A 115343-nucleotide genomic window follows, 5' to 3' on the forward strand; every position below is an offset into this window, starting at 1 on the left:
CGCGAGACCACCGTGACCGACGGGCGGCTGACCGTCGACGTCTCCGGGCTCGCCGGGGTCGCCGAAGTGGCCTGGCCCGACAACTGCGCACCCGACGACACCGGCACCGTCGCCGTGTGCGACACCGGAGACGTGCCGAACCGCTACAGCCCGCAGGTGCGGCTCAAGGTACGGGCCACCGCCGAAGCCGGCGTGGGGGCGCAGGGCGCGATCGAATACTCCGCCGAGGCCACCGGCGGCCCCGACGGGGCGCTCGTCGCCCCGGGCGGCTCCACGAGGACCTTCGTCACCGTCGCTTCCGGCGCCGACCTCGGCGTCAGCGCCCCTCAGGACGTCACCGGGGTCGCGCCCGGCAGCAGCCTGACCGTGCCGTCCTCGGTCACCAACACCGGCAACGAGACCGCTCACGGCTTCAAGGTGTCGATGTGGGCGACGTACGGCCTGGACCTCGCCACCCGCTATCCGCAGTGCACCTCCACCGGACCGGGCAGCGGCGGATTCACGCACGTGACCTGCTCCTTCGACACGGACGTCCCGCCCGGCGCCACCGTGGAGCTGCCGGAGCCGTTGCGGCTCACCGTCACCGGCCACGCGCTGTACGAGCGGTTCGAATACGGCGTCCAGCCTGCCGACGACTCCGTCGTCGACCTCGACAGCTCGGACAACAACCGCACCTGGCACATCAACGCCGACAACACGGCCGACTTCAGCGTGAAGGGCGCCAAGGCGAGCGGCGCGGCCGGTGACACCGTCACCACCGCCTTCCGCTTCGTCAACAACGGCCCGGCCTGGGCCGGCGACGTCACCTCCGGCGACCCGCTCGTCGCGATCGACTTCTACCTTCCGGAAGGCACCACCGCCACGTCCGTGCCCCGCACCTGCCGAACCACCTCGGCACCGGGTGACGCCCCGAACACCGTCCACTACGTCTGCACCCTGCCGACCTGGACCACGCCCGACCTGGACGTCGGCTTCCCGTTCCAGCTGCGCGTCGACCGGGTCGTCCCCGACGCGACGGGACGCGTCGTCGCACGGTCGTACTCCGGCGGCAAGCCCCTGGCCTTCGACCCGGACACCACGAACAACTCGGCCGAGGTGGTGGTCAACCCGTCCGCCTGACGGCCGTGAGGGGGCGGGCGGCGGCCCGCCCCCTCAAGTCATCTCGCGTGGAACCTCTCGGGCGCCTTCGTCGGGTTGCCGCCCGAGGGGAGTTTCTGGCCGGGACAGCCGCCCAGCACCTTCTTCATGGCCGCCTTCTCGGCGCCGGTGACCCACAGTCCGTACTTCTTCTTCACCGCCACCTGCGCGGCGACATAGGTGCAGCGGTACGCCTTGTTGGGCGGGAGCCAGGTCGCGGTGTCGCCGTCGCCCTTGCTGCGGTTGGCGCTCGCGCCGACCGCGCGGAGGTTGAGCGGGTCGTTGGCCAGGGCTATGCGCTTGCTCGCGTCCCAGTACTTGGCGCCCGTCTGCCAGGCGTCCGAGAGCGCGACGAGGTGGTCGATGTCGACCAGGCTGCGCCCACGGACGAAGGTGACGTCCTTGCCGCCGTACGGATCGGGTTCGAGGACCCCGCGGGACACCCTGCACTTGCCGTCGCTGAACTTCACGTCCTCCAGGTCCCGCTTGAGGATGTCGTCACGGGTGTCGCACTGGTTCGCGTCGGTGTCGGCCCAGGCCGTACCGAACCGCTCCCTGCTGTAACCGGTCTTGGGAGCACGCCCCTTGACGGCCAGTGAGTCCACGGCGGCGAGGGCGGCACCGCCGGTCGTCGTCTCCCGCGGCTCCGCCGAACCCAGGGCGTCCTTCTTGCAGCCGACGGCGCCGGCACCGACGAGCACCACCAGCGCGGCAGCCGCCGCCCCATCTCTCAGACGCAGCACGACGCCCCTCCTCACCTGCCCGGCCCGCCCCGATCGGACGTGATTCCCGTCTGCCCAAGGTAGCGGCCGCCATTCCATGGCCATACCAGTCATCAATGGGCAATAGGCGCACGCCGGGCGTATCGTCGGTCGTGAGTCACCTGCGGAAGGAGCTCTGGATGGGCATCTTCGACAAGTTCAAGAGCAACCGGGCCGCGCAGGACAAAGCGGCCGCCATGTCCGATGCCGCCGAGAAAAAGGTCAACGAGAAGACCGGCGACAAGTACGCGGACAAGGTCGATGACGCACAGCGGAAGGCCGAAGGCGCGATGGGCATGGACCGTGACCGCGACCGGCCCCCACAGTCATAGCCGGACACAGCCGGAACGATTCGAGAACCATCCCCTCCAGCCCCACCGCGGCGCACCCGCCGGGTGGGGCCGGTGCGATCGGGGCGAGGCCGTCCGGGCGCGGTCCCGGCGCGAGCCGCGGTGCTCCCCGGGCACCCTCCCTCACGGGCTTCCTTACGAGCCTCAGACCTTCCCGATCCCCAGCGTCGTCTCCGACGGCAGCAGTCCCGATCCCAGCACCGCGACCCAGAACTCGCCGAGCAGATCGGCGAGGCGGGTGACGGCCTCCGGGCCGAGCGAGAGCCAGGGAGCCGCAGCGAGACGGTCGGTGTGCTCCTCCACCCGGCGACGCAGCTCACGTCCGGCCTCCGTGGCGATGCCGTCCTCGTCGACCAGGCCTCGGGCGGCCAGTCGGCCCCTGGCCGCGACCCACTCCCCGGGGCTCCAGCCGCGGCTCTCGAAGCGCTCCACGGAGGCCGCGCCTATCGCCGCGAAGGAGACCAGCGACTCGGCCGGGTCCAGCCCCTCGACCAGCAGGGCCGCGAGGTGGCCGTCGCCGCGGTGCTCGCGCAGGATCGTCGCCGCGTGCCACAGCTGGAGATGCGGGGCGTCCGGCCAGGGCAACTCGGCGTTGGCGGCGGCGAGCTGACGGCCGGAGGTGTCCGCGGCCTCGGCGGCGCGGCGGGCCAGCGCCGCGGCCTCGGCCAGCTCGGGAGCGTCGACACGATCGCCGAGGATCGCGCGGTAGGCCCGGTCCACGGCCCGCTCCCGCGCGGCGAGCACCCGCTCCGGACTCGCCGTCCGCCAGGCGGAGGCGATGTGTTCGTCCACCATGCGCGGGCTGAAGCTGTAGAAGGCGGAGGCCACCCGCCGGCCGCCGACGGCCCCCAGCGGCGCCACGCGGTAGGGGAAGTAGCTGGGCCAGCGCTCCTCGGTCGCGTACCCGAGCGCCGCCGCCTCCTCGAAGGCCTCCGGCGCGTAGTACAGCACGGCGTGCAGGGGCTCCAGCAGATGCCAGAGCTGACGCACCCGGCCGAGACCGATGCCCGCGTCCTCCGGCGCCACTCCTTCCCGCGCGCCTTCCCGCGCGCCTTCGCCCTTCACCGCCGCCTCGACGGCCCCGCTCGTCCCGCTCACGTTCCCGGACATGACTCCCCCCTCGTCACGTATCGACACGCTCCACAACTTGACACTGACAAGATTGCACCGGCCGCCCGAACTTGTCAACGACTAGATTCGGCGTACGCTGCTGTCATGAATCCCGCGAAGGCCGACCCGGCTCCCGAGAAGACCGGCGGCCCGGCGCGCCCGTACCACCACGGGGACCTGCGCCGCGCCATCCTCGGCGCCGCTCTCGACGTCATCGCCGCCGAAGGGCCCTCAGCGGTGAGCCTGCGCGACCTGGCCCGCCGCGCGGGTGTCTCGCACGCCGCCCCGGCACACCACTTCAAGGACCGCGTCGGCCTGCTCACGGCCATCGCGGCCGAGGGCTTCGGGCTCCTGGCGACCGCGCTCGACGACGCCGGGGACCTGCGCGACGCGGGCGTCCGCTACGTACGCTTCGCGCGGGAGCACCCCGCCCACTTCCAGGTCATGTTCGCCCCGGAACTGCTCCGCGCGAACGACCTGGAGCTCGCGACGGCCCGGACGCTCGCCGGAGGGCGGCTGCGGGCCGCCGTGTCGGCGGTCCCCGCGGAGGGCCGCGGCCCCGACGCCCGCCTCGCCGGCATCGCCGCCTGGTCCCTCGCCCACGGCTTCGCCACGCTCCTGATCAGCCACAACCTGGACGGCCAGGTGGGCGGACAGGACCCCGAAGAGGTCTTCCACGCCCTGACGGGCATGCTGTTCCGCCCCGAGCAGCCCTGACCCGCCCCCAGCAGCCCCGCTCCGCTCCGCTCCCGAACCGCGCGGGGGAGCCGGGCCGCCGGAACGTCCGGCGGCCCGGCTCCCCTTCTCACCGCGCCCGGCGCTAGGACCCCAGGACCGAAGCCAGGAACTCCCCGGTCCAGCCGAGCAGTTCACGGCCCACCAGCGGCCTTCCGCCGACCTTCGCGGTCTTCGGGCGCGGGACGAGGATCTGGTGGGACGTCGGCTTGATGACGGTCCCCGGGTACAGGCGCTTCAGGCGCAGCTCCTGCGACTCCCTCAACTCCACCGGCGCGAAGCGGACGTTGTTGCCCTGGAGGACGATCTCGCCCACCCCGCAGGCGCGCGCGAGCATCCGCAGACCCGCCACCAGGAGCAGGTTCTCGACCGGCTCCGGGAGCTTGCCGTAGCGGTCGACGAGCTCCTCCCGCACGACCTTGACGTCCTCCTCCGTGTTCGCGGAGGCGATGGACCGGTAGGCCTGCAGGCGCAGCCGCTCGCCCGGCGCGTACTCGTGCGGGACGTGCGCGTCGACCGGCAGCTCGATCTTGACCTCCAGCGGCGGCTCCTCCTCCACGCCGCCCTCCAGGGAGGCGCGGTAGTCCGCGACCGCCTCGCCCACCATGCGCACGTACAGGTCGAAGCCGACGCCCGCGATGTGGCCCGACTGCTCGCCGCCGAGCAGGTTGCCCGCACCCCGGATCTCCAGGTCCTTCATCGCCACGTACATGCCCGCGCCCATCTCGGTGTGCTGGGCGATCGTCGCGAGCCGCTCGTGGGCCGTCTCCGTGAGCGGCTTCTCCGGCGGGTACAGGAAGTAGGCGTAGCCGCGTTCCCGGCCACGGCCGACCCGGCCGCGGAGCTGGTGGAGCTGCGAGAGGCCGAAGTTGTCGCCGCGCTCCACGATCAGCGTGTTCGCGTTCGAGATGTCGATGCCCGACTCGACGATCGTGGTGGAGACCAGCACGTCGAACTTCTTCTCCCAGAAGTCGACGACCACCTGCTCCAGCGCCTGCTCCGACATCTGGCCGTGGGCCGTGGCGATCCGCGCCTCCGGGACGATCTCGCGGAGGCGGGCGGCCGCCCGGTCGATGGACTCGACCCGGTTGTGGATGTAGAAGACCTGGCCCTCGCGCAGCAGTTCGCGGCGGATGGCCGCGCCGATCTGCTTCTCCTCGTACGGGCCGACGAAGGTCAGCACCGGGTGCCGCTCCTCCGGCGGGGTGGTGATCGTGGACATCTCCCGGATGCCCGTCACCGCCATTTCGAGCGTACGGGGGATGGGGGTGGCGGACATCGTCAGGACGTCGACGTTGGCACGGAGCTTCTTCAGCTGTTCCTTGTGCTCGACGCCGAAGCGCTGCTCCTCGTCGACGATGACCAGGCCGAGGTCCTTGAACTTCGTCTCCGAGGAGAACAGGCGGTGGGTGCCGATGACGAGGTCCACCGCACCGTCGCGCAGCCCTTCAAGGACCGCCTTGGCCTCGGTCTCCGTCTGGAACCGGGACAGGGCGCGGACGTTCACCGGGAACTGCGAGTAGCGCTCGGAGAACGTGCCGAAGTGCTGCTGCACGAGCAGGGTCGTGGGGACCAGGACCGCGACCTGCTTGCCGTCCTGCACCGCCTTGAACGCGGCCCGCACCGCGATCTCCGTCTTGCCGTAGCCGACGTCGCCGCAGATCAGGCGGTCCATCGGGACCGTCTTCTCCATGTCCTCCTTGACCTCGGCGATCGTCGTGAGCTGGTCGGGGGTCTCCGCGTAGGGGAAGGCGTCCTCCAGCTCGCGCTGCCAGGGGGTGTCGGCGCCGAAGGCGTGGCCGGGGGCCGCCATGCGCGCCGAGTACAGCTTGATGAGGTCCGCGGCGATCTCCTTGACCGCCTTCTTGGCGCGCGCCTTGGTCTTGGTCCAGTCGGCGCCGCCGAGGCGGTGCAGGGTGGGGGCCTCGCCGCCGACGTACTTGGTGATCTGCTCCAGCTGGTCGGTGGGGATGTAGAGGCGGTCGCCGGGCTGGCCGCGCTTGGCGGGGGCGTACTCGACGACCAGGTACTCGCGGGTCGCGGACTGGACCGTGCGCTGCACCATCTCGATGTAACGGCCGACCCCGTGCTGTTCGTGCACGATGTAGTCGCCGGTCTCCAGGGTCAGCGGGTCGATCGTCTTGCGGCGGCGGGCCGGCATCCGGGCGCCGTCCTTGCCGGCCGCCTTCTGGCCGGAGAGGTCGGTCTCGGTCAGGACGGCCAGGCGCAGCGCCGGGTCGACGAAGCCGTAGTCGATGGAGCCGCACGCCACGTGGACGACGGAGGGGCCGATCTCGGTGAGGTCGGTGTCCAGGCGGGCGGCGATGCCCTCGCCGCCCAGCACCTCGACGGTGCGGGCGGCCGGGCCGTGCGCCTCGGTGACGTAGACGGTGTGCCAGCCGTCGGCCAGCCAGCCCTTGGTGTCGGCGAGCGCGCGGGCGGTGTCGCCGCGGTAGGTCTCGGGGGCGTGCATGCCCAGCTTGAGGGTGTCCCCCACCCCGCCGGCGAAGGCGTCCGCGAGTTCCCCGTCGGCGGCGAACGGCGACACCGACCACCACATCATGCCCAGCTCGCGCGCCCGGTCCCGGACGTCCGCGATGGACCACAGGGAGGCCGCGCCGACGTCGATGGGGGCCTCGCCGCCGCCGGCCGTCGCCGCCCAGGACGCCTGGAGGAACTCCTGCGAGGTCGCGACGAGGTCCGCGGCCCGGGTCCGTACCCGCTCGGGGTCGCACACGATGGTCATCGCGCCCTGGGGCAGGACGTCGAGGAGCAGTTCCATGTCGTCGACGAGGACCGGGGCGAGCGATTCCATGCCCTCCACGGCGATGCCCTCGGCGATCTTGCCGAGGAGTTCGCCCAGCTCCGGGTGGGCCTCGGCGAGGGCCTCGGCCCGCGCCCGCACGTCCTCGGTGAGCAGCAGTTCGCGGCAGGGCGGGGCCCACAGGCCGTGTTCGGCGACCTCCAGCGAGCGCTGGTCGGCGATCTTGAAGTAGCGGATCTCCTCGACGTCGTCGCCCCAGAACTCCACGCGCAGCGGGTGCTCCTCGGTGGGCGGGAAGACGTCCAGGATGCCGCCGCGGACGGCGAACTCGCCGCGCTTCTCGACGAGTTCGACGCGGGAGTACGCGGCTGCCGCGAGCGCCTCGACGGTCTCGCCGAGGTCGGCGCTCATGCCGGTGCGCAGGACGACGGGCTCCAGGTCGCCGAGGCCCTTGACCTGCGGCTGGAGGACCGAGCGGATGGGGGCGACGACCACGGAGACCGGGCCGGTCTCGGGGTCGTCGGGGCGCGGGTGGGCGAGGCGCCGCAGGACGGCGAGGCGCCGGCCGACGGTGTCGGAGCGGGGCGAGAGCCGCTCGTGCGGCAGCGTCTCCCACGACGGGTACTCCGCGACGCCGTCCGGCGGGAGCAGGGAGCGCAGGGCCGCGGCCAGGTCCTCGGCCTCGCGGCCGGTGGCCGTGACGGCGAGGACCGTACGGCCGGTCTCGCGGGCGAGCGCGGCGACGGCGAAGGGGCGCGCCGCCGGTGGGCCGACCAGGTCGACGTGCATCCGGTTGCCGTCGGCGGCGGCCTTCACCGCCTCCGTGAGGGCGGCGTCCTTGACGACGGCGTCGAGCAGACCGTGCAGGCTCATGAAGGGCTTCCATCCCGGGGAGTGGGCAACGCGAGACGCCCGACACGTGGGACGGGCCGGGGGCATCCAGCCTACGACTCCGCGCCCGCCCGCGCGTGACCCTCCGCCGAGGCCCCGGCCCGGCCCTGGGCGACCGGCCGCGCACCGGCCGCCTCGGACACACCGGATCTCCGGACCCGACCGGGACACGAGACGTCCCGCAGTCGGCACACCGCGCCGTCGGCCGGAACCGGGGCGCATGACGGACGGCCTCGACCGGCTTCCGGCTCACCGCGCCCCGGAGCGGCCCCGAAACCACGGCATTGCAGGCCCGGCACGGCATTCCAGGCCCGGCCCCGAAACCACGGCATCCCCGGACCGGCCCCGAACGCGCCGCGGGCCCGGTCCGAGGAGAGTGCGTCTCCTCGGACCGGGCCCGCGGGGCCACCGCGACCCCCGTGCGCGGTGGCCCGACGACCGTCCGACGGCTAGTCGGTGGCGATCGCGTTCAGTACGTTCATCCGGCCCGCCCGGAACGCCGGGATCAGGGCGGCGAACAGGCCCACGAAGGCCGAGCCGACGAAGACCGCGATGATGGTCGGCCAGGGGATCTCCAGGACGTTCAGTCCCTCCAGGGCGAGGAGCTGCTGGGCGGTCGCGCCCCAGCCCATGCCCAGGCCGAGGCCGAGCAGCGCGCCGAAGAGGGCGATGACCACCGACTCCATCCGGATCATGCGGCGCAGCTGGCGGCGCGAGAGGCCGATGGCCCGCATCAGACCGATCTCCCGGGTGCGCTCGACCACAGACAGGGCCAGGGTGTTCACCACGCCGAGCACCGCGACGATGATCGCGAGGGCCAGCAGGCCGTAGATCAGGTTCAGCAGCTGCCCGATCTGGTCCTTCATGGCCTGCTTGTAGTCGGTCTGGTCCCGGACCTTGTACTGCGGGTAGTCGTGCAGGGAGGACTTCAGGGCCTTGTACGCGCTGTCCTGCTGTCCGTCCTTCGCCGAGGCGAAGACCAGCTCGTCCAGGGGCATCTTGTCGGCCGGCACGTACTTGGCGAGCGTGGCGATGGAGATGTACTTCGAACCCTTGTCGATGACGGCGTCGCTGCTGGTGATGGCGCGGACCGTCAGGTTCGCGGTGGCGCCGTCCTTGAAGGCGATCTTGATCTTCGACCCGAGGTGGATGCCGTGGTCCTTGGCGAACTTGTCGTGCACGGACATCGAGTCGGGCAGGTAGGCGTCCTTCAGGTCGCCGGCGACCGTCTTGGTCCGCAGGTCGGTGGCGTACGTCGGGTCGGCCGCGGTGATGTCCGTGTCCTTGAGCGTCTTGCCGTCGGGGGTGGTGTAGTCGCCCTCGGTGACCTTGTACTCGGTGACCCGGGCCAGTCCCGGGGTCTTCTTCACGGCCTGCGCGGCCTGCGGGGTGATGGGCTGACCGCCGTCGTTCTGGATGATGAAGTCCGTGCCGACGGTCTTGTCGAGCTCGTCGGTCGCGGAGGCGACCATGGAGGAGCCGACGACCGACAGGCAGGCGACCAGCGCGAGGCCGATCATGAGGGCGGCGCCCGTGGCACCGGTGCGGCGCGGGTTGCGCAGGGCGTTGCGCTCGGCCATGCGTCCCACCGGGCCGAACGCCCGCAGCAGGACCGCGCCGAGGACGCGCACCACGCCGCTCGCGAGCAGCGGGCCGATCACCACGAACCCGAGCAGGCTGAGCACCACGCCGAGCCCGAGCCACATCGAGCCCTCGCTCGCCTTGCTCGCCTCGGCGGCGAGGTAGAGGCCGAGGCCTCCGGCGCCGGTGAGGACCAGGCCGAGCACGGCCCGTACGACTCCGGCCTTCGCGTCGGCGGGAGCGCCGGCGTCGCGCAGGGCGGCCATCGGGGAGACCTTGCCGGCGCGGCGGGCGGGCAGGTAGGCCGCCAGGACCGTGACGACGATGCCCAGCACCATGCCGACCACCGGGGTCGTCCAGGCCACCGTCAGATCGTCGGTGGACAGGTTCATGCCGGTCATGCTCATGAGCTTCATCAGGCCGACGGCGATGCCGATGCCCGCGCCGACGCCGAGGACGGAGCCGAACGTGCCGAGGAGCAGTGCCTCGACCAGGACCGAGCGGTTGACCTGCTTGCGGCTGGAGCCGATGGCCCGCATCAGACCGATCTCGCGGGTGCGCTGGGCGACCAGCATCGAGAAGGTGTTGATGATGAGGAAGATGCCGACCAGGAAGGCGATCCCGGCGAAGCCGAGCATCGCGTACTTCATGACGTCCAGGAAGCTGCCCACGTCCTTGCGGTTGGCGTCGGCGGTCTCCTTGGCGGTCTGCACCTTGTAGTGGCCGGCGGTCGCCGCCGTCACGTCCTGCTTCAGCCGGGCGTCACTGACTCCGGCGCTGGCGGTGACGTTGACGTTGGTGTAGACGCCGGTCCGCCCGACGAGCGCCTTCTGGGCGGTCGGCGTGTCCAGGTAGAAGATGGCCGCGCCGGGGTTGGTGACGGTGAAGGTGGCGATGCCGGAGATCTTCGCGGTGTGGGTGCCGACCGCGCTGATCACACCGATCTCGTCGCCGAGCTTGAGGTGGTGCTTGTCGGCGGTGTCCTTGTCGACCATCACCTGGCCGGAGCCCTTGGGCGCCGCACCGGAGGTGACCTTCATCGTGCGGGCCTCGTTGGCGTTCCAGCTGCCGACGATGGTGGGCGCGCCGCTGGAGGGCGACAGGTTGTCCTTGTCGGCGTCGACGACGGTCACGGCGCTGGAGAAGACGGCGCCCTCGGCCGACTTCACGCCCGGCGCCGAACGCACCTGGGTGAGCACCGAGGCGGGCATGACCGGGGGCTTGCCGTTGCCGGACGTCGTCTCGCCGGTGTCCGAGGCGCCCTTCGCGCTCACGGTCACGTCGGAGGAGGTGGCCGCGAACAGCTTGTCGAACGTCGTGTTCATCGTGTCGCTGAACACGAGCGTCCCGCAGACGAAGGCCACCGACAGCAGGACGGCGACGGCCGACAGGGCCATGCGTCCCTTGTGCGCGAAGAAGTTGCGCATCGAGGTCTTGAGGACGGTCATGACGTCCGCCCGCGGGAGTCGAAGTCCTTCATGCGGTCCAGGACCTGATCGGCCGTCGGCTGGTGCATCTCGTCGACGATCCTGCCGTCCGCGAGGTACAGCACGCGGTCCGCGTACGAGGCCGCGACCGGGTCGTGGGTGACCATGACGATGGTCTGGCCGAGGTCGTCCACCGAGCGGCGCAGGAAGCCGAGCACCTCGGCGCCGGCCCGGGAGTCGAGGTTTCCGGTCGGCTCGTCACCGAAGATGATCTCGGGGCGGGCCGCCAGCGCCCGCGCCACCGCGACGCGCTGCTGCTGGCCGCCGGAGAGCTGGGTCGGACGGTGCTTGAGCCGGTCCTTGAGCCCGACGGTCTCCACGACCTGGTTCAGCCAGGCCCGGTCGGGCTTGCGGCCCGCGATGTCCATCGGGAGCGTGATGTTCTCCAGGGCGTTCAGCGTCGGCAGCAGGTTGAAGGCCTGGAAGATGAAGCCGATCCGGTCCCGGCGCAGCTGCGTCAGCTTCTTGTCCTTGAGACCGGTGATCTCGGTCTCGTCGAGGAAGATCTGGCCGGAGGTGACGGTGTCGAGCCCGGCGAGGCAGTGCATCAGGGTGGACTTGCCGGACCCCGAGGGGCCCATGATCGCGGTGAACTGCCCCCGCGCGATGTCCACGTCGACTTTGTCGAGGGCGACGACACGGGTCTCCCCGGACCCGTACGCCTTGACGACCTGTCGCGCCCGCGCGGCGACGGCCGTACGCCCTCCAGTGCCCTCGTGCCTGGGAATGCTTACAGCCGATGTCACGGTATGTCTCCTCAGTCGGCCGGCAGGGGGACCTGCCGGGCTTCGAAAGTCTGCGAGCGGGTGCGACGGGCCGCGAAGGTCCACGCTGTTCGGACGCGGTGCGTCGGCCACGTCGTCAAGTCTGCTGTCGGCGGGGGGTCGTACGCGCTGGTGCACGGCCCCGTCTTCTGCTGGGGAAAACCCCACCCCCGAAGGTGCGGTCCGTACGACCGGAGCGCGCCCCCGACGACGTAAGACCAGGTTAAGAACGGCTCCGGCCCGTCTCGTCCTCCGACGGGACGAACCCTCCCCGACCCCTGATGCGGAGATCCCCCTAGGGGTTGTCCACCCTCCGGTGGAGAACCCCTCAGGGTCCGGTCCACCCCCGGGCCCACTCAGCCTCCACCCTCCCCCGGCGTGAGGCTCAAGTGGGAAGCTGGCCCCGGCGGATAGGTGCAGGGGGAAGGAATCCCGTGGGCGAGGGGAACACCGGGGCACCGGTCGCACAGGAGCACGTCACCGCGACGGACCGGGCCGAGACCCGGCGGCGGCGCGCCGTCGTCGCCGCGCTCATGCTCGCGATGGGACTCGCGGCGCTCGACGCCACGATCGTGTCCACCGCCGTTCCGCAGATCGTCGGCGACCTCGGCGGGTTCTCGGTCTTCTCCTGGCTGTTCTCGGGCTATCTGCTGGCCGTCACGGTCACGCTCCCCGTCTACGGCAAGCTCTCCGACACCTTCGGCCGCAAACCGGTCCTCGTGGCGGGCGCCTCGCTCTTCCTCCTCGGCTCGCTGCTCTGCGCCACCGCCTGGAACATGGCCGCGCTCATCGCCTTCCGCATCGTGCAGGGCCTGGGCGGCGGCGCCCTCCAGGGCACCGTCCAGACGCTCGCCGCCGATCTGTACCCGCTCGGGGAACGCCCGAAGATCCAGGCCAGGCTGTCCACCGTGTGGGCGACCTCGGCCGTCGCGGGTCCCGCGCTGGGCGGAGTCCTCGCGGCGTACGCGAACTGGCGGTGGATCTTCCTCGTCAACCTGCCGGTCGGCGCCCTCGCCCTGTGGCTGATCGCCCGTCATCTGCGCGAGCCCGAGCGGGCCGTCCCGGACCGGCGGCCCCGGATCGACTGGGCGGGAGCCCTCGCGGTGTTCGCCTGCGGCGGTGTCCTGCTGACCGCGCTGGTGCAGGGAGGCGTCGCCTGGGACTGGCTCTCCGCCCCGTCGATCGCCCTGTTCACCGCGGGAGCGTGCCTGATCGCGGTCGTCGTGGCCGTGGAGCGGCGGGCCGCCGAACCGATCATCCCGGGCTGGGTGTGGCGCCGCCGGACGATCGCCGCGGTCAACCTTGCGCTCGGGGCCCTGGGACTCCTCATGGTCGCGCCGACCGTCTTCCTGCCCACCTACGCGCAGGCGGTCCTCGGCCTCGCCCCGGTCGCCGCCGGATTCGTGCTCTCCGTATGGACGTTGAGCTGGCCGGTGTCCGCGGCGCTCAGCCAGCACGTCTACCGCCGCGTCGGCTTCCGGAACACCGCCGCGCTCGGCATCGCCGCGGCGGGCCTGCTCCTGCTCGCCTTCCCCCTCCTGCCCGTCCCGGGCCGGGCGTGGCAGCCCGCCCTGCTGATGCTGCTGCTGGGCGGCGCGCTCGGGCTCTTCCAGCTCCCCCTGATCGTCGGCGTCCAGTCCACCGTCGGCTGGGCCGAGCGCGGCACGACCACCGCCTCCGTCCTGTTCTGCCGGCAGACCGGACAGACCCTCGGGGCCGCCCTGTTCGGCGCCGTCGCCAACGGGGTGCTGGCCGCGCGGCTCGGCGGCGCCGGGGACCTCGACGCGGTGACCCGCGCGCTGAACTCGGGCGTGCCGGACGGGAGGCTGCGGAGCGCGGTCGCCGACGCGGTCCACGCCGTCTATCTGGGCGCCGCCGGCGCGGCCGCCCTCGCCCTCCTGGTCCTGCTGTTCGTCGCGCCGCGCCGCTTCCCGGTCCTCGACGACCCCACGGACTGACCCCGCGGACCGGCCCCGGGGCGCCCGCTCCCCACGGGAGGACCGGAGAACCTCCATGGCGGCTCCAGGGGAACTCCACAGGTAAACGCGGGTAACACCCCAGGTCACCGAAGTAAGCGCGTACCGACCGCCCAGTTCGGCGAAACGGTCGCGCGGCCCCGCTACCTACGAGTAGCGTGCGCGCTGCTCACCCCCCGCTCCCTGCGGTCCCGCCCCGGACCCGAGCCACGCAAGGAGAACCGGGATGCCCGACCCGTTCTCGTCCCCCGAGCCCCAAGGACCGCGCCGGCAGCAGTCGCACCGACGCCCGTACCCGTCGCCCCCGTCCCCCCGAGCCCCCCTGTACCAGCCGTACCCGGCCCACCCGGAGGATCCCCGGCACCCCGCGTACCCGCCGCCCGACCCGGCGGCCCCCGCCCCCGGCGGGCTGACCTACCCCTGGCGGCCCAGGCCCCGGCCGGCCGAGCCCCCGCCCCGGCGGACGCCCCGCCACCGGCCCCTCGGACAGCACAGCGACATCAGGGTCCTGCGCGGCGCCTACCGCCGCCAGCGCCGCGTCGCCACCCTGACCGCCCTCGGCTACTTCACCCTCTTCCTCCTCCTGTCGGCCTTCGCGCCCTCGCTGATGACGGGCACGGTGTCCGGCGGACTGTCGACCGGTCTACTGCTCGGCCTGCTCCAGGTCCCCGTCACCTGCCTCGCCATCGCCGTGTACGAGTACTCCGCGCGCCGGCGCCTGGACCCGGTCGCGGACCGCATCCGCAGACAGAGCGAACTCGACGCGAGACGGCAGGCGGCACGATGACGGGATCCACCACGTCCGCGCAGACCATGTCCCTCGTGGCGTTCACGGCCGTCGCCACGACCACCCTGCTGCTGTGCGTGATGACCGGCCCGGACCGCGACGACCTGGACGAGTTCTACACCGGCTACGGATCGCTCTCGCCGATGCGCAACGGCCTCGCCATCGCCGGGGACTACATCTCCGCCGCGAGCGTGCTCGGCACCGGCGGCGTCATCGCGCTGGCCGGCTACGACGGCGTGGTCCTCGCCCTGAGCACGGCCCTGTCCCTGATGCTGCTGATGTTCCTGCTGGCCGAACCGCTGCGCAACGCGGGCCGGTTCACCATGGGCGACGCGCTCGCGCGCCGCACGCCGGGCCGCGCCGTCCGCAACACGGCCTGCGCGGTGACCCTCGTGGCGCTGCTGCCGCTGATGCTGGTCCAGCTCGCGGGCGCGGGCGACCTGCTGGCGTTCATCCTCGGCTTCTCCAACGACTCCATCAAGACCGGCTGCGTCATCGGCCTCGGCGCGCTGATGATCAGCTACGCGGCGATCGGCGGCATGAAGGGCACCGCCCTCATCCAGATCCTGAAGATCGTGATGCTGCTCGGCTCGGGCCTGGTGGTCGCCGTCCTCGTCCTCCACCGCTTCGACTGGAACCCCGGCACCCTGCTGGCCGCCGCGGCCGGCAACAGCGGTGTGGGCGACGCGTTCCTCCGCTCCGGCCTCCAGTTCGCGGGCGGTGCCAGCCCCCGCCTGGACATGATCACCTCGGAGCTCACGGTCGTCCTCGGCGGCGCCTGCCTCCCCCACATCACCATGCGCATGTACACGGCCGACAGCGCCCGCCAGGTGCGCCGGTCACTGTCCTGGGCGGTGCCGAGCGTGGCCCTGTTCGTCCTGATCGTCAGCGTCATCGGCTTCGGCGCCACGGCCCTGATCGGCCGCGAGGCGATCGCGGCGGCCGACCCCCAGGGCAACACGGCCTATCTGCTGGGCTCCCGGGCGGCCTTCGGCACCTCCGTCTCCACGGCCGAGACCCTCCTGTTCACCACCGTCACGACAGCGATCTTCCTGACCCTGCTCGCGTCCGTCGCCGGGATGATCCTGGCCTGCGCCAACTCCCTCGCCCACGACGTGTTCGCCCACAGCAGGCTCTTCCGCGGCCGGCGCCGGGGCGACGAGCTCTCCCCGCGCCGCGAGATGCTCCTCGCCCGCGTCTCCGCGCTGGCGGTGGGGGTCCCCGCCATCCTGCTCTCCACCCTGGCCCAGCACCACAGCCTGCAGCCCCTGGTCACCCTGTCCTTCTGCATCGGCGCCTCCGCGATCGCACCCGCGCTCGTCTACAGCCTCTTCTGGCGCCGCTACACCCGTGCCGGCCTGCTCGCCACCCTCATCGGCGGCACCCTCACCGTCCTCGTCCTCATGCCCGGCACCAACCTCGTCTCCGGCTCCCCCGCCGCCGCGTTCCCGGACGCCGACTTCAACTGGTTCCCGTTCACCACGACCGGCATCGTGTCGATCCCGCTGGGGTTCGCCTACGGGTGGATCGGGACGGTGGCCTCGGGCCGCCGCAAGGCGGAGGAACAGCGCAAGCAGTACGAGGCGGTGGAGGGCTGGATCCTGGCGGGGGCGAGACCGAGGGGGCGGTGAAACGGGACGAGACGGTGGGCGAGCGGGAAACCCGCCGCGGAGCGGTCGGGGAAGCACCGCGCGGCGGGGCCTCCCCGACCCGGAAGAGCTACTCCGCAGGAGCCTTCCCCGTGAGGGAGGTGAGACTGCTGCGTACGTGGTCCATGTGAGCCCGTACGTGCTCCCACCGCTCCCCGTGCTCCCGCAGCACCCGGTCGGTCTCCCGGGCGATCCGCTCCTCGCAGACCCGCGCCTCGGCGACCAGCTCGGCCGCGCGCGCCGCCGCGTCCTCCTGCTGGTGCCGGTCCCACTCCTCCGCCTCCGCGAGGACCCGTTCGGCCTGGACGAGCGACTCCCCGGCACGGGCCTCGCGTTCGAGCCGGTCGGCCTCGAAGACGGCCTCGCGCTCGGCGACGGCCCGCTCGGCCTCCGCCCACCGCGCGGCGTGCTCCGCCTCCTGCCCGGCGGTCAGGGCCTCCGCCCGCCCCCGCACCTCGCGCAGCGCCGCGAGCACCTCCCCCCGGTTCTCCTTCACCTCCCGCCGCGCGGAGACACGTACCTCGTCGGCCTCCGCCCGCGCGCCGAGCAGCCGCTGCAGGGCCCACTCCTCCGCCGCGTCCCGCACCTCGTCCGCGTACGCCTGCGCGGCCTCCCGCACGTCACGCCCCACCGCCTCGGCCGCCTCGGCCTCCGAACGGGCCTCCTGCCGGGCCTCCTCCAGCAGGGCCGCGGCCTCCTCCTCGCCGAGCTCGAAGATCCGCCGCGCCCGTTCGCCGAGCTCCTCGTACGTCTGCGGGGCGAGCCGCGTCACGGCCTCCCGCAGCCGTTCCGCCTCGGCCTCCATGCCCTTCGCCAGCACGGTGAGCCGGGCGGCCCGCTCCCAGGCGGCGTCCCGGTCCCGGGAGAGCGCCGCGGCGTACGCGTCGACCTGTTCGGGACGGTAGCCGCGTCCCCGTACGGCCACGAAGCCGTACGGCGACACCGGTGTGCTGCTCATCCTTGGACCCCTCTCCGCCCGACACACACGAAAAGACGATTTCGCGCACATCTTGATGGATCACGCGGAAGTGTTCATAACGCGACACTCCGCCCATTCATTCGGCCAGAGACAGGTCACGGACGAGTCATTTGAGATCAGCGGCATCAGCGTGGACGAAACGAGCGAGGCGCCCGACCCGTGAACCGGGCCGAGCGCCTCATCCGTACCGCTGCTTCACCGCCCGGTCCCGCCGTGCTCCACGGGACCGTCGGACAGGCCCTAGAGCAGCCCGTCCCACATCTCCTCCAGCAGGACCGACCACCAGCTCTCCGGGGAGGCCAGCGCCGCCGGGTCGAGCGAGGCGAGCTGGGCCTGGAAGTCGACGGTCCAGCGGCCCGCCTGCTCCTGGTTGAGACCGAACCGCAGCCGCCACATCCGTCCGAGCAGCGCCAGGCAGCGCGCGAACTCGGGCAGACCGGTGTTCACGAACTGCGGCGGCACCGGAGCACCCCCGGGACCGGCCTCCACCGGCACGGCGACGATGTTCGCCGTGCCGTACTGGACACAGATCGCCTTGCCGAAGTCGCTGCCCATGACGAGGTACGAGCCCGCGTCCTGGGACGCCGCCACCCCGCGCTCCTGCGCCAGTTCGGCCAGCGTGGGCACCGGACGGCCCGGCTGGGCCTGTGCCCAGAAGAACGGCCCCATGTCGACCGGCAGCCCCGCCACGACCAGGGTGTGCGCCACGATCGGCGGCACGCCCTGCCGCGACACGGCGGCCTGGTCGAACCGGAACATCCCCGGCCCGAACGCCGCCGCCAGCTCCTGCGCGATCGCCTCCGGCGGGATCGGCGGCGCGGGCTGCACCGGCGGGATCGGCGCCCGCACCGGCGCCGGACGCGCCGGCCCGTCCGCCACCTGGTGCAGCTCGCCCTGGTGCGCGAGGAGCTGGTGCATCCCCTGCTGCCGGCTCGCGTGGTCCGTGCCGTACGGCGCGATGCTCGTGATCCGCGCCTGCGGGAAGGTCTCCCTGATCATCCGCGCGCAGTAGGCGCCCGGCAGCTCACAGGACTCCAGCTCCGTGTGCAGCTCCAGCACCTGCTGCGGCGGCACGTTCATCGCGCGCAGCTCGTGCAGGATCTGCCACTCCGGGTGCGGCGTGCCCGGCGCGGACCGCCGGATCAGCTGCTGCTCCGACCCGTCGTGGGCCCGGTAGCGCAGCACGGCCTGATAGCCGGGACCGACGGTCGGCTGCCCCGTCTGCGGATAGCCGTACGCCGGCTGCTGCCCCGGTGCGGGCTGCTGCCCGGGCAGCGGCTGGGGAACGCCCGGCGGCATGCCGGGGGCCTGCGGGGGCGGCGGCGTACCGGGACCTCCGGCCGGAGGGGCGAACATGGTCGGCGCGTGGTGCACCTCACCGGAGGGCGTGCCCCCGGGAGCACCGGGCGCACCCGGAGGCTGCGGCGCACCGGGACCGCCCGCCGGAGGCCCGGCCAGCATCGTCGCGGCGTGGTGCGCCCCGCCCGCGGGCGTGGCACCCGGCGGAACCGGCGCACCGGGCGCACCGGGCGCACCAGGCGGCTGCGGCGCGCCAGGGCCGCCCGCCGGAGGCCCGGCCAGCATCGTCGCGGCATGGTGGACATCGCCCGGAGGAGGCGTCGCGCCGGGCGGCTTGGGTGCGCCGGGCACCCCCTCGGGCCCGTCGGGACCGAGCTGCGAGACCAGCTGCGTCGGCACGTAACCGCCCGCGGGCGCACCCGGGGCGGGCGGTGCGGACGGCGGAGGCGTGCTGCCCGGCCGTGCGCCCGGAACCCCCGGAGCGCTCGGCGGATGCGGAGCGTTCGCCCCGCCGCGCGCCGCCCGGGGCGGCTGCGCCTTGCTGGTCGCGGCGTCGGCGATGTCACCCGCGTTCGGAGGCAGCGGCCTCGACGGCGCGGCGGGCGGCGGAGTGCCCGGACCGCCTCCCGGACCGTGCGGGAAGCCGTACGCGGGCGCGCCCGGAGGCGGCGTCCCCTGCGGACCGCCGACGACGGGTGCGCCGGGCAGGCCGTGCCCCTGTGAAGAACCGGGCGGCACGGGAGAGTTCGGACCGCCGGCCACCGGCGACACCGTCGTGCGCGGGAGCTGGCTGCCCCCCGACATCATGGCGGTCTGATCGTGCGCGGCGACGGGCGGCGGGGTGCGCGAGTCGTCGACGTCCGTCAGCGGCGGAGCGAACACGGTCGCCGGCAGCGGCACGGAACGGTCGTCCCCGGGATCGGCGTTCGTGTCCGTCCCCGCCCACGGGGTCGCGTCGGCGGGAACGGCCGGCCCCGCGCCCTGCGGCCCGGGAGCCTCGTCGTCGGTCGCGGCGGCCGGCCACGGCGTGGCCGAGGCGGGAACCGGCGCCACGGCCGGGGAAGCGGCGTGCGCCCCCGGCGCGGCCACGGCTCCGCGCCCACCGGAGTCCCCCGGCGCACCGGACGGCGAACTCCCGCCCACGGCAGCCCCGTTACCGGAACCGCCCGCCGAAGAGGCCCCGGCCGGACGGGAACCCGCCCCGTCGGAACCGGACGACCCCGACCCGGCACGCCGGTCCGGGATCCCCATCCTGTCCGCGGCCTCCTGCAACCACTCCGGAGGACTCAGCAGGAACGACGTCTGGTTCAGGTCCACCCGGGCCGCCGGCGCCGGCGCCGGTTCGGGAGCCCCGGCCGGCACCCCGTACTCCTCCTCGTACCTGCGGATGACCTCACCCACCGGCAGCGCGGGCCACAGCGTGGCCTCCCCGCTGTCCCGCGCGATGACGAGCCGCTGCGCGCCCCCGTCGGAACGCGGTCCCTCGGCACGGTCCTCCGCCCATACGACAAAACCGAGTTCGAACTCGCGCACCCGCACCTCGCGGTGCTGGTACCCGGCGACGTCCCCGTTGATCCACTCTTCCGCGCGCTCCTGCGCCTGCGCGAAGGTCACCATCGCAGCCTCACTCCCCCACCGAAGAGACGGGCACGGCACGGGCGAAGCCGCCGTCCACCATCAGATTCGCCACCGTCTCCAGCTCCGGCGGATTGCCCGCGAGCCGGGACAGGAACTGGTCGAAGTCGTCACCGCACGGCAGCAGCAGCCGCTGCACCCGCTCGGCCGCCGGCCACGCGTCCTGGTCACGGGCGTCGTCGAACGCGCAGAACCAGACCGAACCGATCCGGTCGCCCTTCACCTTCACCGCCAGCAGACCGCCCTGCACGAACCCGACACCCAGGTAATCCTTGGTCAGATGGTCGCGCAGACACTTGTTGACGTACACGAGGTCGTTGACCGCGGCCTCGTCGCGCACGGTGAACAACGGCTGGTCCACCAGCAGTCCGAGCTCGGCGTCGAGCGCGGCACCGACCGGCGCGCACCCGCCCGCGGCCTTCAGGAACGACCGGTAGGCACCGGGCAGCCGGTAGCCCAGGTCCTCCTCGACCGCCAGCACCTGCTGCTCGGTCACCGAGACCGACGACTTCGGCAGCCCGAAGTGCGCGGGCCGCGTCTCCTGCAACGGCCGCGTCCCCCGCTTGGCGTGGTCGACGGCCGCCGTCGCGACACCACCGTGGTGCCGCAGCAGCGCCTTCACCTCGACCGGCACCAGCTCCAGCCGCCGGGTGCCCGCCACGTGGTGCCACGTCCAGCCGTGCGGAGTCGCCACCGACGGGATCGTGTCCCACAGGTCGTGCCCCGACGCGGCCAGAGCGGCGTTCGCGGAGACGTAGTCCGTCAGCCTCAACTCGTCGACGCCGAAACCCTCCGGGGGCTCGGCGATCTCCGCCGCGGCACGCGCGTAGAGGGAGAAGTCCGGATAGCCGCGCTCGTCGATCCGCACGCCTCTGGGATGGCGCGCCGCCCGGACCGGATCCGGGAAGTGCACGACCTGCCCGGCGTAGGCCGCGTTCGGCGGCGCGGCCTGCTGCCCGAGCCGACCTGTCGTCATGGCGGTTTCCCCCTGCGGCGTCTTCAGTAGCTGGATGGAGCGCGGATGTCGACAGCCTATTCGGTTGTACGACACCGGTCACCGGGCCTCCGGTTCCGTGACCAGCCGTCACCCCACGGTGACGGTATGCCTAAGACCTGGCGTGTCGCGACGCCCCAGCTACCGCTCCCGCCACGCCGTTTGGCAGTCTGTCTCCGCACCGGGGGATGCACGGGAGGGAAAGACGATCATGAACGCGACGCATACGAGCACGTCCGGGGACCCCCGGGTCGGCTGGAGCAGCGCCGAAGCGCTGCACGCACCCGTCCTGCTGTACCGCCGCGACGGCATACTCCCCACCGTCGCCGCCGCCCTCTCCGTCCGCGGCACCACCCTCACCGGCACGGCCGCCCGAGGCGACCAGCCGCCCGCCCTCCACCCGTTGGTGCAGGACTTCCTCGACACCCTCACCAACGCACAACGCGACCGCTTCACCGGCCGCTGCGCCGAGGCCATCCTGATCTCCCGCCAGATCGCCTCCGCCGACGCCGAACGCAGCAAGCGCGCCGGCCGCAAGCCGATGACCAACGGCGAGGCCCGCAGGGCCCTCAAGGGAGCCAAACTCACCGCACGCCGCATCCGCGAGGACGGCGACCCCCTGCACGGCAGCTTCGCCACCCCCTGCCGCTCCTGCACGGCGCTCAGCGGCCACTTCGGCGTACGCATCGTCGATCCGGCAGCACCGGACGCCTGAACTCCCCCCTCCGCGCACACGTACGCATGACGGCGCCCCACGGCGCCGAGTCCCATCCCTCTACGAACGAAGGGCAGATGCGCTCCGAACGCCCCTCCCCCAGCACCTTCTCCCCGCCCGGGCCGGGAGGACCCACGACACGCTTCCCCGACCCCGTGGACGCCGCGCTGCGCTCGGCGGGATGGCAGCCGGGACGCTGGGACATAAAGCAGGCCGAGTACTGGGCCGACGAACTGCGCGGACACACGTCACCGGCCGGACACCGGCACGCCGTGTTCCCCGCGGCGGTCGAGGCCTGGGCCGAGTTCGGAGGACTGCGCGTCGCCGCCAAGGGGCCCGGACGCCGGCTCGCCCCCGCCGCGCTCCATATCGACCCCCTGCACGGGCTGCACATGGCCCGCACCCTCGGCGACCTCGGCCGCGCGCTCGACACCGAGGTCTGCCCCCTGGGCGAGGAGGCCGACTCCCGCGCCCTGCTCGCCATCGATGCCGAGGGACGCGTCTACACCCTCGACCACACCGGCGACTGGTACCTCGGCCCCCACATCGACGCGGCCCTCACCACCCTCCTCACCGGAGCCTCCCCGGCCCGCCTGACCACCTGACCCCGGCAGGTTTTTTCGCCCCCTCCGCCCCTACCCGACCCGACCCGGGGCTCCGCCCCGGACCCCGCTCCTCAAACGCCGGAGGGGCTGAAACTTTCCCCGGCCGGGACTGAAAACTGCACCCGCAGCCGGGATCCGGCGGAAGGGGCCGTGCCGGTACATCGATGCCCGTCGCCACCGACGGCCACATCTCCGTCCAACGGCGACGGGCTGATGCACCGGCACGGCCCCGACCCACCACCGGACCGGCACCGCACCGCACCGCACCGCACCGCCCGGAGGGCTACGCGGGGATGACGGCCGACACCCGGAACCCACCCGCATCGGTCGGCCCCGACACGAACACACCCCCCAGAGCGGCCACCCGCTCCTTCATCCCCAGCAACCCGTTCCCCCCACTGGGCAGCCCCACGGACGACCCCGCCCCCACCTCCGGCGGACACTCGTTCTCCACCTGCATCGCGATCTCGGACACCCGGTGCGCCAGCCGGACGTACGTCTTGGCCCCCGCCGCGTGCTTGTGGACGTTCGTGAGCGCCTCCTGCACCACCCGGTAGGCGGTCTGCTCGATCTCACGGGCGTACCCGCGCAGATCCCCCTCGACCGACAGCGCCACGACCATCCCCGCCGCCGCCGACTGCCCGATCAGCTCGTCGATCTCGGCCAGACTCGGCCCCTCACCGCCCCCGGAGTCGTCCGCCACCCGCGACGCGGCCGCGGCGGCCGCGGCGGCCGCCGCACCCACCGCCGCCAGCGGCACCGACGGCACCCGCGCGTCCAGCCCGTCCCCCGTACGCAGCACCCCCAGCATCTCCCTCAGCTCCGTGAGCGCCTGACGCCCCATGTCCCCCACCAGGGCGGCGTTCTTCACGGCCTTCTCGGGATCCTTCCGGGCGACCGCCTGCAGCGCCGCCGCGTGCACGACCATCAGGGAGACCCGGTGCGCGACCACGTCGTGCATCTCCCGCGCGATCCGGGTGCGCTCCTCGTTGCGCGCCCACTCCGCCCGCTCCTCCGCCCGCTCCGCGAGCAGCTGCAGCTCCCGCTCCAGCGAGTCCGCCCGCTCCCGCAGGCTCTCCATCAGCCGCCGCCTGGCCCCCATGTACAGCCCGAGCAGCACGGGCGGCGCCGTCATCCCGATCGCCGTCGTGAGGGAGGCGAACGGGACCAGCCAGCTCCCCATCGGCACGTCCCCGCGCACCACGCTCTGGTGCGCCCGGACGAACGTCACGATCAGCATGCCGACGAAGGACATCCCGGCCAGCGCCGCGGTGATGCGCCGCGGCAGCTCGGACGCGGCGAGCGTGTAGAGCCCGACGAGCCCCATCAGGAACCCCATCTGGGCGGGCGTGATCGCGATGGACACCAGGACGACCGCGATCGGCCACTTCCGCCGCACCAGCAGCACGGACCCCGAGACCGCCCCGAACACCACACCCACCGGGGCCGGCAGTCCCGCGTCGTGCGCGAAGCGGACCCCCTCGCTGCCGCACTCGAACGCGGACACCAGGGCGAGCCCCGCGTCCAGCACGGCACCGCGCCATCCGACCCACCACCACGGCCCGGTCCCGGCCGCGGTGTGCTCTTCCCCCGTCGTGGTCATGGCTCCAGCCTACGGTCGCACCCTTGACCATTTCCGGTGAGTTTCTCCGACTGGCCTACACCACATCTCACCCTCGAACAGACCCGAAACCTACCGATATCCCTCGAACTATTGAATCGATCACCGTTCGACCCCGGAATTCCACATTCCGACCCGACGGTATGCCCATGGCACATCCATCCGGCAAGTACGCGAATTTCGAGACCTTGCGCGAAGAAGCAGTGACGCTGCGCCGAGCGGGCCTCAGCCGCCGCCAGATCCGCGACCGCCTGCGCATCCACAACAACGACATCCTCAACCGCCTCCTCCAGGGCGAACCGCCCCCGGACTGGACCAGGCGCCCCCGCGCGAAGGACGACCTCCGCGCCAGGGCCCGCGAGCTACGCCTCCAGGGCTGGACCTACGACCGGATCCAGGTCGAACTGGGCTGCTCGAAGAGCTCGATCTCCTTGTGGGTCCGGGACCTGCCGAAGCCGGAACGGCGGGACCCGACCGAGCAGGCGAAGCTCGCGGTCCGCAAGAGGTGGGACCACGAGCTCGCCGTGCGGGACGAGCAGCGGCAGCAGACCAAGGCGGCCGCCGCGAGCGAGATCGGCGCGATGACCGACCGAGAGCTGTTCATGGCCGGCGTCGCCTTGTACTGGGCCGAAGGGACCAAGGACAAGCCCTACGCCCGACGGGAAAACGTGATCTTCGTCAACAGCGATCCGGGCGTGATTCGGGTCTACCTCGAGTGGCTGGATCTGCTGGACGTGACGCCGGATCGGCTGCGCTTCCGCGTCATGATCCACGAAACCGCGGATGTGGCCGCCGCCGAACAGTACTGGTCCGCCCTCGTCGGGATCGACGCTTCCGCCCTCCAACTGACGACGCTCAAGAAGCACAACCCGAGGACGGTCCGGAAGAACATCGGTGACTCGTACCGGGGTTGTCTGGTCGTCAGAGTCTTGAAGGGTGCCGACTTGTACCGTCGCATCGAAGGCTGGTGGTCTGGCATGGTGGTGGAGGCCACGCGGCGAACCGCGTAGGCTTCACCTGGTAATCCCCCGTGGTGTAATCGGCAACACACGTCACTTTGGATGATGTATTTCAGGTTCGAGTCCTGGCGGGGGAGCGATGCTCGGTCCGGGCCCTGACCTCTGTCAGGGCCCTTCCTCATATCCCTCCTGTTTCGCCCCGGTATCCTGCGGATGTCCACCCCCCGCCATCCACAGCCGAAGGGCAACCCCGTGAGCGCCATCCGCCCGGCCGCCGTCGTAGTACTCGCAGCGGGTGAGGGCACCCGTATGAAATCGGCCACACCCAAGGTCCTGCACGACATCTGCGGCCGCTCCCTCGTCGGGCACGTGCTGGCCGCCGCGCGCGAGTTGGACCCCGAGAACCTGGTGGTCGTCGTCGGGCACGCGCGCGAGAAGGTCGTCGGGCACCTCGCGGAGATCGACCCGGGCGTCCGGACGGCGGTGCAGGCCGAGCAGAACGGCACCGGGCACGCGGTACGGATGGGCCTCGAGGAGCTCGGCGGCGGCGTGGACGGCACGGTCGTCGTGGTCTGCGGCGACACCCCCCTGCTCAGCGGCGAGACCCTGCTCGCGCTGGCCTCGACCCACAGCGCCGACGGCAACGCCGTCACCGTGCTGACCGCCGAGGTCCCCGACGCCACCGGCTACGGCCGCATCGTGCGGGACGGCGCCAGCGGCGCGGTCACCGCGATCGTCGAGCACAAGGACGCGAGCGACTCGCAGCGCGCGATCCGCGAGATCAACTCAGGCGTCTTCGCCTTCGACGGCCGGCTGCTCGCCGACGCCCTCGGCAAGGTGCGGACGGACAACAGCCAGGGCGAGGAGTACCTGACGGACGTCCTCGGCATCCTGCGCGAGGCCGGGCACCGCGTGGGCGCGTCCGTCGCCGCCGACCACCGCGAGATCGCCGGCATCAACAACCGCGTCCAGCTCGCCGAGGCCCGCCGCATCCTGAACGACCGGCTGCTCACGCGGGCCATGCTGGCCGGCGTCAGCGTCGTCGACCCCGCGACGACCTGGGTCGACGTGACGGTCACCTTCGAGCCGGACGCGGTCGTGCACCCCGGGACGCAGCTCCTGGGCGCCACCCATGTGGCCGAGGGCGCCGAGGTCGGTCCCCACTGCCGTCTGAAGGACACCCGGGTGGGCGCCGGCGCCCGCGTCGACAACACCGTGGCCGACACCGCCGAGGTGGGTCCCGAGGCGAAGGTGGGTCCGTTCGCGTACCTGCGTCCGGGCACGCGGATCGGTCTGAAGGCCAAGGTCGGCACGTACGTCGAGACGAAGAACGCGACGATCGGCGAGGGGACGAAGATCCCGCACCTGTCGTACGTGGGTGACGCGACGATCGGCGAGTACTCGAACATCGGTGCCGCGAGCGTGTTCGTGAACTACGACGGCCAGGAGAAGCACCACACGACGATCGGGTCGCACTGCCGCACGGGTTCGGACAACATGTTTGTGGCTCCTGTCACGGTCGGGGACGGCGCGTACACCGCGGCGGGCTCCGTCATCACCAAGGACGTGCCGCCCGGCTCGCTGGCCGTGGCCCGTGGTCAGCAGCGCAATATCGAGGGCTGGGTGGCCCGCAAGCGTCCCGGGAGCGCCGCCGCGAAGGCGGCGGAGACGGCCTCCCGGGAACCGGCAGACGAAAGCTGACCGGAAAACGGCACGTCGGGAACGGCGTACCGTGATAAGTGCACATCCGCACCCCAGCTGAGAGAACCTCTCGCAATCCAGCGGGGAAGACCTCTCGCGCCCACTGAGATGACCTCTGAGGAGACAGTGCTGTGACCGGGATCAAGACGACGACCGGCGAGAAGAAGATGATGTTCTTCTCCGGCCGCGCCCACCCCGAGCTTGCCGAGGAGGTCGCCCACAAGCTGGGTGTCGGGGTCGTCCCGACGAAGGCCTTCGACTTCGCGAACGGCGAGATCTACGTTCGCTACCAGGAGTCCGCGCGCGGCGCCGACTGCTTCCTGATGCAGAGCCACACGGCCCCCATCAACAAGTGGATCATGGAACAGCTGATCATGATCGACGCTCTGAAGCGGGCCTCCGCCCGGAGCATCACCGTGATCGTGCCCTTCTACGGTTACGCCCGTCAGGACAAGAAGCACCGCGGACGTGAACCGATCTCGGCGCGTCTGGTCGCCGACCTGATGAAGACGGCCGGCGCGGACCGCATCCTGACGGTCGACCTGCACACGGACCAGATCCAGGGCTTCTTCGACGGCCCGGTGGACCACCTGTTCGCGCTGCCGATCCTCGCCGACTACGTGGGCGCCAAGGTCGACAGCTCCAAGCTGACCGTCGTCTCCCCGGACGCCGGCCGGGTGCGGGTGGCCGACCGCTGGTGCGACCGTCTGGACGCTCCGCTGGCCATCGTGCACAAGCGCCGGGACAAGGACGTCGCCAACCAGGTCACCGTGCACGAGGTGGTCGGTGACGTGAAGGGCCGCGTCTGCGTGCTCGTCGACGACATGATCGACACCGGTGGCACCATCTGCGCCGCCGCGGACGCGCTGTTCGCGCACGGCGCGGAGGACGTCATCGTGACGGCCACGCACGGTGTGCTCTCCGGTCCGGCGGCCGACCGTCTGAAGAACTCGAAGGTCAGCGAGTTCATCTTCACGGACACCCTGCCGACCCCGGGTGAGCTGGAGCTCGACAAGATCACGGTGCTCTCGATCGCCCCGACGATCGCGGACGCGGTGCGTGAGGTCTTCGAGGACGGTTCGGTGACGAGCCTGTTCGAGGAGCAGTAGGCCCCGGCCCCGCCGGTCGCCTAGATCGATTTCTTGTACGGCCTCCCCGCCCCGTAAGCTGTCACAGTTGCTCGGCGAGGGAGGCCGCACTTGTGTGCGGCGGTCCGTTATCGACGCGCTCTTCGTAGCAGGCCGATGGTTTGGCCGGGTGACCTTCTTCCCCAAGATCTACGAGGAGTGAACATGTCCGAGGTGAAGCTCGCCGCCGAGTCCCGTACCGAGTTCGGCAAGGGTGCCGCCCGCCGCGTCCGTCGCGAGGGCAAGGTTCCCGGTGTCGTCTACGGTCACGGCACGGACCCGGTCCACGTGACGCTGCCGGGCCACGAGCTGCTGCTCGCGCTGCGCACGCCGAACGTCCTGATCTCCCTGGACCTCGACGGCAAGTCCGAGCTGGCGATCCCGAAGGCCGTCCAGCGCGACGCCATCAAGGGCTTCCTCGAGCACGTGGACCTGCTCCTCGTGAAGCGTGGCGAGAAGGTCACCGTCGAGGTTCCCGTGCAGACCGAGGGTGAGCTGGCCCCGGGCAGCTTCCTCGTCGAGAACGTGCTGAACACCCTGACGGTCGAGGCCGAGGCCACCCACATCCCGGAGTCGGTCACCGTCTCCATCGAGGGCCTGGAGGCCGGCGACTCCATCCACGCCAAGGACATCAAGCTCCCCAAGGGCACCACGCTGGCGATCGACGAGGACGCGGTCGTCATCCAGATCCTGTCGGCGCAGGCCGAGGAGCCGGCCGCCGAGGGCGAGACCGAGGCTGCCGCCGAGGCCTGATCCCCCCGGAATCTTCATCTGTGTCAGCCGCCGCTCCTTCCCGGGAGCGGCGGCTGCCGCGTATCAAGGACACATGGGAGACACGGACGTGACGACCGACGCCAATGCGCCCTGGCTGATCGTGGGCCTCGGCAATCCGGGCCCCGAGTACGCCATGAACCGGCACAATGTGGGCTTCATGGTGGCCGATCTGCTGGCGGAGCGGGTCGGCGGGAAGTTCAAGCGGGCGGGCAAGGCGCAGGCCCAGGTGATCGAGGGGCGGATCGGCCCGCCGGGTCCGGCGAACCGCCGGGTGATCCTGGCCAAGCCGATGTCGTACATGAACCTGTCGGGCGGTCCGGTGACCGCGCTGCGGGACTTCTACAAGGTGCCGACGGCGAACATCGTGACCGTCCACGACGAGCTCGACATCGACTACGGCGTGCTGCGGCTGAAGCTGGGCGGCGGCGACAACGGTCACAACGGGCTGAAGTCGATGACGAAGGCGATGGGCGCGGACTACCACCGGGTGCGGTTCGGCATCGGGCGGCCTCCGGGCCGGATGCAGGTCGCGGACTTCGTGCTGAAGGACTTCGGGTCCGCGGAGCGCAAGGAGCTGGACTACTTCGTGGACCGGGCGGCGGACGCGGTGGAGTGTCTGGTGATCGAGGGCCTGGAGCGGGCCCAGGGCACGTACAACTCCTGAGGGCCGGTCCGGATCGCGGGGGTCCGGGGCCGGGTGGCCGACGTACTCGTACAACTGCCGACTTGTCCCCTGCCGGGGTTGACCGAGCGCACGGCCATGGCCAATGATCCCCGCCATGCCTGCCGTCGCCGCACATCGAGGCTCCCGCCGGAGCGCACACCCCGCGCTGCGTCTCGGACAGCTCGCGGTGATGGGCGTGGTCACCGGGCTCATCCTGATCGCGGGCGTCTGGGCCTCCTGGGGCACCGCCCAGCACGTGATGCTGGGCAAGGGCCGGGAGCAGGGCACGATCGCCGTGCGGTCGTGCTCGGGGGACGTCTGTACGGGGCCGTACACGCCGGTGTCGCCGGGTTCGCGGGCGCGCTCCCGTGTCGTCATCGACCAGTCGGTGGCGGTGGAGAAGGGCCGGACGTACACGGTCACGGTGAAGCCCGGCAGCGACGAGGTCGTCCGCAGCGGCCCGGCCGGTCTGCTCTACGCCTGGGTCCCGCTGGCGGGGGCCCTGCTGCTGGCCTCGGTGGTGGTCGCGGGCGGTCTGCGGCTGACCCGCGCGGCCTGGGTGATGGCGGGCGCGGGGATCGCCCTGTTGACGGCCACGATCCTGGTCCTCTAGCCCCTCACGGGACACGCACGGGAATCCGCCCGGGCCCGGAAGCCCGGAAGCCCGGAAGTCCGGAGGTCCCACGGACGCGCGAAGGCGCCCTCCGCGCTCGTACGGGTACGAGCGCGGAGGGCGCCTTCTCGTGCGTCGGTGTGCGTCGGCGCGCGTCAGCCGGTGTTGCGCAGGCCCGCCGCCACACCGTTGACCGTCAGGAGCAGGGCCCGCGAGAGCAGCGGGTCCGCCGCCTGGCCGGCCGCGGCCTCGTCGCGCTGGCGCTTGAGGAGGGCGACCTGGAGGTAGGAGATCGGGTCCAGGTAGGCGTCGCGGATGGCGAAGGTCTGCTGGAGCACCGGGTTGGTGTCGAGCAGCTTCTCGCCGCCGGTGACCCGCAGCACCTCGCGCACGGTCAGCTCGTGTTCGGCCTCGATGGCGTCGAAGACGTGCTTGAGCTCGTCCGGGACGAGGGTGTCGACGTAGTGGCGGGCGATCCGCAGGTCGGTCTTCGCGAGGGTCATCTCGACGTTCGAGATGAAGTTCCGGAAGAAGTGCCACTGCTCGTGCATCTCGTCGAGCACGGTGTCCAGGCCCGCTTCGCGCAGGGCCTTGAGGCCGGAGCCCACGCCGAACCAGCCGGGCACGATCTGCCGGGACTGGGTCCAGCCGAAGACCCACGGGATGGCGCGCAGTCCGTCGAGCGAGACGCCCGAGCCGGGGCGGCGGGAGGGCCGCGAGCCCAGGTGCAGGTCGGCGAGCTGGTCGACGGGCGTGGAGGCGAGGAAGTACGTCGGCAGGTCGGGGTCCTCGACGAGTTCGCGGTAGGCGGCGTGGGCGGCGTCGGAGACGACGTCCATCGCGGCGTCCCAGCGGGCGAGGGCCTCGTCGGACTGGCGGGGTGCGGTGTGCAGGGCGGACGCCTGGAGCGTGGCGGCGACCGTCAGTTCCAGGTTCTCCCTGGCCAGGGAGGGGATGAGGTACTTGTCGGAGATGACCTCGCCCTGCTCGGTCACCTTGATCTCGCCCTCCAGGGTGCCCCAGGGCTGCGCGAGGATCGCGTCGTGCGAGGGGCCGCCGCCGCGGCCGACGGTGCCGCCGCGGCCGTGGAAGAGGCGCAGGCGTACGCCGTAGCGGTGGGCGACGTCGCGCAGCCGGCGCTGGGCGCGGTGGATCTCCCACTGGGAGGTGGTGATGCCGCCGAACTTGGAGGAGTCGGAGTAGCCGAGCATGACCTCCTGGACGTCCCCGCGCAGTGCCACCAGACGGCGGTACGAGGGGTCGGAGAGCATGTCCTCCAGGATGGTGTCCGCGGCCTTGAGCTCGTCGGTGGTCTCCAGGAGGGGCACGATGCCGATCTTGGCCCAGCCGGCGTGCAGGTCGAGCAGTCCGGCCTCGCGGGCGAGGACGGCGGCGGCGAAGACGTCGTCGGCGCCCTGGCACATCGAGATGATGTACGACTCGATGACCTCGGGCCCGAAGACCTTCAGGGCCCTCTTGACGGTCTCGAAGACGCCGAGGGTCTTCTGTCCGGCGGCGTCGAGCGGCGCGGGGGTGGGGGCGAGCGGGCGGCGGGAGCGCAGTTCCTTGGCGAGGAGCTTGGCGCGGTAGTCGCGCGGCATGTCCACGTAGCGCCAGGACTCCTCGCCGAGGCGGTCGAAGAGCTGGCCGAGGGCGTGGTGGTGGGCGTCCGCGTGCTCGCGTACGTCCATGGTGGCGAGCTGGAGGCCGAACGCGGCGAGCGTGCGGATGGTGCGGTTCATGCGGCCGTCGGCGAACAGGCCGCCGCGGTGCTCGCGCAGGGAGGTCTGGATGAGGGTGAGGTCGCGCAGGAGTTCGGCGGTGCCGAGGTAGTCGCGGCCGTCCTCGTGGGGCGTGCCCTTGGCCAGGCGGAGCTTGGTGTTCTCCAGCTTCTGCCGGATGCAGGTGGCCTTGAGGCGGTAGGGCTCCTCGGCGTTGAGGCGCTTGTAGCGGGGGCTGATCTCCGGCAGGAGTTCGAGGTCGCTCTGGAGGGATTCCAGGAGTTCCTCGGTGGCGCCGGTGTAGCGGATGGAGTTCGACAGGAAGCCGCGGAGTTCGTCGATGAGTTCCAGGGCGTCGTTGATGCCGTGCTCGTGCTGGAGGATCAGGACGTCCCAGGTGACGGCGGGGGTGACGTTCGGGTTGCCGTCGCGGTCGCCGCCGATCCAGGTGCCGAAGGTGAGCGGGCGGGTGTCGTCCGGGAGGGCGACGCCGACGCGCTCGAGTTCGGCGGTGAGGTCCTCCAGGACGTCGCCGACGGCGCTCGCGTGGAGCTCGTCGAGGTAGTAGATGGCGTTGCGTGCCTCGTCGGCGGGTTCGGGGCGCACGACCCGGAGTTCGTCCGTCTGCCACACCAGGTCGATGTTCTCGGCCAGACGGGTGTCGTAGCGGCGGCGGTCGGCCTCGATGACCGGGGTCTCCAGGAGCGCGGCGATGCGCCGCAGCTTGTTGAGGACCGAGCGCCGGGCCGCCTCCGTGGGGTGGGCGGTGAAGACGGGGCGGACGTTGAGGTTCTTGACCGTCTGGCGCAGGTGCTCGGGGTCGGCGTCCTTGAGCCGGTCGGCCGTCCGGGCGAGGAGGCCGCCCTCGGCGGCGCGCTTGGCGCGCAGTTCGCGGCCGCGGTGCACCTGTTCGGTGACGTTGGCGAGGTGGAAGTAGGTCGAGAAGGCACGGACCAGCTTGGCGGCGGTCTCCAGTTCGGTGCCGCGCAGCAGCTCGGCGGCGGCCTCGCCGTCCTCGCGGGTCAGGCGGCGGACCTTCTCGACCAGCTCCAGGAGCTCGGGGCCCTCCTGCCGGACAAGGGTCTCGCCGAGCAGGTCGCCCAGGCGGCGGATGTCGGCGCGCAGTTCGCTGCTGGTCGTCGTGGTCTGGTCGTCGGCACTGCTCACAGGTGCGGCTCCTTGCAGTGGTGAAGCTCGTCTGAAGAGTGGGGAATCTCGTTCGAAGCTCGTCTGGGAGGGAACCCGGGTGACGACCGCGCGCGGCGGGTGCCGCTTAGGGAGGTGGCATCCGGGAAGAAATCAGAGCGGACCGCGCTGTCCGACCGATACCAAGGATAGGTGTCCCCCCGGACGCGCAGGCCCACGGGCTCTTGCCGCCGGGCTACGCGCTGACATACTTACGACGCCGTAGGTTACGGATCCGTAGGTACTCCCGTCGGACAGCGGGGAGACCCTGGGTTCGCACCCGGACACCCTTCCCCGCCGTTCCTCACCCTCGAACCCCACAGGGGACGCCCATGGCCACGAGTTCCGATGTGATCGACGACGCCCCGCGGGCGGACGGCGACGACGCCCCGCTTCCCGCCGCGACCCTCGGCGGCGAGAAGAAGGGGTCGCTCGAACAGATCACCCTCCTCCTCTTCATCGCCGTCCCGTTCCTGGCGCTGCTCGCCGCGGTGCCGCTGGCCTGGGGACGGGGGCTGAGCTGGCTGGACGTCGGCCTGCTGGTCTTCTTCTATTACCTGGGCTGCCACGGCGTCACCATCGGGTACCACCGCTACTTCACCCACGGCTCGTTCAAGGCGAAGCGTCCCCTGCGGATCGCGATCGCGATCGCGGGGTCGATGGCGGTCGAGGGTCCTCTCGTGCGCTGGGTGGCCGACCACCGCAAGCACCACAGGTTCTCCGACGCGGAGGGGGACCCGCACTCGCCGTGGCGGTACGGGGAGACGGTCCCGGCGCTGATGAAGGGCCTGTGGTGGGCGCACATCGGCTGGATGTTCGACGAGGAGCGGACCTCTCAGGAGAAGTACGCGCCGGATCTGGTCAGGGACCCGGTGATCCGGGCGATCTCGCGTCAGTTCATCCTCTGGACGGTTCTCTCGCTGGCCCTGCCGGCCCTGATCGGCGGTCTGGTGACGATGTCGTGGTGGGGCGCGTTCACCGGGTTCTTCTGGGGGTCACTCGTCCGGGTGGCTCTGCTGCACCATGTGACCTGGTCGATCAACTCGATCTGCCACGCGGTCGGCAAGCGCCCCTTCAAGTCGCGTGACCGTTCGGGCAACGTGTGGTGGCTGGCGGTGCTCTCGTGCGGGGAGTCCTGGCACAACCTCCACCACTCCGACCCCACGTCCGCCCGGCACGGTGTGGACCGCGGCCAGCTCGACTCCTCGGCGCGGATCATCCGCTGGTTCGAACAGCTCGGATGGGCCTACGACGTGCGCTGGCCGTCACGCTCGCGTATCGATTCGCGCCGCAGCGACGACGGGAACGGCTCCCGGCGCGAGACGGAAACCGCCGAAGCGGCATGATTGACGGCGTGGCGACCGACTCCAGCAGCACCCCGAGCAGCAACGAAAAGCCGCGGCGTGCGCGCCGCACCCGCATGACCGGCGCCGAGCGCCGTCAGCAGCTGCTGGAGATCGGCCGCACCCTGTTCGCGGCCAAGGGGTTCGAGGGCACGTCGGTGGAGGAGATCGCGGCCAAGGCCGGTGTCTCCAAGCCGGTGGTCTACGAGCACTTCGGCGGCAAGGAGGGCCTGTACGCGGTGGTGGTCGACCGTGAGATGCGGCGGCTGCTGGACATGGTGACCGGCTCGCTGACGGCGGGCCACCCGCGGGAGCTGTGCGAGCAGGCGGCGTTCGCCCTCCTGGACTACATCGAGGAGTACACGGACGGCTTCCGCATCCTGGTCCGCGACTCCCCCATCCCGCAGTCGACGGGGTCGTTCGCGTCCCTGATCTCGGACATCGCCACCCAGGTGGAGGACATCCTGGGCCGTGAGTTCAAGAGCCGCGGCTTCGACCCGAAGCTGGCGCCGCTGTACGCCCAGGCGCTGGTCGGCATGGTCGCGCTGACGGGCCAGTGGTGGCTGGACGTCCGCAAGCCGCGCAAGGCGGAGGTGGCCGCGCACCTGGTGAACCTGGCGTGGCACGGTCTGGACGGTCTGGAGCCGAAGCCGCGGTTGATAGGGCACCGCAAGGCCTGAGGGCGCGGTGCACGCTCCCGGTTCAGCCGGGGTCCGGGAGCGGCTCCAGGAATTCGAGGCGGTTGCCGACGGGGTCCTCGGAGAAGAAGCGCCGGTGGCCGGGCAGGTCCTCGTCCCAGGTGACGGGGGCGCCGGTGGCGGCGATGCGGGCGGCCAGGGCGTCGATGCCGGTGACGCGCAGTCCGGGGTGGGCCTTCTTCGCGGGGCGGAAGGCGGTCTCGATCCCGAGGTGCAGCTGGACGGTTCCGGTCCGGAACCAGCAGCCCCCGCGGCCGGCGAGGGCGGGCGGCTTGGGTGTCTCGGTCATGCCGAGGGCGCCCGTGTAGTAGGCGCGCAGGCGGTCCTCGGAGCCCGGCGGGGCGGCGAGCTGGACGTGGTCGAGCGCGGTGATCATCAGGCCTCCTTGCAGGCCACGGCGAACAGCCGGCGAAACGGCAGCACCGTGCCGTAGGGCTCGGCCGGGTAGGCCTCGCGCAGCAGGTCCCGGTAGGCGGCGACGAAGGCGTCCTGGGCTTCGGGGTCGTCCGCGAGGGCGGTCAGCACGGGTCGCAGCGCGGTTCCCTTCGTCCAGTCGAGCACGGGGTCCGGCCCGGTCAGCAGTTGCATGTACGTGGTCTCCCAGACGTCCGTGCGGCAGCCGGCGCGCTCCAGGCGATCCAGGTAGACGAGCGGGGCGTGGACCGAGTCGGCGGGGCGGACGGTGTCGCCGAGGAGGCCCTTCCAGCGCGGGGAGGCGGCGAGTTCGCGCAGCAGGACGTGCAGCGGGGCGTCGGTGTTGTTCGGCACCTGGAAGGCGAGGGTGCCGCCGGGCGCGAGGGCGTCGAGCCAGCCGGGGAGCAGGTCCAGGTGTCCCGGCACCCACTGGAGCGCGGCGTTCGAGGTGATCAGGTCGTACGTCTCGGCGGGCACCCAGTCGGTGAGGTCGGCGTGGGCGAAGTCGAGCCGTCCGCCGTCGGCCGTGGGACCGGCGTGCTCCTCGGTCCTGGCCAGCATGTCGGCGGAGTTGTCGTAGCCGGTGATGTGGGCGGTGGGCCAGCGGACGGCGAGCCGGGCGGTGACGTTGCCGGGGCCGCAGCCGAGGTCGGCGATGCGGGCGGGGTCGCCCGGAAGGTCGCCCACCTGGGCGAGGAGGTCGGCGAAGGGGCGGGCCCGGTGCCGGGAGTGGCGCAGGTACTGGCCCGGGTCCCAGGTGGGGCTGGGGGCGGCGGTCATGGGTGGCCTCCTCGGGAGTCGGCGCGGGGGGAGTCGCGGGCCCCGGAAGGAGCGCCCGCGACCGGACCGTTCGGACCTCCAGCCTCACAGGAAAACTATCTCGACGTCAAGAGACTCGTCATCGAGAAACTCCATCTCAAGAGACTTCATGTCGACACAACCACTACACTGATCGTCATGGAGGACGAGGTCGATCGGCTGGTCGCTGCGTGGCGCCGGGAGCGCCCGGACCTCGACGTGGAACCGCTCGAGGTGCTCAGCCGGGTGAGCAGGCTGGCCCGGCACCTGGACCGCGCGCGCCGGCTCGCCTTCGCCGAGCACGGCCTGGAGCCCTGGGAGTTCGACGTCCTGACCGCGCTGCGGCGCGCGGGATCCCCGTACCAGCTCTCTCCCGGGCAATTGCTGACCCAGACGCTCGTCACCTCGGGCACGATGACGAACCGCATCGACCGCCTGACCAAGAAGGGTCTGGTGGAACGCCTGCCGGACCCGAGCGACCGCAGGGGCGTGCTCGTGCGCCTCACGGACGAGGGGTGCGACCGCGCCGACCAGGCGCTGGCCGGCCTGCTCGACCAGGAGCGGGCGATCCTCGCCGAGCTGAGCCGGGCCCAGCGCGGCGAACTGGCGGGACTGCTACGCCAGTTGACCGCCCCGTTCGACAACATCCCCGGTTAGGTCGACGGGTCCGACCCCGGCACGCCGGGCCAGGGCCACGGCGGCGAGGGTGGAGTGCACCCCGAGCTTGCCGAGGACGTTCTGCATGTGGGTGCGGACGGTGTGCGGCGACAGGAAGAGCCGCTCGGCCACCGCCTTGCGCCCGAGCCCGGCGACCATGCACCGCAGCACCTCGCGCTCCCGGGGCGTGAGCGACTCGACGAGCCGCTCGCTCTCGGTGCGGTGCTTGCGCGCGGCGGTGAGTTCCCGGAGCACTCCGGTGAGCAGGGCGGGCGGCAGATGGGTCTCGTCGCGCAGCACACCCCGTATGACGGTGAGCAGCCGCGACAGCGAGCAGTCCTTGGCGACCCACCCCGAGGCCCCGGCCTGCAGGGCGAGCGCGGCCCTGCGCGGCTCGTCCTTCTCGGCCAGCACGACGGTCCGTACGCCCGGCTGTCCGGAGCGCACTCCGGCGACGAGCGAGATGCCGTCGACCAGGTTGTCCTCGTTGCTCTCCTGGACGGGCACCGCCGGACGCACGCCGGGCAGGTTGCCGCCCAGGTCGGCGTCGACGAGCAGCACGTCGAAGCGGCGGCCCTCGGCCGCCGCGCGTTCGAGGCAGCGCAGCGCGGCCGGACCGCTGCCGGCGGCGGACACGTCGACGTCGGGCTCGGCCGCGAGCGCGGCGGCGAGCGACTCGGCGAAGATGCGATGGTCGTCGACGACCAGTACTCGGATGCGAACCACAGAAACCCCCACTGTCGGGGGACGGTCCGTACGGGTACGGCGCCCGAGGTGATCCCGGACCCGCTCACGAGCCGGAAAACGAGGCGCCTCCGCCGCACGGCCGCCGCCGTGCTGGAAGTGCTACCCCCACTTCGGGCGTCGTACCCGACTGTCTCGCCCCCTGATCAGCACCGGCCCCCACCGGCACTGTTCATCAGAGTACGGGCGGGGGCGGGGAGCGGAAGGCAATTTGCAGAACTGGTTGGCCAGCGCGTTTATGGTGAGCCGTATGTTTCGTATCGAGACAGGAGACGACAAGGAGCGTCGGGATCTGCTCCGCAGACGGCTGCTGGAGACGAACACGGCGGCGTCCCCGGCGCTGCGCGCTCTGCGCGGAACCCCCGCCGAGCGTGAACTCCCGCTCCACGTCTGGGCCCTGGACGAGGACGGCGGCCTGGCCGGAGGCCTGGCGGGCCACACCTGGACGACCTGGCTGCACGTCACCTATCTGTGGGTCGACGACCGCCACCGGGGCGCGGGCCTGGGCAGCCGGCTCCTGACCGAGGCCGAACAGGCCGCCACCGGACGCGGCTGCACCGCCGCCCGCGTCGAGACCTGGGACTTCCAGGCCCCGGACTTCTACCGCGGACACGGCTACGAGGTGGTGGCCGTGATCCCCGACTACCCCCCGGGAATCACGGAGTACACCCTGACGAAGCAGCTTTCCAACCCCTCCCGCGTAAGTTCCAGCCCCTCCGGCGTTTGAGGAGCGGGGGTCCGGGGGCGGAGCCCCCGGGTACGGGAAGGGCAGGGGCGGAGGGGGCGAAACCCCTTGGTCAGCCGATCCGCCGGGCCCCGGCCGAAGGAACGGCGGGAAACACCCGCGGAGCGGTGAAGCCCGCCTCGGCGAAGGCCTCCACCACGGCCTTGGTGATCGAGTCGACATCGGCCGCTTCGAGCAGCACGACCGCCGACCCCCCGAACCCACCCCCCGTCATCCGCGCCCCGAGGGCCCCCGCGGAGTTCGCCGCCGAGACGGCGAGATCCAGCTCGGGACAGGAGATCCGCAGATCGTCGCGCAGCGAGGCGTGACCGTCCGTCAGGACCGGCCCGATCGCGCGGACGTCACCCGCGTCCAGCAGGGAGACGACCCGGTCCACCCGGTGGTCGTCGGAGATGACGTGGCGGACGTAGCGGCGCACGCGGTCGTCGGACAGCCGGGCGAGGGCCGCGTCGAGGTCCTCGTACGCGACGTCGCGCAGATGGGACACGCCCAGCTGCCGCGCCCCCTCCTCGCAGCCCGCGCGCCGCTCGGCGTACGCGCCGTCGCCGAGCGCGTGCTTCACCCGGGTGTCGACGACCAGGAGTTCGAGGCCCTGGGAGGCGAGGTCGAAGGGGATCTGGCGGATGGACAGGTCACGGCAGTCGAGGTGCAGGGCGTGCCCCTCGGTGCAGCACGCCGACGCCGTCTGGTCCATGACGCCGCAGGGCACGCCGACGAAGTCGTTCTCGGCGCGCTGGGCGAGCCGTGCCAGTTCGGGCCGGGTGAGCCCGAGTCCGTACAGCTCGTCGAGGGCGAGGGCCGTGACGACCTCCAGGGCCGCCGAGGAGGACAGTCCGGCGCCGGTGGGGACCGTGGAGGCCAGGTGGACGTCCGCGCCGCCGACGGCGTGGCCCGCCTCGCGCAGCGCCCACACCACACCCGCCGGATAGGCGGCCCAACCGGTGTCCGACCGGGGCGTCAGTTCGTCGACGCGCAGTTCGACGACGGGTCCCTCGATGTCCGCCGAGTGCAGCCGCAGCACCCCGTCCGCCCGGCGGGAGACCGCCGCGACGGCCGTGTGCGGCAGCGCGAGCGGCATCACGAACCCCTCGTTGAAGTCGGTGTACTCGCCGATCAGGTTGACCCGGCCGGGCGCCGCCCAGACGCCCTCGGGCGCGGCGCCGTACAGCTCCTCGAAGCCCTCACGTACCCCCACCTGCTCCACCCGTCAGCCCTTCGTCGTGTTCTTCTGCGCGAACTCCCAGGCGTCCGCGACGATCCCCGCGAGGTCCGCGCGGGACGGGTTCCAGCCGAGCCGCTCGCGGGCGGTCTCGGCCGAGGCGACCAGGATCGCCGGGTCCCCGCCGCGGCGCGGTGCCACGACCTCGGGGATCGGGTGTCCGGTCACCTGGCGCACCGTCTCGATGACCTCGCGGACGGAGAAGCCGTTGCCGTTGCCGAGGTTGCAGATCAGGTGCTCGCCGGGGGCCGCGGCCGTGAGGGCCAGCAGGTGCGCCTCGGCGAGGTCCGCGACGTGGATGTAGTCGCGGACGCAGGTGCCGTCCGGGGTCGGGTAGTCGTCGCCGTAGACGGAGATCGCGTCGCGGCGGCCCTGTGCGACCTGGAGGACCAGCGGGATGAGGTGCGACTCGGGGTCGTGCCGCTCGCCGCTCTCGCCGTAGGCGCCGGCCACGTTGAAGTACCGCAGGGAGACGGCGCCGAGTCCGTGGGCGACGGCCTCGCTGGTGATCATGTGGTCGACGGCGAGCTTGGAGGCGCCATAGGGGTTGGTGGGCCGGGTCGGCGCGGACTCCGTGATCGGGGTGGTCTCGGGCTCGCCGTAGGTCGCGGCGGTGGAGGAGAAGACCAGGGTGCGCACTCCGGCGTCGCGCATCGCGGCGAGCAGGGCCATGGTGCCGCCGACGTTGTTGTCCCAGTACTTCTCGGGCTTCACCACGGACTCGCCGACCTGTGAGAACGCGGCGAAGTGCAGGACGGCGTCGTACGAGGGGTCCAGCCATTTGGCGGCGTCGCGGATGTCGCCCTCGACGAACGCGGCGCCGGCGGGCACGCCCTCGCGGAAGCCGGTCGAGAGGTTGTCGAGGACGGTGACCTCGTGGCCCGCCTCGATCAGGTGGCGCGCGACCACGCTGCCCACATAGCCGGCCCCACCCGTGACCAGGTACTTCCCACTCATGAACTCGCTACCTCTCGCAGTCGCTGAGCCGCGGTCTCCGGCGGCACGTCGTTGATGAACACGTTCATGCCGGACTCGGAACCCGCGAGGAACTTCAGCTTGCCGGAAGTGCGGCGAATGGTGAAAAGCTCGAGGTGGAGCGCGAAGTCGTCCCGGTTGACGCCTTCGAACTCCTCCAGCGGGCCGAAGGGAGCCTGGTGCCACGCCGCGATGTACGGCGTCGGCGGCTCCCCGGCCCCGTCCTCTCCACCGTCCGGTGTGCCGAAGATCCGGTCGAAGCGCCTCAAGAGTTCCAGATAGACCTGGGGGAATTCTGTGCGCGCGCCCTCGTCGAGGCCGAGCAGGTCGGGCACCCGGCGGCGCGGGTAGAGGTGGACCTCGTAGGGCCAGTGGGCGGCGTACGGGACGAAGGCGACCCAGTGGTCGCTCGACAGGACGACCCGCGATCCGTCCGCGGTCTCCCGCGCGAGGACCTCGTCGAACAGGTTCTCCCCGCCGGTCGCCTCCTTGTGCGCGGCGAGCGAGCGCAGCATCAGCGCGGTGCGCGGGGTGGTGAAGGGGTAGCCGTAGATCTGCCCGTGCGGGTGACCGAGCGTCACGCCGATCTCGGCGCCGCGGTTCTCGAAGCAGAAGACCTGCCGGACGGAGGGCAGATGCGACAGTTCGGCGGTGCGGTCCGTCCACGCCTCCAGGACGAGGGCCGCCTGTGCCTCCGTCAGGTCCTTGAAGGAGGCGTCGTGGTCGGAGGTGAAGCAGACGACCTCGCAGCGGCCGGAGTCGCCGGCGAGCGAGGGGAAGCGGTTCTCGAACACCACGACGTCGTACGAGGACTCGGGGATCTCGCTCAGCCGGTCGCCCGAGGACGGGCACAGCGGGCACTCGTTCGCCGGGGGGTGGTAGGTGCGTCCCTGGCGGTGCGAGGCGATCGCGACCGAGTCGCCGAGCAGCGGGTCGCGGCGGACCTCCGAGGTGGTGACGGTCGGGTCGAGCGGGCGCCGGTCCACCGCGTCGCGCACCTGGTCGTCGCCCGCGTCGTAGTAGATGAGCTCACGACCGTCGGCGAGCCGGGTCGAGGTCTTCTTCACAGTCGGACTCCCCATCGACACCCGATCAAACCTTCAAACAGAACCGAACACAACAAACCACAAGCCACCACCGCAGTCAACGTCACAATCAAACAAAGGACACCATCGGAAAGGTGTGCCCCCTTGGAACAGGGGCACAGGTTCCGACCCGACGGGTCCCCGCGACGAAGCGAGTTCTGATGCAGTCCCCCACATACCCGCCCCAGCCGGGCGCCCTGCTCGCCGCCGAGCTGCGACTCCCCACGAACGCACTCGACTACACAATCCTCGGCATCTACTTCGCGGTCGTCCTGGGCATCGGCTTCGCGGCCCGGCGCTCGGTGCGGACGAGCCTCGACTTCTTCCTGTCCGGGCGCTCGCTGCCCGCCTGGATCACCGGCCTGGCCTTCATCTCGGCCAACCTGGGCGCCACCGAGATCCTCGGCATGGCCGCCAACAGCGCCCAGTACGGCGTCTACACCGTGCACTGGTACTGGATCGGCGCCATTCCGGCGATGGTCTTCCTGGGCCTGGTGATGATGCCGTTCTACTACGGTTCCAAGGTCCGCTCGGTGCCCGAGTTCCTGCTCCTGCGCTTCGACAAATGGGCGCACCTGCTGAGTTCGGTCCTGTTCGCCTTCGCCGCCGTCCTCATCGCCGGCGTCAACCTCTACTCGCTCGCGATCGTGGTCGAGGCGCTGCTCGGCTGGCCGCAGTGGGTGGCGATCGTGGTCGCCGGGTTCTTCGTCCTCGCCTACATCACCCTCGGCGGCCTCTCCTCCGCGATCTACAACGAGGTGCTCCAGTTCTTCGTGATCCTGGCGGCCCTGATCCCGATCGCCGCGCTCGGCCTGCACCGGGTGGGCGGCTGGGACGGTCTGACCGACTCCCTCGACAAGACCCACGGCGCCGACTTCACGACGGCCTGGGGCGGCACGGGCATCGGCAGCGCCAACCCGCTCGGCGCCAACTGGCTGACCATCGTGCTCGGTCTCGGCTTCGTCCTGTCCTTCGGCTACTGGACGACGAACTTCGCCGAGGTGCAGCGCGCGCTGTCGGCCAAGAACCTCTCCGCGGCCCAGCGCACCCCGCTCATCGCGGCCTACCCGAAGATCTTCATCGTCTTCCTGGTGATGATCCCGGGCCTGGTGGCGGCCGTCCTGGTCCCGAGGATCGGCACCCCCGGCTCGGACCTCCAGTACAACGACGCGATCCCGTACCTGATGCAGGAGCTGCTGCCCAACGGTGTCCTCGGCATCGCGGTGACCGGTCTGCTGGCCGCGTTCATGGCGGGCATGGCGGCCAACGTCTCGTCCTTCAACACGGTCTTCACGACCGACATCTGGGCGAAGTACGTGGTCAGGGGCCGGGAGGACGGCTACTACGTCCGCTTCGGCCGGGTGATCACGGTGATCGGCGTCCTGGCGTCGATCGGCACGGCCTTCCTGGCCTCGTCCTTCTCCAACATCATGAGTTACCTCCAGACGCTGTTCTCCTTCTTCAACGTGCCGATGTTCGCGGTCTTCATCGTCGGCATGTTCTGGAAGCGGGCGTCGGTGAAGTCGGGCTTCTGGGGCCTGCTGGCCGGTACGACGGCCGCGATGGTGAACTACTTCGTCTTCTACAAGCGGGGCGTCATCGGCTTCCCCTCCGACCAGGGCGCCAACTTCGTCTCCGCGATCGCCGGCTTCGTGGCCGGCGGCGTGGTGATGCTGGGGGTCTCGCTCTTCACCGCCCCCAAGCCGGCGCACGAATTGCAGGGCCTGGTCTACGGGACGGTGTCCCCCGGCATGGCCGAGCCGCCGGCCGCGGGGGACGACGCCTGGTACCGCAGGCCCGCGCTGCTGGGCTGGGGCGCGGTGATCCTGGCGGCCGCCTGCTACGTCCCGTTCTCGTTCTGACGAGTCCCGGCCCGCTACGACGAGAGAGAATCGACTCACCATGTCCGACTATTCGGAAGAAAACCTCCAGCGCGAGGTCTCGGAACTCGAGAAGCAGTCCGCGACCGCGGCCCGGCTGTTCGACATCCGCCGCATCATCGGCGGCCTGTTCGTGATCTACGGCGTGATCGTCACCATCGCCGGCATCACGGCCTCCGACGCCGACCTCGCCAAGGCGGGCGGCGTCAACATCAACCTGTGGACCGGCCTCGGCATGCTCGCCCTCGGCCTGTTCTTCCTGGCGTGGCTGTGGCTGCGACCGCTTCCGGCGCCGGTGCCGGAGGCTCCGACCGAGGAACAGCCTCCGCCGGCGGCGTGACACCCGACGTCCGGGGCCGGGGTTCCCGAGGAGCCCCGGCCGCGGCGCATTGCGTACACCCCTACCAGGCTCTTTACCTCGCCTTCACTCTGTGATCTTCTTCGCCAGGACAGGTACAGACGGCCTCTGGGGAGGGGCCGTGGGGCAGGGGAGAGTCGGCGATGGACACCGCCACGGTGGAAACAGTTCAGCCATGCCCGGAGTGCGGGGCCGAGATCCGCAGGGACAGCCGGTTCCCCTCGTGGTGCGCCGCCTGCGACTGGAACGTCGATCCGGAACCCTCCGAGGAGAAGAAGGGTCGACTCGCCAGGGCCCGGCTGGCCCTGACACGGCGGCACAGTGAGCGACTGCTGGCCGAACTGAGCGCGGGCGGAACCCTGCGTGCCCGACGTGACGCCTCGGCCGTCCTCGCCTTCACAGTCGCTCTGATCGTCCACGCAGTGACCTTGGCCGTGACCGCCAGTGGCATCTGGTTCGTCGTCCGAGGATGGGGCGGCTGGGGGATGGTTCCGGGCGCCTTCCTCCTCGCCCTGGGGTGGTCGCTGCGGCCCCGGTTCGGTCGGCTGCCGAAGGACACCCCCATGCTGCGCCGCGCCGACGCGCCCGAACTCTTCGCGCTCGTCGACGAGGTCGCCCACGTCGCCGGCACCCGCAGCGTCGACACGATCGTCGTCAACGACTGGATCAACGCGGGCGTGGGGAGCTATGGCGTGCGAGGGCGGCGGCTCCTCGTCCTGGGACTGCCCCTGTGGGAAATCCTCTCGCCGCAGCAGCGGATCGCCCTGCTGGGCCACGAGATGGGCCACTACGTCAACGGCGACACCCGCCACGGTCTGGTCGTCGGAACCGCCTACCGTTCGCTGATCACCTGGCACTACTACTTCGAATCCGGCGAGCACGACCCCCTCGACGAGGCGGCCACGCTCCAACTGATCGTCGACCTCCTCTACGTCGTGCCCCGTCTGCTCGTCCTCGGCGTGCTGACGCTTCTGGACCGGCTGAGCATGCGGGCCTCTCAGCGGGCGGAGTACCTCGCCGACCGCGTGGCCGCGCAAGCGGGGTCCACCCAGGCCGCGCTGGAATGGATGGACCGGCTGCTGGTCTCGAACTCGGCCGCCGTGACACTCGGGCGCGAGGTCAACCGGACCGCCCTGAACGGACCGCGCGGCAAGCAGCAGACCGACGCCTGGGCGGCGGGACTGTGGGAACGTCTGGCCGCGGACCTGGCATCGGTTCCGGAGCACGAACGCGAACGGCTGCGCAGGGTCGGCGCCCTGCGGGCCCACAGCGTCGACTCGACCCACCCCCCGACCCATCTGCGCCACGCCTGCCTGATGATCGGGGAACCAGCGCCCCCGACCGTCATAACCGACGAGGAACGAGAGCGCCGGATCGCCGGTGAACTCGCCGACGCCCGCACGAAGGTGGCCCGGCAGATCCTCCAGGACGGCTACTGACGCCGTCAGGGAGCGAACAGGTCGGCCGGGTCGGTCACGTGGACGGCCCGCTCCGACCAGGTCTTGAGCTGCTCCAGGTCGGAACACGTCTGCACGCGAAGCCGGGTGGAGTCGGACACCTCGATGCCGCGTAGCTCCAGGATCCGCAGGATCATCTCGATGCGATCCTCGATGCGCCCTTCGGCTCGCAGCTGATCCGCGACCGGATTCTGGAAGAAGTAGTTCACCGGAGCCATCAGGTCCCTCCGCATCTCGTCCGATTCCGATCCGGCATGCTCAACCAGCTAGGCGACGGCCAGGTCACACCACACGTACTTGCCGGTGTCGCTGTCCTGCCCCAGCGGGTGCCAGCCCCAGTCGTCCGCGCAGGCCCGGACGAGGGCGAGCCCCCGGCCCGCCTCCGCGTCGGAGGCCACCTCCAGGCCGTACGGCGGTGGCACCGGGCTCGCGTCCCAGGCTCCGATCCGCAGCACCCCGTCCCGTCGGCGCAGCCGCAGGGCCGCGGGCCCCTTCGTATGGCGTACGGCGTTGGAGACCAGCTCCGCCGCCAGCAGCTCGGCGACGTCCGCGAGGCGGATCAGGCCGTGCAGGGTCAGGATCAGTCGGACGGTGCGGCGGCAGACCGTCACCGCGCGGGTGTCATGGGGGATGTGCAGGGAGTAGGTCCAGGGTTCGGTTGCGGGCATGGCTGAACTCCGGTTCGGGCGTGGGGAGTCGAGAGTTCGCTGGGGGGCGCGGGCGGTGGCAGTGTCACAGCCGTCACGGCAGGAGGGAGTGGTGCGCTTCCGGGGTCCCGGGGTTCCGCAGCGTGTGCGTCGCGTCACCGACGGTATGGGTAAAATTTGGGCCCGCGCAAGCCGCTGCCGTAATCTTCCCCTCGAAGGTGTCACTGTCCCAGGACAGTTGGGGCGAGGGAGGAATCCATGCCGCGCAGACGGCAGCCGACCGCACGCCAGGAGCGCCTGGGCATCGAACTGCGGAAACTGCGTGAGGCCGCGGGACTCAAGGCACGCGAGGCCGCCGCACTGGTCGGGTCCGACTCCGCCCAGATGAGCCAGATCGAGTCCGGCATCGCGGGCGTGAGCGAAGAGCGGGTACGCAGTCTCGCCGCTCACTACTCCTGCGCGGACGGGGAGTTGATCGAGGCGCTGGTGGCGATGGCGACCGATCGGACACGTGGCTGGTGGGAGGAGTACCGGAGCCTGTTGCCCACGCCGTTCCTGGACCTGGCCGAGTTGGAGCACCACGCCACACGCCGGCTCGATGTGGAGTTCCTGCACGTCCCCGGCCTCTTCCAGACGGAGGATTACGCACGCGCCGTCTTCTCGTACCGGGTTCCCCGACTGCCCGAAAATGAGCTTGAGTTGCGCGTCCGTCATCGAATGGAACGCAAGGCAGTCATCACGGGCCCCGCTCCCGTCCCGTACAAGGCGGTGATCCATGAAGCGGCCCTGCGCATCAGAGTCGGCGATCGGACAGCGGCCAGGAATCAGCTGGCGAGCATCCTGGAGCTCTCCGCAGCGGAACACATCACCGTGCGCGTCATCCCCCTCGAGCTCGACGGCTTCGCCGGAGCCACGAACGCGATGATGTACGTGGGCGGTGCCGTGCCCAAGCTGGACACAGCTGTACGCGACGCACCCCACGGCGCGGGATTCATCGATTCCGAGGCGCAACTGGGCACCTTTCGAACACTCTTCCATATGGTGGAGGCTGTGTCGCTCGAACCCGCCCGTTCGCGTGACTTCATCTACCAGCTGGCGAAGGAACTGTGAGGCGCGCCGTGACCACCCCCGACAGCTGGCAGAAGTCCTCCTTCTCCGGGAGCGGCGACGGCAACAACTGCGTCGAACTCGCCTCTACCCCCGGCCTCGTCCACCTCCGTGAGAGCGACACCCCCGCCACCCGCATATCGACAGCCCCCGGCCCCCTCGCCCACTTCCTGCGCCACATAAAGACCTCGTTTCGCGAGGGCGCCCAGGAAGGGGAAAGCTGACCCCATGACCGACAAACTCACCGTCAGTGTTCTCGGTACCGGGATCATGGGGGCCGCCATGGCCCGTAACCTCGTCCGGGCCGGGCACGGCGTCCGTGTCTGGAACCGCACCCGCGACAAGGCCGAGCCGCTGGCCGCCGACGGCGCGCACGTCGCGGACACCCCGGAGGAGGCCGTACGGGGCGCCGACGTCGTCCTGACCATGCTGCACGACGGCCCGGCCGCCCTCGACGTCATGCGCCGGGCGGAGCCGGGGCTGCGGAGCGGGGCCGTCTGGGTGCAGTCCACCACCGCCGGGGCCGAGGCGATCGGCGGGCTCGCCGAGTTCGCCGGGGCCCACGGGCTCGTCTTCTTCGACGCGCCCGTCCTCGGGACGCGCGCACCCGCCGAGGCGGGGCAACTGACCGTGCTCGCCGCCGGGCCGAGCGCGGCACGCGACACCGTGACGCCCGTCTTCGACGCCGTCGGCGCCCGTACGGTGTGGACCGGCGAGGACGGCGGGGCGGGCAGCGCCACCCGGCTCAAGCTCGTCGCCAACAGCTGGGTCCTCGCCGCCACCGCCGCGACCGGCGAGGTGCTCGCCCTGGCCGGGGGACTCGGCGTGGACCCGCAGGACTTCTTCGACCTCATCGCGGACGGGCCGCTCGACATGGGCTATCTGCGCGCCAAGGCCGCCCTCGTCCTGGAGGACCGGCTGTCCCCGGCCAGCTTCGCCGTCACCACCGCCGAGAAGGACGCCCGCCTGATCGTGGAGGCAGGGCGGCGGAACGGCGTGCGGCTCGATGTCGCCGAGGCCGCCGCCGAACGCTTCCGTCGCGCCGACGCCCTCGGGCACGGCGGCGAGGACATGGCCGCCGCGTACTTCGCGAGCTTCGAGGAGGGGAAGCCCCCCTCCTCGTGAGGCCCGTGGGCCCGTGGGGCCGTGGGCCCGTCAGGCCTCCGGCCCCGTGCGTCTCAGCGGGCGGTGTCCGTGCTCCCGTGGCGTGACTGCGCCGGGACCGGACCCGCCCGGTCCAGCAGTCCCGTGCGGGCCGCGAGTGCCGCCGCTTCGAGGCGGGAGCCCACGCCCAGCTTCATCAGGACCCGCTGGACATGGGTGCGGGCCGTGGACGGGGCGATGCCCATGCCGGCCGCGATGAGCCGGGTGTCCTCGCCGTCGGCTACCCGCACCAGGACCTCCACCTCACGGGGGGTCAGCATCTGGAGCAGCCGCTGGCCCTCGTCGTCCGGCTGGGCGGCGGGGTTGAGCAGCTCGCTGAAGGCGCCCTGGAGCAGTTGCGGGGCCACGGCCGCCTCGCCCGCCCTCGCCTTCATGATCGCGCGCTCGACCCCCTCGATGCGTTCGTCATGGCGTACGTAGCCGGAGGCGCCGGCGGCGAACGCGGCGGCGATCCCGCGCGGGTTCGGTACCGGGCCGAGCACGAGGACCGCCACCTGCGGACGCTCCCGTTTGATCCGCACCACCGGGTCGAAGATCCCCGGCTCGGCGGGTGTCGCCGTGCCGATCAGGCACACCTCGGGTGCCCGTGTGATCACCAGCTCCGCCGCTCCCGCGGCGGGCGCCGCCGCGGCGAGCACCCGGTGCCCGCGCAGCTTCAGCGCCGAGGCCAACGCCTCGGCGAGCAGTCGGTGGTCATCGACCACCATGAGCCGGACTCCCATCAGGCAACCCCCCAGTCCCCCCGAACATCCCCACTGGTTCCCCGTGGATCAGGAGCCCCCCGGCTCTCCATCCCCCGGAAGCTACACGCTTGTTCGACGTCGCGCTTCCCCTACCGGAGAGAACTGCCCCGGAATATCGAAATCCCAACCCAAGGGGAAGTGAAGCGGGGTATGCGTGCGGCCCCGTCCCTGAACAGGGGCGGGGCCGCACACGGTGTTCCGGCCCGGATGAATTCACCCGGAGACACGATCACCCTTTCCTTTCGAAGGTGATCATTTCGGTTCACCCGAAGGTGACGCTCACTTCGTTCCGAAGGCGATCGCCAGGTATGCCTTGTCCGTCGCGGAGGTCGGCTTGTTCGCGTAGACCTGGGCCATGTACAGCCGGCCGTCGCCGTAGAGGAACTCGGCGTACTCCGGGAGCATGCTCATCTCCGCGTCGTGCGTCGACTGGGTCGTGGGGTTCTCCATCAGCGTCGTCTCCTTGAAGGAGGTCCCGTCGATGGCGACGATCTGCCCGCCCTTGTCGTACGGCGGCCGCTTGTACGCGAGGATGCTGGTGCCGTCCATGCGCAGCGGGGTGATGTCGTAGCCGTCACCGGCGTCCGCGCGCTGGCCGGTCTGCTTCCCGGTGGCCAGGTCGAAGGCGACGATCTCGTTGGTCCGGCTGTAGTCGGTGGTCCCCTCGTGCTCCTCCGTCGGGATGTACAGCTTGTCGTTGCCGACCGCGAGCGACTTGCAGAACTCGATCTTGGTGATGCCGTCGCACTTGGCCGCGTACGTCTTGCCGGGGGCCGAGATCTTCGCCCGCAGCTCGCCGGTCTTGTTGTCGATGGAGAAGAAGTCCGAGATGCCGCTGCCGTCACCGGCGGTGTCGCCGACGTCGGCCGCCACGACCAGCGGTTCGGTGGAGACGATGCTGGCGTACTCGATGCCGGGCGTCATCTTGTACTCGGAGATCACCGTCCCGGTCTTCGGGTTGATGGTCTGGATGTGCAGCTGGCGCGTGCTGCCGTACTCGCCGCACTTGCGGACCGCGACCAGCTTCTCGCCGCCGCCGTAGCCGGAGTCGTAGCAGCTGTCGCCCGTCTTCGGCGCCCACAGCGCCTTGCCGGTGGAGATGTCGAACGCGCCGCCGCCGCCCGTGCTGCCCACGGCGACCGTGCTCCCGCTGATCGTCACGTTGTCGAGGTTGATCTGCTGGTCACCGGACTTGACCGTCCGGGTCCAGAGCTTCGCGCCCGCGTCGAGGTCGATGGCGGCGACCTGGGTGCACCCGTGCGAGGGCTGCGTCTTGGTGGGCATGGCCGGCTCGAAGACGACCGCCGTCCGGTTGGCGTCCGTGGTGTGCCGGCTGGCCTGGCACACCGGGCCGGGGAGCTTGACCGTCCAGGTCTTGGCCCCGGTGTTCGGGTCGTAACCGTTGATCTCGGCGTTGCCGGTCTTGGCGTACACCTTGTCGGTGAGCCAGGAGCCGACCGTGTTCACACTCGTGAGGCCCTTGGGCACGGCCGGCGCGGGGAGCTGGAACAGCAGCGAGGACTTGGGGTCGGCCGGCGCCTTCTCCTCGCCGCCGCCCTTCTTGTCGTCGCCCTTGTCGCCGCCGCCGTCGCCACCGGTGACACCGCCCGACTTCCCGACGTCGTGCTTGTCGCCTCCGTCGGAACGCTGCGAGTACAGGAAACCGCCGCCGACGATCAGCGCGATGGCCACCACGGCCGCCACGATGATGAGCAGCTGGCTGTTGGGCTTGCGCCCGCCGCCCGTCTGCTGGGCCTGCGGCTGCATCGGCATGGTCGGCGGCTGCGGGTAGCCGTACGGGTTGGGCTGCTGGCCCGGATAGCCGTAGCCCGGCTGGCCCGGGGGCGGCGTCTGCGGATAGCCGTACGGCTGCTGCGGGGACGCGGGCGGGGGCGTCTGGGGGTAGCCGTAGCCGGGGCCCGCGGCGGGCGGGGGCGTCTGCGGGTAGCCGTAGCCGGGGCCCGCGGCGGCCGGCGGAGGGGTGGGCAGTCCGAAACCGCCCGAGGGCGGGTCCTGGGGTGCGCCGAAACCACCCGGCGGCGGGTCCTGGGGGGCCCCGAAACCCTGCGGGGCCGGAGCCTGCGGTGCCGGGGCCTCAGGCGCGCCGAAGCCCTGCGGGGCCGGGGCCTCAGGCGTACCGGAACCCTGCGGAGCCGGGGCCTCAGGCGTACCGGAACCCTGCGGAGCCGGGGCCTCAGGCGCGCCGAAGCCCTGCGGAGCCGGGGCCTCAGGCGTACCGGAACCCTGCGGAGCCGGGGCCTCAGGCGCGCCGAAGCCCTGCGGGGCCGGGGCCTCAGGCGTGCCGGAACCCTGCGGGGGCGCGTCCTGCGGGGCAGGGGCCTGTGCCGGCGGGTCCTGCGGGGCGCCGGAGTCCTTCGCGAGCGGGTCCCGCGGGGCGCCGGAACCGCCGGGCTCGGGGTCCCCGCCCGGGTTCTGCCCAGAACTCGGGGAAGGGTCCTGCGGGGCGCCGAAACCCTTCGGGGGCTCGTTCGGCGGGGGCGGCTGACTCATGACGTGAATACCTCGGAATGCGTCGGAACGGCGGGCCTGTACGCGTGTGGGGCGCGACGGAACGGGGCGGGGGCGTCGGTCACTTGCCGTAGGCCAGCATCAGCTTCTCCTTCGCCTCGTCGTTGCCCGTCAGCCGGAGCGTGGAGATGTAGAAGCGCCCGTCCACGTAGTCGACGGCCTTCGAGTAGAAGCCGGACTCGATGTTCGCGGTGCCCGCCGGGTTCTGGAGCAGCTTCACGGGGGTGTGGGCGCCGCCGCCCGTCGGGATCGACACGACGCGGCCGCCGCTGTCGTACGACGGTTCGACGTAGGCGAGGAGGTTCGTGCCGTCCGTCCTCATCGGCATCATCGCCGCGTCCCCGGGGGACTTGACGCGCCACTTCTCCTTGCCGGTCGCGAGGCTGAACGCCACGATCTCGTTGGGGCCGCTCTTCGCCTCGGTCGGCAGGTAGACCGTGTCGGCGTCGGCGGCGGTGCCGAAGCAGCCCGTCAGGTCGCGGTTGAGGATCGCGAAGCCGCATTCGGGCGCGAGGCCGTCGTCGCTCTTGAGCTGCGAGCGCAGGGTGCCGTCGCTCTTCAGCGCGGTGATGTTCACCGTCTTCTTCGCGTCGTTGGTCAGGTAGAGCACGACCGGGTCCACGGAGTAGGCGTGCCCGACCCGCCAGCCCTTGGGGATCTTCGTCGTCCACCGGGCCTTGCCGGTGGCCGGGTCCAGCTCCTGCACCTCGTCGTGCTCGGTGCTGCTGCCGGCCCCGCAGGCCGAGACGGCCAGCAGCTTGGAGCCGCCCGCGAATCCCGCCGGGTAGCAACTGGTGCCGTACTTCTTCTTGTCCCACAGCTTCTTGCCGCTGGTGACGTCGTACGCCGTTCCCGACATCGAGCGTCCGACCGTCAGCGTCTTGCCGGTGATGGACAGTTCGACCGTGAGCGTGCTGTCGAACAGTTCGCCTTCCGCTATCTGCGCGGTCCAGCCCTTGGCGCCGGTGTTCAGGTCGATCTGCTGGAGCTGGTTGCACTTCGCGCTGCTGGCGGAGCTGCTCATGTAGGCGATGACGACCTTGTCGTCGGCCGTCTTCTGCGGGGTGACCGCGCAGATCTTCTGCGGGAAGGTCAGCGCGGGCCAGGCGGGCTTGCCGTCACCGACGTCGAACGCGAAGAGCTGCTTGTACGCCGCCTTCACCGCCGTCTTGCCGGTGATCCACATCCCGGGGGCCTCGGCACCCGAACCGGGCGCGTCGGGTGCCGACTTGTACCAGAGGACCTTCGCCTCGCCCGCCTTGCGGCCCGCGTTGAGGTCGTCGTTCTCCTCGCCGCCGTCGCCGCTGCCGTCACCGGGGTTGGCCGTGGCGTCGGAGGCGGGCGCGGACACGGACGGGCTGCTGCTCGGGCTCTTCTCGGCGACGGGCTTCTTGTCGTCACCACTGCCGGTGACGGCCCAGACGGTGCCGCCGACGACGATCAGACCGGCCACCGCGGCGGCGATCACGAGTGCGGGCTTGCCCTTGAACGGGTTCTTCGAGCCTCCGCCGGGCCCCGGGGCGCCGGGGGCGCCCGGGTAGGGCGTCTGGGGCGGATAGCCGTGTCCCGGCTGCTGCCCGTATCCGTAGGGTCCGGGCTGGCCGTACGGGCCCGGCTGCTGCGGCTGTCCGTACGGGCCCGGCTGGGTGTAGGGGCCGGGCTGCTGCGGGTATCCGTAGCCGGGCCCCTGGGGTCCGGCGGGCGGGGTGTTCTGGGGCGCGGGCGCCTGGGGCGGCTGCGCGGGGGGAGGGGGCGTGCTCTGGGGCGCGCCGAAACCGGCCCCCGACCGCGGGTCCGGCGCGGCGCCGCCACCGCCCGTCGGCGGCTGGTCCTGCGGTGCTCCGAAACCGCCCTGCGGCGGCTGGCTCGGCGGCTGACTCATCAGCGCGTCCCCCTCTTCACTGATGTGACACCCCACCGGCGGCGCCGGATTCGCGCCTCGTCCGGTGGATCTCAGACTGTTCTCAGAACGCTCTTTCTATCACTCCGGGGGGCGCGGGCAGGGGGCCGGTGCGCGCCCTGTTCCCAAGGGAGGACCGGGCTGTGATGCCGTCGTTACGCGCCTTCACGCGCCCTTCACGCGGGGCGCGCGAGGCGGGTCCGACCCCGCGGGAACGCCGTCGCGAGGGTCGCTTTCGGCAACTCGGGGGCGCCCGGCGGGACTTGCGCCCCCTTCGAACGGGTCGCGCACGCCGGGCGAACGCGCCGGACGCGCGGCACCTCCGCACTCCGGGAGGCACCGCGCGTCCGGCGGGGGGCTGCCGCCCCTCCGTGTCACGCGTCCGTCACACCTGGGTCACGCGTCCTCGGCCAGCTCCAGCCAGCGCATCTCCAGCTCCTCGCGCTCCCCCGCCAACTCGCGCAGCTCCGTGTCGAGTCGGGCCACCTTCCCGAAGTCGGTGGCGTTGTCCGCGATCTGGGCGTGCAGCTTGGTCTCCTTCTCGGAGATCTTGTCCAACTGGCGCTCGATCTTCTGGAGTTCCTTCTTCGCGGCGCGGGCGTCGGCGGCCGACGCGGCCTTCGCCGGAGCGGGGGCGGCGGCGAGCACGGTGGCCGCGGCCGCCTCCTCCATCTTCTTGCGCCGCTCCAGGTACTCGTCGATACCGCGCGGGAGCATCCGCAGGGTGCCGTCGCCGAGGAGCGCGAACACGTTGTCCGTGGTGCGCTCGATGAAGAAGCGGTCGTGGGAGATCACGATCATGGAGCCGGGCCAGCCGTCGAGGAGGTCCTCGAGCTGGGTGAGGGTCTCGATGTCGAGGTCGTTGGTGGGCTCGTCGAGGAAGAGGACGTTGGGCTCGTCCATCAGCAGACGCAGGATCTGCAGCCTGCGGCGCTCACCACCGCTGAGGTCCCCGACCGGCGTCCACTGCTTCTCCTTGTTGAAGCCGAACGTCTCGCACAGCTGCCCCGCGGTCATCTCGCGGCCCTTGCCGAGGTCGACGCGGTCGCGGACGGACTGGACGGCCTGGAGGACCCGCCAGGTGGGGTCGAGTTCGCCGACCTCCTGGGAGAGGTAGGCGAGCTTGACGGTCTTGCCGGTGACGATCCGGCCGGCGGCGGGCTGCTTCTCGCCCTCGCTGCGGGCGGCCTCCGCGAGGGCGCGCAGCAGGGAGGTCTTGCCCGCGCCGTTGACGCCCACCAGACCGATGCGGTCGCCGGGGCCGAGCTGCCAGGTGAGGTGCTTGAGCAGGACCTTGGGCCCGGCCTGCACGGTCACGTCCTCCAGCTCGAAGACGGTCCTGCCGAGCCGGGAGTTGGCGAACCGCATCAGCTCGCTCTTGTCGCGCGGCGGCGGCACGTCGGCGATCAGCTCGTTGGCCGCCTCGACGCGGAAGCGCGGCTTGGAGGTGCGGGCGGGCGCGCCGCGGCGCAGCCAGGCCAGCTCCTTGCGGACCAGGTTCTGCCGCTTGACCTCCTCGGTCGCGGCGATGCGCTCACGCTCGGCGCGGGCGAACACGTAGTCGGAGTAGCCGCCCTCGTACTCGTAGACCGCGCCCTTCTGTACGTCCCACATCCGGGTGCAGACCTGGTCGAGGAACCAGCGGTCGTGCGTCACGCAGACCAGCGCGGAGCGGCGCTCGCGCAGGTGCTGGGCGAGCCAGGCGATGCCCTCGACGTCCAGGTGGTTGGTGGGCTCGTCGAGGATGATCAGGTCCTGCTCCTCGATGAGCAGCTTCGCCAGCGCGATGCGGCGGCGCTCACCGCCGGAGAGCGGGCCGATCACGGTGTCGAGGCCCTGCGGGAAGCCGGGCAGGTCGAGACCGCCGAAGAGGCCCGTCAGCACGTCCCGGATCTTGGCGTTGCCCGCCCACTCGTGGTCGGCCATGTCCCGGATGACCTCGTGGCGCACGGTGGCCGCGGGGTCGAGCGAGTCGTGCTGGGTGAGCACGCCGAGGTGCAGGCCGCCGGAGTGGGTGACCCGGCCGGTGTCGGCCTCCTCCAGCTTGGCGAGCATGCGGATCAGCGTGGTCTTGCCGTCGCCGTTGCGGCCGACGACGCCGATGCGGTCCCCCTCGCTGACGCCGAGGGAGACTCCGTCGAGCAGTGCACGGGTGCCGTACACCTTGCTGACGGACTCGACATTGACCAGGTTGACGGCCATTTCTCTCCTGAACAAGGGGGACGATCGACCCTCAAGGGTAGTCCGCGCGGCGGACGTCCCCCGCCGCGCGTCCTTTCGTCCCCCCGGCCGGGCACGGTCGCCTCAGCCGATCACGGTCGCTCCCGGCGCCGGGGACTCCGTGACGCGGACCGCCCGGCAGGTGCCCGAGGCGAGGAGTACCCGGCCGATGGTCCGCGCGGTCTCGGCGTCCGGCGCGAGGAACGCCGTGGTCGGGCCCGAACCGGAGACGAGCGCGGTGAGCGCGCCGGCCGCGCGGCCCGCCGCGAGGGTGTCGGCGAGGGCGGGGAAGAGGGAGAGGGCCGCGGGCTGGAGATCGTTGGAGACGGTGCGCGCGAGGGAGCCGGCGTCGCCCTTGGCCAGCGCGTCCAGCAGGTCCTGCGAGGCGACCGGCTCCGGGACGTCCGCGCCCTCGTGCATCCGGTCGAACTCCCGGAAGACCGCCGGGGTCGACAGCCCGCGCTCGGCCATCGCGAAGACCCAGTGGAAGGTCCCGCCGACCTCCAGCGGGCGCAGCTTCTCGCCCCGGCCGGTACCGAGCGCCGCCCCGCCCACCAGGGAGAACGGCACGTCGCTGCCCAGCTCGGCGCAGATGTCGAGGAGTTCCTCGCGCGGGGCGTTCGTGCCCCACAGGGTGTCGCAGGCGAGCAGCGCGCCGGCTCCGTCCGCGCTGCCTCCGGCCATGCCGCCCGCGACGGGGATGTCCTTGGCGATGTGGAGGTGCACGGCGGGGTCGACGCCGTACCTGCGGGCGAGCTCCAGGGCGGCGCGGGCCGCGAGGTTCGTCCGGTCGAGGGGCACCTGGGCGGCGTCGGGGCCCTCGCAGGTGACGCGCAGCTCGTCCGCCGGGGTGACGCTCACCTCGTCGTACAGGCCGACCGCGAGAAAGACGTTGGCCAGGTCGTGGAAGCCGTCGGGGCGTGCGCCGCCGACCGCGAGCTGGACGTTGACCTTGGCAGGGACGCGTACCGTCACCGTCTCCGTCACGGCTGGGTCGACTCCTCGTTCTCGGGGGCGGGCTCGGAAGCGGTCTCGGGGGCGTAGCGCCGGCCGGCGGCGGCGCTCCCGGTGGCGTCGCCGTGGTCCGCCGCCACGCGGTTCTCCGCGATCCGGACGAACTCCTCGACGGTCAGCGACTCCCCGCGGGCCTGCGGCGAGATCCCGGCGGCGACGAGCGCGGCCTCGGCGGCGGGGGCGGAGCCGGCCCATCCGGCGAGGGCGGCGCGCAGGGTCTTGCGGCGCTGCGCGAAGGCGGCGTCCACCGCGGAGAACACCTCGGCCTTGGTGGCCGTCGTGCTGATCGGCTCGGCGCGCCGGGTGAGCGCCACGAGACCGCTGTCGACGTTGGGCGCCGGCCAGAAGACGTTGCGGCCGATGGCGCCGGCCCGCTTCACGTCGGCGTACCAGTTCGCCTTCACCGACGGCACGCCGTACACCTTCGAACCGGGCGGGGCGGCGAGCCGGTCGGCGACCTCGGACTGCACCATCACGAGGGTGCGCTCGATGGTCGGGAAGGTGTCGAGCATGTGCAGCAGGACGGGCACGGCGACGTTGTACGGGAGGTTCGCGACCAGCGCGGTCGGGGGCGGGCCCGGCAGCTCCCTCACGTGCATGGCGTCCGAGTGGACCAGCGCGAACCGGTCGGCGCGCCCGGGCATGCGGGCCTCGACCGTCGCGGGGAGGGCGCTCGCGAGGACGTCGTCGATCTCGACGGCGACGACCCGGTCCGCCGTCTCCAGCAGGCCGAGCGTCAGCGAGCCGAGGCCGGGACCCACCTCCACGACCACGTCGTCGGGCCGCACCTCCGCGGTCCGCACGATGCGGCGCACCGTGTTCGCGTCGATGACGAAGTTCTGGCCGCGCTGCTTGGTGGGCCGTACGCCGAGGACTGCCGCGAGTTCGCGGATCTCGGCGGGGCCCAGGAGGGCGTCGGAGGTGGGGCTGGTCACGAGCCAAGGGTACGGGGGCCGGGGCCGGGCCGTGCAGCCCCGGCCCGTGGCGCCGGTGCCGGACCGTACCTGCCGGTGCCTGCCAGCGCCAGCCGTGCCTACCGGTGCCGACCGTGCCAGTGCTGGTGCCGACCGTGCCTGTCGTGCCGGTGCCGATGCCGATGCCGACCGTGTCTGCCGGTACCGCCGGTGCCAGTCGTGCCAGTGCCAGTGTCGACCGTGCCTGCCGTGCCGGTGCCGGTGCCGGTGCCGACCGTGCCTGCCGGTGCCAGCCGTGCCGGTGCCGGTGCCGACCGTGCCTGCCGGTGTCAGCCGTGTCGGTGCCGACCGTGCCTGCCGTGCCGGTGCCGGTGCCGACCGTGCCTGCCGGTGCCAGCCGTGCCGGTGCCGGTGCCGACCGTGCCTGCCGGTGTCAGTCGTGCCGGTGCCGGTGTCAGCCGTGCAGTCGCGGCCCGCAGTGCGGCCAGGCGCTCGTCCCCCGGCGCGCGTACAGCTTCTTGGCCCTGAGGGTCTGTTCCGCGGCCGGGGCGTCCTGGGGGCGCCCGCTGCCGCCGAGGGCGTGCCAGGTACGGGTGTCGAACTGGTAGAGGCCGCCGTAGGTGCCGGACGGATCCACGGCCCCGGGCCGGCCGCCGGACTCGCACGCGGCGAGACCGGACCAGTTCAAGCGGTCGGCGCCGCCGGAGGAGGGGTGCGGCTTCGTGCCCACCCTGACCAGCTGGGCCCGCGGCCGCCGCACCACCTCGGACCGGACGAGCCGGGGCCTCTGCCGGACCCCGTCGACGGTGCGCAGGCTGTAGGTGAGGCGCCATGCCCCGTACCGGCCGGGGCGGTCGACGACCTCGGCGCCCTCGAACAGCGAGGGGTCGTCCGTCCGCCGCACCTCGAACGGGATCCGTCCCTCGCGGACCTCCCTGGTCCCGGTGACGCGCAGGACGGTGACCGTCTGCCCGTCCCGCGGGAAGCTCCCGGCCGGGACGGAGGTCGTGTCCTGCCCGTGCAGGGTGACCCCGGCCTCCGCGACGGCCTCCGCGACGCTCGCGGCGTTCGTGCGGATCGTGCGCGCCCGGCCGTCGGCCATGATCGTGACCGCGCGTTCGGTCCGCACGTCGAGCGCCAGTCCCCCGGGCCCGATGCGCCGGGAGCGCGAGGCCGACAGGTGGGCGCCCTCGGCCCGCACCCCCAGCCGGCCGAGCGCCCCCTCCACGGTGCGCTCCGTCGTCCACACCCTGCGCCGCTCGCCGTCGACGGTGAGGTACACCGGGTGCCCGTAGCGCACCACGACCTCGTCCCCGCTGGTGAGGGCGGTGCCGGGGGCGGGCGCGACCACGTCGTGCGCGCCCACCTTCACGCCCTCGTCGGCGAGCAGTTCCGTCACGTCGTCCGCGAAGGTGTGCAGCGTGCGCGGTCGGCCGTCGACGCTGAGCTCGATCGCCTTGTCGTTGGCGACGAACGCGGAGGTGCCACCGGCCAGGAAGGCCACGACCAGGGCCTGCGGCAGGAGCCGTCGCAGGGACTCCGGGCGCTCGGGGACACGCCTGCGCCGGGCCGCGTGGCGCGCCCCGGCCCGGCCGCCCGTGCCGCGCGCCCCGGCCCGGCCGCCCGTGCCGCGCTCCCCGGCCCGCCCGTCACCGGGGCCGCCACCGCCGCCCTCGTACGCCTCATGCGCCCCGTCAGGAGCCCGCACGGCGACCGGGACGTCCGGCCACGGACGCTGCAGGCGGGGCTCGGTGGGCGCGTCGGGCGCCACGGGCACGGCACGGGCGCCGGGCGCACCGGGCGGCCCGGGCGCGTCCGGCGCCACGGGCACGGCGGCGCGCGCCTCGCGGGCCGGGCGGTGCGGATCCGGGAAGAGCCCGGCGTACGGCTCGTGGGGCCGGTACTGCCCGTGACCGCGGTACGCGTCGTGGTCGACCCGCGTGGCCTCGGCCGCCCCGGACCGGCCGGGCGCCTCGGGCTGACCGGACGCGCCCGGCGCTCCGGGCCGACCGGGTACACCGGGCGGGCCGGACGGACCGGGCGGACCGGACGCGCCGGGCGGGCCGAGCGGGTCCGCCGTGGTGGGCGCGGTGGGCGCGGCGGCGCCGGTGACGCCGACGACGGTGGCGGCCTCGGCGCCACCGGTCGGTCCGTACGTCTCGTACGTCTCGTACTGCTCGTACCGCGAGCTGCTCACGACGACACGCTCCAGGGTCCGGATCGGGCGACCAGAACCTAGCGGAGCGACCGTCACTCTCCCAAGCGACGCGACTACGCCGTGTCGCGAAACTTCCTCACCGAGGACCCCGGGGCCACGCCGGGTCAGTAGTCGAACGCGCGCGCGGTGTTGGCGGAGATCGAGGCCGCCAGGGTGTCCTCGTCGATCCCCCGCACCGCGGCCATGGCGCGCACCGTGACCGGGACGAGGTACGGGGCGTTGGGCCGTCCGCGGTACGGCGCGGGCGTCAGGAAGGGCGCGTCGGTCTCGACGAGGACGAGTTCGAGCGGGGCCACGGCCAGCGCGTCGCGCAGCGGCTGGGCGTTCTTGAAGGTCATGTTGCCGGCGAAGGACATGAAGTAGCCGGCGCGGGCGCAGATCTCCGCCATGTCGGCGTCGCCGGAGTAGCAGTGGAAGACGGTCCGCTCCGGGGCGCCCTCCTCCGCCAGGACGCGCAGGACGTCCGCGTGCGCGTCGCGGTCGTGGATGACCAGGGCCTTGCCGTGCCGCTTGGCGATCTCGATGTGGGCGCGGAAGGAGCGCTCCTGCGCCTCCTTGCCCTCGGGACCGGTGCGGAAGAAGTCCAGTCCGGTCTCGCCGACGCCCTTGACGTGCGGGAGGGCGGCGAGCCGGTCGATCTCCGCGAGCGCCTCGTCCAGCGCCGCGTCGCCGCCCGGCTGCCGGGCGCCCTGCCGGGACCACCCGTCGGGGTCGCCGAGCACGATGCGAGGGGCCTCGTTGGGGTGCAGGGCGACGGTGGCGTGGACGGCGTCGTGCGCGGCCGCCGTCTCGGCCGCCCAGCGGGAGCCCTTCACGTCGCAGCCGACCTGGACGACCGTCGTCACTCCGACCGACGCGGCCTTGGCGAGGGCCTCGTCGACCGTGCCGGACTGCATGTCGAGATGGGTGTGCGAGTCGGCCACGGGAACGCGCAGGGGCTCGGGGAGCGGCGGTGCGGCGTTCTTGTCGGCGGCGGAAGCGGAGGAAGGCATGCCCCGATCCTACGAAGGGGGCATGCCCGGCCTCACCTCGCGGGGAGCCGGGAGGCCGTCCCGTGGGCCCCGTCCGGTCCGGTCAGTCCGCCCGGCGGTGCTGGAACGGGTGCAGCAGGTCCGACAGGTGCCAGTGGTGCGGCTCGTCCGGGGTGTCGGAGGAGCCGGCCCGCGTCTCCCCCTCCGGACCGTCCTCGGGCTGCTGCTGCGGTACCGGACGGCGCGGGCGCCGCGTCGTGGGGTGCTGCATGGATTCACGGGCGGACGACACCCGGCCGGCGCGCATGATGCGCACCACGTGGCTGTCGCAGTTCAGACAGGTGGGCCGGCTGAGCGGCGACGGCACGACCTCGCCGTCCGCCACGTACACGACGTACTCGGAGCCTTCCGTGTCGCGGTGGTGCTCGATCTCGTACGACTGCTCCCAGCCCTGCCCGCAGCGCATGCAGGCGAAGGAATACGACTCGTGGACGACGGCCGTCGCCGTGCCGCGGTGCCTGGTCGGTTCGGTGACCTGACCCGCGGCGCCACCGCTGGTCCGTCCTGTGGTCTCACTCATGCCAGCCGCTCCTCTTGTCCGCTGGACAAGCACCCCCGTCGGCGGAACTCCCCCGGAATCCCACCGGTTCGCCGGAGGCGAGGGACGGGTGCGTCCCTTCGTCCAGTGGACGCCTCTCCCGGCGCGAACGCATCCGGCCTGCCGAGTGTTGGAGCCGTTTTGGGCTTTCCTTGTCGGAAGGCTCCCCTCACCCGGCCTGATCTTTGCCTTCCACGGTAGTCCTTTGCCCTTCTATGGGCCGCTTCGTTCGGCGTTCTTTGCCGCGACGACCGCATCGAAGACGTCCCGTTTGGGAAGTCCCGCCTCGGCGGCGACGGCGGCGATGGCCTCCTTGCGCCGCTCCCCCGCCTCCTCGCGCACCCGCACCCTGCGCACCAGCTCGGCGGCGTCGAGCTCCTCGGCCCCCTTCTCGGGCGCGCCCTCGACGACGACGGTGATCTCGCCGCGGACCCCCTCCGCGGCCCAGGCCGCCAGCTCGCCCAGCGGACCGCGCTTGACCTCCTCGTACGTCTTGGTCAGCTCGCGGCAGACGGCGGCGCGGCGCTGGGTGCCGAAGACCTCCGCCATGGCGGCGAGGGTGTCGTCGAGCCGGTGGGGCGCTTCGAAGTAGACGAGCGTCCGGCGCTCCTCGGCGACCTCCCGCAGCCGCGACAGGCGCTCGCCGGCCTTCCTGGGCAGGAAGCCCTCGAAGCAGAAGCGGTCGACGGGCAGGCCGGACAGCGCGAGCGCGGTGAGCACGGCGGACGGGCCGGGCACGGCGGTGACCTTGATGTCCTTCTCCACCGCGGCCGCGACCAGCCGGTAGCCGGGGTCCGACACGGACGGCATCCCGGCGTCGGTCACCAGCAGGACCCGCGCCCCGCCGGCCAGCGCCTCGACGAGTTCCGGGGTCCGGGCGGCCTCGTTGCCCTCGAAGTACGAGACGATCCGCCCCGTCGGCTGGACACCGAGGGCCTGGGTGAGCCGGCGCAGCCTGCGGGTGTCCTCGGCGGCGACGACATCGGCCCCGGCCAGTTCCGCCGCGAGCCGTGGCGGCGCGTCGGAGATGTCGCCGATGGGGGTACCTGCCAGCACAAGGATTCCTGTCACGGCTCCATCCTCGCAGGGGCCCGGCCCGGCAGGCTCATCCGATCCGAAGGGCCCGTGCACGGGACTCCCACAGACCTGTTCCCTACGATGGCGCGGTGACCAGTACCGCGTCCTCCACGGACACCCGGCAGGGGCAGGGCCAGGCCGCCGACGATCGGCGGGCGTCGTGGCAGCAGCGGCTGCGCCGATTCGGCTATACGGCGCCGCCCCGAAGTGATGTGCGCGACCGGCTCGTACCGCCGTACGCCGAACCAGGCCCCGGGATCTGGGCCGCGCTCGGGCTGCGTCAGGAGGTCGCCGACCGTTTCAACCGCTGGTCGGGCTGGGTGGGCCCGCTCCTGGTGACCCTGCTCGCCGGGTTGCTGCGGTTCTGGAACCTGGGCAGCCCGAAGGCGGTGATATTCGACGAGACGTACTACGCCAAGGACGCCTGGGCGCTCATCCACCGCGGCTACGAGGTCAACTGGGCGAAGAACGCCAACGACCTGATCCTGCAGAACGACGGGCACGTCCGGATCCCCAGCGACCCCTCCTATGTCGTGCACCCGCCGGTCGGCAAGTACGTCATCGGGCTCGGCGAGTGGATGTTCGGCTTCAACCCGTTCGGCTGGCGCTTCATGACGGCGCTGCTCGGCACGCTGTCGGTGCTGCTGCTGTGCCGGATCGGGCGCCGGCTGTTCCGCTCGACGTTCCTCGGCTGCCTCGCGGGCCTGCTGATGGCGGTGGACGGGCTGCACTTCGTGATGAGCCGCACCTCGCTGCTCGACGGCGTGCTGATGTTCTTCGTGCTGGCGGCCTTCGGCTGCCTGGTCGTCGACCGCGACAAGGCGCGGGCCAGGCTGGCGGCGGCACTGCCCGCCGACGAGAACGGCGTCGTCCGCCCGGACGCGCACATCGCCGAGACGACCCGGCTGGGCTGGCGGCCCTGGCGCTGGACGGCGGGCCTGATGCTGGGCCTGGCCATCGGCACCAAGTGGAACGGGCTGTACGTCCTGGCCGCGTTCTGCGTGATGGCGGTCCTGTGGGACGGGGCCTCGCGCCGGGTCGCGGGCGCCCGGCAGCCCTACCTGAGGTGGGCCCAGTGGCGTGACACGATCATCACGTTCCTGGCGACGGTCCCGGTCGCCCTGTCCGTGTACCTGGTCTCCTGGACCGGCTGGATCCTGTCGCCGGACAACGGCAAGGGCGGCTACTTCCGCAACTGGGCCGTGACGGACGGCAGGGGCGGCAACTGGACCTTCCTCCCGGACTGGCTGCGCAGCCTGGTGCACTACGAGACCGAGGTCTACAAGTTCCACGTCGGGCTGTCGTCGCCGCACACCTACCAGTCCAACCCGTGGAGCTGGATCGTCCTCGGCCGCCCGGTCTCGTACTTCTACGAGTCCCCGCTGCCCGGCAAGGACGGCTGTCCCGCGAACGCGGGCGACAAGTGCGCCCGTGAGGTGCTCGCGCTCGGCACGCCGCTGCTGTGGTGGGCCGCCTGCTTCGCGATCGTCTACGTGCTGTGGCGCTGGGCCTTCCGCCGCGACTGGCGGGCGGGCGCCATCGCCTGCGGCGTCGCGGCCGGCTACCTCCCCTGGTTCCTGTACCAGGAGCGCACGATCTTCCTCTTCTACGCCGTCGTCTTCGTGCCGTTCCTGTGCCTGGCCGTCACGATGATGATCGGCGCGATCCTCGGACCGCCCGGCTCCGGGGAACGCCGCCGCGTCGTCGGCGCGGCGGGAGCGGGCGTCCTGGTCCTCCTGATCCTGTGGAACTTCATCTACTTCTGGCCCCTGTACACGGGCACGGCGATCCCGATCGACCAGTGGCGGTCACGGATGTGGCTGGACACCTGGGTCTAGCCGACCGGACAACGACGACGAGGGCCCGGCTTCCCGCCGGGCCCTCGTCGTCTCCGGCCGGTCGCGGCCGGACGGTGGAGGCCGTCACGGCCCGGCCGGCCGGAACCGCGGTCCGGGTCCTGGCCGGAAACCGTCAACGCGGTGTCGATGCGGTGTCCGTGCGGTGGCGTACGGGCGTCGGGCGAGGTTGGTGCGTACAACCATCGGGCTCCCTCGGCCATCTACGTCGGCGGCCGGATCACTTCCGGTCTCCGCCCTGCCGAAGGAGCACCGTGCACCGACATCTGCCCCGCCGCGCCCTGCGGGCCGGCGCCACCGCCCTCGCGGCGGGACTGCTGGTCCTCGGCGCGCCGGCTTCCGGTCAGGCCGCCCCGGCCGGCACGTCGCTGGAGTTCACCTCCGACCAGAGCGGCGATCCGGTCACCGTGGAGCCGTACGAGGACCCCACCGCTTACGCCTACCTGAACGCGCGCTACACCGGCTCCAGCGAGCTGACCGACTTCACGGTGACCATCGACGCCACGGCGCTCAAGGACCAGATGAGCCTGTCGGTGACCCAGTCCTGCGCCGAGAAACAGAAGTTGCTCCTCGTCTGCGACGGCAGAACCCTGAACAGGGGCAAACCGCTCAAGCCGGGCGATATCCTGCGCGCCCCCTTCCTCCATTTCAAGACACTGGCGACCGCGCGGCCCGGTTTCACGGGTGCGGTCCGGGTCTTCGGGCAGGCCGGTGACACCGCGCTCGGAGAGATCACGATCAAGACCGCCGTGGCGGAGGTCGGCCCGATCATCGACCGGGGCCGTGACAGCACCGTCAAGTCGACACCCGGCGCGACGCTGCGCCCCGAGGTCGGCTTCACGCACTACAGTTCCCGGCCCCTGCAGGGTGTCTACGTGACCACCTGGTTCTCCCAGGGCCTCTCCCTCACCGACGTGCCCAGCAACTGCGAGGTCGGCCGCGAGGGGGGACGCTGCCACATCGAGGCCCCGGTCGAACCGGGCGGCTCCTACGACCTCGACGGATTCGCGCTGAAGGTCGGCGGCACGGCGCTGAGCGAGTCCTGGAACCTGAGCGTGTCCGCGACGACCAAGGGCTACGAGGCGATGCACCTCACCGACGCCCACCGCGGCACCGGACACGCGATGCGCCTCGTCCCCCGGGCCGGCGGCGCCGGGAAGTTCGAGTACGGGTCCGCGTCCGGCGGGGTCTACGTCGCCAACGACTACGACCTCGAAGCGGTGGGAGCCACCCTCGACGGCAAGGCCGGACAGGTGGTGAAGGCGGAGCTGGGCGTCCGCAACAACGGGCCCGCCACCATTCAGCAGTGGTGGGGCGAGGGGCCCGGCGACGACCCCGCCGTCGTGACCAAGGTGACGGTCCCGCCCGGCACCACGGCGGTGAAGGTCCCCAAGGGCTGCTACACGTTCGAGGACCACAAGTCGGACACGCCCGGCGCCAGGAGCTACTCCTGCTTCCAGGACCACGACGACTACTACTTCGACGCGAAGCAGCTCACGCCGTTCGACTTCGAACTGCGCATCGACGACCCCAAGAAGCTCGCCCCCGGTTCGGTCAAGGTGGACGGCTCCGACAGCAACAACAAGAACAACACCGCGGCGATCACGGTGACCGTCGACGGCAAGCCGGCGGGCGGGTCCGGCGGGTCCGGATCGACCGGCGGGTCCGGGTCGTCGACCGGCGGCTCCGGTTCGACCGGCGGCACGGGCTCGTCGACGGGCGGCTCGGATTCGACCGGCGGCTCCGGATCGACCACGTCGGGCGGCACCGCGCAGGGCTCCATGGCCGACACGGGCGCGGGCGCGCTGCCCTGGTACGCGACCGCGGCGGGAGGGGCACTGGCCCTCGGCGCCGCCCTGTCCGTCCTCGTACGGCGTCGCGTCCGCTGAAGCACGGAACCCCGCGGACGCGGTCGGCCGCGCAGGTCCGGAGCGACCCGACCGGCCGGGGGAAACAGACGGGCTTGTCCGTGAACCGCGTTCACGGACAAGCCCGTTGGTCATGGCTAACGATTCGGCGAAGGTCTGCACCACGAGCACCACCCGCACTTTAGAGTGCATGATGAACCGACTTTTCTGAACGCGTTCAGAAGTTCGGGAAGGGGGTTCACCGGGAGGGATTCGCACGATGCGCAAGGGGGCCAGGGCTGCCGTCATAGGCAGCGTGTTCGCGGTGATGGTGGGCGGTGCCGGGTACGGCGCCTACAACGTCGTGACAGTGATCAGCGGGAGCGACGGGACGGGAGCCGGCGGACCCGCCGAGGTGAGGACCGGGCCGCCCAGCGGCGCCGAGGTGAAGGAAGCCAGCCGCGCGTTCTTCGCGGCCTGGGAGAAGGGGGACGCGGCGAAGGCGGCCGCGTACACGAACTACGCGTCGAGCGCCGAGGGCCTGCTCGCCGGCTACCGCGACGACGCGCACCTGACCGACGTGAGGATCACCCCGGGTGCCGCGTCCGGGGCCCGGGTGCCGTTCTCCGTCAAGGCCACGGTGTCGTACGACGGGAAGAGCAAGCCGCTCGCGTACGACTCCGAACTGACCGTCGTCCGCGGCGAGACCACCGGCAAGGCACTGGTCGACTGGAAGCCCTCCGTCGTCCACCCGGAGCTGAAGGACGGCGACACCCTGGTCACGGGCGAGTCGGCGAGCCCGGCGATCGAGGCCGTGGACCGGAACAACGTTGTCCTGACCAAGGAGAAGTACCCGTCCCTGGGGCCGATCCTGGACGCGCTCCGGGAGAAGTACGGCGACACGGCGGGCGGCACGCCCGGCATCGAGCTGGCGATCCGGCACGGCGCCGAGGGAACCGGCGGCGACACGACCCTGGTCACGCTCGCGAAGGGGCGGGCGGGCAAGGTCCGTACGACACTCAGCGCGAGCGCGCAGGCCGCCGCGGAGAAGGCGGTTGCCAGGTTCGCCGAGTCCTCCGTGGTGGCGGTGAAGCCCAGCACCGGAGAGGTGCTCGCCGTCGCCAACCACCGCGCGGACGGCTTCAACGCGGCCTTCCTCGGCAAACTCGCGCCCGGCTCCACGATGAAGATCATCAGCGCGGCAACCCTCATCGACAACGGCATCACGACGGCGAGCGGTCCCGCGCCCTGTCCTCCGGATGCGACCTGGCAGAGCCAGACCTTCCACAACCTCAAGAACATGCAGCCCAACGAGAAGGCCACGCTCTCCGAGAGCTTCGCCCGCTCCTGCAACACCGCCTTCGTGAAGTACGCGGACGAGGTGAAGGTCGACTCCCTCACGAACGAGGCCGAGCAGCGCTTCGGGCTCGGGCAGAACAACTGGAAGACCGGCATCGAGTCCTTCGACGGCTCGGTGCCCGCCTCCGGCGGCCCCGACACCGCGGCCAACATGATCGGCCAGGGCCAGGTCCAGATGAGTCCGCTGAACATGGCGTCGGTGACGGCGACCGCGATGACGGGTGTCTTCCGGCAGCCGGTCATCGTGCCGCGCTCCCTCGACGACCGCGAGCTGGCCACCGCGAAGGGCCTGTCCGCCGGTACGGTCGCCCAGCTCCGCTCGATGATGAACCGCACGGCCGTCAGCGGCACCGCGGCCCAGGCGATGGCGGGGCTCGGCGGCAGCATCGGGGCCAAGACCGGCTCCGCCGAGGTCGACGGCCAGGCGAAGTCCAACAGCTGGTTCACCGGGTACCGCAACGACATGGCGGCCGCCGCCATGACCCAGGAGGGCGGTCACGGAGGACAGGCGGCCGGTCCGATCGTCGCAGCTGTGCTACGAACAGGCGGCTGAAGTCGCTCCGCACAGGACGGGACTCTAGGGTGGTGCCTCTCGTCGATGCACGAGAGGCACGGGGGCATCACGGGGCACCAGGGGACGGCGGAGGACACGAGGCTGTGGGCAAGAGAAGGCGCGTCGCCGAGCGACGGAGGACGAAGCGGCCCGCCGTGCTCGGCGGGGTGATCGCCGTGGCCGTCGTCGGCGGGGCACTGGGCGCCTACAGCCTCTACGGCAGCGGGGCGGCGGCCGACGAGGGGATCACGGCCGGCACCCGCAAGGCCGTCAAGACGGGCCCGGTGACGGCGGCCGAGATCAGGATGGCGTCCACCGCCTTCCTGAACGCCTGGCAGGGCGGCGACGTCACACAGGCGGCCGCGTCGACCGACGACCCGTCCACCGCCACGACCGCCCTGACCGGCTTCGCCAAGGACGCCCGCATCAGCGGCGTGACCCTGACCCCCGGCACGTGGTCGGGCGCCGACGTCCCCTTCACCGTCAAGGCCACCGTCACCTACAAGGGCATCACCAAGCCGCTGTCGTACACCTCGAAGCTGACGGTCGTACGGCGGGCGAAGGACGGCGTGGCGCTGGTCGGCTGGAAGCCGTCCGTCGTCCACCCGGACCTCCATGACGGCGACCGGCTGGTGACCGGCGAGGCCGGGACCCCGCCGGTCACCGCCCTCGACCGCAAGGGCGGTGAGCTGACCACCGCCAAGTACCCCTCCCTCGGCACGGTCCTCGACGGGCTGCGCGAGAAGTTCGGCAAGACGGCCGGCGGCAAGGCGGGCATCGAACTGCGCGTGGTCCGCAAGGCCGCGGCGAAGGGCACGCAGAAGACCCCCGACAAGACCCTGCTGACGCTCAGCGAGGGCACGCCGGGCAAGGTGCGGACGACCCTCAGCCCGACCCTCCAGGCGAAGGCCGAAAGCCTGGTGGCCGCCAAGCCCAAGGCGTCGGTGGTCCTGATGCGCCCCTCGACGGGCGAGATCCTCGCCGTCGCGAACAACAGCCACGGCTTCAACACCGCCTTCCAGGGCTCGCTGGCACCCGGCTCCACGATGAAGGTCATCACGGCGTCGATGCTCTTCGAGAAGGGCCTCGCCTCTCCCAACAAGAAGCACCCCTGCCCCAAGACGGTGACGTACGGCGGGTGGAAGTTCCACAACGACGACGACTTCGAGATCAAGAACGGCACGTTCAAGGCGAGCTTCGCGCGGTCCTGCAACACGGCCTTCATCAGCCAGGCCAAGAAGCTGAAGGACGACGACCTGACCAAGCAGGCCCAGCAGGTCTTCGGCCTGGGCCTGAACAACTGGGCCATCGGCGTGCCCTCGGCGGACGGCTCGGTGCCGGTGCAGAGCGCCGCGCAGATGGCCGCCGAGCTGATGGGCCAGGGCGGGGTCCGCATGAACCCGCTGAACATGGCGTCCGTCGCCTCCACGGTCAAGTCCGGCACCTTCCACCAGCCGTACCTGGTCGACGCGTCCGTCGACCACCGCACGCTGGCCAAGGCGTCCCGCACGATGTCCGCGACCACGCTCGCCCAGCTGCGCGAGGTCATGCAGTACACGGCCGCCGCCGGCACCGCCGCCGAGGCCATGGCCGGACTCGGCCCCGACTACGGCGCCAAGACCGGCTCCGCCGAGGTCGACAACCAGAAGAAGCCCAACGGCTGGTTCACCGCGTGGAAGGGCGACCTGGCGGGAGCGGGCGTCGTCCAGCAGGGCGGCCACGGCGGCAGCACGGCGGGCCCGATCGTGGCGGCCCTCCTGAAGGCGGGCAGCGCCGGCTGACCGGGGCGGGAGGCACGACGGCCCGTCGCGGCCCGGTCGCGTGGGGTGTGCGGCGGCCGCTAGCGTGCCGTGCATGAACGTCACCGATGACAACGCCGACGAGGGGCAGCCCTCCCTCGTGAACGACACCGACCCCCTTTTCGCCGAGGCCCTGCGGGAACTGGGTCTCGGCGAGGTGATCGGACGGGTCCGGCGCTTCCCCGACACGGCCCGCACCACCGCCGAGGCCGCCGCGGCGATCGGCTGCGAGCCGAGCCAGATCTGCACGTCGCTGTTCTTCGCGGCGGACGGGGTCCCGGTGCTGGTGCTGCTGGACGGCTCGGCGCACGTCGGCATGGAACTCGTGCGGCGGGAACTCGGCGCCGAGAAGCTGACCCGGGCCGGGGGCCGCATAGTGCGGGAGTCGACCGGATACGGGCCCGGCGCCGTACCGCCCTTCGGGCACCGTACGAAGACCCGTGTCCTGGTGGACCGTTCGCTGCTCGGCCACGACACGGTGTGGGCCTCGGCGGGCACCCCGTTCACCGTCTTCCCGATGGACCCGAAGAGCCTGATCGCGCACGCGGACGGCACGCTGGTGGACGTGCGCGAGCAGATGGCGTGACGCCGCTCGTCGCCGCGGCCGTGCTGCTCGCCGCGGTCACCCACGCCGGCTGGAACGCGCTCGCGCACCGCATCGAGGACAAGCTCGTCGGCTTCACCCTGATCGCCGGCGGCGGCGTGCTGGTCGGCCTGGCCATGGTGCCGTTCGCGCCGTTCCCCTCGTCCGGGGCGTGGCCCTACCTGATCGCCTCGGCCTTCGTCCATGTCGCCTACACGCTGCTGCTGATGCGCTCCTTCCGGCTCGGCGACTTCGGGCAGGCGTACCCGATCGCGCGCGGCACCGCTCCGCTGCTCGTCACGGCGGGGGCTGCCCTCTTCGCGCACGAGGTGCCGGACCGCTGGGCGGCCTCGGGCGTCGCGCTGTCCTGCGCGGGACTGACGGGTGTCGCGCTGTGGGGTCTGCGCAGCCGGCGCCCCGACTGGGCCGCGATCGGCGCCGCGCTCGCGACCGGCGTGACGATCGCCGGGTACACCGTCGTCGACGGCCTGGGCGTACGCGCCTCCGGCACCTCCCTCGGGTACATCGCCTGGCTGATGGCGCTCCAGGGCGTGGCCGTCCCGGCGTACGCGCTGTACCGCCGGCGCGGCGAGGCCGTCTCCCTGCTCAGGCCGCACGCCGCCGTCGGTCTCCTCGGCGCGGCCCTCTCCGTCGCGGCCTACGGCCTGGTCCTGTGGGCCCAGACCCGCGCCGAACTGGCACCGGTGGCGGCACTGAGGGAGTCGTCGATCATCGTCGGGGCGGCCATCGGCGCGGTCTTCTTCAAGGAGCGGTTCGGCGCGCCCCGGATCGCGGCGGCGGGGCTCCTGGTCGTCGGGATCGGGCTGATGCTGCACACGGGGGCCGGGTAGCCGGACAGGCGGTCGCAGGGCCGTTGTCAGTGGCTCCCCGTAGGGTGCGAAGCCGAGGCCGGACCGAGATGCCCCCGCGCGGGGCCCGCGGCACAGGGGGGTGGGTATCGGGGTAGCGCCCCGGAAGCCGTCCCGGGCGTGAAAGCAGTCAAGCCGCACCCCACCCCCCCTCCTCCGGCACCCCCTCCTTCGGCCCGGTGGAAGCGGGAGCGGGCGGCTACGCCGTGATCGCCGTGCGCACCGCCCGTATCAGTGCCTGGGCCCGCGCGTCCGCCGTCACGCTCTTGCGGAAGCCGTTGGTGACGTAACCGAAGGCGATGCCCGACTCGGGGTCGGCGAAGCCGAGGGCGCCGCCGCGGCCGGGGTGGCCGAAGGAGCCCGGGGAGAGCAGCGGCGCGGCTCCGCCGTGGAGCATGTGACCGAGGCCGAAGCGGGTGTTGACGACGAGGACCCGGTCGGGGCCGGCGGACTGTTCCGTCCGCGCGGCCGCCAGCGTCTTCGGGGTGAAGAGACGGACGCCGTCCACCTCCCCGATCAGCGCGGCGTAGAAGCGGGCGAGGCCGTCGGCGGTGGCGATGCCGTTCGAGGCGGGCAGGACGGCGGCGCGGTAGGCGGGGTCGTTCTCGTCGGGCATCGGGGTGATCGCGCCGAAGGCGCGCCGGGTCAGGCTGTCCGGGTCGGCGTACGCCTCGGAGACCGTCCGCTTGGGGCGGGTCCGCAGACCACCCGGAGTGGCCGGTGCCTCGATCTGCGCGACCCGGCCCACCCGCCCGGCCACCGCCTCCGGAAGTCCGATCCACAGGTCGAGGCCCAGGGGCCGGGCCAGCTCCTCCGCGATCCACTCGCCCATCGTGCGTCCGGTCACCCGCCGGACCAGCTCGCCGGTCAGCCAGCTGTACGTCTGGGCGTGGTAGCCGTGCTCGGTCCCGGGTTCCCACACCGGCGTCTGCGCGGCCACCGCCGCGGCCGCGAGGTCGGGGTCGGCCGCCTCGGCGGGGGTGAGCGGGCGGTCGAGGACGGGGACCCCGGCCCGGTGCGCGAGCAGGTGCCGTACGCGCGTGCGCTCCTTGCCGTGGGCCTTGTACTCGGGCCAGTAGGCGCCGACCGGGGCGTCCGGGTCGAGCTGCCCCCGCTGGGCGAGCAGCAGGAGTACGGCGGCGGCGACGCCCTTCGTCGCGGAGCGCACGATCTGCGCGGTGCCGCGCTGCCAGGGCTCGGTGCCGTCGACGTCCCGGGTGCCGCCCCACAGGTCGACGACCTTGTGCCCGTCGCGGTACACGGTGACGGCGGCGCCCCGGTCCCCGAGCGCCGCGAAGTTGGCCGCGAACGCCTCCCTGACCGGTTCGAAGCCCTCCGCCACTGTGCCGTTCACGTCCACGCCCGCGCTCCCTGTCGCCTCACACTGCCGATAGTGAGTGGAACACGTGCCCGCGGCCTTCGATTCCTAGGACGGCTACCCCAGCACGATCGTGACCTCGATGTTGCCGCGGGTGGCGTTCGAGTACGGGCAGACCTCGTGCGCCGCGTCCACGAGCCCTGCCGCCACGTCCGCGTCGAGGACGGGGAGCGAGACGCTCAGGGCCACCGCCAGTCCGTAGCCGCGCTGCTTGTTGGGGCCGATCCCGACCTTCGCCGCGACCGTGGAACCGGAGAGGTCGAGGCCGGCGCGGCGGCCGACCATCACCAGCGCGTTGTGGAAGCAGGCGCTGAATCCGGCCGCGAACAGCTGCTCCGGGTTCGTTCCGTTCCCGTCGCCGCCCAGTGCCGGGGGCATCGCGACCTTCAGTTCGAGCTGCCCGTCCTGGCTGGTCACATAGCCGTTCCGGCCGCCGTGCGCGGTCGCCTCGGCGACATACATGATCTTCGTCGGACGGGTGTCGACTGCGGTGCCGTCGATCACGGCAGGACCTCCCCCAGAATCGGCAACAGAAGCTCGTGCACAAGTGCATCGTGCACAAGGTACTGGCCGGTATGGAGTCGGGTAAGCCCTGGGGTGGCATTCGCCGATCATGTGATCCGGCCCCGCTCCGACCGGAGCGAGAGCCTCCGCGTACGGGTGGAGGCGGTGCGCCCGAGCCGCCACGTACGGGGCGGAAGCCGGCCCGCCCGAGCCGCCGCGTACGGGGCGGGAGCCGGTGCGCCCGAGCCGCCGCGTACGGACGGGGGCCGGCGCACCCGGTCCGCCGCACGCGAGCGGGCGTCAGCGTCCGCGCGCCGCCGCGCCCTGCGCGCGTTCCGTCAGCCGCCGCAGCTCCTCGCGCAGGCGCGTGACGTCGGCCTCGTCCAGGCCGGTCGCCGTCAGCAGCGCCTGCGGGATCTCCTCCGCGCGCTCCCGGAGCAGTTCGCCGCGCCCGGTGAGGGCGACGCGCACCGAGCGTTCGTCGTGCGCCGAGCGCTCACGGCGTACGAGCCCCGCCGACTCCAGCCGCTTGAGCAGCGGCGACATCGTGCCGTAGTCGAGGCGCAGGGCGGCGCCCAGTTCCTTGACCGTGGTCTCGCCGCGCTCCCACAGCACCAGCAGGACGAGGTACTGCGGGTAGGTGAGGCCGAGCTCGTCCAGCAGCGGGCGGTACGCGGCGGTCACGGCCCGCTGGGCGGCGTACAGCGCGAAGCACAGCTGGTCGTCGAGCAGCAGCGACCCGGCCGACGGCCCGACGTCCTCTTGTTTCGTCACGCCCCCATTGTCACGGAGCGCGGGTCGAACCCGAAGGGCAGCTCCAGGCGGTGGGTGCGCATGAGCTCGTCGTCGGAGAGGAGGTCGCCGGTGCCGCCGTCGGCGACGATCACGCCGTCGCTGAGGACGAGGGAGCGGGGGCACAGTTCGAGGGCGTACGGCAGGTCGTGGGTGACCATGAGGACGGTGACGTCCAACGAGCGCAGGATGTCCGCGAGTTCGCGCCGGGAGGCGGGGTCGAGGTTGGAGGAGGGTTCGTCGAGGACGAGGATCTCCGGTTCCATCGCCAGTACCGTCGCGACGGCGACCCGGCGCCGCTGCCCGAAGGACAGGTGGTGCGGCGGGCGGTCGGCGAAGGCCTCCATGCCCACGCGCTCCAGGGCCGTACGGACGCGTTCCTCCAGTTCGGCGCCCTTCATGCCCGCGGCGGCCGGCCCGAAGGCCACGTCCTCGCGCACGGTCGGCATGAACAGCTGGTCGTCCGGGTCCTGGAAGACGATGCCGACCCTGCGCCGGATCTCCGCCATGTGCCGCTTGCCGACCGGGAGTCCGGCGACCGTCACCGTTCCGGCGCCGCCGGTCAGGATGCCGTTGAGGTGCAGGACGAGGGTGGTCTTGCCGGCGCCGTTCGGGCCGAGCAGGGCGACGCGCTCGCCGCGCCCGATCCTGAAGTCCACGCCGAACAGGGCCTGGTGCCCGTCCGGGTAGGCGAACGCGAGGCCGGAGACCTCCAGAGAAGTGGTGGCAGGTGTCACAGCGTCCATCCCAACAGGCATACGGCGAGGGCGGCGAACGGCAGGGCGAGGGCGTACGACCACTGCGCCCGGGACGCGGTCACCTCGTCGATCACGGGCATGGAACCGGCGTACCCCCGGCTCACCATGGCCAGGTGCACGCGTTCCCCGCGTTCGTAGGAGCGGATGAACAGCGCGCCCGCCGACTTCGCGAGCACGCCCCAGTGCCGTACCCCGCTCGCCTCGAAGCCGCGCGACTCGCGCGCGATCCGCATGCGGCGCATCTCGTCGGTGATGACGTCGCCGTAGCGGATCATGAAGGAGGCGATCTGCACGAGGAGCGGCGGGAGCTTGAGCCGCTGGAGGCCGAGGAGCAGTTCGCGCAGTCCTGTCGTGGAGGCCAGCAGGACGGAGGCGGCGACGCCGAGGGTGCCCTTGGCGAGGACGTTCCAGGCGCCCCACAGGCCGTCGACGCTCAGGGACAGTCCCAGCACGTCCACTCGTTCGCCCTCCGCCACGAACGGCATGAGCACCGCGAACGCGACGAACGGGATCTCGATCAGGAGCCGCCCGAGCAGGAAGCCCGCCGGGACGCGGGCCCGGTGGGCGACCACCGCCAGCAGCACGGCGTACAGCGCGAACGCCCACATCGCCTCGCGCGGGGTGGAGACGACCACGACCACGAAGGCGAGGGTGGCGGCGAGCTTGGTGTGCGGCGGCAGGGCGTGCACGGGTGAGTCCGCGTGCCGGTAGAGCCTGTGTGCGTGCCCCGCCCCCATCTCAGACGCCTTCCGGTACGGAGGAGGGCGAGGTGTCGGCCGGGCGCCGCCTGCGGACCGCCCAGAAGACGCCGGTGCCCGCGACGACCGTGACGCCGACGCCGATCACCCCGGCGAGGCCGCCGGAGAGGCGGGCGTCGGAGACGTCCTTGACGCCGTACCCGGCGAGCGGCGAGTCCTCGGAGCCGTGCGCCTTCACCTTCGCGTCGATGCCCTTGTCCTTGGCGACCTTCTCCAGGCCGTCGGGGCTCGCGGAGGCGTAGAAGCTGACGAACCCGGCGAGGACGAGGGAGGTGACCAGGCCGGTGATCCACACCTTGCGGTGCGAGGAGGGGGCGGCGACGGGGGCCGCGGGGGCGTCGGCGTCGACGAGTTCGCCGTTCACCCGCAACTTGAGCCGCTGCTGGAGGCCGCGGGCGCCGTACACGAGGTCGGGCCGTACGGCGATGACGGCACCGACGGTGAGCGCCGTGATCACGGCCTCGCCGACGCCGATGAGGACGTGGACGCCGACCATGGCCGTGGCGACCTTGGAGATCGCGATGTCGGTGGTGCCGCCGACCGCGTAGACGAGCGTGAAGGCGACGGCGGCGGCCGGGACGGAGAGCAGCGCGGCGGCGAAGGACGCGGCGGTGACCGAACTCCGCTTGCGGGGCAGCACCTTCACCAGCGCCCGGAAGACCGCGTACGAGACGACCGTGGTGACGATCGCCATGTCGGTGATGTTCACGCCGAGCGCGGTGAGCCCGCCGTCGGCGAAGAGGACGCCCTGCATGAGCAGGACCACGGAGACGCAGAGGACGCCCGTGAAGGGGCCGACGAGGATCGCGGCCAGGGCGCCGCCGAGCAGGTGTCCGCTGGTCCCGGCGGCGACCGGGAAGTTCAGCATCTGCACGGCGAAGATGAAGGCGGCGACCAGACCGGCGAGCGGCGCGGTCCGTTCGTCGAGTTCGCGGCGGGCACCCCGCAGGCTCACGGCGACGGCGCCGGCGGCGACCACGCCTGTGACCGCGGAGACCGGGGCATTGATGAATCCGTCAGGAACGTGCACCGTCCGATGATAGTGCCTTGTTGCGAACGACTTGCAAGAACGCAGACACACGAACAACCTGCGACGGGCAGGCGTACGGGAGCTCTTCGCAGGCCACGGGCGTGCGCGCGGGAGCGGTTCACGGGCCACGGGCAGGCCCGCGGGAGCGGTTCACGGGCGCCGGAGCGCCGGACGCGCGGCACGGGCGGGGCCGCGCCGCACACATGGACCCGCCGCGACCGGGCAGGCGCTCCCTGAGGGAGGGTCGCGGACGGCCGGAGAGCGGTTTCCGCGAGATGTGCGACATTGGAATGGTGACGGAGCTCACATATTCCGCATAAGTGACGCAGCGTAAGGAGTCGGTTCATGCACGCCGTCGAACAGTACGCCCGCGCTCATATCGTGACGGACACCGCCGACTCCCTCGACGACGAACACCGGGCCGTCCCGGTGGCCCTCCGGTACGACCCGGATACGGACCCCCGCCGGGTGTGCGTCACGCTGCCCGGCCCGCACGAGTGGACCTTCGAGCGCGAACTGCTGGAACGGGGTCTGCGCGTCCCCGTCGACAGCGGCGAGGTCCGCATCTGGCCGTGCGGCCGCGTCCAGGCCGTCCTGGAGTTCCACTCGACGCAAGGGGTGGCGGTCGTCCAGCTCGACACGAAGGCGCTCATGCGCTTCCTCCGCCGTACGTACATGGCCGCCACGCCCGTGGCGCACTGAGGGGCTTCGCGTACGCGAGAGACCTCGCCGAGGCGTCGGCGAGGTCTCTCGGGTGAACGGTCCGGCCGCGGGGTCTTGGATCAGACCGCGGGGTCCTGGATCAGACTCCGACCAGCTTCCGGTCGTGGTCCCCGTCGTCCGTCCTCTCGTCGAGCGCGCGCAGGCCCTCGCCCTCGACGTCTACGTTCGGCAGCGCGCGGTCCAGCCACCTCGGCAGCCACCAGGCCCGCTTGCCGAGCAGCGCGAGCACCGCGGGGACGAGCGCCATCCGCACGACGAAGGCGTCGAAGAAGACGGCGATGGCGAGGCCGAAGCCGATCATCTTGATCATCGACTCGCTGGAGCCGATGAACCCGGAGAACACGGCGATCATGATGACGGCGGCGGCCGTGACGACCCGGGCACCGTGCTTGAACCCGGTCACGATCGCCTGGCCGGGCTTCTCCCCGTGGACGAAGGCCTCCCGCATGCGGGTCACGAGGAACACCTCGTAGTCCATGGCCAGACCGAAGACCACGCCCACCATGAAGATCGGCATCATCGACATGATCGGGCCGGTCTCCTCGACGCCCATCAGGCCCGACAGCCAGCCCCACTGGAAGACCGCGACGACCGCGCCGAGGGCCGCCATCACGCTGAGCAGGAAGCCGAGGGCCGCCTTCAGCGGGACGAGGATCGAGCGGAACACGACGATCAGCAGCAGGAAGGCGAGACCGACCACGAGCGCGAGATACGGGATCAGCGCGTCGTTGAGCTTCTGCGAGAAGTCGATGTTCATGGCCGTGGAGCCGGTGACGAGCACCGTCGCGTCCGTGTCGGCCTTGATGCCGGCGCCCGCGCCGCGGATCGTGTGGACCAGGTCCTCGGTCGTGACGGAGGACGGCTTCGAGTCGGGGATCACCGTGATCATCGCGGTGTCCCCGGCCTTGTTGGGGGCCGCCGGGCTCACGCTCACGACACCCTTGAGGTCCTCGATCTTGTCGTGCACCGTGCTGAACGCCGTCTTGGGCGCGTCGCTCGCCTTCGCGTCGACGACCACCATCAACGGGCCGTTGAAGCCGGGGCCGAAGCCGTCGGAGAGCAGGTCGTAGGCACGTCGCTGCGTGGTGGACACCGGCTGCGAACCGTCGTCGGGCAGGCCGAGCTGGAGCGAGGCCGCCGGGACCGCGGCCGCGCCGAGGCCGATCACGCCGAGCAGCAGCACCGCGAGCGGGCGGCGGACGACGAAGCTCGCCCAGCGCGTGCCCATGTTGGGCTTGTCCGCCTTCTTCGCGGCACGCCCGCCGCCGAGCAGCTTGCTCTTCTGTCCGGCCGGCTGGACCCTGCGGCCCACGTAACCGAGCAGCGCGGGGACCAGCGTCAGGGCGATGAGGACGGCGATGACGACCGTGCCCGCCGCCGCGACACCCATCTTCGTGAGCATCGGGATGTTGACGACCGACAGTCCGACCAGCGCGATCACGACGGTCAGTCCCGCGAAGACCACGGCCGAGCCCGCCGTGCCGACGGCCCGTCCGGCCGCTTCCTCGCGCTCGCGGCCCTCGGCCAGTTCGGCCCGGTAGCGGGAGACGATGAAGAGGGCGTAGTCGATGCCGACCGCGAGGCCGATCATCATCGCGAGGGTGGAGGTGGTGGAGCCGAGGTCGAGCGCGCTGGCGAGCGCGGTGATCGTCGAGACGCCGATGCCGACGCCGATCAGCGCGGTCAGCAGGGGCAGTCCGGCCGCGATCAGGGAGCCGAAGGTGATGACGAGGACGACCGCGGCGATCGCGATGCCGATGACCTCGCTGGAACCGGTCTCGGGCGTCGCCTGGAGCGCGTCACCACCCACCTCGACGGTCAGGCCCGAGTGCCGCGCGTCCTCGGCGGCCGCCTCCAGGGCGTCCTTCGAGGCGTCCTTCAGCTCCATGCCGGAGACCTCGTACCGCACCGAGGCGTAGGCGATCGTGCCGTCCTTGCTGACGGCCTGCGTCTTGAACGGGTCGGTGACGGAGGTGACCTCGGAACCGGTGCCGAGCACCTTGACGGCCTTCTCGACGGCCGCCTTGTTGTCCTTGTCGCCCATCTTCTCGCCGGCGGGGGCCTTGAAGACGACCCGCGCGGTCGCTCCGTCGGCGCTCATCCCGGGGAAGCGGCTCTCCAGCAGGTCGAAGGCCTTCTGCGCCTCGGTGCCGGGGATCGAGAAGGAGGACGATCCCGCGACGGGCGCGGAGGCGGCGCCGACACCCGCGAGCGTCAGCAGCGCCACCCATATCAGGGCGGCGAAGTGCCGTCGCCTGAAGGCGAGTCGGCCGAGTTTGTAGAGGAACGTGGCCACGAGGGCGTACTCCCGGTCAGGTCGTGGAAGGGCAGGGGCTGGTGTGATCACCCGTGTGGGGGCAGGGGGGATCAGCCCGACGACGTGAGCGGCGCGTCAGGTGCGACTGCGGGGATCCGCAGGGTGGAGCAGGGAAAGGAGTGGGACGTCAGGCGCCGAGAGCGGGGAGGACCACGGCGTCGACATACGAATGCAGGAAGGCCTGGGTCGGCGGGAGTTCGTCGATCATGGTGCGGGCGGCGAAGGCGCCGATGAGCATGTGCATCACGTACTCGATCGCCGGGTTGTCCGCACGGATCTCACCTCGGTCGACACCGCGCTGGAGCACCCCGCGCAGCTCTTCCATCTCCGGCTCGATCAGCCATTCGCGGAACGCCTTCAGCAGATCCGGATTCCCGTGTGCCGCCATGGCCAGGCCCCGCATCAGCGCGGAGTCCTGCTCCATCTGGCAGTCGTCCTGGCGCAGGGCCAGGGCGTGGAAGTCGCCCCGCAGGCTCCCGGTGTCCATGTCGGAGAACTTCAGCGGCTTCTGGTGCCGCAGGGCTCTCACGACGAGCTCGGCCTTCCCGCCCCACTGGCGGTAGAGGGTGGCCTTGCTGGAACGGGTGCGGGCCGCGACGGCGTCCATCGTGAGGGCGTCGTAGCCGACCTCCCGAAGCAGGTCGAGCACGGCCGCGTACAGCTCGGCCTCACGCTCGGGCGTGATCCGACTGCGTCGCGCCGTTGCGGCTTCAGCCATCCCACTCACCTCTCCCGCTTCGAACGACACGGATTCGTATGCCCTTGAAGATACCCCTCGACTCCAGCGAAACGAAACCGTTTCGTACGTGTGCTGGGTCACGTCGCTCGCCGACCGGGGCGCGCGCCGTCGGCCGGGGCGCGTGCATCCTCGGATCGGGCGCACGTGTCACCGAACGCGCCCCGCGCGCACCTCCCGTACCCCCGTCCGCGCCCTCGTCCCACAACGCGCCCCCGCTTCCACGAGTTGCCGGGCTCACTCCAGCGGAAAAGCATGGGGAGGTGAGCCACGAGCACGAGAACGCGACCCCGGACGAGAACTCCCCCGGCTATCTGCGCTTCCCGCACCTGAGCGGCGACCGGCTGTGCTTCGTCACCGAGGACGACCTGTGGCTGGCCCCCCTCGACGGCCGCGGACGCGCCTGGCGGCTCACCGTCGACCGCACCAAGGTCGGCCACCCCCGCTTCTCCCCCGACGGCCGGAAGATCGCGTACACGAGCTGGCGCAGCCTCGTCCCGGAGATCCACCTGGCGCCGGTGGACGGCGGACCGGGCCGCCGGCTCACCTACTGGGGCAGCGCCGACACCCAGGTGTGCGGCTGGTCCCCCGACGGCGACATCCTCGCCGTCGCCTCGCACGGCCAGCCCTTCTCCTACTTCACCTGGGCCTACTCCGTCCCCACCGACGGCGACCCCGGCCGCAAACTGCCCTGGGGCCCGGTCTCGGACATCGGCGTCGCCGACATCGGGGGCGAGCGGAAGACCCTGCTGCTCACCGGCACCCCACCGCACGAACCGGCCGCCTGGAAGCGCTACCGGGGCGGGGCGATGGGCCGCCTCTGGCTGCACGGCCGACGACTGGTCGCCGAGCTCGGCGGCCACCTCGCCTGTCCGATGTTCGTCGGCGGACGGATCGCGTTCCTCTCCGACCACGAGGGCGTCGGCAACCTCTACTCGTGCTCGTACGACGGCTCCGACCTGCGCCGTCACACCGACCACGACGACTTCTACGCGCGGCACGCCTCCTCGGACGGCACCCGGGTCGTCTACCAGTGCGCGGGTGACCTGTGGATCGTCGACGACCTGTCCCCCGGGTCGGTCCCCCGCCGCCTCGACGTCCTGCTGGGCGGTCCGCGCGCGGGACGGCGCGCGTACCCGGTGCCGGCCGCCCAGCACGTGGACGGCATCTCCGTGGACGAGACGGGCCGGGCCTGCGCCGTCGTCGTACGCGGCAGCCTGTACTGGCTCACCCATCGCGACGGCCCCGCGCGCACCATCGCGGACACCCCGGGCGTACGGGTCCGGCTCCCGGAGATGCTCGGCTCGGGCGGCCAGGTCGCCTACGTCACCGACGCGGAGGGCGAGGACGCCGTCGAGATCGCCTACCTGCCGCGCGCGACCGGGGCCCGCGAGCCGCGCCGCCTCGCCTCCGGCCTGCTGGGCCGCGTGCAGGAGCTGGTGTCGGACCCGCAGGGCGAACGCCTCGCCATCGCCTCGAACGACGGACGGCTGCTCCTGCTCGACGCCACGGAGGAGCCCGGGGAGAGCGCCGGTCCCGCCTCGCGGACCGAATCCGAACCGGAGGGCGGGGACGAGGACGGGGGCGGGGGCGGGGACGGCACGGCGGCAGGAGACGTGACGGGGGCGAAGACGAAGGGCCGGAAGAAGACGAAGGCGAAGAACCGGAAAGGGGCGGAGGCGGAGGACGGCACCGGGGCCGGGGTCGGGGTCGAGGACGCCCTTCGGACCGGGCCGGGCGAGGTCACCGAGCTCATCCGCTCCATCAACGGACCGGTGACGGACCTAGCCTTCTCCCCGGACGGCGCCTGGCTGACGTGGTCCCACCCCGGGATCGGACGCTCCCTGCGGCAGATCAAGATGGCGCGCATAAAGGACCGGCTGATCGTCGACGTCACCAACGGCCGCTTCGAGGACGAGAACCCGGTGTTCACCCAGGACGGCCGCTACCTCGCCTTCCTGTCCTGGCGCGGCTTCGACCCCGTGTACGACGTGCACACCGGGGACCTTTCCTTCCCCCTCGGCTGCCGCCCCTACCTCGTCCCGCTCTCCTCCGCCACCCCCTCCCCCTTCGCCCTGAACCCCGACGGGCGGCCGGTCGCCGGAGGCCTCGACCCCCTCGACGAGGAGGGGCCCGGCGACGGCGGCGCGACGACCGTCGAACTGGAAGGCCTGGAGAGCCGGGTGACCCCCTTCCCGGTCACCGCCTCCAAGTACTCGGCGCTGTACCCCGTCTCGGGCGGCGGCCTGGTCTGGCTGCGCTGGCCGATCTCCGGCGCGCTGGGCGAGACGTTCGCCAACCCGAACGACACGACCGGCCGCCCGACCCTGGAGTACTTCAACATCACCAAGGCGAAGAAGTCCGAACTCGTCGACCACCTGGACTGGTTCGCGGTGAGCGGCGACGGTTCCCGGCTGGTCGTCGTCGACGAGGGCGACCTGCGCGCCGTGCCGTCCACCGAGTCCGGGGACAGCGACTCCACCGTCTGGATCGACCTGCGCCGCATCCTGCACGAGGTGGACCCCTGCGCCGAGTGGCGCCAGGCGTACGCGGAGGCCGGCCGCATCATCCGCGCCTACTACTGGGACCCGGACATGTGCGGCATCGACTGGGACGCGGTCCTGGAGCAGTACCGCCCCCTGGTCGAACGGGTCTCCTCCCCGGACGAGTTCGCGGACCTGCTGCGCGAGGTGCTCGGCGAACTGGGCACCTCGCACGCGTACGTGAGCCCCGCGCGCCGCAACGAGGGCCCGCCCCACTACCAGCGCTGGCAGGGCCTGCTGGGCGCCAACTTCGTGTGCCGCGACGGAAGCTGGATGCTCAAGCGGATCCTGCCCGGCGACTCGTCCGACTCCAAGGCACGTTCACCGCTGGCCGGTGCCGGCATCCGCGAGGGCGCGGTCCTCACCCATGTCGACGGACGTCCCGTGGACCCGGTCGCCGGACCGTACCCGCTGCTCGCGGGCGCGGGCGGCACGACGGTGGAGCTGACCTTCACCCCGGCGGAGGGCGAGGGCCGCTCACGCCGGGTGGCCGTGGTCCCGCTGATCGACGAACGCCCCCTGCGCTACCAGGACTGGGTGGCCAAACGCCGCCAGGTGGTACGGGAACTGAGCGGCGGGCACTGCGGTTATCTGCACATCCCGGACATGGGCGGCTCGGGCTGGGCCCAGTTCAACCGCGACCTGCGGATGGAGGTCTCGCGCCCGGCCCTCATCGTCGACGTGCGGGGCAACGCGGGCGGCCACATCAGCGAACTGGTCGTCGAGAAGCTGACCCGCACGATCCTCGGCTGGGACCTCACCCGTGACGCCCAGCCGGTCTCGTACGCCTCCAACGCCCCGCGCGGCCCGGTGGTGGCCCTGGCCGACGAGGCGACGTCGTCCGACGGCGACATGATCACCGCCGCCTTCAAACTGCTGAAGCTGGGTCCGGTCGTGGGACAGCGCACCTGGGGCGGTGTCGTCGGCATGACCGGCCGCCACCGCCTCGGCGACGGCACGGTCATCACGGTGCCGATGAACGCCGCCTGGTTCGACGCGTACGGCTGGTCCGTCGAGAACCACGGGGTCGCCCCGGACCTGGAGATCCTGCGCACCCCGCTCGACTGGGCGGAGGGCCGCCACGCCCAGCTGGACGACGCCATCCAGCTCTCCCTGGACCTGCTCCGCGCCCACCCCGCCGCCTCCCCGCCGGACCACTCGGACGTGCCCGACAGGAGAAGGCCGAAGCTCCCCCCGCGACCGGACTGACCCGCTCCCGGGACCGGACCGGACCGCCCGGCGCGTCCGGACCGCCCGGCCGGTCGGCCCGGCACACCCGGAACGCGAACGGGGCGCCCTCCGAAGAGGACGCCCCGTTCAGGCCGGGCAGGCGGACCGATCAGGCGTCGTAGTCCTGGCCGATGCGGTCCTGGGCCTCCCGGTGAGCACGCTCCGACTCCGGCATCGTGCCGTCACGGCCGGCCGGGGAGCGGCGGCTCGCCTCGTCCTGGCGGCCTTCGGGGCGGCGGCCTTCAGGGCGCGTCTTCTTCTTGCCCTGCTGCTTCATCCGCTCGGCCTTGTCCTTGAACTGGTCCTGCATGCTCATGAGTTCACTCCTGTTGCGGGTGAGGGACACGGCCCTCGGCCCCTCCTGAGCGGGGGGCCGTCCGGGCCTCGACCAGACTGACACGCGGGAACAGAGCGCGCATTTCGGTCAGTCACTCACCGTGAGACGCGCCGGTGGGACGTGTCCCGGGGCCCTCCGAAGCACCCCGGGACACCCCCTCCCGCGTCTCCCGCCGCCCCAGGAAGCCGCCGGCTTCCGCCGCCTCAGGGAGCCGCCGACTTCCGCTCCTGTTCGTCGGCCGCTCCGCCGGCCCCGACCAGCCCCGTCCGCACGGCGCCCAGACGCGGTTCGAACCGCCGCATCTCGCGCTGCCCGACCACCCCGATGACGCCGGGCAGATACCCCCGGATCCCCTGCATCCCCCGCAGCCACCACTGCGCGTACACATGACTGGAGCGGCGCTCGATCCCGGCCACGATCCGGTCGACGGCCGGGCCCAGCGGATACGTCTTGTTGGACGGCCACGGCAGCCGCTGCCGCAACTCCCGCATCACGTCGTCCTGATCGGCCCCCCGCACCATGTCGGTGTCGGTCCAGGACAGATAACCGACGCCGACCCCCACGCCCTTGTGGCCGACCTCGGCGCGCAGACTGTGCGCGTACGCCTCCACACCGGACTTGGAGGCGCAGTAGGCCGACATCATGGGTGCGGGAGTGATCGCGGCCAGCGACGCGATCTGCAGCAGATAGCCCCGGCTCTCCGTCAGCGCCGGCAGGAACGCCCGCGCGGTGACCGCCGATCCGATCAGGTTGACCTCGATCACCCGCCGCCAGGCGACGGGGTCGGAGTCCACGAAGGGGCCGCCGCTCGCGACACCGGCGTTCGCGACGACGATGTCCACCTTCCCGAACCGCTCCTTCACCTCCCGGGCCACCCGCGCCATCGCCTCGTGGTCGGTGACGTCGGCGTACCAGTGGTCGCTCTCGCCGCGCAGCCGTTCCGAGACCCGCTTCAGCTCCTCGGCCTCCAGTCCGACCAGCGCGACCCTGGCCCCGCGCGCGGAGAGCTTGCGCGCGAGGAGTTCGCCGACACCGCGTGCGGCCCCCGTGACGACGGCGACCCGCCCCTCCAGGCTCACCCTGCTCATGCGCCCTCCTTGATCTCTGCGATCCGCTCGGCTTCCGCGGTCTTCACGGCGTACGTGGCGACGAGTTCCCTGATCCGGGCGGTCACCAGCTCCGGTGCCTCCACCGGAGTCATGTGCCCGCGCCCCGGCAGCTCGGTGCTGCCGACACAGTTCGGCAGCGCCGCCACGAGGGCGCGCGCGTGCACGACCGGTGTCATCCGGTCCGCGGTGCCCGAGATCACCGCCGTCGGCACCCTCAACTCCCGCACCCCCGCGTCGAGATCGAGCGTGGCGAGCACGGCGGACCAGGCGTGGCGCACCGCACGGGGACAGGCGTGCACGATCCGCGCGCACGCGTCCACCATGGCGGGGGACGAACCGGGGCCCATGGTCGCGTACTTGAGGATCCGCCGGGCGACCGGCGTGACGGGTCCGAGCGGCGCGCGCGAGCCGAGCACGGCGGCGGTGACGCGCGTGCGCAGCCGTCCGGCGCGCCAGGGCAGCACCAGCGACTCCTCGACCAGCCGCGTGCTCCCGGTGCTGCACAGCAGCGCCGCCGCCGCGTGCTCCCGGAACCGCGGCCGCGCCGAGGCCGCCATCAGCGTCATGCCGCCCATGGAGTGGCCCGCGAGCACGGCCTTCTCCCCCGGCGCGAGGGTGGCCGCGAGCACCGCCTCCAGGTCGTCGGCGAGCGCCTCGGTGCTGCACGCGTCGCTCGCGGGACTGCGCCCGTGCCCGCGCTGGTCGTACGCGACGACCCGGTGGTCGACGGCGAGGTCCCGGATCTGGGCCGCCCAGAAGGCGGTCGAGCAGGTCCAGCCGTGCGCGAGGACGACGGCGGGCGCGTCCTCGGGGCCGTGCACCTCGACGTGCAGCCGCGCGCCGTCCGCGGAGTGCGCGATCAGTTCCCTCACCGGCACGGGAGGCGCGTACGCCCCGTGTGCCCCGTGCGTCGGTCGGCTCACGCTCCTGCCTCCACCTTCTTCTTGCGGGTGCTCTTCGTACGCGGTTCGGGGGCTGCTTCCGGTGTCCGTCCCGGCGCGGGCTCCCCCGCGCGCAGCACGTCGTACTCCCCGAGGTCGACGTGGCGCGTGGCCCCCCGGAACTCGGTCGTCGTGCCGGGCCACACCGTCGTGTTGACGCCGTTGGCGTCCAGGTACCAGCTGGTGCAGCCGCCGGTGTTCCACACCGTGCGCTTCATGCGTTCCTGGACCCGGTGGTTCCAGGCGTCCACGGCGCCGGGGCGGGCGTCGAGCGCCACGCGCCCGCCGAGGACCTCCAGCTGCCGCACGAAGTCGGCCATGTAGTTCAGCTGGGACTCGATCATCAGGATCATCGAGGAGTTCCCGAGCCCGGTGTTCGGTCCGATGATCGTCATCCAGTTGGGGAAGCCGGCCGCGGTGGCGCCGCGCAGCGACTTCATGCCGCTCTCCCAGGCCTGCGCGAGCGTCCTGCCGTCCGCGCCGACGACCCGCTCGGCGATCGGCATGTCGGTGACGTGGAAGCCGGTCCCGAAGACGATCGCGTCGACCTCGGCCCGGGTGCCGTCGGCCGCGATCACCGTGGAGCCCTCGATCCGCTCGAGCCCGGAGGCCACCACGTCCACGTTGGGCCGGGTGAGCGCCGGGTAATAGGTGTTGGACAGCAGGATGCGCTTGCAGCCGATCCGGTAGTCGGGGGTCAGTTTCCGGCGCAGTTCCGGGTCCTTCACGGCACGCCCGAGGTTCCGCTTGGCCAGCCGCTCGACCAGGCCGAGCTCGTTCGGCCGCTTGGTGAAGGCCTGCACCTGGAGTTCCCGGATGCCCCAGAGCAGTCCCCGCCGGGCCTGCGCCGTGAAGGGCAGCCGCCGGTGCAGCCACCGCTCGGCGCCGGTGATGGCGCGGTCGACCCGGGGCATCACCCACGGCGGGGTGCGCTGGAACAGGGTCAGCCGGGCGACGTCCGGCTGGATCGCCGGCACGATCTGGATGGCGGAGGCCCCGGTGCCGATCATGGCCACCCGCTTGCCGCGCAGGTCGTAGTCGTGGTCCCAGCGGGCCGAGTGGAACACCTTGCCGGTGAAGGTGTCGATCCCCGGGATCGAGGGGATCTTCGGGTCGGACAGCGGCCCGGTCGCGGACACGACGACGTCCGCGGTCAGGAACCCGGCACTCGTCTCGATGCGCCAGTGGAACCGGTCCGTGTCCCAGGTCATCATCGTGACCTCGGAGTCGAACCGCAGGTGCGGCCGCAGCCCGAAGACGTCCGCCACGTGCTCCAGGTAGGCGCGGATGTGCTCCTGCCCGGAGAAGGTGCGCGGCCAGTCGGGGTTGGGCGCGAACGAGAACGAGTACAGGTGCGAGGGGACGTCGCAGGCGCATCCGGGATAGCTGTTGTCGCGCCAGGTGCCGCCGACGGCGCCGGACCGCTCCAGGACCACGAAGTCGGTGATCCCTTCGCGTCGCAGCCGTACGGCGGCGCCCAGCCCGCCGAACCCGGACCCGATCACCGCCACCCGTACATGCTCGTGCTCGGTCATCCCGACGCCTCCCTGGTCCGTACGACCTTGCCAGTGAACACTGGCACAATCGGGAGGGTAGAGCAGCTTCGTACCCATGGGTAGGGGTTGCGGCCGGGAAAGTTACCGGGGGTACGACGTAGGGTGCGGACGTGGCCGAGGGATCAGGAAAGCGCGGCGCGCGGACGCGCGAAGGGGGCGCGGAGACGCGGAAGTCCGACGGGAACCGGCCGGACGCGCCGCCGCGCGAGGCTCCGGAGCCGGCCCCCGGCCCGTCCGCCGGCACCGCCCGCTCCGCACCGGAGCCCGGCCGCCGCGAGTACCGCATGGAGGAACTGGCCAAGGAGGCCGGCATCACCGTGCGCACCCTGCGCTTCTACCGCGAGCGCAAGCTCATACCGCCGCCCCGGCGCGAGGGCCGCATCGCCTGGTACGACGACACCCACCTGGCCCGCCTGCGCACCATCTCGGCGCTGCTGGAACGCGGCCACACCCTGAACGGCATCGCGGAACTCGCCGAGGCCTTCGACCACGGCCGTGACGTCGGCGAACTGCTCGGCCTCGGCGAGCCCACCGAGGAGACCCCGGTCCGCCTCTCCCCCGAGGAACTGGCCGACGTCTTCGCCGGCCAGGCGACCGGGGAGAACCTCGCCGCGGCCCTCGACCTCGGCTACCTCGGCACGGACGGCGGCGAGATCGTCCACATCAGCCGCCGCCTGCTCGACGTCTCGGCCGCCCTGGTCCGCGAGGGCATCCCCCTCGCGGACGTCCTGACGGCGGCCCGCCGCGTGCGCGAGCACACCGAGGCCCTGGCCGAACTCTTCACCGCCCTCGTCCTCACCGAGGACCGCACCCCCGAAGACCTCCAGCGCCTGCGCCCCCTGGCCAAGAGCGTGGTGGAGGCGGAACTGTCGATGGCACTGGACCGGCGCCTGCGGGAGCACCGGGACGCCCCGCCCCGGGAGCGCGGCGAGGCCGCTCAGAGCTCGTAGGCCACCGTGACCGGCGCGTGGTCGGACCAGCGCTCCCCGTGGGTCGCCGCACGCTCCACGAACCCCTTGACCGCCTTGCCCGCGAGCCCCGGCGTGCTGATCTGGAGGTCGATCCTCCAACCTGAATCGTTGTCGAAGGCGCGCCCCCGGTACGACCACCAGGTGTACGGCCCCTCGGTGTCCGGGTGCAGGGCGCGCACGACGTCGACGTACCCGCCGTCCTCCGGGTCGAGGACGCGGCCGAGCCACTCCCGCTCCTCGGGGAGGAAGCCGGAGTTCTTCCGGTTGGCACGCCAGTTCTTGAGGTCGGCCTCCTGGTGGGCGATGTTCCAGTCACCGCACACGACGACCTCGCGCCCGTCGGCGGCGGCCCGCACCCGAAGCTCCTTCAGGTAGGTGAGGAACTCGTCCATGAACCGGACCTTCTCGTCCTGCCGCTCGGTCCCGACCTCACCCGAGGGCAGGTAGAGGCTCGCGACGGTGACGCCGGGCAGGTCCGCCTCGACGTACCGTCCGGTGGGGTCGAACTCCTCGGACCCGAAGCCGATCCGGACCCGGTCGGGCTCGCGGCGCGTGTAGAGGGACACACCCGCACGGCCCTTGGCGGCGGCGGGGGCGTGCACGACGTGCCACCCCTCGGGCGCCCGCACCTCCTCGGGGAGCTGCCCGGGCTCCGCCCGTACCTCCTGGAGGCACAGCACGTCCGCGGAGGTCTCCGCGAGCCACTCCACGAAACCCTTCTTCGCGGCGGCCCGGAGCCCGTTCACATTCACAGAGGTCACAGTCAGCACCCGGGCACGATACTTAATCCACACGGCCGTCCAGAACTCGATCTACGGCGGCACGGCCGGCCGCGGGCATTCCCGCCCACCCCTTTCGCCTTTCGCATAGATGTACGGTATTACGCATGAATTTCCGCCCGGTCCCCTTCGACCACCCCGACGCCGTGAAGCTCAACGACCAGGTCCAGGCCGAGTACGCCGAGCGCTACGGCGACGACGGCGACGCCACGCACATGGACGCGCGGATGTTCGTCCCGCCGCTCGGCCTCTACCTGATCGCGTACGACGAGAGGGACCGCCCGGTGGCCACGGGCGGCTGGCGCACCCAGGACGAGAACGACGAGGGGTACTCGGACGGGGACGCCGAGCTCAAGCGCATGTACGTGGTCCCCGAGGCCCGCGGTCTCGGCCTCGCCCGGCGCATGCTGGCCGCGCTGGAGGAGGACGCCCGCACGGCGGGCCGCGTCCGCATGGTCCTGGAGACCGGCTCCAAGCAGCCCGAGGCGGTCGCCCTGTACGCGTCGAGCGGCTACGAGCCGTGCGCGAAGTTCGGCTACTACCGCTTCCACGAACTGAGCCTCTGCTACGCCAAGGCCCTCTAGCCATCGGGGCGGTGCCCGTCCGGCACCGCCCCGCCCTGCCCGTCGGCGGACCGGGGCGGGGGCCAACCGGCCCTGTCCGTCTCCCGGGAGGTTCACGCCGGTGCCCAACTCGGTCCCGCACCCGTAGTGGTTGCGGTGCTCGCGCGCCTCGGGCCGTGTGACACGCAACACAAGAGCGGACCGCCACCCGCCGCCGCGGAACGCCAAAGAGCCCCGGCCGGATTTCTCCGGCCGGGGCTCTGAGCTGCGGTGGACCTGTGGGGATTTGAACCCCAGACCCCCTCGATGCGAACGAGGTGCGCTACCAGACTGCGCCACAGGCCCTTGCAACGAGTGAAACTCTAGCATCCCGATCGAGGTGCTCGGTAATCCGCTTCCGCCTGGTCAGCCGGACGGCCGCGGACACCCGTCACTCGTTGGCCGCGCGCGGCCGTTCGCCGTCCTCGTACTGGTCGAACAGAGGCGTCCGGCCGCGCTCGCGGGCGCGCCGCGCGGAGGCGGCCCGCCGCGCGTCGCTGCGGCTGTCGTCCGCCGCCCCGGCGTCGCCGGAGTCCTCGGAGAGGTGCTCCTCGGCCGGCTCCGCCTCGGGCGCGCTCGGCTCGGCCACGCTGGAGCGCGCGGAGCTCCACGCGTCCGGCGCGCCCAGGTCCACGCTGGACGTCGCCCTGGGCGCGACCGGCGCGGTCACATAGGTCGGCAGGGGAACGGGCACCGGGTCCCAGCTGTCCCCCTGAGCGGGCCCCTGGCGCTCGCGCTGCTGGTCGACCCACTCGGCGTGGTCGGTCTGCTCGACGAGGGCGCGGCGGTCGGCGGCGAGCGCCAGGAGGCCGGGATCGGTGTCGGGGGCGGGGGTCTCCTCCGGTTCCTCCGCCCCGGGGTCGGCGGACGTCCGACGGCGGGGCTGCCGCTCCCGCAGCCGCTGCGCCGCGGCCTCGGCCCGGCGGCGGTCCATGGTGTAGGTGAAGCGCCGCCGCTCCTGGGCGCGCAGGTACACGATGTACGAGCTCAGCATCACGGCCGGCACGCCGGGCGCCCACAGGAACGTGAGCCCGCCCACGGCCGCCACGATCGCGCCGAGGGTGAAGGCGAGGAACAGCAGGACTGTCGTGCGCCGACGGCGTGCGAGGACCTTCGTGCGCTGGGCCCGCGCCGCGGCCTCCGTCGAGGCCGCCCGGCGCGCGCCCGGCAGGGCCTGCTGGGGCGTGGACTTGGCCGGAGGTCTCGGCGTGGACGCGCCCGGCTGGTGCGGTACGGACCGGGCGGCACCCTGGGTGTCGTACGCGCCGCTCTCCTTGCCGGTCGCGCGTGCACCCGGCTCCTGCTCCGCCCGGTCCGGCTCCGGCACCTGTGTCCGTTCCTGTACGTGCGGACGGTGCCGGTCCGCCGCCTGGGGCCGGGTCGGGGGCACGGCGAAGGCCCGGACGTCCACCGAATCGGTGACGCCGTCCGGGTCGGCGCTGGGCTCCTCCTCCTCGGCGGAGCGTGCGCGCAGGTCCTTGGCGTATCGACGCTCCATGCCCGCCCGTCCGGACAGCAGCCGGATGGCGGTGCTGAAGCGTTCCGTCGGACGGGCTTCGTTCAGCTCGTCCTGCCTACGGAGCCACATCGGCACCAAGTAGGCGGCCCAGGCCCCGACGATGACTGCGTAGATGAGGCCGCTGCTGCTCACGTCTCACACGGTAGAGGGGTTTGCGTGAGGCCATCTGCCAATTCAGCCGGTGTGTCGCACGATCCGGCTGATATTTCGAGCTTTTTTTGTGAGCGATGCGATCACCAGGCCGCCGCGAGCGTGAATTTAATGCCCGGACGCGATCGCTCGCCGATCATTTTCGAACACCTATTTCATTTCCCGGTGTTGCCGGGCTTGCCCGGGTTCCACGAGCCGGCCTGCTCCGGTCCGGCCTGATCCGGACGGCCCGGCGCCGGACGCGTGCGCCGCCAGCGCCCGAGCAGCCCCTCGGGCACTTCCTCCGCGGTGAGCGCGAAGACGAGATGGTCCCGCCAGGCACCGTCGATGTGGAGATAGCGCGGGCGCAGCCCTTCCTCCCGGAATCCGAGTTTCTCCACGACCCTGCGGCTGGGTCCGTTCTCGGGGCGAATGCAGACCTCGATGCGGTGCAGCCCGACGGTGCGGAAGCAGTGGTCGCTCACCAGCGCCACGGCCGTCGGCATCACCCCGCGGCCCGCCACCGACTGGTCCACCCAGTAGCCGATGTGCCCGGAGCACATCGAGCCCCAGGTGATCCCGGCCACGGTGAGCTGGCCGACCAGCCGCCCCTGGTACTCGATCACGAAGGGCAGCATCCGGCCCGCGTTGGCCTCGGCGCGCAGGTGGCGGACCATCTGCCGGTACGTCGGCCGGTGCGCGATCGGACCGCTGGGGGTGGGGGGCGGGATGGTCGCCTCCCAGGGCCGCAGCCAGTCGCGGTTGCGCCGGTTCACCTCGCGCCAGGCCCGCTGGTCGCGCAGCCTTATCGGCCGGAGGACGACATCGCCGTCCACCAGCTCGACCGGCCATGACGGGCTGTTCAGCTCGCACCCCCACTGCCGCTGGGTCTTGGGTGGTCGCCGCCGCGGATCTGGTCGACGGCGTGGATCAGGAGGGGTTCCAGAACGGCCAGTCCGTCCTTCACCCCGCCGGTGGAGCCCGGCAGGTTGACGATCAGCGTCCCCCGGGCGACTCCGGCGAGTCCTCGCGAGAGCGCCGCGGTGGGCACCTTGTCCCTGCCGAACGCCCTGATGGCCTCCGGGATGCCCGGAATCTCGTGGTCGAGCACGCGCAGGGTCGCCTCGGGGGTGCGGTCGGTGGGCGAGATCCCCGTGCCGCCGGTGGTGACGATGACGTCGTAGCCCGCCTCGACCCCGGCGCGCAGCGCCTCCTCCACGGGGTCCCCGTCGGGGACGACCCACGGTCCGTCGACCGCGAAGCCGGATCCCGCGAGGCCTGCGGCGACCAGGGGGCCGCCCTTGTCCTCGTAGACCCCGGCGGCGGCGCGGTTGGAGGCGGTGACGACCAGGGCGCTGTAGTCCGCCGTGAGGGCTTCGCCGGTGACGGTCTCGCCGCTCATGCCCGGCTCCAGTGGCCCGACTTCCCGCCGGTCTTCTCTTCCACCCGTACGTCCGTGATGACCGCCCCCTTGTCGACAGCCTTGACCATGTCGATCACGGTCAGGGCCGCCACGCTGACCGCGGTGAGGGCCTCCATCTCCACGCCCGTGCGGTCGGTCGTCTTCACGGTCGCGAGGATCTCGACGGCGTCGTCCGTGACCGACAGGTCAATCTTGACACCGGAGACCGACAACGGGTGGCACAGCGGGATCAGGTCCGGCGTGCGCTTGGCTCCCATGATCCCGGCGATGCGGGCGGTGGCGAGGGCGTCGCCCTTGGGGACCCCTTCGCCGCGCAGCAGCTCCACGACACGCGGCGAGACCAGGACACGGCCGCTCGCTCGCGCGGTGCGGGCGGTCACGTCCTTCCCGGAGACGTCGACCATACGGGCGGCGCCGGCCTCGTCGATGTGCGTCAGCCGGTCCTGCACAGGGTGTCCGGAGGTCTCCCCCCGGGACGGAACAGTCATGTGCGTGGGCACTCCCGGTCAGGGCCCGTCGCGGTGCGGCGCGCGGGCCTGGTGTGCGCGACACGTTACCGCCCGCCCGTCCGGGGCTACGCCTCGGTAAGGAGCCGCGCGCCCCTCGCGCGCTCCGGTCGCCCCGCGGGAGGTCCCGCGGGGGTCTTTCCGCGGGTGTCCCGCGCGGGCCCCTCCCCCCGGCCGCTCAGCCGAGGAGCACCACCTCGACCTCGGCGCCGGGCTCGACCGAGGTGTCGTGCTCGGGGACGACGATCAGCGCGTCGGCGTGCGCGAGGGCCGCGACCAGATGGGACCCGGCGCCGCCGACCGGCGTCACGGTGCCGTCGGCGTACGTCCCGCGCAGGAACTGTCGGCGGCCCTTCGGCGAGGTCAGCGCCTTGTCCGCGGAGAGCTTCGCCCTGGTCGTGGACCGGTGGACGTCCGGCAGTCCCATCAGGGTGCGGATCGCGGGGCGCACGAAGAGCTCGAAGGAGACGTAGGACGACACGGGGTTGCCCGGGAGCGCGAGCAGCGGTGTGTGGTCGGGGCCGATGGAGCCGAAGCCCTGGGGCTTGCCGGGCTGCATGGCGAGGGTGCGGAAGTCGACGCCGCCGCCCGCCTCGTCCTCGTCGCCGACCGACGAAAGCGCCTCCTTGACGACGTCGTAGGCGCCGACGCTCACCCCGCCGGTCGTGACCAGCAGGTCCGCGCGGACGAGTTGGTCCTCGATGGTCTGGCGCAGCGTCTCGGCGTCGTCCGCGACGGCGCCGACGCGGTAGGCGATGGCTCCCGCGTCACGGGCGGCCGCGCACAGGGCGAAGCTGTTGGAGTCGTAGATCTGGCCGGTGCTCAACTCCTCGTCGGGCTGGACGAGTTCGGAGCCGGTGGACAGGACGACCACGCGCGGGCGGGGGCGCACCCGCACGGTGCCGCGGCCGATCGCGGCGAGCAGGCCGATCTGCGGCGGGCCGAGGAGGGTGCCGGCTTCGAGGGCGCGGTCGCCCGCCTTCACGTCGCTGCCCTTCGCGCGCACGTGCGCGCGTGCCTCGGCCGGGCGGTGGACGTGGACCTGTCCGCTGGAACCCTCGGGGGACGCGCTGTGCGCGCGCATCCCGGAGACCGGCCCCTCGCCCAGCCCTCCGTCCGTCCACTCGACGGGGACGACGGCTTCGGCGCCGGGCGGCAGCGGGGCACCGGTCATGATGCGGGCGGCCTGGCCCGGGCCCACGTGGGGCTGGTCGGCCTGGCCGGCCGCGACGTCCCCGACGACCGTCAGGACCGCCGGGAACTCCTCGCTCGCGCCCGCCACGTCCGCGACCCGGACCGCGTACCCGTCCATGGAGCTGTTGTCGAACGGCGGCAGGGAGACCGGCACCGTGACGTCCTCGACCAGGACGCAGCCCTGGGCGTCGAGGAGTTGCAGCTCGATGGGTTCGAGGGGACGGACGGTCGTGAGGATGTCCTCCAGGTGGTCGTCCACCGACCAGAGACGTTCCTGGCCGGTGGTGCGGGTCGCGGGGCTATTCAAGATTCCTGCATCTCCTCGGTTACGTAACTGCGGAGCCAGGTCCGGAAGTCCGGTCCCAGGTCTTCACGTTCGCATGCGAGTCTGACAATGGCACGCAGGTAGTCGCCGCGGTCGCCGGTGTCATAGCGGCGGCCCTGGAAGACGACGCCGTGCACGGGGCCGCCGACCTTCTCGTCCGCGGCGAGCTGCTGGAGGGCGTCGGTGAGCTGGATCTCGCCGCCGCGGCCGGGCTCGGTCGTACGCAGTATGTCGAAGACGTGGGGGTCCAGGACGTAGCGTCCGATGACGGCGTAGCGGCTGGGGGCGTCGGCCGCGTCGGGTTTTTCGACCAGGCCGGTCACCTTGACCAGGTCGTCCTGGCCGGTGGTCTCCACGGCGGCGCAGCCGTAGAGGTGGATCTGTTCGGGGGCGACCTCCATGAGGGCGATGACGCTGCCGCCGTGCTGTTCCTGGACCTCGACCATGCGGGCCAGCAGGGGGTCGCGGGGGTCGATGAGGTCGTCGCCGAGGAGGACGGCGAAGGGTTCGTGGCCGACGTGGGGGGCGGCGCACAGGACGGCGTGGCCAAGTCCTCGGGGGTCGCCCTGGCGCACGTAGTGCATGGTGGCGAGGTCGCTGGATTCCTGGACCTTGGCGAGCCGGCTGGCGTCGCCCTTCTTCTGGAGGGCGGATTCCAGTTCGTAGTTGCGGTCGAAGTGGTCCTCGAGGGGGCGCTTGTTGCGGCCGGTGATCATCAGGACGTCGTCAAGACCCGCCGACACGGCCTCTTCGACCACGTACTGGATCGCCGGCTTGTCGACGACCGGCAGCATCTCCTTGGGAGTGGCCTTGGTCGCCGGCAGGAACCGGGTGCCCAGACCTGCCGCGGGAATGACAGCCTTGGTGATCCTGGGGTGTGACTCAGTCATGTCCGCAACCATAACCGGTGACTATGTGCAGAATCTGTGCCCCTGGCCAATTCGCGGCCATATGAACGGGTTAAGAGAACTACGGGAGTCACCTGTGAGAGACGTCGGACGTGAACCGGAGCCTGACAAGCGAACGTTGCGGCGGGGGTTCCTTTCGGTGAGAAAGGGGTTGACGGCCGATGACGTGCGGGAGACCGCCGCCGCCCTCGCCGTCCGCGCCCTGGAGCTGCCCGAACTGGCGGGGGCCCGCACGGTGGCGGCCTACGTGTCCGTGGGGAGCGAACCGGGCACCCTCGCGCTCCTGGACGCGCTCCGCGCGCGCGGGGTGCGCGTCCTCCTGCCGGTCCTGTTGCCGGACAACGACCTGGACTGGGGCGCGTACACCGGGGCGGACTCCCTCGCGGAGGTCCGGCACGGCGGGAGGATGGCCCTCCTGGAGCCCGCGGGCGAACGGCTGGGGCCCCAGGCCGTCCTGGAGGCCGACGCCGTCCTGCTGCCCGGTCTCGCCGTCGACGCCCGCGGGATGCGGCTGGGGCGCGGCGGAGGCTCGTACGACCGTGTGCTGGCCCGTCTGGAGCGTTCGGGCGCCGATCCCGCGCTGGTGGTGCTCCTGTACGACACCGAGGTCGTCGACCGGGTCCCGGAGGAGGCGCACGACCGGCCCGTCCACGCGGTGGTGACCCCCTCCGGCGTACGCCGCTTCCGCTGACGGCCGGCGGGCCGGGACGGCGGACGCGAAGTGGCCCTCCACGCGTGCGTGGAGGGCCACTTCGTCCGGGCACCGGCCTCAGGGCGCCGGGTGCGGCGCCCTTCGAGGCGTCAGGGCTTCAGGACCAGGGTGTCGCTGGTCTTCTTGTCGACGGCCTCCTTGGTGAAGGCCCACGGCAGGAGTTCGCCCTTGGCCCACTTCTCCGTCTGGTCGGTGTAGTGCGCGTTGTAGGCGTGTCCCGAGGCGCCCGAGAGGTTTATCCACTTCGACTTGTCGAGGTCGCCGAGGTTGACGACCATCCGCATCGAGGGGACCCAGACCACTCCGTAGCCGCCCGCCGCGTTCCAGCCGGTCGCGTTGACCGTCGCCTCGCCGCCGCTGAGGTTCCAGGGGCCGCGGTTGAGCATGTACTGCAGGAAACCGGGGCCTTCGGTACCGAGGGTCTGGTTCTTCAGGAACAGGCGGTGCAGCCGGCCCCAGCTCCAGGTGTCGATGTCCTTGCCGAGCTTGGCGGTCAGCTCCCAGCGGGCGTCCGCCATGGCCCGGGCGAACAGCTTGTCCCGGTCGGTGGACGCCTCCGCGGTACGCGTCTGGGGCAGCTTCCACCAGTTGTTGTGCTCGTCGTCGATGATCTTGCGGATCACCTCGAACCAGCGGTCGCCGCCGTCCGGCTGCGCCTGGTCCGGCTCGCGTTCGCCGCACTCGCGCACCGTCTGGTCCTCGTCCGCGGGACCGGTGGTGTCGGCCCGCTCGACCCACAGGCACTGGCCCTTGACCCGCAGCTCCTTGGGCAGCTTGTTGCCGAAGGCGAGCTTGAGGATGTTGCGCCAGGTGGCGTTGAAGTAGGCGGCGGCCGCGGAGTCGGCGTCCTGGGTGTAGTCCCAGCCCTCCAGGAGCTTCTGCGCGTCGCGGACGTCCTTGTCGGGCACGTCGATCTTGAGCAGCTTGGGCACGATCAGCTTGGCGATCTCGCTGCTGTTGTCGAGCTGCATCTGGCGCATGTCGTCGGTCGAGATCTTGGCGCCGCCCTTGGTCTTCGCCTCGATCAGGTCGGTGATCCGCTGGCTGCGGGTGCCGTAGCCCCAGTCCGTGGTGAGCGTGTACGGGTACTTGTCCGGGTCCACGACCGCCTGGTTGGCGGTGACGATGTAGCCGCGCTCGGGGTTGTACTCGTAGGGCAGGGCGGACTGCTTGATGTAGCCGGTCCAGCGGTACTTGGAGTCCCAGCCGGGCGAGGGCAGCGAGCCGTCGTCGCCCTTGGCCCGCGTGGGGATCTTGCCGGGCAGCTGGTAGCCGATGTTGCCGTGGGCGCCGGAGCCGTCGGCGTAGACCAGGTTCTGGGACGGCACCTCGAAGGAGGCGGCCGCCTTGCGGAACTCGGTCCAGTTAGACGCCTTGTCCATCTCGAAGACGGCGTCCATGGTCCTGCCCGGGTCCAGCGCGGTCCAGCGCAGCGCTATCGCGTAGCCGTCGCCGCGGTCGGGCGCCTCCGCGTCGACCGTGGCCTTCTTGCCGACCTGGACCAGTTCGTCGTCACGGTCGGAGAGCAGCGGCATCCCGTCCTCGGTCTGCCGGACGACGATCGTCTTGGCGGCACCGCCCGCGACCTTGATCGTCTCCTTGCGGGTCGTGAAGGGCCGCACCTTGCCGTCGTACTCGTAGCCCTCGCCGGTGATCTTCTCCAGGTAGAGGTCGGTGACGTCGACCCCGGAGTTGGTCATGCCCCAGGCCATGTCCGCGTTGTGGCCGATGACCACGCCGGGCATGCCCGCGAAGGTGTAGCCGGTGACGTCGTACTGGCACTTGGCGGAGACCGAGGTGCAGTGCAGGCCCATCTGGTACCAGACCGAGGGCAGCGACGCCGACAGGTGGGGGTCGTTGGCCAGCAGCGGCTTGCCGGTGATGGTGTGCTCCCCGGCGACGACCCAGGAATTGGAGCCGATGCCGTTGCCGTTCACGCCGACGGCGGTGGGCAGGTCGTCGAGGACCTCGTAGAGCCCCGAGAGCTGGCTCTGGAACCCGGCGGGCGCCTCGGTGCCGCCGGTGAGCCCCGTGCCCGCCGCGGACGTCGAGGCGGTGCTCTTGGGACCGTACGTCCCGGTGACGCTGTCGTACGAGCCCTCACGGACGATCGTCTTGTGCCGGCTGTACGGGTACTCCGGGTACAGGTCCGCGATCTGCTTCGGGCCGAGGCGGCTCGTCATCAGGGAGCGGTCGATCTCTTCCTGCATGTTGCCGCGCAGGTCCCAGGCCATCGCCTTGAGCCAGGCCACCGAGTCGACCGGGGTCCACTCGGTCGGCTTGTAGTCGTTGGTGAAGTTGAGGGCGGCGTACTCCAGGGAGATGTCCTCGCCGCTCTTGCCCTTCAGGTAGGCGTTGACTCCCTCGGAGTACGCCCGGAGGTACTTCTTCGTGGAGGACGACAGCTTGGTGTCGTACTCCTTCTTCGCGATCCGGTCCCAGCCCAGCGTGCGCAGGAACGCGTCGTTCTCGACCTGGCCCGAGCCGAACATCTCGGACAGCCGGCCCGAGGTCATGTGGCGGCGCACGTCCATCTCGTAGAACCGGTCCTGCGCCTGGACGAAGCCCTGGGCCATGAACAGGTCCTCGTCGGACGAGGCGTAGACCTGCGGGATCCCGTTGCCGTCGCGCTGCACGGTCACCGGCCCCGACAGTCCGTCGAGCTGGATGGTTCCCTCGGTCTGCGGGAAGGAGGCACGGACCGTGCTGATGCTCCAGTACGCGCCGAAGGCGAGGCCTCCGATGATGGCGAGAACCAGGACAATCAAGAACAGTCGGGCTTTGCGCCCCTTCTTCCTGCCGGACTTGCCGGGCTGCTGGCCGGAAGAGGCGGTGGTGTTGGGGGGCATCGCTGTCCTTGCTGTCCTAACGCGAGCGGCAGGCGGTCCTGGAGTGCTGGGGCAACCATAGGCGCAGGGCCAACCGCGCCTTGACGCGGAGTGGGAAACCGGGGAGCACGACCGTTCGATCTTCCCCCCGGAAACGTCAAGAAAGCGTCAAGAGTTAGGTAAGGTAACGAAGTACTTGCACCGAAGTGGCCGGCTTCCGGTGCTCGGATCCGGCCGCTTTGCCCGGGAACGGATCGGCGAGAAAGGAACAGCCCCTGACTGTCCACCACCTCAACCAGCTCCTGCTCGTGTGCTCGCTCGTCCTGCTCCTCGCGGTGGCGGCGGTCCGGATCTCCTCACGCAGCGGGCTCCCCACGCTGCTCGTGTACCTGGGGATAGGCGTCGCGATCGGCCAGGACGGAATCGGCGACGTCCAGTTCAGCAACGCCGAACTGACCCAGGTCATCGGGTACGCGGCCCTGGTCGTGATCCTGGCCGAAGGCGGTCTCGGCACGAAGTGGAAGGAGATCAGACCGGCCCTGCCGGCTGCCTCCGCGCTGGCGACGGTGGGCGTCGCGGTGAGTGTCGGTGTGACGGCCGCGGCCGCGCGCTGGCTGATCGGCCTCGAGTGGCACCAGGCGCTCATCATCGGGGCGGTCGTCTCCTCGACGGACGCGGCGGCGGTCTTCTCCGTCCTGCGGAAGATCCCCCTGCCCTCGCGCGTGACGGGCATCCTGGAGGCCGAGTCGGGCTTCAACGACGCCCCGGTGGTCATCCTGGTCGTCGCGTTCTCCACCGCGGGCCCGGTCGAGCACTGGTACAGGCTGATCGGCGAGATCGCGCTGGAGCTGACCATCGGCGCCGCCATCGGCCTCGCGGTCGGCTGGCTGGGCGCCTACGGACTGCGGCACGTGGCGCTGCCGGCCTCCGGCCTGTACCCGATCGCCGTGATGGCGATCGCCGTCGCCGCGTACGCCGCCGGCGCGCTCGCCCACGGCAGCGGCTTCCTCGCCGTCTACCTCGCCTCCATGGTGCTCGGGAACGCGAAGCTGCCGCACTGGCCCGCCACCCGCGGCTTCGCCGAGGGACTCGGCTGGATCGCCCAGATCGGCATGTTCGTCCTGCTCGGCCTCCTGGTCACCCCGCACGAGATGGGCGACGACATCGTCCCCGCGCTCCTCATCGGCCTGGCGCTGACCATGGTGGCGCGGCCGCTGAGCGTGGTCGTCAGCCTGCTGCCGTTCCGCATCCCGTGGCAGGAGCAGGCGCTGCTGTCCTGGGCGGGGCTGCGCGGCGCCGTGCCCATCATCCTGGCGACGATCCCGATGGTGAGCGGCATCGCGGAGAGCAAGCGGATCTTCAACATCGTCTTCGTCCTGGTCGTCGTCTACACCCTCGTCCAGGGGCCGACCCTGCCCTGGCTGGCCCGCAAGCTCCGGCTCGGGGAGTCGGCCGAGGCCGCCGACCTCGGCATCGAATCGGCGCCCCTGGAGCGGCTGCGCGGCCATCTGCTGTCCGTCGCGATCCCCAAGGGGTCGCGCATGCACGGTGTCGAGGTGGGCGAGCTGCGGCTGCCCCCGGGTGCGGCGGTCACCCTCGTCGTCCGCGAGGCGAAGTCCTTCGTGCCGATGCCGACGACGGTGCTGCGGCGCGGCGACGAACTGCTGGTGGTGGCGACCGACCCGGTGCGGGACGCGACCGAGAGGCGCCTTCGCGCGGTGGGCCAGGGCGGCAAGCTCGCCGACTGGCTGGGCATCGGCGACGGGGGGACGGAGCACCGGACACGGCACCGGACGGGCTTGTGACCGGAGCACCGGACACGGCGCCGGACGGGTCCGTGACCGGACCGCCGGGCTTCCGGCCGGCCTCTCGCGGAACGCCGGACGCGCTCCTCGCGGGACACCGGCCGGGACCTTCGAAAAATCGAACGGGATCTCAAGAAAGAGAGGCGTTCACAGGCGAGCGGCCGCACAGTGCTCTTTTTCACAGACGCGGTACGCCACCCACCCCCTGTACGATGAACGCAGACCTTGATCGAACCAACTCTGCCTGACGCAGAGCTGGCGCGACCGTATGGCGGCCGTGACGTCCTCCCGCAGGGGCGCCGGTATCTACCGCAGATCCGCGCAAGAGGACAGCTCTCGGCGCCCCCCGCACGGGCGCGCTACCAGGCGGCAGAAAGGCACGGGCCGTGGCATCCACGGTCACCTCCCGCCCTGGATACGGACAGCTTCTGCGCACCCGCGGCGCCTGGACGTTCCTGCTCCCCGGCTTCGCCGCCCGCCAGCCGTTCGCCATGCTGACGATCTCCATCGTGCTGCTCGTGCAGCACACCACCGGTTCCTACGGGGCGGCCGGCGCGGTCGCGGCCGTCACCGGTGTCTCCATGGCGCTGTTCGCGCCCTTCACCGGACGCCTGGCCGACCGGCACGGGCAACGGGCCGTCCTGCTGCCCGGCGTCCTCGTGCACGCCGTGGCCGGCTTCTCCCTGACCGCGCTCGCGCTGGCGGACGCCCCCCTGTGGGTGCTCTTCGCCGCCGCCGTGCCCACCGGCGCCTCGGTGCCGCAGATCAGCCCCATGGTGCGGGCCCGCTGGGGCGTGAAGCTCCAAGGCTCGCCCCTGATGTCGACCGCGGCCGCCTTCGAGTCCGTCACGGACGAGCTGACCTTCGTCTTCGGCCCCCTGCTCGCCACCGCGCTGTGCACGGCCGTCACCCCCGCCGCGGGCCTGCTGACCGAGGCGTCGCTGACCCTGGTCGGCGGCCTGCTGTTCGCCGCGCAGAAGAGCACGCAGCCCGCGGTCTCCGCCGCCGGGCACGCGCGCGTGGAGCACGGTTCCGCTCTGCGGATCCCCGGAGTGCGCGTCCTGATCATGACGTTCCTGGGCATCGGCTCCGTCTTCGGCGGCATGCAGGTCTCGCTGGCCGCGTACAGCGAGTCGATCGGCGAGCCCGGCCTGAACGGCGTCCTGTACGGCGTCTTCGCGGCGGGCAACATGCTCTCGGGCATCGTCTGCGGCGCCATCGCCTGGAAGGTGGCCCCGCAGCGACGGCTCGTCCTCGGGTACGCCGCCCTCGCGCTGGCCGCCTCCGGGCTGTGGGCCGCGAACTCGGTGATCGTGCTCGCCGGCCTCGGCCTCGTGGTCGGCATGTGCATCGCCCCGAGCCTGATCACCGGCTACACCCTGGTCGAGAGCCTCGTTCCCCAGGGCGCCCGCACCGAGGCCTTCACCTGGCTCACCGGCGCCGTCGCGCTCGGCCAGGCGGCGGCCGTCACGGTGGCCGGACAGCTGGAGGACAGGCTCTGGGACGGCGCCGGGTTCCTGGTGCCGATGGCCGGTACGGCACTGGCTCTGGCGACCCTGGTGACACTGCGGTCACGCCTCGCCACGGGGGCCCCGAGCCGTGCCGTCGCACGTGGCGTCGGTCACCGCACGCCGGTGACAGTGGACTGATCTCGCGGAATACGTCAGTATGGATCGTCGTTAGCACTCACTGAGTGAGAGTGCCAGGAGGAAGACAAGTGCCGACCTACCAGTACCAGTGCACCGAGTGCGGCGAGGGCCTCGAGGCGGTGCAGAAGTTCACCGATGACGCCCTGACGGAATGCCCCAACTGCAACGGCCGCCTGAAGAAGGTGTTCTCGGCCGTCGGCATTGTCTTCAAGGGCTCCGGCTTCTACCGCAACGACAGCCGCGGCTCCTCGTCGAGCAGCTCGCCCGCCTCGAAGCCGTCGACGTCCACGTCCTCGACCTCGGACACGAAGTCCTCGTCGTCGGCGTCCGCCTCGTCGTCCTCGGACGCGAAGTCGTCGGGCACCAGCTCCGCCGCGTAAGGGCTCCTCGGTCCGCCGGGACTCCCGTCCCGGCCCGCCGTCGCCGTGAGGCCCGCGTGGCCCCACAGGGATCGTTCCCACGGGACCCCGTCGTCGTACGACGACGGGGTCCTCGGCGTTCTTCCGTCCGGGACAGCCCGTAGGGTGCCGTTCATGGCCAACACGGAGAATCCACAGTCCCCGGCCGGGGAGCGGTCGACCGCCCCGGTAGAGATCGGCGTCATCGGCGGCTCGGGCTTCTACTCATTCCTCGACGACGTGACCGAGCTGCGGGTGGACACCCCCTACGGGCCGCCCAGCGACTCCCTGTTCCTCGGCGAGATCGCCGGCCGGCGGGTCGCCTTCCTCCCCCGCCACGGCCGCGGTCACCATCTGCCGCCGCACCGCATCAACTACCGGGCCAACCTGTGGGCGCTGCGCTCCGTCGGCGCCCGCCAGGTCCTCGGCCCCTGCGCCGTGGGCGGGCTGCGCCCGGAGTACGGGCCCGGGACCCTGCTCGTCCCGGACCAGTTCGTGGACCGCACGAAGTCACGGGCGCAGTCCTACTTCGACGGGCTGCCGCTGCCCGACGGCACGGTGCCGAACGTGGTGCACGTGTCGCCGGCCGACCCGTACTGCCCCGTCGGCCGCGAGGTCGCCCTGGCCGCGGCACGCGGACGTGACTGGGAACCGGTGGACGGCGGCACGCTCGTGGTCGTGGAGGGCCCGCGGTTCTCCACCCGGGCCGAATCGCTCTGGCACCAGGCGCAGGGCTGGTCGGTGGTCGGTATGACCGGGCACCCCGAGGCCATGCTCGCCCGCGAACTGGAGCTCTGCTACACGTCGTTGACTCTGGTCACCGACCTCGACGCGGGTGCCGAGACCGGCGAGGGCGTCTCGCACGACGAGGTGCTGAAGGTGTTCGCGGCGAATGTGGACCGGTTGCGGGACGTGCTCTTCGACGCGGTCGCGGGGCTGCCGGCGAACGGATCGCGGGACTGCCTGTGCACGACGGCGCTGGGCGGGATGGATCCCGGCTTCGAGCTGCCCTGACGGCATCCGTGCCGCCCCGGGACCGGGGCGGGGGCGAAAGCGGGGGCGAAGGCAGGGGCAGGGGCAGGGGCGGGGGCGGGGGCGGGGGCGAAGGCAGGACGGGGACGGGGACGGGGCGACAGCGGGCCGGAGCCGTCGCGGGCGCGGAACCTCCCGTTCGGGTGAGGGAGTTGTCCACAATCACGGGGTGATCCACGGGCGCCCGCGGGCTTCGCCGCGAGACCTCATCGTGGGAGCGCAAGCCGGTCCCTCGTCGCAGGTGGTGGTCACCATGGCACAGCTCTCGCAACTCGTCCGTCCGCCGGGCGCGGACACGCCTCCCACGTGCGAGGTGCCGCAGTTCGCGCCCGTCCGGGTGCGGGGCGGGCGTTGCGGGCCCCGGCTCCTCGCCCGGCACAGGAGGCGGGCGGTCGCCGCCGGCCTGGCCATGACGGCGGCCGCGCTCGTGGCGGCCGGCCCGGGCGACGCCGATCGGGCGCGCGGGCGTCCGGCGCCCCCTCCCTCCGCGGCTTCCGCGTCCGTCCCCACCACGGCTTCCGCACCCGCGCGCGGGCCGGGCACGGCCGAGACGGTGAGAGCGCCGGTGCGGATCGCGGACGGTGCCACGGTGGGCCTGTTGCGTCCGGGGGACCGGGTCGACGTGGTCGCGGCGGACAGCGGCGGCGAGGTGCGGGTGGTCGCGGCCGGGGCGCGGGTCACCGGGGTCCCGGACACCGGCACCACCGACACCGGAGCGCTGGTCGTCCTCTCCGTTCCGCGCGCGACGGCCGCGCGGCTGGCGGGCGCCGGCACCACGTCACGGCTGGCGGTGACACTGCGATGAGCGGCGAAACCGTGCCAAGTCCATCCTTGGAGCCACCCGGTCGGAGCGACTCGGCGCGCCCTGCCGTAGGTTGCGGAGCTGTTTGTTCCACAACCTGCGCGGAGGGGCCTCCTGATGAGCGAAAACAAGCAGCCCAGCGTCTGGGAGGGCTTCAAGGCCTTCCTCATGCGTGGCAACGTCATCGACCTGGCTGTCGCGGTGGTCATCGGCGCGGCCTTCACCAACATCGTCAACTCCGTGGTGAAGGGCATCATCAACCCGCTGGTCGGCGCCGTCGGCACGAAGAACCTCGACAGCTACAGCTCCTGCCTGGAGAGCCCCTGCACGGGCAGCGGAGCGAACGCCACGGGCATCCGCATCATGTGGGGCTCGGTGCTGGGCGCCACGCTCCAGTTCCTGATCACCGCCACCGTCGTCTACTTCCTGATGGTGCTGCCGATGGCCAAGTTCCTGGCCCGGCAGGCGGCCCGTCAGAAGGCGCGGGAGGGCACCAAGGAGGTCATCGAGGTGACCGAGCTGGAGGTGCTGAAGGAGATCCGCAACGAGCTGGTCGCCCAGCGCGGCCAGGGACGCCGCGACTACTGACGACGAAGCCGCGGGCGTGCGCCCGCGAACCCGGCGGGCGCGGACGCCGGAAGACCGGGGGCCGCGAGTCCCGGAGTCAGGAAACCCGGGGCCGGGAAATCCGGGGTCAGGAAATCCGTGGCCGGGCTCAGATGTGGTGGGGCGGCTTCTCGTCGAGGAAGCGCTTCAGGTCGGCGGCACTGTCACCGGTGCCGTCGGCCCGCTCGCCCCACCCACGGTCCGTATCGTCCGAGGACTGCTGGTCCAGCGGATCGTCGAAGACCAGCGACGGCTTCGGATCGCGCGGTTCGGGGGCGGGGGCGGGACTCATGTCCCCAGGGTACGCCGCGGGGGTGCCTGCCCACCCCGGCCGATCCGGCTGCCTCGAGGCCACGGCCGGCGCGCGGCCACCGGGAGCGGGCGGACGGCACGGATCCGGGTCCAGCACTTGTGAATGCATTCACAAGAATTTCCGGGACTTTTCTGCTGTGCTTGGCCCTATGACCTCCCGTTCCGCTCCGGAGTCCGCCGCGGCACCACGGCCCTCGGGCCACTGGCCGCTGCGCAGAATGATCGCCCGCGGCCGCGACGAGGCGCACCGGGTCGCCTCGCCGCTGGAGCTCCTGTTCGACCTCTGCTTCGTGGTGGCCATCGCCCAGGCGGGCGCCGAACTGGTGCACGCCGTGGCGGAAGGGCACGCGGGCCAGGGCATCCTCGACTACGCGATGGTCTTCTTCGCCATCTGGTGGGCGTGGATGAACTTCAGCTGGTTCGCGTCGGCCTACGACAACGACGACGTGCTCTACCGGGTGGTCACACTGGTGCAGGTCGCCGGTGTCCTGGTGCTGGCGGCCGGGGTGTCCGAGGCGTTCGAGAGCCATGACTTCCTGGTCGTCTGGCTGGGCTACGCGATCATGCGGTTCGCGATGATCGCCCAGTGGCTGCGGGTGGCCCGCTCCACCGGGGGGACCGAGAGAACCATGGCGCTGCGGTACGCGGGCGGCGTACTGCTGTGCCAGATCGCCTGGCTCGGCCTGCTGTTCGCGCCGGAGGCGGCCCGTCCCTGGGTCTTCCTGGCGGCGGCCGTCGCGGAGCTGTGCGTCCCGCTGTTCGCGGAGAAGGTCTTCACCACGTCCTGGCATCCGCACCACATCTCCGAGCGCTACGGACTGTTCACGATCATCGTGCTGGGCGAGACGATCGCCGCCGCCACCGTCGCGGTGAAGTCGGCCGTCGACGAGCACGACGCGCTGAGCGAGCTGCTGCCCATCGCCGCGGGCGGCCTGCTGATCGTGTTCTCCGCCTGGTGGATCTACTTCGCGGTGCCGATCCACGGCCATCTGCGGTCCAGCGGACAGGCCTTCCTCTGGGGGTACGGCCACTATCTGATCTTCGCGTCGGCCGCCGCGATCGGCGCGGGCCTGGAGGTCGCGGTGGAGCAGACGGTCGGCACGGCGCACATCTCGGCGCTCTCGGCGTCCGCCGCGGTGACACTGCCGACCGCTCTGTACCTCCTGGCCGTCTGGGCGCTGCACTCCCGCCACTTCAAGGTCGGCATCGCCCAGCAGCTCGTGCTGCCGACCACCGCGCTGCTCGTCATCCTGTGCACCTTCCTGGGTGATCTGGCGGTGCTCGCCGCGGGGATCGCCTCCGCGCTGGCCGTGACGGCCGGGGTGATGATGACGACCAGGGAACACTGGGCGCATGACGGTTGACGCTCTGACAGATGTCGTGGGTCTGCGGGTGGGGCACGCGACGCGCAGCGGGGACGGCTGGCTCACGGGGACGACGGTGGTGCTCGCTCCCGAGGGGGGCGTGACCGCCGCCGTGGACGTGCGCGGCGGCGGACCCGGCACCAAGGAGACGGACGCGCTCGATCCGCGCAACCTCGTGCAGAAGGTCGAGGCGGTCGTGCTGACCGGGGGCAGCGCGTACGGGCTGGACTCGGCGTCGGGCGTGATGGCGTGGCTGGAGGAGCGGGGACGCGGGGTGCGCGTGGGGCCGGAACCCACGCACGTCGTGCCCGTCGTGCCCGCCGCCTGCGTCTTCGACCTCGGGCGCGGCGGCGACTTCCGGTCGCGGCCGGACGCTTCCACCGGGACCGCCGCGATCGAGGCGGCCGACGCGAGCGCGCTGCGCGCGCCGGTCCGCGAGGGCGGCGTGGGCGCCGGCACCGGGGCGGTGGTCGGGCAGCTCAAGGGCGGGGTCGGGACGGCGAGCGCCGTGCTGGAGTCCGGTGTCACGGTGGCCGCGCTGGTGGTGGCCAACGCGGCGGGCTCCGTGGTGGAGCCGGAAACGGGGGCGCTGTACGGGGAGTTGGCGCGAGGACGTACGGCGTGTCCGTCCGCTCCGGTGCGCGAGGCGGCCCGGCTGCGGCTCGCGGAGGCCGCCGCGAGGAACACGCCGCCTCCGTTGAACACCACGCTCGCCGTCGTCGCCACCGACGCCGCCCTGACACGGGCGCAGGCGCAGAAGCTCGCGGGTACGGCGCACGACGGGATCGCGCGTGCCGTGCGGCCGGTGCACCTGCTGAACGACGGGGACACCGTGTTCGCGCTGGCCACGGGCGTCCGGCAGCTCTCCGCCGAGAACCCCCTGGCGCTCAACGAGATCCTCGCCGCGGGCGCGGACCTGGTGACGCGCGCGATCGTGCGCGCCGTACGCGCCGCGGAGCCGGTGGACGGGCCGGGCGGGGCGTGGCCGTCGTACGAGGAGCTCTACGGGGAGGCCGGGCCGGGCGGTCTCCCCGGTTCTCCGTCCTGACGGCGGTCCGGCCCGGGCGGCAGGGCCGAGGCGTCGCCGTCCCGGACCGGGCCCGGGCGGCGGAGTGCGTCACGGCTCGTCCGCCGGAGACGTCGTAGCGGCCGGGAACCGGTGCGACAAGGGCGCCTTGCCGGACAACGGGCGCAACCGGCTGGAACCTTTCACGGGGCTCACGCGTCCCTGGAAGTGCCGTCTGACGAGGGCCTTTTGACGTTCTCGCGAGCCGCGGGGGAACTCACCACGCGGCCCGCCCGTTTTCCGTCCGTACGTTTTCTCGGTTCGCGGACATGATGTCCGACCGAGGGGCTACGGTATGCACCCACAAGGTGACATGCAGCAACGCCGGGAGAAACCTTGAGCGTTCCGTACGAGACAGCAGCGTACGAACCACCCGAGTCGCCCGAGTCTCCGGAGGAGCATCTCGCACGACTTCTGGGCCGCGCCCTGAACTCGTTCGAGCTGCCCGACGAAGCGATACAGCGGCTCGACTGCGCGCTGGCGCACGACAGCTCGCTGCACTCCGCGCACCACAGCGCGGGGCTGCACCGGGAGACGTACCGGCACACCTGGCTGCTCGCCGACGGTTCCGCCGTCACGCTGTGGGAGCTGGTGCACAACACGGCGACCGGTCGCGACACCCAGCACGAGGTCTACGTCGACGAGGAGGAGCTGCGCACCGCCACGGCCCGGCTCCCCCTCCCTCCGGACGCGCCGGACTTCGAACTTCCCGTGTTCGTACAGCTGTCGGCGGTCCCCGAGCCGCGCCACACCTATGTGCCCGACGACTCCGCCGATCACGCGCGCCGGCTCCTGCGGCGCGCGGAGAACCCGGACCGGCCCGGTGTCGAACTCACGACGCTGCTGCTCCGGGAGGCGTTCGCGCACCAGATCACGCAGGCTTTCGGGCGCCCCTGCAGGGCGGGGCAGGCGGGGCTGTGCTTCTCGCTCTACGAGCACGCCTTCCTGCTGCGCGACGGGCGGGAGATCTCCCTGTGGGAGGTCGAGCACACGGCGACGCCGGACCGGCGGCACATGTGCGAGGTGTACGCGACGGAGGACGCGGCCCGGGACGCGATGGAGCGACGGGCGGCACGGCTGGGCTGAAGCCGAAGGGGCCCCGGCACCTGAGGTGCCGGGGCCCCTTCCCGCTCGGACCTCCGCCTCGTACGAGAGGACGGCCCCCGGAGGTCAGCCGACGAACTCCGGCTTCCGGCCCTGGTCCTGGTCCTGGTCCACGTCCTGGACGTCCGTCTCGTCCTGCGCGCCCTCCACGTGCTGTGCCGGCTGCTTCGGCAGGGCGAACATCAGCAGGAAGATGACGGCCAGCACGGCGGCGACCCAGCCCAGCGCGTGCTGGAAGGCGTGCACGAAGGCCGGGCCCACCTGGGCGCGGGTCAGACGGTCACCGATCTCGCCGAAGAAGAGGACCGAGACCAGGCCGAGGCCGAGCGCGTTGCCCATCTGCTGCACGGTGTTGATCAGGCCCGAGGCCGAGCCCGAGTGCTCGCGCGGGACCTCCGAGAGCACGGCGTCCGTCAGCGGGGCGACGATGAAGCCCATGCCGGCGCCCATGACCACCAGCGGAAGGGCCATCTGCCAGGAGGCGATGCCCGTGCCGTACCGGTCGGACTCCCAGATGTAGAGCAGGACTCCGAGCGCCATGAGCAGGGCGCCCGCCTGGAGCACCTTGCGCCCGAAGCGCGGGACCAGCAACTGCACGGACATGCCCGCCGCCGCCGAGACCGCGATCGAGAACGGCACCCCGGTCAGCCCCGCCCGCAGCGGGCGCCAGCCCAGTCCGATCTGCATGTACAGCGTCCAGACCAGGAAGAAGATGCCGAGCGCGACACCGAAGACGGTCTGCACGGCGATGCCCGCGGCGAAGCTCTTCACCTTGAACAGCGACAGCTCGACCAGCGGTGAACCGTCCCGTGCCGTCTTCCGCTTCTCGTACGCCACCAGCGCCGCGAAGACCACGAGGGAGCCGGCCATCGACGCGTATCCCCACAGCGGCCAGCCCAGCTCACGGCCGCGGGTCAGCGGGTAGAGCAGCATCAGCAGGCCGAGCGTGACGAGGGCGACGCCGACGAGGTCGAGCTTGAGGGCCTTCGGCGCCTTGGACTCGCTGATGAAGCGGCTGCCCAGGATCAGCGCGACGACGCCGACCGGCAGGTTGATGAGGAAGATCGGCCGCCACTCCAGGCCGAAGATGTTCCACTCGACGAGCAGAGCTCCGAGCAGCGGGCCCGAGACCGCGCCCAGACCGACGATCGCGCCGAAGAGGCCGAAGACCTTGCCGCGCTCGTGCGCGGGGAAGGTGGCGTGCACGATCGACAGGACCTGCGGCACCATCATCGCGGCCATGGCGCCCTGCAGGATGCGCGAGGCGACGAGCATCTCCGGGTTCACCGCGAAACCGCACAGCGCGGACGCGACCGTGAAGCCGGCCACGCCGAGGAGGAAGAGCCGCTTGCGGCCGTGGATGTCGCCGAGCCGCCCGCCGGTGACGAGCCCCGCCGCGAAGGCCAGCGCGTAGCCCGCGGTGATCCACTGGATCTGGCTGAGGCTGGCGCCCGCGTCCTGCCGGATCGACGGGATCGCGATGTTGACGATCGTGACGTCGACCAGGTCCATGAAGGCCGCGGTCATCACGATGGCGAGGGCGAACCAGCGCCGTCGGTCGGCCACGGCACCTGGTGCCGGGCTGCTGAGAGCTGTCTCAGGGGTCTCGGTGGAGGTCATGGGACAAACCTAGGACCCGATTAGGTCAGATCATGTCCTAGTTGTGCCGCACCCTGGAAACCATGACGACCGATACCCCGGCCCGGCTGCTCCAGCTCCTCTCCCTCCTCCAGACGCCCCGCGAGTGGCCCGGCGGCGAGCTGTCCGAGCGTCTCGGGGTCTCCCGTCGCACGGTCCGCCGTGACATCGACCGGCTCCGCGAGCTGGGTTATCCGGTGCAGGCGACCAAGGGCGCGGACGGCGGCTACCGGCTGGTGGCGGGCACGGCGATGCCCCCGCTCGTCCTCGACGACGAGGAGGCCGTCGCCATCGCGGTGGGTCTGCGGGCCGGTGCCGGGCACGCGGTCGCGGGTGTGGACGAGGCCTCCGTACGGGCCCTCGCCAAGCTGGAACAGGTGCTGCCGTCCCGGCTGCGCCGCCGCGTGTCCACGCTCCAGGCCGCGACCACACCCCTGACCAGCGGAGACGGGGCGAGTATCGCGCCGGAGACGCTGACCGTGATGGCGTCGAGCGTCGCGGGGCACGAGCGGCTGCGGTTCGCCTACCGCTCCGGGGACGGAACTCCCTCGCGGCGGCTGACCGAGCCGTACCGGCTGGTCTCCACCGGCCGCCGCTGGTATCTCGTCGCGTACGACCTCGACCGCGAGGACTGGCGGACGTTCCGCGTCGACCGGGTGACCGAACCCTTCGCGACGGGGGCCCGGTTCACGCCCCGCGAACTGCCGACCGGCAACGCCGCCGAGTTCCTGCGGCAGTCGATGTACCGGCGTCAGGAGACCTACACCTTCGACGTCACCTTCGACGCCCCGGCCGAGTTCGTCGCGGCGCGCGTGCCCGCCTGGGTCGGCGCGCCCGAGCCGATCGACGAGCACAGCTGTCGGCTGCGGGCCTCCTCCAGTGACTCGCCGGACTGGCTGGCGGTGCGGATCGCGATGGTCGACTGCGACTTCACGGTCCGGGAGCCGCGAGAACTGGCGGATTACATGAGGAAGCTGGGCGCGCGGCTGAGCCGGGCGGGGGGCGGCCCGGGGGCCGACGGCGTCTGACGGCGGGCGGAGGGCCGCGGGGCCGGTGACACCCGGTGGACCGTCGGCGACGGCAGGTTATGACGCTGTGGCAGAATCTGCCGTCGGGTCACCCCGGGGTTCAGGTTCGGGGTGGCCCGTCATCGTCCTGCCCGGAGACCCACCGCGCCCGCCCCGCCGCCTCTCTCTTCGACCCCCTCGGTTCCCTCCCCGGACTCCTCGATCCCCGCACCCCGGATCGATTCCCGTCCCCCGGAACGGAGATGGAGCCGAGCTCCGACGCCGGGGGGGGGAGGCGTCGAAGCTCGGCTCTGGAAGAGTCCCGGCGCGGGGGGGGTGTGCGTCGGGACTCGGTTCTCGGGGGCGGTACGCCCGGCGGTTCCGCTCGCTTCTTCCGCTCGGACGGGGCCCGAAGCGTGGGCCCTGAAGTCTTGTTCCCAGGGCCCGGCGGATTGAAGCGGCCTTACACGGCCATGTCTGGTCGACTTGTGGCCAACGTGGCGGGGGTTCCCGTGCGCGGACCGGGCCGGGCGGGTCCGGCACCCTCCCGGTGAAGGAACCCGTACGGCCCACTCGGGCCACTCATCCGGCCCTCGCCCCGCGTCCGCCGGCCCGTCTCACGCCCCGCCGTCGTCGTGCCGTCGTCATACCGTCGCGTCGAGTGCCGCCGCACCGAACGCCGTCATGCCGGACGCCGTCATGCCGCCGCGTCGAACCCGGTGTCGCGCGCCAGCTTCTTCAGTTCGAGCAGCGCGTGCTTCTCGATCTGGCGGATGCGCTCGCGCGTGAGCCCGTGCTCCTTGCCGACCTCCGTGAGCGTCCGCTCCCGGCCGTCCTCGATGCCGTACCGCATCTTGATGATGGAGGCGGTGCGCTGGTCGAGGTGGCCGATCAGATCGTCCAGCTCCTCGCTGCGCAGCAGCGTGAGGACCGACTGCTCGGGCGACACCGCCGAGGTGTCCTCGAGCAGGTCGCCGAACTGGGTCTCGCCCTCGTCGTCGACCGACATGTTCAGCGAGACCGGGTCGCGGGCCCAGTCCAGCACGTCGCCCACACGCTCCGGCGTCGTGCCGAGCTCGGCGGCTATCTCCGCGTGCTCGGGCTCGCGCCCGTTCTCGCGGTTGAACTCGCGCTGCACGCGACGGATCCGGCCCAGTTCCTCGACCAGGTGGACGGGGAGGCGGATCGTGCGCGACTGGTCGGCGATGGAACGGGTGATGGCCTGCCGGATCCACCAGGTGGCGTATGTCGAGAACTTGAAGCCCTTGCGGTAGTCGAACTTCTCGACCGCGCGCACCAGACCGGCGTTCCCCTCCTGGATCAGGTCGAGCAGGGGCAGGCCGCTGCGCGGGTACCGGCGCGCCACGGCCACGACCAGCCGCAGGTTCGAGCGGATGAAGACGTCCTTCGCGCGCTCGCTGTCGGCGACCAGGGCCTCCAACTCCTCGCGGGACGCGTCCGCCTTGCTCTCCGCCTCCCCGTCGAGGATCTGCCGCGCGAACACACCCGCCTCGATGACCTGGGACAACTCGACTTCCTTGGCGGCGTCGAGCAGCGGTGTTCGCGCGATCTCGTCGAGGTACATGCCGACCAGGTCGCGGTCGGCGATCTCGCCGCCTCCGGCGCGAACACTGCGTGCCGCGTCGGCGGTCCCGCCGGTGGCGGACTGACGACGGGCGACGGCACGGGTTGCCATGCGTGCTCCCTTGCGTGGTGGGCTTGCGGGTGGTCCTGGACTTCGGGTTCCCCTCCCGGGTGCCCGGCATCCGATGGAAACAACGACTGGAATCAGGACAGAATTCCCAACCCGCACCTTGATTTTTCTGATCATGCAGTACCCTGTCGCACCACAGGGGAGGCCCGATGCGGTCAGGACGTACAGATGTGCAGGTCAGACCGGGAGGGGCGGCCGACCTCGACGCGCTCACGGACCTGTACAACCACTACGTGCGCGAGACGCCCATCACGTTCGACACCGTCGTCTTCACGCCGGGACAACGTCGTCCCTGGCTGCTCTCCCACCCTGAAGACGGACCGCACCGCCTGATGGTTGCCACGGACACGGATTCACAGGAGATTCTGGGATACGCCACGTCCAGCGCTTTTCGCGCGAAGCCCGCCTACGCGACCTCCGTGGAGGTGACGGTCTACGTGGCGCCCGGCGCCGGGGGCCGCGGTGTGGGCACCCTGCTCTACGAAGCGCTCTTCGCGGCACTCGCCGCCGAGGATCTGCACCGGGCCTACGCGGGGATCGCCCTGCCCAACGAAGCGTCCGTGCGCCTGCACGAACGCTTCGGGTTCCGGCACGTGGGCACCTACCGGGAGGTCGGCCGCAAGTTCGGCCGCTACTGGGACGTCGCCTGGTACGAGAAGGAACTCACCCGTTAGGCCCCGTCCGGCGGTTCCCGTCCGCCCCGCGGGCGACAGTGGGAACGGCCGGACAGGGCCCGGGCGTCACGGCGTTCAGCCGAACTGCACCGACCGCTTCGCCATGCCCAGCCAGAATCCGTCGATCACGGACCGCTGCCCGTCGAGCTCTCCGGAGGCGTCCGCCGCGCCCATGGCGACGAAGAGCGGGGCGAAGTGCTCGGTGCGCGGGTGGGCGAGGCGGCCCGCCGGGGACTTGCGCTCGAAGTCGAGCAGCGCGTCCACGTCACCGGCCTCCAGCGCGCGGTGACCCCAGTCGTCGAACTCGCTCGACCAGGCGGGCACTCCCCCGCCCGTGTGCCGCAGGGCCGCGAGATTGTGGGTGAAGAAGCCGGAACCGACGATCAGCACGCCCTCGTCGCGCAGCGGTGCCAGCTTCCGCCCGATCTCGAACAGCCGGACCGGGTCGAGCGTCGGCATGGAGACCTGGAGCACCGGGATGTCGGCCTCGGGGAACATCTCCTTGAGCGGGACGTACGCGCCGTGGTCGAGTCCGCGGTCCGGGACGTCCTGCACCGGCGTACCGGGCGCGCGCAGCAGCTTGCGCACGGACTCGGCGAGCCGCGGGGCCCCGGGGGCGGCGTACGTCACCTGGTAGTA

Annotated in this window: 98 protein-coding genes and 2 tRNA genes (2 of these 100 only partly in view); 47 read left to right on the plus strand and 53 right to left on the minus strand. The window is 71.8% G+C overall.

Annotation, left to right across the window (positions count from 1 at the left end; genetic code table 11):
* Nucleotides 1–1119: the 3' portion of a hypothetical protein gene (locus ACICHK_RS17230; RefSeq protein WP_406837596.1), read on the plus strand. It extends 171 nt beyond the left edge of the window; only the last 1119 of its 1290 coding nucleotides appear in the window; its start codon lies off the left edge, out of view; it ends in the stop codon at nt 1117–1119.
* A gap of 38 nt (nt 1120–1157) precedes the next feature.
* Here ACICHK_RS17230 and ACICHK_RS17235 read toward each other — a convergent pair whose 3' ends face one another.
* Nucleotides 1158–1877 (minus strand): HNH endonuclease family protein, encoded by a 720-nt coding sequence (locus ACICHK_RS17235; protein ID WP_406841249.1) that lies wholly within the window; start codon nt 1875–1877, stop codon nt 1158–1160.
* A 161-nt stretch (nt 1878–2038) separates the two neighbouring features.
* Here ACICHK_RS17235 and ACICHK_RS17240 point away from each other — a divergent pair, with 161 nt between their 5' ends.
* Nucleotides 2039–2230: an Rv0909 family putative TA system antitoxin gene (locus tag ACICHK_RS17240; protein ID WP_151471310.1), complete on the plus strand. Its 192-nt coding sequence runs from the start codon at nt 2039–2041 to the stop codon at nt 2228–2230.
* Between the two features lie 162 nt (nt 2231–2392).
* Here ACICHK_RS17240 and ACICHK_RS17245 read toward each other — a convergent pair whose 3' ends face one another.
* Entirely contained in the window at nt 2393–3358 is a 966-nt protein-coding gene (locus ACICHK_RS17245) for an SCO6745 family protein (protein ID WP_406837597.1), read from the minus strand.
* A 105-nt stretch (nt 3359–3463) separates the two neighbouring features.
* On the opposite strand from ACICHK_RS17245, the gene ACICHK_RS17250 reads away from it, so the two are divergent.
* Nucleotides 3464–4075: a TetR/AcrR family transcriptional regulator gene (locus ACICHK_RS17250; protein WP_406837598.1), complete on the plus strand. Its 612-nt coding sequence runs from the start codon at nt 3464–3466 to the stop codon at nt 4073–4075.
* A gap of 103 nt (nt 4076–4178) precedes the next feature.
* On the opposite strand, the gene mfd is transcribed toward ACICHK_RS17250, so the two are convergent.
* The 3 genes from mfd to ACICHK_RS17265 form a co-directional block, all read right to left on the minus strand.
* Nucleotides 4179–7730: a transcription-repair coupling factor gene (gene mfd, locus ACICHK_RS17255; protein WP_406837599.1), complete on the minus strand. Its 3552-nt coding sequence runs from the start codon at nt 7728–7730 to the stop codon at nt 4179–4181.
* Nucleotides 7731–8197: 467 nt separating this feature from the next.
* Nucleotides 8198–10777 (minus strand): ABC transporter permease, encoded by a 2580-nt coding sequence (locus tag ACICHK_RS17260; RefSeq protein WP_406837600.1) that lies wholly within the window; start codon nt 10775–10777, stop codon nt 8198–8200.
* Nucleotides 10774–11562 (minus strand): ABC transporter ATP-binding protein, encoded by a 789-nt coding sequence (locus ACICHK_RS17265; RefSeq protein ID WP_406837601.1) that lies wholly within the window; start codon nt 11560–11562, stop codon nt 10774–10776. The genes ACICHK_RS17260 and ACICHK_RS17265 overlap by 4 nt, the downstream gene beginning before the upstream one ends.
* Before the next feature lie 452 nt (nt 11563–12014).
* Here ACICHK_RS17265 and ACICHK_RS17270 point away from each other — a divergent pair, with 452 nt between their 5' ends.
* The 3 genes from ACICHK_RS17270 (at nt 12015) to ACICHK_RS17280 (ending at nt 15974) form a co-directional block, all read left to right on the plus strand.
* Entirely contained in the window at nt 12015–13538 is a 1524-nt protein-coding gene (locus tag ACICHK_RS17270; protein ID WP_406837602.1) for an MFS transporter, read from the plus strand.
* 244 nt (nt 13539–13782) lie between these two features.
* Entirely contained in the window at nt 13783–14343 is a 561-nt protein-coding gene (locus ACICHK_RS17275) for a DUF485 domain-containing protein (RefSeq protein ID WP_406837603.1), read from the plus strand.
* Nucleotides 14340–15974, plus strand: coding sequence for a cation acetate symporter (locus tag ACICHK_RS17280; RefSeq protein ID WP_406837604.1), 1635 nt, complete (start codon nt 14340–14342; stop codon nt 15972–15974). Before ACICHK_RS17275 ends, ACICHK_RS17280 begins: the two co-directional genes overlap by 4 nt.
* Nucleotides 15975–16062: 88 nt before the next feature.
* On the opposite strand, the gene ACICHK_RS17285 is transcribed toward ACICHK_RS17280, so the two are convergent.
* From ACICHK_RS17285 to ACICHK_RS17295, 3 genes are all read right to left on the minus strand, one after another.
* Nucleotides 16063–16950, minus strand: a complete 888-nt coding sequence (locus ACICHK_RS17285) for a cellulose-binding protein (RefSeq protein ID WP_406837605.1) — start codon at nt 16948–16950, stop codon at nt 16063–16065.
* Between the two features lie 261 nt (nt 16951–17211).
* Nucleotides 17212–19887, minus strand: coding sequence for an SUKH-4 family immunity protein (locus tag ACICHK_RS17290; protein WP_406837606.1), 2676 nt, complete (start codon nt 19885–19887; stop codon nt 17212–17214).
* 7 nt (nt 19888–19894) lie between these two features.
* Nucleotides 19895–20881 (minus strand): SMI1/KNR4 family protein, encoded by a 987-nt coding sequence (locus ACICHK_RS17295; RefSeq protein ID WP_151471318.1) that lies wholly within the window; start codon nt 20879–20881, stop codon nt 19895–19897.
* 229 nt (nt 20882–21110) lie between these two features.
* Here ACICHK_RS17295 and ACICHK_RS17300 point away from each other — a divergent pair, with 229 nt between their 5' ends.
* Both ACICHK_RS17300 and ACICHK_RS17305 read left to right on the plus strand, forming a co-directional pair.
* Nucleotides 21111–21614 carry a YwqJ-related putative deaminase gene (locus ACICHK_RS17300; RefSeq protein WP_151471319.1) on the plus strand — a complete coding sequence of 168 codons (504 nt, stop codon included), beginning with the start codon at nt 21111–21113 and terminating at the stop codon, nt 21612–21614.
* A 77-nt stretch (nt 21615–21691) separates the two neighbouring features.
* Nucleotides 21692–22219 carry an SUKH-3 domain-containing protein gene (locus ACICHK_RS17305; protein WP_406837607.1) on the plus strand — a complete coding sequence of 176 codons (528 nt, stop codon included), beginning with the start codon at nt 21692–21694 and terminating at the stop codon, nt 22217–22219.
* A gap of 283 nt (nt 22220–22502) precedes the next feature.
* Here the strand turns inward: ACICHK_RS17305 and ACICHK_RS17310 are convergent, their stop codons facing one another.
* A complete protein-coding gene (locus ACICHK_RS17310) occupies nt 22503–23822 on the minus strand; it encodes a sensor histidine kinase (RefSeq protein WP_151471321.1) in 1320 nt (439 codons plus the stop codon).
* A gap of 167 nt (nt 23823–23989) precedes the next feature.
* Here ACICHK_RS17310 and ACICHK_RS17315 point away from each other — a divergent pair, with 167 nt between their 5' ends.
* From ACICHK_RS17315 to ACICHK_RS17345, 7 genes are all read left to right on the plus strand, one after another.
* On the plus strand, nt 23990–24850 hold the full coding sequence (locus ACICHK_RS17315) for a hypothetical protein (protein ID WP_406837608.1): 861 nt from the start codon (nt 23990–23992) through the stop codon (nt 24848–24850).
* 14 nt (nt 24851–24864) lie between these two features.
* Nucleotides 24865–24936, plus strand: a tRNA-Gln gene (locus tag ACICHK_RS17320).
* A 115-nt stretch (nt 24937–25051) separates the two neighbouring features.
* Nucleotides 25052–26500 (plus strand): bifunctional UDP-N-acetylglucosamine diphosphorylase/glucosamine-1-phosphate N-acetyltransferase GlmU, encoded by a 1449-nt coding sequence (gene glmU, locus ACICHK_RS17325; protein WP_151471323.1) that lies wholly within the window; start codon nt 25052–25054, stop codon nt 26498–26500.
* Nucleotides 26501–26631: 131 nt separating this feature from the next.
* Nucleotides 26632–27609, plus strand: coding sequence for a ribose-phosphate diphosphokinase (locus ACICHK_RS17330; RefSeq protein ID WP_406837609.1), 978 nt, complete (start codon nt 26632–26634; stop codon nt 27607–27609).
* Nucleotides 27610–27792: 183 nt separating this feature from the next.
* The gene (locus ACICHK_RS17335; RefSeq protein WP_406837610.1) at nt 27793–28380 is read left to right on the plus strand and encodes a 50S ribosomal protein L25/general stress protein Ctc; all 588 of its coding nucleotides are present in this window, start codon (nt 27793–27795) and stop codon (nt 28378–28380) included.
* A gap of 73 nt (nt 28381–28453) precedes the next feature.
* Nucleotides 28454–29065, plus strand: coding sequence for an aminoacyl-tRNA hydrolase (gene pth, locus ACICHK_RS17340; protein WP_103553205.1), 612 nt, complete (start codon nt 28454–28456; stop codon nt 29063–29065).
* Nucleotides 29066–29168: 103 nt separating this feature from the next.
* On the plus strand, nt 29169–29678 hold the full coding sequence (locus tag ACICHK_RS17345; protein WP_406837611.1) for a hypothetical protein: 510 nt from the start codon (nt 29169–29171) through the stop codon (nt 29676–29678).
* Nucleotides 29679–29833: 155 nt separating this feature from the next.
* Here ACICHK_RS17345 and ppc read toward each other — a convergent pair whose 3' ends face one another.
* Nucleotides 29834–32566 carry a phosphoenolpyruvate carboxylase gene (ppc, locus tag ACICHK_RS17350; protein WP_151471328.1) on the minus strand — a complete coding sequence of 911 codons (2733 nt, stop codon included), beginning with the start codon at nt 32564–32566 and terminating at the stop codon, nt 29834–29836.
* A 350-nt stretch (nt 32567–32916) separates the two neighbouring features.
* Here ppc and ACICHK_RS17355 point away from each other — a divergent pair, with 350 nt between their 5' ends.
* Nucleotides 32917–33930, plus strand: coding sequence for an acyl-CoA desaturase (locus ACICHK_RS17355; RefSeq protein WP_406837612.1), 1014 nt, complete (start codon nt 32917–32919; stop codon nt 33928–33930).
* On the plus strand, nt 33927–34607 hold the full coding sequence (locus ACICHK_RS17360; protein WP_151471330.1) for a TetR/AcrR family transcriptional regulator: 681 nt from the start codon (nt 33927–33929) through the stop codon (nt 34605–34607). The genes ACICHK_RS17355 and ACICHK_RS17360 overlap by 4 nt, the downstream gene beginning before the upstream one ends.
* A gap of 22 nt (nt 34608–34629) precedes the next feature.
* Here the strand turns inward: ACICHK_RS17360 and ACICHK_RS17365 are convergent, their stop codons facing one another.
* Together ACICHK_RS17365 and ACICHK_RS17370 are read right to left on the minus strand one after the other, a co-directional pair.
* Nucleotides 34630–35001 carry a VOC family protein gene (locus ACICHK_RS17365; RefSeq protein WP_406837613.1) on the minus strand — a complete coding sequence of 124 codons (372 nt, stop codon included), beginning with the start codon at nt 34999–35001 and terminating at the stop codon, nt 34630–34632.
* A complete protein-coding gene (locus tag ACICHK_RS17370) occupies nt 35001–35819 on the minus strand; it encodes a trans-aconitate 2-methyltransferase (protein ID WP_406837614.1) in 819 nt (272 codons plus the stop codon). The genes ACICHK_RS17365 and ACICHK_RS17370 overlap by 1 nt, the downstream gene beginning before the upstream one ends.
* A 177-nt stretch (nt 35820–35996) precedes the next feature.
* On the opposite strand from ACICHK_RS17370, the gene ACICHK_RS17375 reads away from it, so the two are divergent.
* On the plus strand, nt 35997–36494 hold the full coding sequence (locus ACICHK_RS17375) for a MarR family winged helix-turn-helix transcriptional regulator (protein ID WP_103553555.1): 498 nt from the start codon (nt 35997–35999) through the stop codon (nt 36492–36494).
* On the opposite strand, the gene ACICHK_RS17380 is transcribed toward ACICHK_RS17375, so the two are convergent.
* Nucleotides 36453–37220: a response regulator transcription factor gene (locus ACICHK_RS17380; protein ID WP_151471333.1), complete on the minus strand. Its 768-nt coding sequence runs from the start codon at nt 37218–37220 to the stop codon at nt 36453–36455. The two genes, ACICHK_RS17375 and ACICHK_RS17380, sit on opposite strands and share 42 nt — an antisense overlap.
* Before the next feature lie 256 nt (nt 37221–37476).
* Here ACICHK_RS17380 and ACICHK_RS17385 point away from each other — a divergent pair, with 256 nt between their 5' ends.
* Nucleotides 37477–37965, plus strand: coding sequence for a GNAT family N-acetyltransferase (locus ACICHK_RS17385; protein WP_406841250.1), 489 nt, complete (start codon nt 37477–37479; stop codon nt 37963–37965).
* Between the two features lie 70 nt (nt 37966–38035).
* On the opposite strand, the gene galK is transcribed toward ACICHK_RS17385, so the two are convergent.
* The 3 genes from galK to galT are packed head-to-tail and all read right to left on the minus strand — an operon-like array spanning nt 38036 to nt 41244.
* Complete coding sequence (gene galK / locus ACICHK_RS17390) at nt 38036–39178, minus strand: galactokinase (RefSeq protein ID WP_406837615.1); 1143 nt, start codon at nt 39176–39178, stop codon at nt 38036–38038.
* 12 nt (nt 39179–39190) lie between these two features.
* Nucleotides 39191–40159, minus strand: a complete 969-nt coding sequence (galE, locus tag ACICHK_RS17395) for a UDP-glucose 4-epimerase GalE (protein WP_406837616.1) — start codon at nt 40157–40159, stop codon at nt 39191–39193.
* Nucleotides 40156–41244: a galactose-1-phosphate uridylyltransferase gene (galT, locus tag ACICHK_RS17400; RefSeq protein WP_406837617.1), complete on the minus strand. Its 1089-nt coding sequence runs from the start codon at nt 41242–41244 to the stop codon at nt 40156–40158. The genes galE and galT overlap by 4 nt, the downstream gene beginning before the upstream one ends.
* A gap of 179 nt (nt 41245–41423) precedes the next feature.
* On the opposite strand from galT, the gene ACICHK_RS17405 reads away from it, so the two are divergent.
* The 3 genes from ACICHK_RS17405 (at nt 41424) to ACICHK_RS17415 (ending at nt 44939) form a co-directional block, all read left to right on the plus strand.
* Nucleotides 41424–43124: a sodium:solute symporter family protein gene (locus ACICHK_RS17405; protein ID WP_406837618.1), complete on the plus strand. Its 1701-nt coding sequence runs from the start codon at nt 41424–41426 to the stop codon at nt 43122–43124.
* A 40-nt stretch (nt 43125–43164) separates the two neighbouring features.
* Nucleotides 43165–43482, plus strand: coding sequence for a hypothetical protein (locus ACICHK_RS17410; protein WP_406837619.1), 318 nt, complete (start codon nt 43165–43167; stop codon nt 43480–43482).
* A gap of 161 nt (nt 43483–43643) precedes the next feature.
* A complete protein-coding gene (locus ACICHK_RS17415) occupies nt 43644–44939 on the plus strand; it encodes a M48 family metallopeptidase (RefSeq protein WP_406837620.1) in 1296 nt (431 codons plus the stop codon).
* 5 nt (nt 44940–44944) lie between these two features.
* Here ACICHK_RS17415 and ACICHK_RS17420 read toward each other — a convergent pair whose 3' ends face one another.
* Nucleotides 44945–45175: a hypothetical protein gene (locus ACICHK_RS17420; protein WP_406837621.1), complete on the minus strand. Its 231-nt coding sequence runs from the start codon at nt 45173–45175 to the stop codon at nt 44945–44947.
* A 48-nt stretch (nt 45176–45223) separates the two neighbouring features.
* Nucleotides 45224–45625 (minus strand): ATP-binding protein, encoded by a 402-nt coding sequence (locus tag ACICHK_RS17425; protein ID WP_406837622.1) that lies wholly within the window; start codon nt 45623–45625, stop codon nt 45224–45226.
* 237 nt (nt 45626–45862) lie between these two features.
* Between ACICHK_RS17425 and ACICHK_RS17430 the strand changes: the two genes are divergently transcribed.
* The 3 genes from ACICHK_RS17430 to ACICHK_RS17440 are packed head-to-tail and all read left to right on the plus strand — an operon-like array spanning nt 45863 to nt 47836.
* Entirely contained in the window at nt 45863–46714 is an 852-nt protein-coding gene (locus tag ACICHK_RS17430) for a helix-turn-helix domain-containing protein (RefSeq protein ID WP_406837623.1), read from the plus strand.
* Between the two features lie 8 nt (nt 46715–46722).
* Nucleotides 46723–46935 (plus strand): DUF397 domain-containing protein, encoded by a 213-nt coding sequence (locus tag ACICHK_RS17435; RefSeq protein WP_103553560.1) that lies wholly within the window; start codon nt 46723–46725, stop codon nt 46933–46935.
* Between the two features lie 4 nt (nt 46936–46939).
* Nucleotides 46940–47836 carry an NAD(P)-dependent oxidoreductase gene (locus tag ACICHK_RS17440; protein WP_406837624.1) on the plus strand — a complete coding sequence of 299 codons (897 nt, stop codon included), beginning with the start codon at nt 46940–46942 and terminating at the stop codon, nt 47834–47836.
* A 53-nt stretch (nt 47837–47889) separates the two neighbouring features.
* Here ACICHK_RS17440 and ACICHK_RS17445 read toward each other — a convergent pair whose 3' ends face one another.
* The 10 genes from ACICHK_RS17445 to rsmI all read right to left on the minus strand — a co-directional run bounded on the left by ACICHK_RS17445 (nt 47890) and on the right by rsmI (nt 62053).
* Nucleotides 47890–48597: a response regulator transcription factor gene (locus tag ACICHK_RS17445; RefSeq protein WP_151471345.1), complete on the minus strand. Its 708-nt coding sequence runs from the start codon at nt 48595–48597 to the stop codon at nt 47890–47892.
* Nucleotides 48598–48897: 300 nt separating this feature from the next.
* On the minus strand, nt 48898–51129 hold the full coding sequence (locus ACICHK_RS17450; protein WP_406837625.1) for a PQQ-binding-like beta-propeller repeat protein: 2232 nt from the start codon (nt 51127–51129) through the stop codon (nt 48898–48900).
* A gap of 79 nt (nt 51130–51208) precedes the next feature.
* Complete coding sequence (locus ACICHK_RS17455; protein WP_406837626.1) at nt 51209–53029, minus strand: PQQ-binding-like beta-propeller repeat protein; 1821 nt, start codon at nt 53027–53029, stop codon at nt 51209–51211.
* Between the two features lie 414 nt (nt 53030–53443).
* Nucleotides 53444–55249, minus strand: coding sequence for an ABC-F family ATP-binding cassette domain-containing protein (locus tag ACICHK_RS17460; RefSeq protein ID WP_406837627.1), 1806 nt, complete (start codon nt 55247–55249; stop codon nt 53444–53446).
* Nucleotides 55250–55351: 102 nt separating this feature from the next.
* On the minus strand, nt 55352–56254 hold the full coding sequence (locus ACICHK_RS17465; RefSeq protein ID WP_406837628.1) for a 4-(cytidine 5'-diphospho)-2-C-methyl-D-erythritol kinase: 903 nt from the start codon (nt 56252–56254) through the stop codon (nt 55352–55354).
* Entirely contained in the window at nt 56251–57216 is a 966-nt protein-coding gene (gene rsmA / locus ACICHK_RS17470; RefSeq protein WP_406837629.1) for a 16S rRNA (adenine(1518)-N(6)/adenine(1519)-N(6))-dimethyltransferase RsmA, read from the minus strand. The genes ACICHK_RS17465 and rsmA overlap by 4 nt, the downstream gene beginning before the upstream one ends.
* A 433-nt stretch (nt 57217–57649) precedes the next feature.
* On the minus strand, nt 57650–59392 hold the full coding sequence (locus ACICHK_RS17475) for a ubiquitin-like domain-containing protein (protein ID WP_406837630.1): 1743 nt from the start codon (nt 59390–59392) through the stop codon (nt 57650–57652).
* Nucleotides 59393–59517: 125 nt separating this feature from the next.
* Nucleotides 59518–60405, minus strand: coding sequence for a TatD family hydrolase (locus ACICHK_RS17480; RefSeq protein WP_406837631.1), 888 nt, complete (start codon nt 60403–60405; stop codon nt 59518–59520).
* An 82-nt stretch (nt 60406–60487) separates the two neighbouring features.
* A complete protein-coding gene (locus ACICHK_RS17485) occupies nt 60488–60964 on the minus strand; it encodes a hypothetical protein (protein ID WP_406837632.1) in 477 nt (158 codons plus the stop codon).
* Nucleotides 60965–61195: 231 nt separating this feature from the next.
* Nucleotides 61196–62053 (minus strand): 16S rRNA (cytidine(1402)-2'-O)-methyltransferase, encoded by an 858-nt coding sequence (rsmI, locus tag ACICHK_RS17490; RefSeq protein WP_151474749.1) that lies wholly within the window; start codon nt 62051–62053, stop codon nt 61196–61198.
* Between the two features lie 95 nt (nt 62054–62148).
* On the opposite strand from rsmI, the gene ACICHK_RS17495 reads away from it, so the two are divergent.
* The 6 genes from ACICHK_RS17495 to ACICHK_RS17520 all read left to right on the plus strand — a co-directional run bounded on the left by ACICHK_RS17495 (nt 62149) and on the right by ACICHK_RS17520 (nt 70907).
* A complete protein-coding gene (locus tag ACICHK_RS17495; protein ID WP_406837633.1) occupies nt 62149–63897 on the plus strand; it encodes a dolichyl-phosphate-mannose--protein mannosyltransferase in 1749 nt (582 codons plus the stop codon).
* A gap of 272 nt (nt 63898–64169) precedes the next feature.
* The gene (locus ACICHK_RS17500; RefSeq protein ID WP_406837634.1) at nt 64170–65804 is read left to right on the plus strand and encodes a hypothetical protein; all 1635 of its coding nucleotides are present in this window, start codon (nt 64170–64172) and stop codon (nt 65802–65804) included.
* 238 nt (nt 65805–66042) lie between these two features.
* The gene (locus ACICHK_RS17505; protein WP_406837635.1) at nt 66043–67674 is read left to right on the plus strand and encodes a penicillin-binding transpeptidase domain-containing protein; all 1632 of its coding nucleotides are present in this window, start codon (nt 66043–66045) and stop codon (nt 67672–67674) included.
* A 104-nt stretch (nt 67675–67778) separates the two neighbouring features.
* Nucleotides 67779–69455, plus strand: a complete 1677-nt coding sequence (locus tag ACICHK_RS17510; RefSeq protein WP_406837636.1) for a penicillin-binding transpeptidase domain-containing protein — start codon at nt 67779–67781, stop codon at nt 69453–69455.
* A 73-nt stretch (nt 69456–69528) separates the two neighbouring features.
* A complete protein-coding gene (locus ACICHK_RS17515; protein ID WP_406837637.1) occupies nt 69529–70059 on the plus strand; it encodes a YbaK/EbsC family protein in 531 nt (176 codons plus the stop codon).
* Nucleotides 70056–70907: an EamA family transporter gene (locus ACICHK_RS17520; protein WP_406837638.1), complete on the plus strand. Its 852-nt coding sequence runs from the start codon at nt 70056–70058 to the stop codon at nt 70905–70907. Before ACICHK_RS17515 ends, ACICHK_RS17520 begins: the two co-directional genes overlap by 4 nt.
* Nucleotides 70908–71124: 217 nt before the next feature.
* Here the strand turns inward: ACICHK_RS17520 and ACICHK_RS17525 are convergent, their stop codons facing one another.
* From ACICHK_RS17525 to ACICHK_RS17550, 6 genes are all read right to left on the minus strand, one after another.
* Nucleotides 71125–72285 carry a serine hydrolase domain-containing protein gene (locus ACICHK_RS17525; protein ID WP_406837639.1) on the minus strand — a complete coding sequence of 387 codons (1161 nt, stop codon included), beginning with the start codon at nt 72283–72285 and terminating at the stop codon, nt 71125–71127.
* 75 nt (nt 72286–72360) lie between these two features.
* Nucleotides 72361–72807 (minus strand): organic hydroperoxide resistance protein, encoded by a 447-nt coding sequence (locus tag ACICHK_RS17530; RefSeq protein WP_151474740.1) that lies wholly within the window; start codon nt 72805–72807, stop codon nt 72361–72363.
* Between the two features lie 300 nt (nt 72808–73107).
* Nucleotides 73108–73581, minus strand: a complete 474-nt coding sequence (locus ACICHK_RS17535) for a MarR family winged helix-turn-helix transcriptional regulator (RefSeq protein WP_406837640.1) — start codon at nt 73579–73581, stop codon at nt 73108–73110.
* On the minus strand, nt 73578–74345 hold the full coding sequence (locus tag ACICHK_RS17540; RefSeq protein WP_406837641.1) for an energy-coupling factor ABC transporter ATP-binding protein: 768 nt from the start codon (nt 74343–74345) through the stop codon (nt 73578–73580). Before ACICHK_RS17540 ends, ACICHK_RS17535 begins: the two co-directional genes overlap by 4 nt.
* Nucleotides 74333–75094: a cobalt ECF transporter T component CbiQ gene (gene cbiQ / locus ACICHK_RS17545; RefSeq protein WP_406837642.1), complete on the minus strand. Its 762-nt coding sequence runs from the start codon at nt 75092–75094 to the stop codon at nt 74333–74335. Before cbiQ ends, ACICHK_RS17540 begins: the two co-directional genes overlap by 13 nt.
* Before the next feature lies 1 nt (nt 75095).
* Complete coding sequence (locus ACICHK_RS17550; protein ID WP_406837643.1) at nt 75096–76145, minus strand: energy-coupling factor ABC transporter permease; 1050 nt, start codon at nt 76143–76145, stop codon at nt 75096–75098.
* A 345-nt stretch (nt 76146–76490) separates the two neighbouring features.
* Between ACICHK_RS17550 and ACICHK_RS17555 the strand changes: the two genes are divergently transcribed.
* On the plus strand, nt 76491–76847 hold the full coding sequence (locus ACICHK_RS17555; RefSeq protein WP_406837644.1) for an SsgA family sporulation/cell division regulator: 357 nt from the start codon (nt 76491–76493) through the stop codon (nt 76845–76847).
* Between the two features lie 100 nt (nt 76848–76947).
* On the opposite strand, the gene ACICHK_RS17560 is transcribed toward ACICHK_RS17555, so the two are convergent.
* Complete coding sequence (locus tag ACICHK_RS17560; protein ID WP_406837645.1) at nt 76948–79164, minus strand: MMPL family transporter; 2217 nt, start codon at nt 79162–79164, stop codon at nt 76948–76950.
* A 148-nt stretch (nt 79165–79312) separates the two neighbouring features.
* On the minus strand, nt 79313–79903 hold the full coding sequence (locus ACICHK_RS17565) for a TetR/AcrR family transcriptional regulator (protein WP_406837646.1): 591 nt from the start codon (nt 79901–79903) through the stop codon (nt 79313–79315).
* 38 nt (nt 79904–79941) lie between these two features.
* Here ACICHK_RS17565 and ACICHK_RS17570 point away from each other — a divergent pair, with 38 nt between their 5' ends.
* Nucleotides 79942–83673: a S41 family peptidase gene (locus tag ACICHK_RS17570; RefSeq protein ID WP_406837647.1), complete on the plus strand. Its 3732-nt coding sequence runs from the start codon at nt 79942–79944 to the stop codon at nt 83671–83673.
* A gap of 130 nt (nt 83674–83803) precedes the next feature.
* On the opposite strand, the gene ACICHK_RS17575 is transcribed toward ACICHK_RS17570, so the two are convergent.
* The 4 genes from ACICHK_RS17575 to ACICHK_RS17590 all read right to left on the minus strand — a co-directional run bounded on the left by ACICHK_RS17575 (nt 83804) and on the right by ACICHK_RS17590 (nt 87616).
* A complete protein-coding gene (locus tag ACICHK_RS17575; protein WP_151474731.1) occupies nt 83804–84010 on the minus strand; it encodes a hypothetical protein in 207 nt (68 codons plus the stop codon).
* Between the two features lie 224 nt (nt 84011–84234).
* Complete coding sequence (locus ACICHK_RS17580; RefSeq protein ID WP_406837648.1) at nt 84235–85119, minus strand: SDR family oxidoreductase; 885 nt, start codon at nt 85117–85119, stop codon at nt 84235–84237.
* Nucleotides 85116–86063 carry an alpha/beta fold hydrolase gene (locus tag ACICHK_RS17585; protein ID WP_406837649.1) on the minus strand — a complete coding sequence of 316 codons (948 nt, stop codon included), beginning with the start codon at nt 86061–86063 and terminating at the stop codon, nt 85116–85118. The genes ACICHK_RS17580 and ACICHK_RS17585 overlap by 4 nt, the downstream gene beginning before the upstream one ends.
* The gene (locus tag ACICHK_RS17590) at nt 86060–87616 is read right to left on the minus strand and encodes a flavin-containing monooxygenase (RefSeq protein ID WP_406837650.1); all 1557 of its coding nucleotides are present in this window, start codon (nt 87614–87616) and stop codon (nt 86060–86062) included. The genes ACICHK_RS17585 and ACICHK_RS17590 overlap by 4 nt, the downstream gene beginning before the upstream one ends.
* 305 nt (nt 87617–87921) lie before the next feature.
* On the opposite strand from ACICHK_RS17590, the gene ACICHK_RS17595 reads away from it, so the two are divergent.
* Nucleotides 87922–88587 carry a MerR family transcriptional regulator gene (locus tag ACICHK_RS17595; RefSeq protein WP_406841251.1) on the plus strand — a complete coding sequence of 222 codons (666 nt, stop codon included), beginning with the start codon at nt 87922–87924 and terminating at the stop codon, nt 88585–88587.
* On the opposite strand, the gene ACICHK_RS17600 is transcribed toward ACICHK_RS17595, so the two are convergent.
* Nucleotides 88575–89378, minus strand: coding sequence for an exodeoxyribonuclease III (locus ACICHK_RS17600; RefSeq protein WP_406837651.1), 804 nt, complete (start codon nt 89376–89378; stop codon nt 88575–88577). The two genes, ACICHK_RS17595 and ACICHK_RS17600, sit on opposite strands and share 13 nt — an antisense overlap.
* A gap of 116 nt (nt 89379–89494) precedes the next feature.
* On the opposite strand from ACICHK_RS17600, the gene ACICHK_RS17605 reads away from it, so the two are divergent.
* Entirely contained in the window at nt 89495–89971 is a 477-nt protein-coding gene (locus tag ACICHK_RS17605; protein ID WP_151474726.1) for a GNAT family N-acetyltransferase, read from the plus strand.
* A 250-nt stretch (nt 89972–90221) separates the two neighbouring features.
* Here ACICHK_RS17605 and ACICHK_RS17610 read toward each other — a convergent pair.
* The 7 genes from ACICHK_RS17610 to galU all read right to left on the minus strand — a co-directional run bounded on the left by ACICHK_RS17610 (nt 90222) and on the right by galU (nt 95975).
* A tRNA-Ala gene (locus ACICHK_RS17610) sits at nt 90222–90295 on the minus strand.
* An 85-nt stretch (nt 90296–90380) separates the two neighbouring features.
* Nucleotides 90381–91640 (minus strand): gephyrin-like molybdotransferase receptor GlpR, encoded by a 1260-nt coding sequence (gene glpR / locus ACICHK_RS17615; protein WP_406837652.1) that lies wholly within the window; start codon nt 91638–91640, stop codon nt 90381–90383.
* A 173-nt stretch (nt 91641–91813) separates the two neighbouring features.
* Complete coding sequence (locus tag ACICHK_RS17620; RefSeq protein WP_225861047.1) at nt 91814–92473, minus strand: GNAT family N-acetyltransferase; 660 nt, start codon at nt 92471–92473, stop codon at nt 91814–91816.
* A gap of 26 nt (nt 92474–92499) precedes the next feature.
* Nucleotides 92500–93039, minus strand: coding sequence for a molybdenum cofactor biosynthesis protein B (locus tag ACICHK_RS17625; RefSeq protein ID WP_406837653.1), 540 nt, complete (start codon nt 93037–93039; stop codon nt 92500–92502).
* Nucleotides 93036–93548 carry a cyclic pyranopterin monophosphate synthase MoaC gene (moaC, locus tag ACICHK_RS17630; protein ID WP_406837654.1) on the minus strand — a complete coding sequence of 171 codons (513 nt, stop codon included), beginning with the start codon at nt 93546–93548 and terminating at the stop codon, nt 93036–93038. The genes ACICHK_RS17625 and moaC overlap by 4 nt, the downstream gene beginning before the upstream one ends.
* A gap of 196 nt (nt 93549–93744) precedes the next feature.
* Nucleotides 93745–95067 (minus strand): gephyrin-like molybdotransferase Glp, encoded by a 1323-nt coding sequence (gene glp / locus ACICHK_RS17635; RefSeq protein ID WP_406837655.1) that lies wholly within the window; start codon nt 95065–95067, stop codon nt 93745–93747.
* Nucleotides 95064–95975, minus strand: a complete 912-nt coding sequence (gene galU, locus ACICHK_RS17640) for a UTP--glucose-1-phosphate uridylyltransferase GalU (RefSeq protein ID WP_406837656.1) — start codon at nt 95973–95975, stop codon at nt 95064–95066. Before galU ends, glp begins: the two co-directional genes overlap by 4 nt.
* A gap of 61 nt (nt 95976–96036) precedes the next feature.
* On the opposite strand from galU, the gene ACICHK_RS17645 reads away from it, so the two are divergent.
* A complete protein-coding gene (locus tag ACICHK_RS17645; protein WP_406837657.1) occupies nt 96037–96684 on the plus strand; it encodes a 5-formyltetrahydrofolate cyclo-ligase in 648 nt (215 codons plus the stop codon).
* A gap of 110 nt (nt 96685–96794) precedes the next feature.
* On the opposite strand, the gene ACICHK_RS17650 is transcribed toward ACICHK_RS17645, so the two are convergent.
* Nucleotides 96795–99554, minus strand: coding sequence for a penicillin acylase family protein (locus ACICHK_RS17650; RefSeq protein ID WP_406837658.1), 2760 nt, complete (start codon nt 99552–99554; stop codon nt 96795–96797).
* Nucleotides 99555–99772: 218 nt separating this feature from the next.
* Between ACICHK_RS17650 and ACICHK_RS17655 the strand changes: the two genes are divergently transcribed.
* The 6 genes from ACICHK_RS17655 (at nt 99773) to mscL (ending at nt 105807) form a co-directional block, all read left to right on the plus strand.
* Nucleotides 99773–101338, plus strand: a complete 1566-nt coding sequence (locus ACICHK_RS17655) for a potassium/proton antiporter (protein WP_406837659.1) — start codon at nt 99773–99775, stop codon at nt 101336–101338.
* A 386-nt stretch (nt 101339–101724) separates the two neighbouring features.
* On the plus strand, nt 101725–102987 hold the full coding sequence (locus tag ACICHK_RS17660) for an MFS transporter (RefSeq protein ID WP_406837660.1): 1263 nt from the start codon (nt 101725–101727) through the stop codon (nt 102985–102987).
* Nucleotides 102988–103055: 68 nt separating this feature from the next.
* Entirely contained in the window at nt 103056–103367 is a 312-nt protein-coding gene (locus tag ACICHK_RS17665; protein WP_406837661.1) for an FmdB family zinc ribbon protein, read from the plus strand.
* Nucleotides 103368–103520: 153 nt separating this feature from the next.
* Nucleotides 103521–104399, plus strand: a complete 879-nt coding sequence (locus ACICHK_RS17670) for an S-methyl-5'-thioadenosine phosphorylase (protein WP_151469271.1) — start codon at nt 103521–103523, stop codon at nt 104397–104399.
* Between the two features lie 271 nt (nt 104400–104670).
* The gene (locus ACICHK_RS17675) at nt 104671–105222 is read left to right on the plus strand and encodes a hypothetical protein (RefSeq protein ID WP_151469272.1); all 552 of its coding nucleotides are present in this window, start codon (nt 104671–104673) and stop codon (nt 105220–105222) included.
* A 114-nt stretch (nt 105223–105336) separates the two neighbouring features.
* Nucleotides 105337–105807 (plus strand): large conductance mechanosensitive channel protein MscL, encoded by a 471-nt coding sequence (mscL, locus tag ACICHK_RS17680; protein ID WP_406837662.1) that lies wholly within the window; start codon nt 105337–105339, stop codon nt 105805–105807.
* Nucleotides 105808–105934: 127 nt separating this feature from the next.
* Here the strand turns inward: mscL and ACICHK_RS17685 are convergent, their stop codons facing one another.
* Complete coding sequence (locus tag ACICHK_RS17685) at nt 105935–106117, minus strand: hypothetical protein (RefSeq protein ID WP_406837663.1); 183 nt, start codon at nt 106115–106117, stop codon at nt 105935–105937.
* A 169-nt stretch (nt 106118–106286) separates the two neighbouring features.
* Between ACICHK_RS17685 and ACICHK_RS17690 the strand changes: the two genes are divergently transcribed.
* The 3 genes from ACICHK_RS17690 to ACICHK_RS17700 all read left to right on the plus strand — a co-directional run bounded on the left by ACICHK_RS17690 (nt 106287) and on the right by ACICHK_RS17700 (nt 109653).
* Entirely contained in the window at nt 106287–107501 is a 1215-nt protein-coding gene (locus ACICHK_RS17690; RefSeq protein WP_406837664.1) for a low temperature requirement protein A, read from the plus strand.
* Nucleotides 107491–108549 (plus strand): P1 family peptidase, encoded by a 1059-nt coding sequence (locus ACICHK_RS17695; protein WP_406837665.1) that lies wholly within the window; start codon nt 107491–107493, stop codon nt 108547–108549. Before ACICHK_RS17690 ends, ACICHK_RS17695 begins: the two co-directional genes overlap by 11 nt.
* Nucleotides 108550–108903: 354 nt before the next feature.
* Nucleotides 108904–109653 (plus strand): DUF6227 family protein, encoded by a 750-nt coding sequence (locus ACICHK_RS17700; RefSeq protein ID WP_406837666.1) that lies wholly within the window; start codon nt 108904–108906, stop codon nt 109651–109653.
* 84 nt (nt 109654–109737) lie between these two features.
* Here ACICHK_RS17700 and ACICHK_RS17705 read toward each other — a convergent pair whose 3' ends face one another.
* Complete coding sequence (locus ACICHK_RS17705; RefSeq protein ID WP_406837667.1) at nt 109738–111291, minus strand: MFS transporter; 1554 nt, start codon at nt 111289–111291, stop codon at nt 109738–109740.
* A 62-nt stretch (nt 111292–111353) separates the two neighbouring features.
* Between ACICHK_RS17705 and ACICHK_RS17710 the strand changes: the two genes are divergently transcribed.
* On the plus strand, nt 111354–112337 hold the full coding sequence (locus tag ACICHK_RS17710) for a helix-turn-helix transcriptional regulator (protein ID WP_406837668.1): 984 nt from the start codon (nt 111354–111356) through the stop codon (nt 112335–112337).
* 676 nt (nt 112338–113013) lie between these two features.
* On the opposite strand, the gene ACICHK_RS17715 is transcribed toward ACICHK_RS17710, so the two are convergent.
* Complete coding sequence (locus ACICHK_RS17715) at nt 113014–114012, minus strand: RNA polymerase sigma factor RpoD/SigA (protein ID WP_406837669.1); 999 nt, start codon at nt 114010–114012, stop codon at nt 113014–113016.
* Between the two features lie 167 nt (nt 114013–114179).
* Between ACICHK_RS17715 and ACICHK_RS17720 the strand changes: the two genes are divergently transcribed.
* A complete protein-coding gene (locus ACICHK_RS17720) occupies nt 114180–114704 on the plus strand; it encodes an N-acetyltransferase family protein (RefSeq protein ID WP_406837670.1) in 525 nt (174 codons plus the stop codon).
* Between the two features lie 75 nt (nt 114705–114779).
* Here the strand turns inward: ACICHK_RS17720 and ACICHK_RS17725 are convergent, their stop codons facing one another.
* A protein-coding gene (locus tag ACICHK_RS17725; protein ID WP_406837671.1) for a dioxygenase crosses the window boundary here: on the minus strand, nt 114780–115343 show its 3' portion. Its footprint extends 243 nt past the window's final position; the window shows 564 of its 807 coding nt (coding positions 244–807); its start codon lies beyond the right edge, outside the window — the gene reads right to left on this strand; it ends in the stop codon at nt 114780–114782.

Origin of the sequence: Streptomyces sp. AHU1 (assembly GCF_045343905.1) — a bacterium.
Taxonomy (GTDB): Bacteria; Actinomycetota; Actinomycetes; order Streptomycetales; family Streptomycetaceae; genus Streptomyces; species Streptomyces triticiradicis.

Coding starts and splice junctions, on each gene's coding strand:
- ACICHK_RS17710 (WP_406837668.1), top strand. CDS start 111,354: ATGACGACCGATACCCCGGCCCGGCTGCTCCAGCTCCTCTCCCTCCTC.
- ACICHK_RS17450 (WP_406837625.1), bottom strand. CDS start 51,129: ATGAGTCAGCCGCCCCCGCCGAACGAGCCCCCGAAGGGTTTCGGCGCC.
- ACICHK_RS17290 (WP_406837606.1), bottom strand. CDS start 19,887: ATGGTGACCTTCGCGCAGGCGCAGGAGCGCGCGGAAGAGTGGATCAAC.
- ACICHK_RS17285 (WP_406837605.1), bottom strand. CDS start 16,950: ATGAGCAGCACACCGGTGTCGCCGTACGGCTTCGTGGCCGTACGGGGA.
- ACICHK_RS17455 (WP_406837626.1), bottom strand. CDS start 53,029: ATGAGTCAGCCGCCGAGCCAGCCGCCGCAGGGCGGTTTCGGAGCACCG.
- ACICHK_RS17675 (WP_151469272.1), top strand. CDS start 104,671: ATGGCACAGCTCTCGCAACTCGTCCGTCCGCCGGGCGCGGACACGCCT.
- ACICHK_RS17565 (WP_406837646.1), bottom strand. CDS start 79,903: ATGGCTGAAGCCGCAACGGCGCGACGCAGTCGGATCACGCCCGAGCGT.
- mscL (WP_406837662.1), top strand. CDS start 105,337: ATGAGCGAAAACAAGCAGCCCAGCGTCTGGGAGGGCTTCAAGGCCTTC.
- ACICHK_RS17575 (WP_151474731.1), bottom strand. CDS start 84,010: ATGAGCATGCAGGACCAGTTCAAGGACAAGGCCGAGCGGATGAAGCAG.
- ACICHK_RS17425 (WP_406837622.1), bottom strand. CDS start 45,625: ATGCCCGCAACCGAACCCTGGACCTACTCCCTGCACATCCCCCATGAC.
- ACICHK_RS17335 (WP_406837610.1), top strand. CDS start 27,793: ATGTCCGAGGTGAAGCTCGCCGCCGAGTCCCGTACCGAGTTCGGCAAG.
- galU (WP_406837656.1), bottom strand. CDS start 95,975: ATGACTGAGTCACACCCCAGGATCACCAAGGCTGTCATTCCCGCGGCA.
- ACICHK_RS17260 (WP_406837600.1), bottom strand. CDS start 10,777: ATGACCGTCCTCAAGACCTCGATGCGCAACTTCTTCGCGCACAAGGGA.
- ACICHK_RS17720 (WP_406837670.1), top strand. CDS start 114,180: ATGCGGTCAGGACGTACAGATGTGCAGGTCAGACCGGGAGGGGCGGCC.
- ACICHK_RS17590 (WP_406837650.1), bottom strand. CDS start 87,616: ATGACCGAGCACGAGCATGTACGGGTGGCGGTGATCGGGTCCGGGTTC.
- ACICHK_RS17370 (WP_406837614.1), bottom strand. CDS start 35,819: ATGACCGCCGCCCCCAGCCCCACCTGGGACCCGGGCCAGTACCTGCGC.
- ACICHK_RS17570 (WP_406837647.1), top strand. CDS start 79,942: ATGCCCTTGAAGATACCCCTCGACTCCAGCGAAACGAAACCGTTTCGT.
- ACICHK_RS17245 (WP_406837597.1), bottom strand. CDS start 3,358: ATGTCCGGGAACGTGAGCGGGACGAGCGGGGCCGTCGAGGCGGCGGTG.
- ACICHK_RS17515 (WP_406837637.1), top strand. CDS start 69,529: ATGAACGTCACCGATGACAACGCCGACGAGGGGCAGCCCTCCCTCGTG.
- ACICHK_RS17645 (WP_406837657.1), top strand. CDS start 96,037: ATGAACGGGTTAAGAGAACTACGGGAGTCACCTGTGAGAGACGTCGGA.
- ACICHK_RS17445 (WP_151471345.1), bottom strand. CDS start 48,597: ATGGGAGTCCGGCTCATGGTGGTCGATGACCACCGACTGCTCGCCGAG.
- ACICHK_RS17460 (WP_406837627.1), bottom strand. CDS start 55,249: ATGGCCGTCAACCTGGTCAATGTCGAGTCCGTCAGCAAGGTGTACGGC.
- ACICHK_RS17690 (WP_406837664.1), top strand. CDS start 106,287: ATGACCTCCCGTTCCGCTCCGGAGTCCGCCGCGGCACCACGGCCCTCG.
- ACICHK_RS17240 (WP_151471310.1), top strand. CDS start 2,039: ATGGGCATCTTCGACAAGTTCAAGAGCAACCGGGCCGCGCAGGACAAA.
- ACICHK_RS17540 (WP_406837641.1), bottom strand. CDS start 74,345: ATGGACGCTGTGACACCTGCCACCACTTCTCTGGAGGTCTCCGGCCTC.
- ACICHK_RS17480 (WP_406837631.1), bottom strand. CDS start 60,405: ATGCCTTCCTCCGCTTCCGCCGCCGACAAGAACGCCGCACCGCCGCTC.
- ACICHK_RS17715 (WP_406837669.1), bottom strand. CDS start 114,012: ATGGCAACCCGTGCCGTCGCCCGTCGTCAGTCCGCCACCGGCGGGACC.
- ACICHK_RS17650 (WP_406837658.1), bottom strand. CDS start 99,554: ATGCCCCCCAACACCACCGCCTCTTCCGGCCAGCAGCCCGGCAAGTCC.
- ACICHK_RS17375 (WP_103553555.1), top strand. CDS start 35,997: ATGGAGGACGAGGTCGATCGGCTGGTCGCTGCGTGGCGCCGGGAGCGC.
- ACICHK_RS17315 (WP_406837608.1), top strand. CDS start 23,990: ATGGCACATCCATCCGGCAAGTACGCGAATTTCGAGACCTTGCGCGAA.
- ACICHK_RS17485 (WP_406837632.1), bottom strand. CDS start 60,964: ATGAGTGAGACCACAGGACGGACCAGCGGTGGCGCCGCGGGTCAGGTC.
- ACICHK_RS17670 (WP_151469271.1), top strand. CDS start 103,521: ATGGCCAACACGGAGAATCCACAGTCCCCGGCCGGGGAGCGGTCGACC.
- ACICHK_RS17505 (WP_406837635.1), top strand. CDS start 66,043: ATGCGCAAGGGGGCCAGGGCTGCCGTCATAGGCAGCGTGTTCGCGGTG.
- ACICHK_RS17625 (WP_406837653.1), bottom strand. CDS start 93,039: ATGAGCGGCGAGACCGTCACCGGCGAAGCCCTCACGGCGGACTACAGC.
- ACICHK_RS17360 (WP_151471330.1), top strand. CDS start 33,927: ATGATTGACGGCGTGGCGACCGACTCCAGCAGCACCCCGAGCAGCAAC.
- ACICHK_RS17685 (WP_406837663.1), bottom strand. CDS start 106,117: ATGAGTCCCGCCCCCGCCCCCGAACCGCGCGATCCGAAGCCGTCGCTG.
- ACICHK_RS17295 (WP_151471318.1), bottom strand. CDS start 20,881: ATGACGACAGGTCGGCTCGGGCAGCAGGCCGCGCCGCCGAACGCGGCC.
- ACICHK_RS17310 (WP_151471321.1), bottom strand. CDS start 23,822: ATGACCACGACGGGGGAAGAGCACACCGCGGCCGGGACCGGGCCGTGG.
- ACICHK_RS17250 (WP_406837598.1), top strand. CDS start 3,464: ATGAATCCCGCGAAGGCCGACCCGGCTCCCGAGAAGACCGGCGGCCCG.
- ACICHK_RS17440 (WP_406837624.1), top strand. CDS start 46,940: ATGACCGACAAACTCACCGTCAGTGTTCTCGGTACCGGGATCATGGGG.
- ACICHK_RS17355 (WP_406837612.1), top strand. CDS start 32,917: ATGGCCACGAGTTCCGATGTGATCGACGACGCCCCGCGGGCGGACGGC.
- moaC (WP_406837654.1), bottom strand. CDS start 93,548: ATGACTGTTCCGTCCCGGGGGGAGACCTCCGGACACCCTGTGCAGGAC.
- mfd (WP_406837599.1), bottom strand. CDS start 7,730: ATGAGCCTGCACGGTCTGCTCGACGCCGTCGTCAAGGACGCCGCCCTC.
- ACICHK_RS17415 (WP_406837620.1), top strand. CDS start 43,644: ATGGACACCGCCACGGTGGAAACAGTTCAGCCATGCCCGGAGTGCGGG.
- ACICHK_RS17300 (WP_151471319.1), top strand. CDS start 21,111: ATGAACGCGACGCATACGAGCACGTCCGGGGACCCCCGGGTCGGCTGG.
- ACICHK_RS17385 (WP_406841250.1), top strand. CDS start 37,477: ATGGTGAGCCGTATGTTTCGTATCGAGACAGGAGACGACAAGGAGCGT.
- ACICHK_RS17580 (WP_406837648.1), bottom strand. CDS start 85,119: ATGAGCAGGGTGAGCCTGGAGGGGCGGGTCGCCGTCGTCACGGGGGCC.
- ACICHK_RS17695 (WP_406837665.1), top strand. CDS start 107,491: ATGACGGTTGACGCTCTGACAGATGTCGTGGGTCTGCGGGTGGGGCAC.
- galE (WP_406837616.1), bottom strand. CDS start 40,159: ATGAGTGGGAAGTACCTGGTCACGGGTGGGGCCGGCTATGTGGGCAGC.
- cbiQ (WP_406837642.1), bottom strand. CDS start 75,094: ATGGGGGCGGGGCACGCACACAGGCTCTACCGGCACGCGGACTCACCC.
- ACICHK_RS17705 (WP_406837667.1), bottom strand. CDS start 111,291: ATGACCTCCACCGAGACCCCTGAGACAGCTCTCAGCAGCCCGGCACCA.
- ACICHK_RS17275 (WP_406837603.1), top strand. CDS start 13,783: ATGCCCGACCCGTTCTCGTCCCCCGAGCCCCAAGGACCGCGCCGGCAG.
- pth (WP_103553205.1), top strand. CDS start 28,454: ATGGGAGACACGGACGTGACGACCGACGCCAATGCGCCCTGGCTGATC.
- ACICHK_RS17595 (WP_406841251.1), top strand. CDS start 87,922: ATGGAGGAACTGGCCAAGGAGGCCGGCATCACCGTGCGCACCCTGCGC.
- ACICHK_RS17305 (WP_406837607.1), top strand. CDS start 21,692: ATGCGCTCCGAACGCCCCTCCCCCAGCACCTTCTCCCCGCCCGGGCCG.
- ACICHK_RS17555 (WP_406837644.1), top strand. CDS start 76,491: ATGCACGCCGTCGAACAGTACGCCCGCGCTCATATCGTGACGGACACC.
- ACICHK_RS17365 (WP_406837613.1), bottom strand. CDS start 35,001: ATGATCACCGCGCTCGACCACGTCCAGCTCGCCGCCCCGCCGGGCTCC.
- ACICHK_RS17605 (WP_151474726.1), top strand. CDS start 89,495: ATGAATTTCCGCCCGGTCCCCTTCGACCACCCCGACGCCGTGAAGCTC.
- ACICHK_RS17345 (WP_406837611.1), top strand. CDS start 29,169: ATGATCCCCGCCATGCCTGCCGTCGCCGCACATCGAGGCTCCCGCCGG.
- ACICHK_RS17405 (WP_406837618.1), top strand. CDS start 41,424: ATGCAGTCCCCCACATACCCGCCCCAGCCGGGCGCCCTGCTCGCCGCC.
- ACICHK_RS17410 (WP_406837619.1), top strand. CDS start 43,165: ATGTCCGACTATTCGGAAGAAAACCTCCAGCGCGAGGTCTCGGAACTC.
- ACICHK_RS17430 (WP_406837623.1), top strand. CDS start 45,863: ATGCCGCGCAGACGGCAGCCGACCGCACGCCAGGAGCGCCTGGGCATC.
- ACICHK_RS17280 (WP_406837604.1), top strand. CDS start 14,340: ATGACGGGATCCACCACGTCCGCGCAGACCATGTCCCTCGTGGCGTTC.
- ACICHK_RS17420 (WP_406837621.1), bottom strand. CDS start 45,175: ATGGCTCCGGTGAACTACTTCTTCCAGAATCCGGTCGCGGATCAGCTG.